Annotated in this window: 89 protein-coding genes (1 of these 89 only partly in view); 56 read left to right on the plus strand and 33 right to left on the minus strand. The window is 48.1% G+C overall.

From position 1 onward, the window contains the following. Window positions 1–127: 127 nt before the first annotated feature. Window positions 128–853: an MBL fold metallo-hydrolase gene (locus tag ACSQ8O_RS02305; protein ID WP_436240305.1), complete on the plus strand. Its 726-nt coding sequence runs from the start codon at window positions 128–130 to the stop codon at window positions 851–853. A gap of 18 nt (window positions 854–871) precedes the next feature. Then, on the plus strand, window positions 872–1,450 hold the full coding sequence (locus ACSQ8O_RS02310; protein WP_436240306.1) for a TetR/AcrR family transcriptional regulator: 579 nt from the start codon (window positions 872–874) through the stop codon (window positions 1,448–1,450). A 615-nt stretch (window positions 1,451–2,065) separates the two neighbouring features. On the opposite strand, the gene ACSQ8O_RS02315 is transcribed toward ACSQ8O_RS02310, so the two are convergent. Beyond that, a complete protein-coding gene (locus tag ACSQ8O_RS02315) occupies window positions 2,066–2,752 on the minus strand; it encodes a DNA-3-methyladenine glycosylase family protein (RefSeq protein ID WP_436240307.1) in 687 nt (228 codons plus the stop codon). Between the two features lie 147 nt (window positions 2,753–2,899). On the opposite strand from ACSQ8O_RS02315, the gene ACSQ8O_RS02320 reads away from it, so the two are divergent. The 4 genes from ACSQ8O_RS02320 (at window position 2,900) to ACSQ8O_RS02335 (ending at window position 9,059) form a co-directional block, all read left to right on the plus strand. Further along, window positions 2,900–4,897 carry a GTP-binding protein gene (locus ACSQ8O_RS02320; protein ID WP_436240308.1) on the plus strand — a complete coding sequence of 666 codons (1,998 nt, stop codon included), beginning with the start codon at window positions 2,900–2,902 and terminating at the stop codon, window positions 4,895–4,897. 188 nt (window positions 4,898–5,085) lie between these two features. Then, window positions 5,086–5,664 (plus strand): glycerol-3-phosphate responsive antiterminator, encoded by a 579-nt coding sequence (locus tag ACSQ8O_RS02325; RefSeq protein ID WP_436241927.1) that lies wholly within the window; start codon window positions 5,086–5,088, stop codon window positions 5,662–5,664. Next, entirely contained in the window at window positions 5,661–7,169 is a 1,509-nt protein-coding gene (glpK, locus tag ACSQ8O_RS02330; RefSeq protein WP_436240309.1) for a glycerol kinase GlpK, read from the plus strand. The genes ACSQ8O_RS02325 and glpK overlap by 4 nt, the downstream gene beginning before the upstream one ends. A gap of 135 nt (window positions 7,170–7,304) precedes the next feature. Next, the gene (locus tag ACSQ8O_RS02335; RefSeq protein WP_436240310.1) at window positions 7,305–9,059 is read left to right on the plus strand and encodes a glycerol-3-phosphate dehydrogenase/oxidase; all 1,755 of its coding nucleotides are present in this window, start codon (window positions 7,305–7,307) and stop codon (window positions 9,057–9,059) included. 391 nt (window positions 9,060–9,450) lie between these two features. Here ACSQ8O_RS02335 and dgoD read toward each other — a convergent pair whose 3' ends face one another. The 7 genes from dgoD to ACSQ8O_RS02370 all read right to left on the minus strand — a co-directional run bounded on the left by dgoD (window position 9,451) and on the right by ACSQ8O_RS02370 (window position 17,906). Next, on the minus strand, window positions 9,451–10,599 hold the full coding sequence (dgoD, locus tag ACSQ8O_RS02340; protein ID WP_436240311.1) for a galactonate dehydratase: 1,149 nt from the start codon (window positions 10,597–10,599) through the stop codon (window positions 9,451–9,453). Between the two features lie 23 nt (window positions 10,600–10,622). Further along, the gene (locus ACSQ8O_RS02345; RefSeq protein ID WP_436240312.1) at window positions 10,623–11,270 is read right to left on the minus strand and encodes a bifunctional 4-hydroxy-2-oxoglutarate aldolase/2-dehydro-3-deoxy-phosphogluconate aldolase; all 648 of its coding nucleotides are present in this window, start codon (window positions 11,268–11,270) and stop codon (window positions 10,623–10,625) included. 24 nt (window positions 11,271–11,294) lie between these two features. After that, a complete protein-coding gene (locus tag ACSQ8O_RS02350) occupies window positions 11,295–12,911 on the minus strand; it encodes a response regulator transcription factor (RefSeq protein ID WP_436240313.1) in 1,617 nt (538 codons plus the stop codon). Continuing rightward, window positions 12,908–14,665: a sensor histidine kinase gene (locus tag ACSQ8O_RS02355; RefSeq protein ID WP_436240314.1), complete on the minus strand. Its 1,758-nt coding sequence runs from the start codon at window positions 14,663–14,665 to the stop codon at window positions 12,908–12,910. Before ACSQ8O_RS02355 ends, ACSQ8O_RS02350 begins: the two co-directional genes overlap by 4 nt. A 108-nt stretch (window positions 14,666–14,773) precedes the next feature. Continuing rightward, entirely contained in the window at window positions 14,774–15,589 is an 816-nt protein-coding gene (locus tag ACSQ8O_RS02360; protein WP_056622278.1) for a carbohydrate ABC transporter permease, read from the minus strand. Next, entirely contained in the window at window positions 15,586–16,548 is a 963-nt protein-coding gene (locus ACSQ8O_RS02365) for a carbohydrate ABC transporter permease (protein ID WP_436240315.1), read from the minus strand. The genes ACSQ8O_RS02360 and ACSQ8O_RS02365 overlap by 4 nt, the downstream gene beginning before the upstream one ends. 11 nt (window positions 16,549–16,559) lie before the next feature. After that, window positions 16,560–17,906 carry an ABC transporter substrate-binding protein gene (locus tag ACSQ8O_RS02370; RefSeq protein WP_436240316.1) on the minus strand — a complete coding sequence of 449 codons (1,347 nt, stop codon included), beginning with the start codon at window positions 17,904–17,906 and terminating at the stop codon, window positions 16,560–16,562. Between the two features lie 262 nt (window positions 17,907–18,168). Here ACSQ8O_RS02370 and ACSQ8O_RS02375 point away from each other — a divergent pair, with 262 nt between their 5' ends. The 9 genes from ACSQ8O_RS02375 (at window position 18,169) to ACSQ8O_RS02415 (ending at window position 31,706) form a co-directional block, all read left to right on the plus strand. After that, on the plus strand, window positions 18,169–19,113 hold the full coding sequence (locus tag ACSQ8O_RS02375) for an ABC transporter permease (RefSeq protein WP_436240317.1): 945 nt from the start codon (window positions 18,169–18,171) through the stop codon (window positions 19,111–19,113). Further along, the gene (locus tag ACSQ8O_RS02380; RefSeq protein ID WP_436240318.1) at window positions 19,107–19,964 is read left to right on the plus strand and encodes a carbohydrate ABC transporter permease; all 858 of its coding nucleotides are present in this window, start codon (window positions 19,107–19,109) and stop codon (window positions 19,962–19,964) included. The genes ACSQ8O_RS02375 and ACSQ8O_RS02380 overlap by 7 nt, the downstream gene beginning before the upstream one ends. A gap of 74 nt (window positions 19,965–20,038) precedes the next feature. Further along, window positions 20,039–21,631, plus strand: a complete 1,593-nt coding sequence (locus tag ACSQ8O_RS02385) for an extracellular solute-binding protein (protein ID WP_436240319.1) — start codon at window positions 20,039–20,041, stop codon at window positions 21,629–21,631. 25 nt (window positions 21,632–21,656) lie between these two features. Continuing rightward, complete coding sequence (locus ACSQ8O_RS02390) at window positions 21,657–23,978, plus strand: helix-turn-helix domain-containing protein (RefSeq protein ID WP_436240320.1); 2,322 nt, start codon at window positions 21,657–21,659, stop codon at window positions 23,976–23,978. A 76-nt stretch (window positions 23,979–24,054) separates the two neighbouring features. Beyond that, window positions 24,055–25,122 (plus strand): glycoside hydrolase family 88/105 protein, encoded by a 1,068-nt coding sequence (locus ACSQ8O_RS02395; protein ID WP_436240321.1) that lies wholly within the window; start codon window positions 24,055–24,057, stop codon window positions 25,120–25,122. A gap of 47 nt (window positions 25,123–25,169) precedes the next feature. Continuing rightward, entirely contained in the window at window positions 25,170–26,858 is a 1,689-nt protein-coding gene (locus tag ACSQ8O_RS02400; RefSeq protein ID WP_436240322.1) for a hypothetical protein, read from the plus strand. Between the two features lie 191 nt (window positions 26,859–27,049). Then, window positions 27,050–29,986 carry a discoidin domain-containing protein gene (locus tag ACSQ8O_RS02405; RefSeq protein WP_436240323.1) on the plus strand — a complete coding sequence of 979 codons (2,937 nt, stop codon included), beginning with the start codon at window positions 27,050–27,052 and terminating at the stop codon, window positions 29,984–29,986. A gap of 154 nt (window positions 29,987–30,140) precedes the next feature. Beyond that, window positions 30,141–31,055, plus strand: a complete 915-nt coding sequence (locus ACSQ8O_RS02410; RefSeq protein WP_436240324.1) for an ornithine carbamoyltransferase — start codon at window positions 30,141–30,143, stop codon at window positions 31,053–31,055. Window positions 31,056–31,076: 21 nt separating this feature from the next. Next, window positions 31,077–31,706 (plus strand): LysE family translocator, encoded by a 630-nt coding sequence (locus ACSQ8O_RS02415; RefSeq protein WP_436240325.1) that lies wholly within the window; start codon window positions 31,077–31,079, stop codon window positions 31,704–31,706. A gap of 56 nt (window positions 31,707–31,762) precedes the next feature. Here ACSQ8O_RS02415 and ACSQ8O_RS02420 read toward each other — a convergent pair whose 3' ends face one another. Further along, window positions 31,763–32,641 (minus strand): LysR family transcriptional regulator, encoded by an 879-nt coding sequence (locus tag ACSQ8O_RS02420; RefSeq protein ID WP_436240326.1) that lies wholly within the window; start codon window positions 32,639–32,641, stop codon window positions 31,763–31,765. A gap of 239 nt (window positions 32,642–32,880) precedes the next feature. Here ACSQ8O_RS02420 and ACSQ8O_RS02425 point away from each other — a divergent pair, with 239 nt between their 5' ends. From ACSQ8O_RS02425 to ACSQ8O_RS02435, 3 genes are all read left to right on the plus strand, one after another. After that, window positions 32,881–34,104: an MFS transporter gene (locus ACSQ8O_RS02425; RefSeq protein ID WP_436240327.1), complete on the plus strand. Its 1,224-nt coding sequence runs from the start codon at window positions 32,881–32,883 to the stop codon at window positions 34,102–34,104. 81 nt (window positions 34,105–34,185) lie between these two features. Next, window positions 34,186–34,842 (plus strand): glycosyltransferase, encoded by a 657-nt coding sequence (locus ACSQ8O_RS02430; RefSeq protein ID WP_436240328.1) that lies wholly within the window; start codon window positions 34,186–34,188, stop codon window positions 34,840–34,842. A 151-nt stretch (window positions 34,843–34,993) separates the two neighbouring features. Further along, on the plus strand, window positions 34,994–35,581 hold the full coding sequence (locus tag ACSQ8O_RS02435) for a TVP38/TMEM64 family protein (RefSeq protein ID WP_056622260.1): 588 nt from the start codon (window positions 34,994–34,996) through the stop codon (window positions 35,579–35,581). Between the two features lie 679 nt (window positions 35,582–36,260). Here the strand turns inward: ACSQ8O_RS02435 and ACSQ8O_RS02440 are convergent. After that, window positions 36,261–36,959, minus strand: coding sequence for a DUF421 domain-containing protein (locus ACSQ8O_RS02440; protein ID WP_436240329.1), 699 nt, complete (start codon window positions 36,957–36,959; stop codon window positions 36,261–36,263). 134 nt (window positions 36,960–37,093) lie between these two features. After that, the gene (locus ACSQ8O_RS02445; RefSeq protein WP_436240330.1) at window positions 37,094–37,948 is read right to left on the minus strand and encodes an SDR family oxidoreductase; all 855 of its coding nucleotides are present in this window, start codon (window positions 37,946–37,948) and stop codon (window positions 37,094–37,096) included. 166 nt (window positions 37,949–38,114) lie between these two features. Here ACSQ8O_RS02445 and rpiA point away from each other — a divergent pair, with 166 nt between their 5' ends. Further along, window positions 38,115–38,777, plus strand: coding sequence for a ribose-5-phosphate isomerase RpiA (gene rpiA / locus ACSQ8O_RS02450; protein WP_436240331.1), 663 nt, complete (start codon window positions 38,115–38,117; stop codon window positions 38,775–38,777). 427 nt (window positions 38,778–39,204) lie between these two features. Here rpiA and ACSQ8O_RS02455 read toward each other — a convergent pair whose 3' ends face one another. Beyond that, window positions 39,205–39,705, minus strand: a complete 501-nt coding sequence (locus ACSQ8O_RS02455; protein ID WP_436240332.1) for a DinB family protein — start codon at window positions 39,703–39,705, stop codon at window positions 39,205–39,207. 211 nt (window positions 39,706–39,916) lie between these two features. Further along, on the minus strand, window positions 39,917–40,894 hold the full coding sequence (locus ACSQ8O_RS02460; RefSeq protein ID WP_436240333.1) for a helix-turn-helix transcriptional regulator: 978 nt from the start codon (window positions 40,892–40,894) through the stop codon (window positions 39,917–39,919). A 141-nt stretch (window positions 40,895–41,035) separates the two neighbouring features. Here ACSQ8O_RS02460 and ACSQ8O_RS02465 point away from each other — a divergent pair, with 141 nt between their 5' ends. Continuing rightward, complete coding sequence (locus ACSQ8O_RS02465) at window positions 41,036–42,481, plus strand: amidase family protein (RefSeq protein WP_436240334.1); 1,446 nt, start codon at window positions 41,036–41,038, stop codon at window positions 42,479–42,481. A 74-nt stretch (window positions 42,482–42,555) separates the two neighbouring features. After that, window positions 42,556–43,416 (plus strand): hypothetical protein, encoded by an 861-nt coding sequence (locus ACSQ8O_RS02470; protein WP_436240335.1) that lies wholly within the window; start codon window positions 42,556–42,558, stop codon window positions 43,414–43,416. Between the two features lie 71 nt (window positions 43,417–43,487). Here the strand turns inward: ACSQ8O_RS02470 and ACSQ8O_RS02475 are convergent, their stop codons facing one another. After that, window positions 43,488–44,717: an aminopeptidase gene (locus ACSQ8O_RS02475; RefSeq protein ID WP_436240336.1), complete on the minus strand. Its 1,230-nt coding sequence runs from the start codon at window positions 44,715–44,717 to the stop codon at window positions 43,488–43,490. Between the two features lie 84 nt (window positions 44,718–44,801). Here ACSQ8O_RS02475 and ACSQ8O_RS02480 point away from each other — a divergent pair, with 84 nt between their 5' ends. The 5 genes from ACSQ8O_RS02480 to ACSQ8O_RS02500 all read left to right on the plus strand — a co-directional run bounded on the left by ACSQ8O_RS02480 (window position 44,802) and on the right by ACSQ8O_RS02500 (window position 50,661). Then, on the plus strand, window positions 44,802–46,481 hold the full coding sequence (locus ACSQ8O_RS02480) for a glutamine--tRNA ligase/YqeY domain fusion protein (protein WP_056622241.1): 1,680 nt from the start codon (window positions 44,802–44,804) through the stop codon (window positions 46,479–46,481). Between the two features lie 535 nt (window positions 46,482–47,016). Next, complete coding sequence (locus ACSQ8O_RS02485) at window positions 47,017–47,595, plus strand: histidine phosphatase family protein (protein WP_436240337.1); 579 nt, start codon at window positions 47,017–47,019, stop codon at window positions 47,593–47,595. Between the two features lie 177 nt (window positions 47,596–47,772). Then, on the plus strand, window positions 47,773–48,468 hold the full coding sequence (locus tag ACSQ8O_RS02490; RefSeq protein ID WP_436240338.1) for a response regulator transcription factor: 696 nt from the start codon (window positions 47,773–47,775) through the stop codon (window positions 48,466–48,468). After that, entirely contained in the window at window positions 48,462–49,850 is a 1,389-nt protein-coding gene (locus ACSQ8O_RS02495; protein ID WP_436240339.1) for an ATP-binding protein, read from the plus strand. The genes ACSQ8O_RS02490 and ACSQ8O_RS02495 overlap by 7 nt, the downstream gene beginning before the upstream one ends. Before the next feature lie 139 nt (window positions 49,851–49,989). Next, window positions 49,990–50,661, plus strand: a complete 672-nt coding sequence (locus ACSQ8O_RS02500; RefSeq protein ID WP_436240340.1) for a hypothetical protein — start codon at window positions 49,990–49,992, stop codon at window positions 50,659–50,661. Between the two features lie 52 nt (window positions 50,662–50,713). Here the strand turns inward: ACSQ8O_RS02500 and ACSQ8O_RS02505 are convergent, their stop codons facing one another. Genes ACSQ8O_RS02505 through ACSQ8O_RS02525 form a run of 5 tightly spaced genes read right to left on the minus strand, consistent with a single transcriptional unit; the run spans window position 50,714 to window position 54,946 of the window. Then, window positions 50,714–51,634, minus strand: a complete 921-nt coding sequence (locus ACSQ8O_RS02505) for an MBL fold metallo-hydrolase (RefSeq protein WP_436240341.1) — start codon at window positions 51,632–51,634, stop codon at window positions 50,714–50,716. Window positions 51,635–51,660: 26 nt separating this feature from the next. After that, a complete protein-coding gene (locus ACSQ8O_RS02510; RefSeq protein ID WP_436240342.1) occupies window positions 51,661–52,689 on the minus strand; it encodes an ABC transporter substrate-binding protein in 1,029 nt (342 codons plus the stop codon). A 36-nt stretch (window positions 52,690–52,725) separates the two neighbouring features. Then, window positions 52,726–53,481 carry an ABC transporter permease gene (locus ACSQ8O_RS02515; RefSeq protein WP_063795707.1) on the minus strand — a complete coding sequence of 252 codons (756 nt, stop codon included), beginning with the start codon at window positions 53,479–53,481 and terminating at the stop codon, window positions 52,726–52,728. Beyond that, window positions 53,414–54,253 carry an ABC transporter ATP-binding protein gene (locus tag ACSQ8O_RS02520; RefSeq protein WP_436240343.1) on the minus strand — a complete coding sequence of 280 codons (840 nt, stop codon included), beginning with the start codon at window positions 54,251–54,253 and terminating at the stop codon, window positions 53,414–53,416. Before ACSQ8O_RS02520 ends, ACSQ8O_RS02515 begins: the two co-directional genes overlap by 68 nt. Window positions 54,254–54,280: 27 nt before the next feature. After that, on the minus strand, window positions 54,281–54,946 hold the full coding sequence (locus tag ACSQ8O_RS02525; protein ID WP_436240344.1) for a Crp/Fnr family transcriptional regulator: 666 nt from the start codon (window positions 54,944–54,946) through the stop codon (window positions 54,281–54,283). Between the two features lie 243 nt (window positions 54,947–55,189). Here ACSQ8O_RS02525 and ACSQ8O_RS02530 point away from each other — a divergent pair, with 243 nt between their 5' ends. Continuing rightward, window positions 55,190–56,224 (plus strand): ion channel, encoded by a 1,035-nt coding sequence (locus tag ACSQ8O_RS02530; protein WP_436240345.1) that lies wholly within the window; start codon window positions 55,190–55,192, stop codon window positions 56,222–56,224. Between the two features lie 83 nt (window positions 56,225–56,307). Here ACSQ8O_RS02530 and ACSQ8O_RS02535 read toward each other — a convergent pair whose 3' ends face one another. The 7 genes from ACSQ8O_RS02535 to ACSQ8O_RS02565 form a co-directional block, all read right to left on the minus strand. Beyond that, entirely contained in the window at window positions 56,308–57,489 is a 1,182-nt protein-coding gene (locus tag ACSQ8O_RS02535) for a cation:proton antiporter (RefSeq protein ID WP_436240346.1), read from the minus strand. Window positions 57,490–57,552: 63 nt separating this feature from the next. After that, window positions 57,553–57,831: a hypothetical protein gene (locus ACSQ8O_RS02540; protein WP_436240347.1), complete on the minus strand. Its 279-nt coding sequence runs from the start codon at window positions 57,829–57,831 to the stop codon at window positions 57,553–57,555. A gap of 19 nt (window positions 57,832–57,850) precedes the next feature. After that, entirely contained in the window at window positions 57,851–59,131 is a 1,281-nt protein-coding gene (locus ACSQ8O_RS02545) for a sodium:proton antiporter (protein WP_436240348.1), read from the minus strand. 220 nt (window positions 59,132–59,351) lie between these two features. Beyond that, the gene (locus ACSQ8O_RS02550; RefSeq protein WP_436240349.1) at window positions 59,352–59,810 is read right to left on the minus strand and encodes a hypothetical protein; all 459 of its coding nucleotides are present in this window, start codon (window positions 59,808–59,810) and stop codon (window positions 59,352–59,354) included. 194 nt (window positions 59,811–60,004) lie between these two features. Next, window positions 60,005–61,846 carry an ABC transporter substrate-binding protein gene (locus ACSQ8O_RS02555; protein ID WP_436240350.1) on the minus strand — a complete coding sequence of 614 codons (1,842 nt, stop codon included), beginning with the start codon at window positions 61,844–61,846 and terminating at the stop codon, window positions 60,005–60,007. A 118-nt stretch (window positions 61,847–61,964) separates the two neighbouring features. Continuing rightward, window positions 61,965–63,473, minus strand: a complete 1,509-nt coding sequence (locus ACSQ8O_RS02560; protein ID WP_436240351.1) for an ABC transporter permease — start codon at window positions 63,471–63,473, stop codon at window positions 61,965–61,967. Between the two features lie 11 nt (window positions 63,474–63,484). Further along, complete coding sequence (locus ACSQ8O_RS02565) at window positions 63,485–64,927, minus strand: ABC transporter permease (RefSeq protein WP_436240352.1); 1,443 nt, start codon at window positions 64,925–64,927, stop codon at window positions 63,485–63,487. Between the two features lie 222 nt (window positions 64,928–65,149). Between ACSQ8O_RS02565 and ACSQ8O_RS02570 the strand changes: the two genes are divergently transcribed. Both ACSQ8O_RS02570 and ACSQ8O_RS02575 read left to right on the plus strand, forming a co-directional pair. Further along, the gene (locus ACSQ8O_RS02570) at window positions 65,150–66,883 is read left to right on the plus strand and encodes an ABC transporter ATP-binding protein (RefSeq protein WP_436240353.1); all 1,734 of its coding nucleotides are present in this window, start codon (window positions 65,150–65,152) and stop codon (window positions 66,881–66,883) included. 146 nt (window positions 66,884–67,029) lie between these two features. Then, on the plus strand, window positions 67,030–67,863 hold the full coding sequence (locus ACSQ8O_RS02575; protein ID WP_436241928.1) for a DUF72 domain-containing protein: 834 nt from the start codon (window positions 67,030–67,032) through the stop codon (window positions 67,861–67,863). 341 nt (window positions 67,864–68,204) lie between these two features. On the opposite strand, the gene ACSQ8O_RS02580 is transcribed toward ACSQ8O_RS02575, so the two are convergent. Together ACSQ8O_RS02580 and ACSQ8O_RS02585 are read right to left on the minus strand one after the other, a co-directional pair. Further along, window positions 68,205–69,821, minus strand: coding sequence for a response regulator transcription factor (locus ACSQ8O_RS02580; protein ID WP_436240354.1), 1,617 nt, complete (start codon window positions 69,819–69,821; stop codon window positions 68,205–68,207). Beyond that, window positions 69,808–71,613, minus strand: a complete 1,806-nt coding sequence (locus ACSQ8O_RS02585) for a sensor histidine kinase (protein ID WP_436240355.1) — start codon at window positions 71,611–71,613, stop codon at window positions 69,808–69,810. The genes ACSQ8O_RS02580 and ACSQ8O_RS02585 overlap by 14 nt, the downstream gene beginning before the upstream one ends. Before the next feature lie 229 nt (window positions 71,614–71,842). Between ACSQ8O_RS02585 and ACSQ8O_RS02590 the strand changes: the two genes are divergently transcribed. From ACSQ8O_RS02590 to ACSQ8O_RS02630, 9 genes are all read left to right on the plus strand, one after another. Continuing rightward, complete coding sequence (locus ACSQ8O_RS02590; RefSeq protein WP_436240356.1) at window positions 71,843–73,399, plus strand: extracellular solute-binding protein; 1,557 nt, start codon at window positions 71,843–71,845, stop codon at window positions 73,397–73,399. Between the two features lie 55 nt (window positions 73,400–73,454). Next, window positions 73,455–74,372, plus strand: coding sequence for an ABC transporter permease (locus ACSQ8O_RS02595; RefSeq protein ID WP_436240357.1), 918 nt, complete (start codon window positions 73,455–73,457; stop codon window positions 74,370–74,372). 17 nt (window positions 74,373–74,389) lie between these two features. After that, window positions 74,390–75,259, plus strand: coding sequence for a carbohydrate ABC transporter permease (locus ACSQ8O_RS02600; RefSeq protein WP_436240358.1), 870 nt, complete (start codon window positions 74,390–74,392; stop codon window positions 75,257–75,259). Window positions 75,260–75,271: 12 nt separating this feature from the next. Then, window positions 75,272–77,485: an alginate lyase family protein gene (locus ACSQ8O_RS02605; protein WP_436240359.1), complete on the plus strand. Its 2,214-nt coding sequence runs from the start codon at window positions 75,272–75,274 to the stop codon at window positions 77,483–77,485. 218 nt (window positions 77,486–77,703) lie between these two features. Then, window positions 77,704–79,473 (plus strand): methyl-accepting chemotaxis protein, encoded by a 1,770-nt coding sequence (locus ACSQ8O_RS02610; protein ID WP_436240360.1) that lies wholly within the window; start codon window positions 77,704–77,706, stop codon window positions 79,471–79,473. Between the two features lie 282 nt (window positions 79,474–79,755). After that, window positions 79,756–80,124, plus strand: coding sequence for a DUF2294 domain-containing protein (locus ACSQ8O_RS02615; RefSeq protein WP_436240361.1), 369 nt, complete (start codon window positions 79,756–79,758; stop codon window positions 80,122–80,124). Between the two features lie 767 nt (window positions 80,125–80,891). Next, window positions 80,892–83,249 carry an FdhF/YdeP family oxidoreductase gene (locus ACSQ8O_RS02620; RefSeq protein WP_436240362.1) on the plus strand — a complete coding sequence of 786 codons (2,358 nt, stop codon included), beginning with the start codon at window positions 80,892–80,894 and terminating at the stop codon, window positions 83,247–83,249. A 3-nt stretch (window positions 83,250–83,252) separates the two neighbouring features. Further along, entirely contained in the window at window positions 83,253–84,062 is an 810-nt protein-coding gene (fdhD, locus tag ACSQ8O_RS02625) for a formate dehydrogenase accessory sulfurtransferase FdhD (protein ID WP_436240363.1), read from the plus strand. Between the two features lie 95 nt (window positions 84,063–84,157). After that, on the plus strand, window positions 84,158–86,680 hold the full coding sequence (locus ACSQ8O_RS02630; protein ID WP_436240364.1) for a trypsin-like peptidase domain-containing protein: 2,523 nt from the start codon (window positions 84,158–84,160) through the stop codon (window positions 86,678–86,680). Window positions 86,681–87,176: 496 nt separating this feature from the next. On the opposite strand, the gene ACSQ8O_RS02635 is transcribed toward ACSQ8O_RS02630, so the two are convergent. Together ACSQ8O_RS02635 and ACSQ8O_RS02640 are read right to left on the minus strand one after the other, a co-directional pair. Continuing rightward, a complete protein-coding gene (locus tag ACSQ8O_RS02635) occupies window positions 87,177–87,995 on the minus strand; it encodes a (2Fe-2S)-binding protein (RefSeq protein ID WP_436240365.1) in 819 nt (272 codons plus the stop codon). A gap of 444 nt (window positions 87,996–88,439) precedes the next feature. Beyond that, window positions 88,440–89,240 (minus strand): pirin family protein, encoded by an 801-nt coding sequence (locus ACSQ8O_RS02640; RefSeq protein ID WP_436240366.1) that lies wholly within the window; start codon window positions 89,238–89,240, stop codon window positions 88,440–88,442. Between the two features lie 174 nt (window positions 89,241–89,414). Here ACSQ8O_RS02640 and ACSQ8O_RS02645 point away from each other — a divergent pair, with 174 nt between their 5' ends. The 6 genes from ACSQ8O_RS02645 to ACSQ8O_RS02670 all read left to right on the plus strand — a co-directional run bounded on the left by ACSQ8O_RS02645 (window position 89,415) and on the right by ACSQ8O_RS02670 (window position 95,007). Further along, window positions 89,415–89,831 (plus strand): BlaI/MecI/CopY family transcriptional regulator, encoded by a 417-nt coding sequence (locus ACSQ8O_RS02645; RefSeq protein WP_171638308.1) that lies wholly within the window; start codon window positions 89,415–89,417, stop codon window positions 89,829–89,831. A gap of 2 nt (window positions 89,832–89,833) precedes the next feature. Then, window positions 89,834–90,673, plus strand: a complete 840-nt coding sequence (locus ACSQ8O_RS02650; protein WP_436240367.1) for a M56 family metallopeptidase — start codon at window positions 89,834–89,836, stop codon at window positions 90,671–90,673. 138 nt (window positions 90,674–90,811) lie between these two features. After that, window positions 90,812–91,399, plus strand: a complete 588-nt coding sequence (locus tag ACSQ8O_RS02655) for a DUF2231 domain-containing protein (RefSeq protein WP_436240368.1) — start codon at window positions 90,812–90,814, stop codon at window positions 91,397–91,399. Between the two features lie 191 nt (window positions 91,400–91,590). After that, window positions 91,591–91,845, plus strand: coding sequence for a hypothetical protein (locus ACSQ8O_RS02660; protein ID WP_056622187.1), 255 nt, complete (start codon window positions 91,591–91,593; stop codon window positions 91,843–91,845). Window positions 91,846–92,132: 287 nt separating this feature from the next. Further along, a complete protein-coding gene (locus ACSQ8O_RS02665; RefSeq protein ID WP_436240369.1) occupies window positions 92,133–92,834 on the plus strand; it encodes a response regulator transcription factor in 702 nt (233 codons plus the stop codon). Beyond that, window positions 92,812–95,007 (plus strand): histidine kinase dimerization/phospho-acceptor domain-containing protein, encoded by a 2,196-nt coding sequence (locus ACSQ8O_RS02670; RefSeq protein WP_436240370.1) that lies wholly within the window; start codon window positions 92,812–92,814, stop codon window positions 95,005–95,007. Before ACSQ8O_RS02665 ends, ACSQ8O_RS02670 begins: the two co-directional genes overlap by 23 nt. 168 nt (window positions 95,008–95,175) lie before the next feature. On the opposite strand, the gene ACSQ8O_RS02675 is transcribed toward ACSQ8O_RS02670, so the two are convergent. Then, window positions 95,176–95,349, minus strand: a complete 174-nt coding sequence (locus ACSQ8O_RS02675) for a hypothetical protein (RefSeq protein WP_164483577.1) — start codon at window positions 95,347–95,349, stop codon at window positions 95,176–95,178. A gap of 544 nt (window positions 95,350–95,893) precedes the next feature. Between ACSQ8O_RS02675 and ACSQ8O_RS02680 the strand changes: the two genes are divergently transcribed. From ACSQ8O_RS02680 to ACSQ8O_RS02690, 3 genes are all read left to right on the plus strand, one after another. Continuing rightward, on the plus strand, window positions 95,894–97,645 hold the full coding sequence (locus ACSQ8O_RS02680) for an ABC transporter ATP-binding protein (protein ID WP_436240371.1): 1,752 nt from the start codon (window positions 95,894–95,896) through the stop codon (window positions 97,643–97,645). A 61-nt stretch (window positions 97,646–97,706) separates the two neighbouring features. After that, window positions 97,707–99,782 carry an ABC transporter ATP-binding protein gene (locus ACSQ8O_RS02685; RefSeq protein ID WP_436240372.1) on the plus strand — a complete coding sequence of 692 codons (2,076 nt, stop codon included), beginning with the start codon at window positions 97,707–97,709 and terminating at the stop codon, window positions 99,780–99,782. Between the two features lie 102 nt (window positions 99,783–99,884). After that, window positions 99,885–100,196: a hypothetical protein gene (locus ACSQ8O_RS02690; protein ID WP_436240373.1), complete on the plus strand. Its 312-nt coding sequence runs from the start codon at window positions 99,885–99,887 to the stop codon at window positions 100,194–100,196. 367 nt (window positions 100,197–100,563) lie between these two features. Here the strand turns inward: ACSQ8O_RS02690 and ACSQ8O_RS02695 are convergent, their stop codons facing one another. After that, window positions 100,564–101,184 carry an NAD(P)-dependent oxidoreductase gene (locus tag ACSQ8O_RS02695; protein ID WP_436241929.1) on the minus strand — a complete coding sequence of 207 codons (621 nt, stop codon included), beginning with the start codon at window positions 101,182–101,184 and terminating at the stop codon, window positions 100,564–100,566. A 125-nt stretch (window positions 101,185–101,309) separates the two neighbouring features. On the opposite strand from ACSQ8O_RS02695, the gene rluF reads away from it, so the two are divergent. Then, window positions 101,310–102,023 carry a 23S rRNA pseudouridine(2604) synthase RluF gene (rluF, locus tag ACSQ8O_RS02700; RefSeq protein WP_056622176.1) on the plus strand — a complete coding sequence of 238 codons (714 nt, stop codon included), beginning with the start codon at window positions 101,310–101,312 and terminating at the stop codon, window positions 102,021–102,023. A gap of 222 nt (window positions 102,024–102,245) precedes the next feature. Continuing rightward, window positions 102,246–104,618: a YcdB/YcdC domain-containing protein gene (locus tag ACSQ8O_RS02705; protein ID WP_436240374.1), complete on the plus strand. Its 2,373-nt coding sequence runs from the start codon at window positions 102,246–102,248 to the stop codon at window positions 104,616–104,618. 106 nt (window positions 104,619–104,724) lie between these two features. Here ACSQ8O_RS02705 and ACSQ8O_RS02710 read toward each other — a convergent pair whose 3' ends face one another. Beyond that, window positions 104,725–105,336 carry a TetR/AcrR family transcriptional regulator gene (locus ACSQ8O_RS02710; protein WP_436240375.1) on the minus strand — a complete coding sequence of 204 codons (612 nt, stop codon included), beginning with the start codon at window positions 105,334–105,336 and terminating at the stop codon, window positions 104,725–104,727. 212 nt (window positions 105,337–105,548) lie between these two features. On the opposite strand from ACSQ8O_RS02710, the gene ACSQ8O_RS02715 reads away from it, so the two are divergent. The 7 genes from ACSQ8O_RS02715 to ACSQ8O_RS02745 all read left to right on the plus strand — a co-directional run. Further along, window positions 105,549–107,051 (plus strand): DHA2 family efflux MFS transporter permease subunit, encoded by a 1,503-nt coding sequence (locus ACSQ8O_RS02715; protein ID WP_236290952.1) that lies wholly within the window; start codon window positions 105,549–105,551, stop codon window positions 107,049–107,051. Between the two features lie 175 nt (window positions 107,052–107,226). Beyond that, on the plus strand, window positions 107,227–108,483 hold the full coding sequence (gene ilvA / locus ACSQ8O_RS02720) for a threonine ammonia-lyase IlvA (RefSeq protein WP_436241930.1): 1,257 nt from the start codon (window positions 107,227–107,229) through the stop codon (window positions 108,481–108,483). Between the two features lie 306 nt (window positions 108,484–108,789). Continuing rightward, window positions 108,790–109,845: a BMP family lipoprotein gene (locus ACSQ8O_RS02725; RefSeq protein ID WP_056622166.1), complete on the plus strand. Its 1,056-nt coding sequence runs from the start codon at window positions 108,790–108,792 to the stop codon at window positions 109,843–109,845. Between the two features lie 134 nt (window positions 109,846–109,979). Next, entirely contained in the window at window positions 109,980–111,521 is a 1,542-nt protein-coding gene (locus tag ACSQ8O_RS02730; RefSeq protein WP_236290950.1) for an ABC transporter ATP-binding protein, read from the plus strand. Next, entirely contained in the window at window positions 111,514–112,593 is a 1,080-nt protein-coding gene (locus tag ACSQ8O_RS02735; RefSeq protein ID WP_236290949.1) for an ABC transporter permease, read from the plus strand. Before ACSQ8O_RS02730 ends, ACSQ8O_RS02735 begins: the two co-directional genes overlap by 8 nt. A 1-nt stretch (window position 112,594) precedes the next feature. Further along, window positions 112,595–113,578, plus strand: a complete 984-nt coding sequence (locus ACSQ8O_RS02740) for an ABC transporter permease (RefSeq protein WP_236290948.1) — start codon at window positions 112,595–112,597, stop codon at window positions 113,576–113,578. 480 nt (window positions 113,579–114,058) lie between these two features. Further along, a protein-coding gene (locus ACSQ8O_RS02745) for a methyl-accepting chemotaxis protein (protein ID WP_436240376.1) crosses the window boundary here: on the plus strand, window positions 114,059–115,343 show its 5' portion. Its footprint extends 743 nt past the window's final position; only the first 1,285 of its 2,028 coding nucleotides appear in the window; its start codon is at window positions 114,059–114,061; its stop codon lies off the right edge, out of view.

Below are 115,343 nucleotides of genomic sequence, written 5' to 3' on the forward strand. Positions count from 1 at the left end.
ACAAATATGAGAACTATTTTACCACAGTCTAATAAAGAACACGCAGACAAATACAGAGAAGCCTATTTACAAAACTAATGTTATTAGTTATTATACTAATATAAATAGTTAATTGGAGGCGTTGAACATGAAAATAACGCGAATCGGACATTTGTATCAGCTGGCTTTTATGCCGAGGTTTTTCCCAGTGAATTGTTACTTGGTGGAGGAAGAATCTGAATTAACCTTAATTGATGCGGCTTTACCATTCAGTGTGAAAGGTATCCTACAGGCAGCGAAGCAAATTGGGAAGCCGATTACACGCATCGTGCTGACTCATGCTCATGGCGATCATATTGGTGCCTTAGATGGTTTGAAAAAAGAATTGCCTCATGCACAAGTGTACATCTCCAGAAGGGATGCGAAGCTGTTGGCAGGCAACGTGGAGCTGGAGGCAGATGAGCCTCAAACGCCAATTAAAGGCGGCATTCCAAAAGGGATTCAGACGAAGCCTGATGTGCTGCTGACAGATGGGGATCGGATTGGGTCCTTGCAAGCTTATGCAGCTCCTGGGCATACACCTGGTTCCATGGCTTTCCTTGATGTGCGGAGCCGGGCGTTGATCGCTGGAGATGCGTTCCAAGTGCGAGGCGGAGTAGCGGTATCAGGTGTGGTGAAATTCTGGTTCCCGTTCCCAGCGATGGCGACGTGGAGTAAAGAAGCTTCTTTGGCAAGTACACGCAGATTGAGGCAGTTGGCGCCAAGCTTATTGGCAGTCGGACATGGACGAATGATTGAACAACCGGCAGCGGTGATGGATGCAGCACTGGAAGAAGCATCGGCGAAATTTCAGGGCGCATCAGCGACAATCTAGAATAAAAAGGGGTACAAAATGGCTACTAGACAAGGATTAGATGCAGAGACGGTCCTGCAGGCGGCGATAGAACTTGCAGATCAACAAGGGATTGAGCAGCTTTCGCTTGCTGCACTAGCGACCAAACTAACGATCAAAACACCTTCCCTCTACAATCATATCAAGGGCTTGCCCGATCTGCGAAAGCAGCTCTCTAAGCGAGGTCTTCTCCTCGTGAAAGAAACGATGATCGAAGCCGTAATTGGTAAAGCTGAGGATGAAGCCTTGCTGGCTGCGGGTGTGGCTTATGTGGATTTCGCTCGGAAGCAGCCAGGTTTGTATGAAGCGATCTCAGCGCTGCCTGATTATGAAGATCCCGAGCTGAAAGAGGTCGGCGCTGGGGTTGTGAGCTTCTTATTGCGCATCCTTGCGCCTTACGGACTCAGTGAAGAGGATGCGCTGCACGTGGTGCGCGGTTTTCGGAGCATGGTGCACGGATTCGCCTCGCTCGAGCATCGGAATGGCTTCCGCATGGGGCTAGATCGGGATGAGAGCTTGCGTCGGTTGTTGCAGACGTATTTGCGGGGGCTGCGTGCGGATACAGGGCGTGAGAAGTAGCGTGATGCTTACTCTCCTACATCTCTTCTTACTTGCACCTTACCAGGAAGCCGCGCCGCGAACTAAATGGAAAACATACAGCTAATTTAGGCGTATTTCATGAAATTGGACGAATAGATGGAAAACATACAGCTAAAATGGCCTATTTTTGGTGATATGGCGAGTTTGGGCGGAAATTTCCTACAGGAAATCCAGCTATTTCTCGCTTTCGGGTGATAATCAGCAGAATTAGCTACTTAAAATCCAGTTAAATTTGTTGATGTGCGTCGGGGGGCAGCTGTGAGGGAAGTTTGGATGGTTGAGGTAGAGGTAGTAGCAGATGTGGTAGAGCAGAGGGATCAGTAATAAGAAGTAGAAAATAGATATAGACGTAGATGTGTTAGGTAAAAGTAGCAGTAGATGTAGCTATTTGGTGTTTGAAGTAAGGTGAGAAGGTTAGTTAGAGTAGCTAATATTAGCAATTGCAGCAAGCGAAAGCGAGCTAGTGAGGGTTAGTGTTAGTGTGAGCATGAGCGCGAGCGTATGTCCTTTTGGACGGCTTGCGCTTTTTTTGCATGCCTGGGGAAGCGAGCTTGGTCCCGTCACTCCCCCAGATTCAGTAGGAGCTAAGCATCTCTACGCCTGCATCGGTTTTTCACAAGCTTCCACTGGCAGGCCAGAATCAACGAGGCCTGTATCAATGGCGCGCCACAAATAGAGGGAGCCGAAGCTGCGATAAGGTGCCCAGCCTTTGGCGGCGACGGCTAAGTAGTTTTTATCCGGGCGCTCGGGTAGCGCATGCAGCCAACGGGCTGCACGCTGCAGACCGGCATCGCCGAGCGATAGAATGTCTGGTCGGCCTAGGGTAAAGAGGAGAAACATTTCAGCGGTCCAGACGCCGATCCCTTTGACGCTAGTCAGCTGCTTCAGAAGTTCTGCGGTATCTACATCCTGCAGCTGATCCAGCATGACTTCACCGCTTAGCACCTTGGCGCTGAGGTCGCGGATGTAGCGGATTTTGGGATACGAGACCCCACATTGACGAATGGCTTCCTCATCTGTAGCTAGAACGTCCTCTGGCGTAATGGAGGGGATAATGTGTTTAACTCTCGTTTTGATGGTTAATGCGGCTTTGGCCGAGAGTTGTTGAGAAATAATCGACATGACGAGAGACTCATAGGGACGAAAGCTGGGTGTAAGTGTGAGCTCGCCGATGAGTTCGATTAGACGGGCTAGTTTCGGGTCAGCTTGAGATAGTGCGATGATGGCAGGGTGCTGGTTATGAAGTTTAATGGTTGTAGTAGGCACGGTAGGCTGGTGCATAACAATTCCTCCTCTGAAAATCATGTCCAAAACGGCGCATTCTCGCTACATATCCTCTCAGGATGAGAGAATTGGGTGGCTTATCCAAATTGACTCTCTTTGAGTATAATAGAAGAAAGAATGAAAGCCAAAGGGGCCGGAGCTGGGATGACAGAGGAGAAACGTATAGCGTCGAGAAGGAACGTGGGGATATTTGCGCACGTTGATGCGGGGAAGACGACAACTACGGAGCATTTGCTATATCTGAGCGGGCGTATTCGCGCGCTAGGCAGTGTAGATAGCGGGACGGCACAGACGGATTCTCTGGACGTGGAGCGTGAGCGGGGGATTTCGGTTCGCAGCGCAACGACAAGTCTAGTGTGGCAAAATACATGGATCAATCTGGTAGATACGCCAGGTCACGTCGATTTCTTGTCGGAGGTAGAGCGCTCCTTGCGTGTAATGGACGGAGCGATCCTGATTATTTCTGCGGTGGAGGGTGTGCAGTCCCAGACGGAAATGATCTGGCATGCGCTGCAATCGCTTCGTATTCCGACTTTGCTCTATATGAATAAATTAGATCGTGTCGGCGCAGACCCTGAACGCGTCTTGCAAGAGATTCATAAGCAGCTCACGGGGATGGCGGTGCCGATCTATGCGCCGCTAGGCCTTGAGGACACGTTCCGCGGCGCGCGGAACGTGCTGGACGACGCGCCCGCAGTCAGCGCGCTCCCAGGATTCGACCTCGCAGCCGCGGTCGAAAAGCTTTCCGAGCTCGATGAGCCGCTGCTCACGAGCTATATTGAAGGTGCGCCTATCGCGGCGCACGACGTCAAAAGCACCCTGCAGCGTTACGCGCGGCAGGGGGAGGCTTTCCCTTTGCTGGTCGGAGCCTCCAGCAAAGCAATAGGCATAGAGGAGCTACTCGCAGCGATCCTCGATTACTTGCCTGAGCCGCGCGGCGATGCGGAGCAGCCGCTGTCGGCCGTGGTGTTCAAGGTCGAGCGCGACAAGACCATGGGGCGCATGGCGTACGTCCGCCTCTACGAGGGGATGATTCGTAACCGGGACACCGTCGTCAATGCCACGCAGGGCGTGGAGGAGAAGGTGACCCAGATTCGCCGCATCGACGGGCGCAAAGCCGAAGATCTCGGCGTGGTCGCAGCGGGCGACATCGCGGCTGTTTGCGGCTTGACGCAGGTGCGGATCGGCGATGTGCTCGGCCGCCCGGACAGCGTGCCGGCTGCGCCGCGCATGGCGGTGCCGCTGCTGACCGTGCAAGTGCACGCCGAGAGCGATGCGCAGTATCCGGCGCTCGTCGCCGCTTTGCAGGAGCTCACGGACGAAGATCCGCTGCTCGATCTGCAGTGGCTGCAGGACGAGCGTGAGCTGCACGTCAAAGTCATGGGCGCGATCCAGCTGGAGATTCTGACGAGTCTCTTAAGCTCGCGCTTCGGCCTCGCGGTAAGGTTCGATCAACCTTCCGTTATCTATAAAGAAACGCCTTCGCAAGCGGGCGAAGGCTTCATAGCTTATACGATGCCCAAGCCGTGCTGGGCGATCTTACGGTTTCGCATCGAGCCAGGTAGCCCAGGCACCGGGCTCGTATACGAGTCTCAGGTACGCGGCGAGCAGCTGCTCGTGCAGTACCAGAACGAGGTGGCGCGCCGCGTGCCGGAGGCGCTGCAGCAGGGGCTCTTCGGTTGGGAAGTCACCGATATAAAGGTGACGTTGGTGGAGGGGGAACACCACGTGTGGCACACCCATCCGCTCGATTTTGCCGTTGCGACGCCGATGGGCATCATGCAAGGGCTCGCGCAGACGGGCACGACGTTGCTGGAGCCGATGCTGCAAGTACGCATCACTGTGCCGGAAGAGTTCGGCGGCAAGGTGCTTAGCGACCTTGTGCAGATGCGGGCGAGCTTCGATGCGCCTAGCATAGCGGGAGGCCGATTCGTCCTAGAAGGGCGGCTCCCAGTGGCAACGTCGCTCGAATATCCCGTGAAACTAAGCGCCATGTCGGGTGGGCGCGGCGTGATTACGTCCTCTTTTGCAGGCTATCAGCCAAGTCCGCCAGATGTTCATGCCGAACGTAAGCGGCGCGGTGTTAATCCGCTCGATCAGTCGAAGTATATTTTAGCAGTGAGAAAGGCCTTATCCAATTAAGCTTGGGGTGCAGCTATCGACCATTGACAGGGCGTCCCTCCTTTGAGTAAAATACAGGTAAGTTAATAACATGTGACGGAGAACAGGAGACTCACTCGGATTGCCCTTTGAATATTGGAGGCAAATCTTGGTGAGTCTTTTTGTCATGGCGGTCATGTTCAGAAGTTCAGAAAATCGAGGTGAAGCGCATGTTGCTGCAGGAGCAGTGTATTTTACCAGCCATCCGTAAGATGAAGGATTTAGAGAAGCTCATGAAGTCGTCGTACACGTATATCGTGCTGCTCGACAGTCATATTGGTCAGCTCAAAAGCATTGTGGACCTAGGCCGAGCCCATGGGAAGAAGATGCTGTTGCATGCGGATTTGATCGAGGGGCTGAAAAACGACGAGTTCGCGGCTGAATTTCTGTGCCAAAGCATTCGCCCTGCGGGGATCATTTCGACGCGCGGTAATGTGATTACGAAGACAAGGCAGAATGGCTTGCTCGCGATTCAACGGCTTTTTCTGTTGGATAGCTCGGCGCTGGATAAAAGCTACACCCTGCTCGAACGCACGCAGCCGGATTATATCGAGGTTATGCCGGGTGTCATTCCGCACATTATCAAAGAGGTGAAGGAGCGTTCGGGTATTCCGATTTTTGCAGGCGGATTGATCCGTTCCATTGATGATGTGGAACAGGCGCTCGCAGCAGGTGCGACAGCGGTGACGACCTCGAACCATGAGCTTTGGCAGCATTACGATGGCGTGACAAGGAGGCATAATCAATGACAACAACGGAATCCAAGCCCTCATATATCCTTTCCCTTGATCAGGGGACAACGAGTTCTAGAGCGATTTTATTTGATCAAAAAGGAAGTATCGTGCATACCTCTCAGCAGGAATTTAGGCAGTATTTTCCGAAGCCAGGCTGGGTAGAGCATGATGCGAACGAAATTTGGCTGTCGATTCAAAGTGTGATCGCAACGCTTCTATCTGAGACAGGGGTGCAGCCTACGGAGATTGCTGGAATCGGCATCACGAACCAGCGAGAGACGGCAGTAGTGTGGGATAAGCATACGGGGATGCCGGTGTACCATGCCATTGTATGGCAGTCTCGCCAGACGGCAGATATTTGTGAAGAACTCAAGGCGCAGGGGCTTAACGACCTGTTTCGTGAGCGGACGGGGTTGCTGATTGATGCGTATTTCTCGGCGACCAAAATCAAATGGATTCTCGACCACGTTGATGGTGCTAGAGCGAAAGCGGAGCAGGGGGATTTGCTTTTTGGCACGATGGATACGTGGATCATCTGGAAGCTGACGGGCGGCAAAGCGCATGTTACGGATTATTCGAACGCTTCGCGCACGCTCATTTACAATATTCACGAGTTGAAGTGGGACGAGGAGCTGATGGGGCATTTGGACATTCCCGCAGTGATGTTGCCAGAGGTTCGATCTTCGTCCGAGGTGTATGGGCATACCCAGGAAAGCTTATTCTTTGGTGCGGCGATTCCGATTGCGGGCGCGGCTGGGGATCAACAGGCGGCTTTATTCGGCCAAGCCTGTTTCGAAAAAGGGATGGCCAAAAACACCTACGGCACAGGCTGCTTCATGCTGATGAACACAGGGAATCATGCGATTCCGTCGCGCAGCGGCCTTTTGACTACTATAGCTTGGGGCTTGAACGGGAAGGTTGAGTATGCGCTGGAAGGCAGTATTTTCGTGGCGGGCTCGGCGATCCAATGGTTGCGTGATGGGCTGCGAATGATTAAATCTGCGAAGGATTCCGAAGAATACGCCAAACGCGTCGTATCGACCGATGGTGTGTATGTGGTTCCTGCTTTTGTCGGACTGGGGACGCCTTATTGGGATAGCGATGTGAGGGGCGCGGTTTTTGGGCTGACACGGGGGACGTCGAAGGAGCATTTTATCCGGGCAACTTTAGAATCTCTTGCGTATCAGACGAAAGACGTGTTGCAAGCGATGGAAGATGATTCAGGCATTGAGCTAACGAAGCTGCGGGTAGACGGCGGTGTGGTGAAAAATGACTTCCTCATGCAGTTCCAAAGCGACATGCTGGGTGTCACGGTTGAGCGTCCGGTTATCAATGAAACGACAGCGTTAGGGGCGGCCTATTTGGCTGGTCTAGCGGTTGGTTTCTGGCAGGATCAGGCGGAAATCGCGGCGCAGTGGCAGGTGGATCGGGCTTTTGAGCAGGAAATGGCAGCAGATTTGCAAGAAAAGTTATACAGCGGGTGGAAAAAGGCGGTAAATGCCGCAATCGCTTTTAAATAAATGCATACAGTGTTATACTACACCTAACAAGTTCATATTCGGTTGGAGACTAGGAGAAACCACAGCGGACCTTAACGTGCAAACGTGATAGGTATGTTGTGGTTTTTTCATATTCATAAAAAGGGAGAGATTGGCATGACGACAGGAATAATGGAAGCTGGACAACATAAACGGGTTGATCAACATAAACAATTCAGTGGTTTAAAAAGAAAAGAGACGCTGGAAGCGATGGCGCAGCAACAATTCGATGTGATCGTGATCGGGGGAGGGATTACCGGCGCGGGTATCGCGCTTGATGCGCAAAGTCGCGGACTTCGCACTGCGTTGATTGAGATGCAGGACTTTGCTTCGGGAACATCGAGCCGTTCGACGAAATTGGTGCATGGTGGACTGCGGTATTTGAAGCAGCTGGACGTAAAAGTTGTAGCAGAAGTAGGTAAGGAACGGGCGATTGTGTATGAAAATGGCCCTCATGTGACGACACCAGAGTGGATGCTGCTGCCTTTCTATAAAGGCGGGACTTTCGGTAAGCTGTCTACGTCACTCGGCTTAAGAGTTTACGATTTCTTGGCGGGGGTCAAGCGTTCGGAACGACGCAAAATGTTCAGCCCTAACGTGACTTTACAGCACGAACCTTTGCTTAAGAAGAAGGATCTCAAAGGCGGCGGTTACTATGTGGAGTATCGTACGGATGATGCGCGGCTGACCATTGAAGTTATGAAAAAAGCAGTGGAGCTCGGCGCGATGGCGGTGAATTATGCCAAGGTTGAGGAATTGATCGTGAAGGATGGCACGCTGGTTGGGGTGCGGGTTGTGGATCAACTGGCGGAAGTTGGCGGGAACGAGGGGAAAGAAGGGAAAGATCAAACCGCTTCCTACACGCTGTATGCGAGCAAAATTGTCAATGCCGCTGGGCCGTGGGTGGATACCCTTCGCGAAATGGACCGCTCGAAGCAGGGGAAAACGTTGCATTTAACCAAAGGGGTGCATTTGGTTTTTGATCAGAGCCGATTCCCACTGGGGCAGGCGATCTATTTCGATACGCCGGACGGGCGGATGGTGTTTGCGATCCCGCGCGATGGCAAAACCTATGTCGGCACGACCGACACGAATTACAAGGGGGATATTGCGAATCCCCGTATTACTTTGGCTGATCGCGCCTACGTGCTGCGTGCCGCGAACGAGATGTTTCCGTCCCTCGGGTTGACGGAGGTAGACGTTGAATCGAGCTGGACCGGGCTCCGCCCGCTGATCCATCAGGAGGGCAAGGACCCTTCCGAAATTTCGCGCCGCGACGAAATTTTCGTGTCGGCATCCGGCCTCATTTCGATGGCCGGGGGCAAGCTGACCGGCTACCGCAAAATGGCGGAGTCGGTCGTGAATCAGATCGCCGCCATGCTAGTGGCGGAGGGCAAGGTCTCGGCGGCGCTCCCGCCGAGCAGCACGAAGACGCTGCCGATATCCGGCGGCGATGTGGGCGGCTCCGCGCAGCTGGCGCCGTTCTTGCGCAGCAAGGTCAGCCAAGGCCTGCGGCTGGGGCTGACCGAGCCTGAGGCGATGCTGCTCGCACAGCGATACGGGTCCAACGTGGACACCGTATTCGCGCTGCTGGAGCAGCACAGGGGTGAGGCGGAGCGGCGTGGTATGCCTGCCGCGGTGCTCGCTGCGCTCGTGTACGCGATCGAGCGCGAGATGGTCGTGAAGCCGGCGGATTTCTTCATCCGCCGTACGGGCGCCCTCTTCTTCGACATCGCGTGGGCAAGGCAGTGGAAGGCTGCGGCGACGGCCTTCCTGGCGGAGCGCTTCGGCTGGAGCGAAGCGCAAACAGCGGCTTATGCAGCCGAGCTGGAGCAGATGCTCCATGAGGCGGTTCATCCGCTGGAGGCTTAAGCCGTAGATATAGGCTTTCCATCACACAAACGTGTTCCATGTCATTTAGCCGATCTGCAAATGGAACAACTGGATTTCCTGTAGCTAATTTAGCCTAAATGGTTCTTTTTGCGAAATTAACTGGAGTTTCTACAGTTAAAATGAGCCATATTCCGTGTAATAGGGATTTTCGGCTGAAATAGATGGAGTTTTTCCAGTTAATCTGCAATTTGGCGGAATTGCGAAGAATTTAACTGGAGGTTTTCCATCTATTGCGCGCGCTCGTCGATGTTTGATTCTTCGCAAGGCCTTCAAGTCTCATTCCAACAAAATAAGTCGTCCCACAATTCCTCAGGAATTGAAGGACGACTTATTTGTACTTGTTGTGCTTGCTAGAGGTAAACTCCCTCTCCTACCACTCCGCCACTGTACCATCCTCTTGACGCCAAATTGGATTCTTCCAATTGTGCCCGATGGCCGCCATTTCGCGGACCTTGTCTTCGTTGATTTCGATCCCTAGACCGGGAGCGGTTAAATTCTTCACGAAGCCATTTTCATATTGGAACACGGAAGGATCTTTCAAATAATCCAGCAGATCGCTGCCTTGATTATAATGAATGCCCAGGCTTTGCTCCTGAATGAACGCGTTAGGCGAACAAGTATCCAGCTGCAGACAAGAAGCTAAAGCTATCGGACCTAACGGGCAATGCGGTGCGATGGCAATGTCATAAGCCTCAGCCATTGCGGCGATTTTGCGGGTTTCTAAGATACCTCCAGCATGCGAAAGATCCGGTTGAATGATGTCCACGATGCCTTGGGCGAGTAGTTCTTTAAAGCCCCAACGCGTATACATACGTTCTCCTGTGGCGATGGGACACGACGTATAGCGAGCGATTTCCTTCAGTGCCTCATTGTTTTCAGGCAGAACGGGCTCTTCAATGAACATTGGGCGATAGGGTTCGAGCTCTTTTACGATGATTTTGGCCATCGATTTATGAACGCGACCGTGGAAGTCGATGCCAATGCCGACATCTTTGCCAACGGCTTCGCGGACGGCCGCAATGCGGGCAATGGCTTCATCTACTTTGCGGATCGAATCAATATAATGAAGTTCTTCCGTAGCATTCATTTTTACCGCGGTGAAGCCAGCTTGGACTTGCAGCTTAGCAGCTTGGCCTACATCACTCGGGCGGTCTCCGCCGATCCAGGAGTAGACACGTGTGCGGTCACGGCAGGCACCGCCTAATAAATCGTATACAGGGGCGTTATAGAATTTGCCCTTAATGTCCCAGAGTGCTTGTTCAATACCGGAAATGGCACTCGAAAGAATCGGGCCACCACGATAAAATCCTCCGCGGTATAGCACTTGAAACATATCTTCGATTCGCATCGGATCCTTCCCGATGATATGGTCGCTCATTTCCATTACGGCTGCTGCCACCGTATCGGCTTTCCCCTCAACGACAGGTTCTCCCCATCCTGTAATGCCTTCATCCGTTTCGATTTTCAAAAACAACCATCTTGGCGGTACTTTGAACAGTTCTAATTTCGTAATTTTCACGGTATACTTCCTCTCCCTGTACCTTAGAATGTTTGAAAGTTCACTGCACGTACGGCTGCCATGAGCTGCTCGGCGTAGTTAGTAATCGCACTGTAATTACCTTGTTGAATTTCGTTAAGCGCTACCAAATTTCCTCCTATACCTACGGAGGAGGCGCCAGCTTGCAGATAAGAAGGCGCATTTTCTTTCGTTATTCCTCCGACTGCGAGGATATTGAGTTCATTTAGAGGGCCTTTGAGCTCTTTCAAATACGAAGGACCTAGGCTTGAGCAAGGAAAAAGCTTAACGATCGGAGCGCCGTAATTCATGGCCTGCACGATTTCGGTTGGTGTCATGGCACCCGGCATCGGAGTTACTTGATGCGCTAGTGCCGTCTCGATCATGCCTTGATCCACATTCGGGGATATAAGGAACTCTGCGCCGGCTTGTATGGCTTCTATGGCTTTACTCGCATTAAGGACTGTCCCAGCTCCAATGATCATGCGGCCATCATACTTTTCACGCATATGATCTATGATTTGGAGCGCATCCGGTGTATTCAAAGTTACTTCTGCAAGCTGAATACCTCCTGCAGCAAGTGCCTCGAATAGAGGGGGCGCCTGCGTGAGATCAATTCCCCGAATGATGGCAATAACTTTGGACTGATGTAACGTGTTTAAGACGTTGAGCATAGCGCTGCTCATCCTCCCTTCTGGTTAAGAAAATTGATCGCGATACTCCTGAGGGGTCATCCCGTAATGCTTTTTGAAAGCATGATTAAAGGAGTGCGGACGTTGGTATCCGAGCTGCGTAGCAATTTCGTAAATTTTATCGTGACCGTTTTTTAACAGATAGGAAGCTTTATCCATACGTACCCGATTGACGTAGTCGCTTAGATTATCGCCAGTTTCCAATTTGTAAATTTTAGACACATAAACAGGGTGCAGATACACGTGATCCGCAATTGATTGCAAGGAGACATCGCTGGCCAGATGCAGATCAATAAAAGAGCGGATGTCATTAATTAGGGTGACCCGGCTATCTTTTCTCTCCTGATCCATATCCTCCATCATCCGATGTAAGGAGCGAATGGACCATTCACGTAATTGGTTCACGCTGCGGAAGGGAATGCCTTCCGTCATTTTCTCGTAATCCCCGCCAATGAGCTGATGCAAGGGTCTGCCGTTTTTATGAGCAATGTAAGCGAAAGCGGATGCAACCGAGAAGTAAACCTCCAACAGGTGCTCTTGGGACTCCGAGAACTTGGCTTCCATTTCGTCGAAAATCAATGAAAGCTTTTCTTCGGTATCTTCCCACCTTGCTGCCTCCAAGAGATGATTGAGTGTAGGAGGTTCATATAGTTTCTGCAAAGCGGAAAGCTCGGTTTGGGCGGAGTCTTCACCGAGCACCATTAATAATTCATGTTCGCTCCCAATCCGCTTACGAAAGGCACTCAGAGAGGAGTTATATAAGGTTGTGATATCACCAGGAAACTCCCCCCAACTGCTGAGTAGAATGGAGATTTTGCCCTTTAAATAATTGTTCACGGCGGATTGGAGGACAGCAGCTGTTCGTTCAAGCCAAGCAGGGTCTTCCTTCTCGGTAGTAACCGGCTTCCGTTTCATGATGAAAACCAAATAATCATGTGCGTCTTTCGTAGACCAGCTATCGAATTTCTCGGCAAATAATTCCTCAACCATATTACTGATGGCATATTCCATTAAGGATAGACGCCCCATATCATATTCAAGGAAGTCAGATTCAAGTCGAATCATCATACATACACAAGTCTGTTCATGAAAATCAGGGAGTTCCAGCATATGCATTTTCTCTTGGAGCGATTGCTCAGAAAGTTTGCGTCCCTGAAGGAGATCATTCAGCAAGTTTCCTCTCAGTAGAGGCAGGTTTTCTTTGAAGGTGTAAGTAAGCCGCTGGGTGGAGATGACTTCTTGCCATTCCTTCTGAAGCTTATCCATGACTCGACCAACCGTAGCCAGCAAATCCTTCTCTGTAACGGGTTTTAATAAATAATCCTCCGTACCTTGAAGGATGGCTTCTTTGGCATAGTTGAAATCAGAGTAACCCGATAAGAGAATACACTTCGTTTTCTGCCATCTGTCCTTGATTTCAGCAATCAGCTCCAAGCCAGTAATCCCCGGCATTTGAATGTCTGTAATGACGATATCAATGGAGAATTGCTCAAGCAGCTCTAACGCTTCTTTACCCGAATAAGCCTTGAAAATTTGTTCGATGCCCAGCGACGCCCAGTCAATCGTGGCGTGCAGCCGATCTACAACGTGCGCTTCATCATCAACAATGAGAAGTTGAATCATGGTCTTCTCTCCTGAGCAGCTGGAAGAGTTTCCTGCTGCTTCTCACGCTTCCAAGTCAACACAGCCTTCATGCCCCCATCTTCTCCTAATTGAAAAGTCAGCCCCGATCCTTCTCCGAATTGATAAAATAGCCGATGATGAATATTCCATGTACCACAGCCAATGTCATCGGACATTGGTTGCTCCAGCTGTTTCGATAGTTGAGTGAATTGCTCTTGATTCAGACCAGGGCCGTTGTCCTCGACAATCACTCGGTTCCAGTCCCCATCTTGCTCGCCTTTGATGGTGATGCGGTCACTTTCCATACTGCGTTCAATGCCATGAATAATGGCGTTCTCCACCAAAGGTTGGAGAATTAGCCTAGGAACCGATTCGTTCAACATGTCATCCGGAATACGAATGTCATACACTAACCGATGAATACGCAGTTGCTGAATGTTTAAATAGTGAATAACGAAATTCACTTCTTCCTGCAGCCGAACGACTTGTTTCTCGACTCTTGTTGTATACCGATAAAACTCGGCTAAATTTTGTGACATAGCCACAACGGACTCCTTATCATCCATCTCAGCTGAATTGATAATGAAGAATAACGAATTGTACAGAAAGTGCGGATGGATCTGTGACTGCAGCTGCTTCAAAGTGGCTTCGCGCGAGCGTATTTTCTCCGCATAAACATCTTCAACCAGCACTTGAATTTGCGTTGCCATTTCATTAAATCGTTGAATGAGGAAATCAAATTCATTCTTGGCTTTGTAGTCAATGCGTGCCGACAGGTCGCCTCTTTTCACCTTCTGCACACTTTGAATCATCTTGCCGATAGGTATTTGAACATTCCGATACAAGATAAAAGAAGCTAATACACTCAACATGAGCAAAAGTCCGATCGATATGTAAAACAATTTGCGGGTCATGGTAATGGGAGAGAGTATTTTCTGAACGGGCACATAGTCTACCAAATACCAATTTAATTGCGTTGATTTCACATAGCTGACCAAATACTGCTGCTTGTCGATTTTTATTTGCATTTGGCCGGAGAGCGGTAGTGTAGATCCCGTTAGTTGCTCTCTGATAGAGGTCGTAATGGACGAATCGGAAGAGCTGTTGAGAATCAAGGATTGCGCATCATCCACCAAAAACGGATCGCTTCGTTTATCTTTCTTATACACATCCAACAGCTGAACCATATTCTGTACACTAAATCTCACTTGATAAAGCACATTCGTTTGATCCACAATCTGCGCACGAATGGGCTCGCTAACTTCCCTAATGAACGATCCGATACCTTTGTCACCTTCACGTACTTCATAGGTCCAAGTTCTCTGAATCGGCCTATGCCAAGGCCATGCGTCGGTACCATTGACGAAGATGCTGGAGGATAGCACTTGCTTTCCTTTGGGAATAGCTATCGTGAGTTCATTTACCCATCCACTGGAGACACTTTGCAGGCTAAGCTTTTGGATGATGCGCGATTGTTCCTTCAGCATGTCATAATCCGGTGAATCGTTCTTATCGATGTACTCTCTCACATAGGGGTCACTTCCCAAAATCACGGGAGACATCGCTAATCGCTCCACATCTGCATCCAGCTGGTGCATAAAAAAAGACAGTTGGTTCAAATTGGACGATTGAATCTGATCTTGAACGACGTTGTTTGTAATTCGATTCGTATAACTGTAGAGCAGGACAATGGGAATCAGTAGCAAAACCAACAGAATTAAAATTTTGCTGAAAATATTCAATTTATAGGGCATACGAAATCACCTTCCACGTATCTGCTAAGCTAACCAACTTCAAATTTAATATACGAGAGATGCTGTCCAAAAGAAAGGCGGCATCTCCCGTATTCACAATTCTGGTTGTTAACCTTTAACAGCACCGGCGGAAAGTCCGCTTACTACATAACGTTGAGATACTAAAGCGATGATGAGAACCGGCAGTGTAATGATGCAGGCGGCTGCCATCAATGCCCCCCAGTTGATTTCGGAATAGGACATAAAGTTAAATACAGCGATCGGGAGCGTCTTCGTTTTGTCTCCAGCCAGAATTACGGAGAACATGAAATTGTTCCACGAGAAGATGAAAGAGAGAAGAGATGCCGTAATAACGCCAGGTCCCGAGATGGGCAAAATAATGCGTAAGAAAACTTGGTGGTGCGTACAGCCGTCGATGAGACCGGACTCTTCGATTTCGGTAGGCAGAGCCTCGAAGAAAGAGATCATAATCCAGATAATAAAAGGCAGTCCAACAAGCATATGGCTTAAAATAAGTGCTGTATACGTGTCCACCAAGTGGATTTTGGAGAACAGGATGAACCAAGGAATTAGAAAGGTAATTCCTGGGATAATTCTCGCGACTAAGATGAGAAGCCCTAGCTTATGAAGGTGATGACGAGCAATCGCATAGGCCGCTGGGAGTCCTAGAATAAGTGACAACAGTGTCGAACCAGCGGCGACGAGGAAGCTATTCCAAATGAATCTAATGAAATCATATTCTTTAAACACACTGACATAGTTATGAAACGTCGGTTTGAAAATAAACATTTGCCCTGTCGATAAGATCTGTGATTGTGTCTTAAACGATGCGAGGAGCATCCATACGAAAGGAAATGCAAACACAATGACAACTAGGAAGGTAAGCAGCGTTTGTGCAATTCTCGGACCCTTCTTTTTTTTCATGATGTCGCTCCCTCCATTCGTTTACGCATCCAAATCATAAATAACGTCAGTCCCATCACTAGTGCGAAGAAAATAACGAGTAGTGATGAAGCCATCCCAAGCTTAAAGTATTGGAAGCCGAGCACATATCCGTATAGATTCAAAGTCTCTGAAGCGAAGTTCGGCCCGCCTTGCGTCGTTGCGTAGATGATATCGAATGTCTTCAAGACGTCAATCAATCGCAGCATAGCGGCCACAATAATGGTCGGTCTTAATAATGGAAGTGTAATGGAAACAAACTTTCTCCATGTACTTGCGCCGTCTACATCCGCAGCTTCATAAGGATCTGTTGGGAGTGTAGCTAACCCTGCCATAATAATGAGTGCAATCATAGGCGTCCATTCCCACACATCGACGATAACAAGCGAAGGGATAACCTGATTAGGTGAAGCTAACCAGAGGAGTGGCTCTAGACCAAACGTTTTGAGCAGCATGTTGGCTACTCCGATGGTAGGTTCGTAGATCAGCATCCAGACTAAGCCCATGGCAACCGGTGTTGCTACCATTGGCAGTAGAAAGATTGTTTTTACGATATTCTTCCCGCGGAACTCTCTGGAAAGAAGCAGGGCAATGGCGATACCAAGAATCACTTCGAGGGTAAGCGCTGCGAATGTGAAATAAAATGTAGAGCCTGCTGCATGCCAGAAGCGTTCATCTTTGAACAAGGCTATATAATTCGACAAACCAACCCAGAGAGGTGGTGTCGTTGCGGACATGCTCCATTCATAGAAGCTGATCCGAACGGTATAGATGATCGGAAACAGCATCATAAGCAGGACGAAGATGACCGCGGGGAGTGTATAAATCCATTTTAAGTTGCGGTTAAACCAACTGTATTGCACGCTGCATGCACCCTTCCTGATGTCGTTATTTTCTGTATGAAAGATGAAAAGGGTCATCAGATGACCCTTTTCACCCATTGATCATGTAGTTATCTTGTTTTATCTTTATCCATAATGGTTTGCAGTGCTTGGTTGGCTTTGTCTGCCACAGGTTGAAGATTCGTTTCACCTGACATAACCTTCTGAACAATTTCACCAACAGCATCACGAGCTTCGCCTACACTAATTACGGTTGGGCGGTCGTGGTCAATGCCTGTTTTGGCACTTTCTTTGATGATCGGAACGAGCTCAGCAGGGAAGCCTGTTGTACCTTCCGGTTTATCCCAAATCGAAGCGCGGGCACCAGGGTTACCTTTTTGCTGTGTTTTCAACACAATATCTTTACTTGTTGCCCATTGAATGAACGCCCAAGTCGCATCTTTATTGGCGGATTTGCTGTTCATCGCAAGTCCCCAAGATGTAATACTGTAGGGCTTGGAGCCTGCTTTACCCCCAGGGAATACAGCAAACCCAACTTGATCAGAGATTTTCGATTTCGCTGGGTCCGTTGCGTTCTGGTAGAGTGAGTTCGCATCGGTTAAGAAAGCGACCTTACCCTGCGCGAAGATACCGAAAGCTTGCGGCCATGACATATTGAGCACACCTGGAGGCGCATAATCTTTCAACAATGTGCCGTAAGTTGTAAAGGCCTTGAGCGCTTCAGGCGTATTAATGCTAGCTTTTTCGCCTGTTGTGAAGTCTGCTCCTTCCGAATATAGGAAAGAAGAAACTTGTGTAACAAGTGGAGAACGTTGGCCTCTGGCTACGAATCCGTACATCTCATTCTTCGGATCATGCAGCTTTTTAACCGCCGCGGTAAGCTCCTCTAACGTTTTAGGAACAGCAATACCCGCCTTTTGCAGCAAGTCTTTCCGGTAGTACAAAATTTCTTGTTCCGTAATAATCGGGATACCAGCTAATTTGGAATCAACGGTCGTTGAACCGATGGCGGATTTTGAGAAATCATTAAAGTCGTAGTCTTTTGCTTTTTGAGCGTATTCGTCAAGCGGTTGAAGCCAACCATTTTTGTAGAAAAGCTTGCCTTCTTGAAGAGGGCGATACATAAAAACATCAGGTGTTGCAGAACCAGATGTGAATTGCACGGTCAGCTTCTGTGTGAGCTGATCTTCGAAGAAGTTTTCAACATTCACTTTGATACCCGTTTCTTTCTCGAAGTCGGGAAGCAAGGGTTTGATCGCTTCTGCCCAAGGATGATTAGCTGTTACTAAGGAAATTGTTTTTCCTGCGAATGGCTTCGCATTAGCTGTTGCAGCAGCGCTTGGCGCTGTTGTTGCTTGTTCTGTCTTCGTGGATGTATTGCCGCATCCTGCAACTACCGTTGCAGCCATGACGACTGTCGTGCTGACACCAATCCATTGTTTGAATGATTTTTTCATGTAATATATGACCTCCCAAGTACGTTCAAATGGTTGTGTTTACATCTCTAAGAGTACCTGATTCCTCTGTTTGGTTGATATAACTAAGATTCAACATGGATAACTACGACTGAAGGAAATGGGAGTGCTGTAAGTAGTGTTGCCATTTTCTAAAAGTGAAAAAGCATAGCATCACAAAAATAGTGCACGACGTTGTATGGATAAGGAGTAGCATCACAAAAAGAGAAGATTTTCACGGTTAGCCTCCCCTGCTATTCTAAGGGTGCAAACGACAACTGAACAACAGAATGGGGGAATGACGTTGCAGTCCGTATGGAAATATACTTCGCGGAACCGGTTTTTGTATATGCTGCTGGTACCGGTTGTTATGTATTTAATCATTTTTAAATACGCCCCTATGGCAGGGGAAATCATCGCTTTCAAAAACTATCGTCTGGCAGATGGATTATGGGGCAGTCCGTGGGTGGGTTTAGAGCAGTTTGAGAAATTATTCTCAAGCAGGGACTTTTATATCGTGCTGAAAAACACGCTGTTGTTGAACCTATATACACTTCTGTTTGGTTTTCCTGCACCGATTATTTTGGCATTAATGCTTAATGAAGTAAGAGTGGAATGGTACAAACGCACGTTGCAAAACTTATTGTATATTCCGCATTTCATCTCATGGATCGTACTTGGCAGTATCATTTACGCTTTGTTATCGCCATCAACTGGTATTTTGAACTATGTACTGAAAGGCATTGGCATCGAACCGATTTATTTTATGGCGGATAAGGTATGGTGGGTCATTTCCTTTATTGTCTCGAATATTTGGAAAGAGGCTGGATTCGGCACGATTCTTTATTTAGCGGCCATGGCATCGATTGATCCAACCTTATATGAAGCAGCTAAGATGGATGGCGCGGGCAAAATCAGGCAGATTTGGCATGTGACGCTCCCTGGTATTCGCAGTACGATTGCTATATTGCTTATTTTACAAGTTGGGAAGATGATGGATGTCGGGTTTGAACATGTGTATGCACTGAGCAATCCAACGGTCATTAGCGTCTCTGAGGTGATCAGCACCTATGTTTATAAGCATGGCATAGTCAATCTACAATACAGCTATACAACGGCTTTAGGCTTATTCCAATCGGTTCTCGCACTGATCCTCATGGTATCTGTGAATCGGATTATTAAGGCGTTAGGAGAACGTGGATTATGGTAAAAACGTCGCGATGGTTCAATTATGGGTTATTGGCACTCTGTGCTTATCTGACTTTATTTCCTTTTGTTAACATTTTCGCGGTTTCTATGAGCAGCACGCGAGCGATTACCGCAGGTGAAGTCTTCATGTGGCCGATTGAATTTAACCTAGCTACATATAGCAATTTACTGCGAGATGGGCAGATGCTAGTAGCTATGAAAAATACGATTATCATTACCGTTGTAGGTACGGCGCTCAATATGCTATTTACGATAATGGCGGCTTATCCCTTGTCCAAGTCAAGGCTTAAGGGCAGAAATATGATCTTGATGGCGATCCTAGTCACCATGCTATTCAGTGGGGGCATTATCCCTAATTTTCTAGTGGTTAGCAGCTTGGGGCTGGTTAATACGTACTGGTCCTTATGGCTGCCGGCACTGATTAGCGCCTATAACATGTTTGTGATGAAATCATTTCTGGAGGGGATGCCCGAGGAGTTAGAAGAGTCTGCATCGATTGACGGTGCCAGTGAGTTAACGATTCTGATGAAAATCATCCTACCTCTTTCTAAGCCTGTCCTCGCGGCGTTGACACTATTTTATGCCATTGGCTGGTGGAATTCTTACATGAACGTGCTTATCTATATTCGCAGCACGGATAAGATGTCATTAATGGTCAAGCTGTATCAGATGGTTCAATTGGTTAGTCCCGAGATGCTGATGAGTGGAGAAGGCGTGACACAGACGATGGTAACACCAGAAGGGATTCGAGCTGCGGCAGTTATTCTAGCCATCATTCCGATTCTTTGTATCTATCCGTTCCTGCAAAAGCATTTCATTAAAGGTGTGCTGCTAGGTTCAGTCAAGGGGTAACGAAGCGGGGTATATTGAAGCGAACTCGCGAGCGCTTTTTTATAATATAATATAAATATTATGGGAGGTTGTGTATGAAAAGCTTGGGTAATATGAAGGGGAAAATGGTGCTCGTTTTAAGTATGATGACGGTACTGCTTGCTGCGGCCTGTTCGAATGAAAGTAAGGACGGCGTAAAAGGACAGGCAACTGATAAACCTGCCGCTTCTGCGACTGCTAATGCTGTTCAGGATCCTTATAGTAATCTTCCGAAAAAAGTTAGCATTTCGATGTTCGATAGAGGAAAAGTGTCCAGTGATGAGGGCACGTACGAGAAAAATCGCTGGGTGGATTATATTCGTAAGGAATCGGGGATTGATGTATCCATCGTCCCGGTGCCGCGCGCTCAGTCTAAGGATAAGTTGAATGTGCTCATCGCTTCGAATCAGGCTCCTGATCTGATCTGGGAGTTCGACCGCTCTTATATCGGAAAGTTAGTGACACAGGGAGCTCTCCAACCTATTAATGAGTATATCGAGAAATATAGTACTTCTTATAAGAAATACCTGAAAGAAAACCCAGATTTACTCCCTCATATTACGTTCGACGGCAAAATATATGCGGCAGTTACGAAACGGCCAATTACAGCTGTTGCGAATCATGGGATGTGGATTAGACAAGATTGGCTGGATGAATTGAACCTTAAGGCACCTACGACGGTTGATGAATTAATTACGGTGGCGCAAGCTTTTAAGAACAAATATCCAGGAACTACGCCTATCGTAGGGGCAAATGCGAGTGATATCTATGCTGCTTTGTACGGGGCTATGAATTCGCAGTGGTATGTGGAAGATGGCAAGCTGAAATACGGAGCAACATTGGATCGTTTTGCTGATGTCATCAGCCTGGAGAAGAAATTGTTCAGCCTTGGACTCGTAGATCGTGAATACTTCACGGATAATAACAACCAAAGAAGCAACCAGCTATGGACGACGGGCAAGGCAGGTATTATGCTTGGTCAGTGGCTGACTCCGCTCAACGCGGATCTGCTTAAAAATGTTCCTAACGCTAACCCAGTACCACTAGAAGCCGTATCCACGAAATACGGGAAGTATGGTGTATACCAAGAAGCATCACCTTTTATCTACGTGGCCTTTAATAAAAACATGAAAAATCCAAAGGCAGCTATTGAATATCTAGATTGGATGGTCGATAAGGGATGGTATCCTTTATTAAACGGTGAAAAAGGCGTCCACTATGAGGATATTAACGGCGTTGCCAAACGTTTGAATATGGATAAGTACAATAAGGAAGTAGCCTATGCAGCTGAGTATGCTGTATTACGCCAAGAGGTTGTAAAGCCAGAGGATTTAGTTCTTCAGGCGGCTAGTGACCCGCTGTCACAGCGTGTTGCCAAGCTGGATGCGAAGGCTTTGGAGACGGCTCTCAAAGTTAACTTCAGACGTGATATTCCGTATCAACCAAACTTTGACGAGATCAATGTTATCCGTACCTCATTCGACACGTTTATTAAGGAAATCCGTGCTGAAGCAACAACGCAGGGAGAGAAATATAGCGGTGAATGGGCACTTGGCGAAATTCGCAAGGAATGGGCTCGCTTAGGCGGAGCCAAAGCAGAAGAGATCGCTAATAAATGGTACCAGGACAATAAAGCTAGCTTTAAATAACAACTTAGAAGAGGAGGATGGGGCTATGAAGTGGATTCGGAATAAACGGCTTACCAAAGCGGTTGGTATGTTGTCGATTCTTTTGTTCCTGCTGGTCTCATCCTCTATTTTTTCGACCTATATCTTCTTCAATAAGGAATTAAAGCGGCAGTTGACGGATACGAATATGGAATTGCTAAGGCAATTGGATCATAAGCTGGAGCTTTCGATGGAGAACATGGATAAGCTTACGATCCAGATGTTGAATAATAAAGATGTCACGCAGTTCTTCAATTATGAGTTAAATGAGCAGGAGAGTCACAGCAACTCCTTTCGGATATCGAATTATTTCGCCAGTGCGGTGAGCAGCAACGACTATATGTTTTCGATCGATTTATACGCCTACAACAAGCGTCAGCTTGTGTCTGGCACAGTGCTGAACGAACAGGAATTTATGCAGAACTATCAATGGGTTAATGAATTCGAGCGTTACGAAGGATATTCCAAATGGATGCCGACCCGTAGATTAATGCTAGATCAATCGAGTTATCCGATTTATCGAAATGTAGTCACGTTTGTCAGAACCTATCCGCTCATCTCGGATCCCAATGTGAGAAAAGGCGCTATTGCCGTCAATATTAAAGAAGATTTACTGTATGACCTGATTAAGAAAACGTCGACTCAGGATCAGGGCGAGACGTTTGTTATTGATCCTAACGGAGTCGTTGTCTTACATCGCGATAATAAAATTTTGGGTACAAATATTAGCGAGTTGCCGTTTATCCAATCCATTCTGAACGACACCGAGTCAGAAGGACATTTCTCAAGTGATGTAGATCAAACACCATCTTCTTTCTTCTATGTGAATCAGAATTATACGGGCTGGAAGATTGTACGTTATATTCCTGAGGTTCAATTTAATCGGCCGTTGTCGGTTATACGAAATGGATTTTTGGCACTGGCCGTTGTACTGTTCGTTATGTCTATGGTGTTGGTTGCTGTCGTTGGCGGTTGGACATTTAAACCGATTAATAGGTTCATTCAGTCGATGACTGGACGTTTAACGGTTCACCCCAAAGGGCAGCTGGAACATAAATATTCGGATGAATTCCAATATTTCGAATCAACCGTGGAACATATTTTACAAGACAGAGAACAATTGCACAAACAGGTCAACGAGAGCAAGCCATTGATTAAATGGAAACTCTTCACAGAAATTATGTCGAGTCCTCCCCCAAAATGGAGCTCTTTACAGACCTACATGGATAAACTCGGTATCCGTTTGCAAGATGGCCAGTTTGTTGTCATGAGTGTCGAATTTGATAATAAGAACAAAATAGCGACTGCGCGCGATCTACATTTATATGCGTATGCACTATGTAATGTCGCGGAAGAACTAATGAATGCGGAAAGCCAAGGCTTTGCGGTAGAAGTCGAGAACGGCAAATGCGCTGTCATTATGAACTTCGACGATCAGGAAACGGCGGAGTATAACGTCATGCGAGCGGTAGCGGTAGCTGATTTGATGCGAAATTTTGTCCGTGAATACTTCAATCAGACGATTACGGTCGGGATTGGGGATTCCGTAAGCTTTCATGATATCCATCTGTCCTACAAACAATCGGTCGAGGCGCTTCGCTACAAGTTAGTGATGGGTGGAAACGCCATTATTACCCATGAAGAGATTACGAGTGGTCAATCGCCGCAGTTTTACCGCTTTTTTGCGATGACAGATGGGATTGTGGCCTCTGTTAAACTGGTCGACAGCGATAAGATGCAGCAACAGATCAGTAAATGGTTCGAATTGTTCGCAGAGCAAAATGTGCCGCCTGAGATGATCATGCAGCTGATTGTCCAGTGTCTGATGAAGGTGGCGACAGTGGCTGCGGAAATAGGTGTAGATATAGGAGAAATTCTTCCTGGACACGACATGTATGACGTGCTGAATCAATATGAACAGCTAGGGCACCTGCAACAATATACAATGGAAGCCTTGGAACATATCATTGAACGTATTAGGGAAAAACGTAATATCCGAGAAAAAAATGAAGTAATTGATAAAGTGCTGTTGTATATTCAACAGCATTATAAGCGAAATGATATGTCTCTCAACTTATTGGCCAGCGAGTTTCGCTTAAGCGTCTCTCATTTGAGTAAGCTGTTTAAGGAACAGATGGAATGTAATTTTATCGACTATTTAATGGATGTTCGTATGAACAAAGCGAGGGAGCAACTGGTCGAGACGGATGAGATGATTCGCACGATCGCTGAGCAGGTGGGTTATTCGAATGTGAATAGCTTTGTGCGGATATTTAAGAAAATGACTGGATTGACACCAACAGAATATCGGGCCAAACACCAGGAGTGATCCGATGGGATGACAATAACATTCTATCGGCAAGCTCTTAGGGGTTGCCTACGTCAATAAATTGTTAAATTTTAACATGAAAGGAATTAAAAGTATTATGAAGAGCGAGGAAACGTCCGATATGCTTTCGCAGCTTTATTCCTATATGATACAGGATCATCGCGGTGACTGGGGGATGGATATCCACCAATGGGACTGGGTGCCGGGTGTTGGGATCATAGCGATTGCAGATTATGGTAGTAAGCTTAAGCAAGATAGTGTTATCCGTTATGTGTTGGAATGGGTAGAGCTGAACAAGGATAAGTCGGAAGTGAAGAAGACAATTAATTCCATGGCGCCATTTGCTGTGTTCCCTGAATTATATCGAGCGACGCAGCAAAGCTGGTTTTTGGAAAAGTCCCAAGAAATTGTAAATTGGATGATCGATGAAGCACCACGAACACGTGAGGGTGCCTTCGAGCATACCGTTACGGAAAATGTTGAATTCCAAGAGCAAGTATGGGCGGATACGATTTATATGGCGGTACTTTTCCTAGCTCGGTATGCGGGACTAACACAAGATCGAAAGGCAGCTGAGGAAGCTCTTCAACAAACGATGCTGCATCTCCGATTATTGCAGAATCACGATACAGGGCTGCTATTCCACGGATGGAATTGTGAGGCAGGCAATCATATGTCAGCGACACAGTGGAATCGGGCTAATGCTTGGATCACAATTGCTGTACCGGAAATTGTGATGGAAATTAGAGGGATTGTTGAGATACCAGACGAGCTGAATGAACGCTATTCGAAGCTTGCAAGGGGGCTGCGTGAGTGCCAAGCAGAAGATGGCTTATGGCACACCGTTCTCGATCGGCAGGATTTCTACAAAGAAACGTCTGGGAGCGCGGGAATTGCTTGTGGTTTTATTAAAGCGGTCAAAGCCGGCATGCTGGATACCTCTTATTTGGCATTGAGCCGATTAACGCTGGAGAATGTGCTTCCTTTAATTACGCATGAGGGTGAAGTAAAGGGTGTATCTGGCGGAACGGCAGTTAAACCAACAATCGAAGATTACAATCGTATTCGTATCTGTCCGACACTGTATGGGCAAGGCTTAACGATGCAATTGTTTGTAGAGTCGCTTTTGATAGAGGAAGTCTAGTAAGTCTACAAGAGAAGAATACGGTACTCGGAAGGATGATAAACCACATGCAACAACTAGATCACAAGCAAATGTTGCTTAACATCGTGAATGTGAGACATGCTGCGTATAATCCGGAGTTTCGGTTGTTAAGATCGCCCTTCAGCAGCCCTGGCTATCACACCACGATTAAACAAGCCGACTTTATCCATGCAACCCGTGAGTCCATGAGATACGCGCTTGCTTTGTTAGATACCGAATTGTTTGAAAATGAGCAAAGAGCCTTCGACATCATTGAGAAAATTGTTTCCTTACAAGATACTGACCGCAGCCGTAGCACCTTCGGGATCTGGTCTTGGTTCTACGAGGAAAGTCTTGATCAGATGTCTCCGCCGGATTGGAACTGGGCAGATTTCATCGGCAAGCAGCTTGTAATCGCAATATCGCGTCATGGGGATCGATTCCCAGATCAATTGCACGATGCGGTTGTTCAAGCGATATGCAATGCATGTGATGCCATTATTAAGCGAGATGTCGGACCACACTATACGAATATTGCCATCATGGGCGCATTTGTAACACTCATCGCGGGAGAACAGTTCGGACGGAGCGATTATGCCGAATATGGATTGAACCGCTTGGCGAAACTTCATCGATTTACGATGGAGCGGGGAGCTTTCCAAGAATATAACAGCCCGCCCTATACGTACATTGCGATTCTGGAATTATCGAAGATACGTAAGGAAACTACGGGGAAAGAATCGCAGAGATTGAGTGACGAGCTTCTCCATCTGGCATGGCGCTCCGTTGCCGAGCACTTTCATAGCGGCTCCAAACAATGGTCGGGTCCGCACGCCCGTTGTTATCAAACATTGCTCAGTACCGAGAATCAGGCCTTCCTACAATTGGCGACAAAGGGTGAATTGATGTTCTTCCCATGGGAAGAGCTGCCGTACGAGGAGGAATGGTATGAGAGCGGGTTCTACTGTCCAGAGTCATTGATCGCGTCTTTCTCCTCTTCGCAGGAGAAGGAAATAAGGCAGTTGTATGCGGTAAACGCAACTACGCAAAGGGAGAGTTGGGCTACGACGTATATGACGCCGCAATATTCACTCGGCAGTCACAGCCGAGAGGTGATGTGGAATCAGAAACGTCCGCTATTGGCTTACGTGGATAATGGAGGCCAAGCGACGTACGCGCAATTGCGCTGCCTGCATGACGGCTATGATTATTGTTCAGCCGTGTTAAGCGGTAAGCAGGACCGTCAGCATGTGTTATTCGGTGTCGAGTTTATTACCAATGGAGGTGATACGCACCCGAGCTTGGACAAGACGGACGGTGTAATCCAAGCCTCAGACCTTCGCTTGCGAATGGAAATTGGCGGGCGTCTCGATAACGTGGTAGGCGAAGCTAGTGACCATGGTGCCGTTATTTCGATAGGTAAGCTGCAAATGCTGTTACGGACATGGTATGCCGCTTTTACGGAAGAGAGCATTCCTCATGCGCCAATGGGTTGGGAGATTCATGAGAACGGTGGAACGTTCAATGTAGACCTGGTCATTTACTCCGGTGAACGGCGAAGTATCGATTTCCGATTGGTTCAGGAGGCAGCCTTCGTGTTCTCGTTTGTTATGGACAGCGACAAGGAACCTCCCACACCAGAGATCGAGCATAGCGACAATCAGTTAATTGTGAGAACGAGTCATCAGGGTGAAGAAACAGCATTCATTTTACATAAGATTCCTGCGGAAATATAGTCAACGAATGGTTATTATCTAGGGCTGCTCACTAAGCAGCCTTTTAGGGAGGTGATGCGGGAACAGAAATATCTGCAATTGGAAGGACCCAATGACAGGCAGCCAATGCGGAATCTCATCTAGGATGGACATACAAGTGGACCCCCTATTTTAACGACGAAAGGTTAATAATCCAAAGGAGGAATTGATGAATGTTACAAATGAAGCATGGGTTAGGTCTGTTCATTGCCAGTTTCATGATGATGCTTGTTCTGATAGCTTCACCTGCACATGTCTCTGCAGCTACGATTACAACCTATGGGATGCCTTCTATTTATTCAGCATCAACGACTTATTCTTTGAAAGCGGATTCAAACGTAATACCCGTTGTTGGTTATACCGGAAATTATGATTACGCTCACTTCTCCATGTCCGGAGGTCCCGTCACGATTGAGGTTACTGCCCTTGGACAATCCAGTATTACATCCTACAATATCAGTCCGAAGAAGCTTAATTTATCTGGTACAATAAGTGGGAATAAGTTGACCTTCACGTTAGCCAATGATGAATATGTGATCGTAAAAGTAAATAGCAGCAAGGAGCTAATCATTGCTGCAGATCCAGCGGAAACGAATAAACCGGCTTCTTCAGGCACGGGCATCTACAATGTGAAAAGCACGACCTACAATGCGGATTCAACAGGAACAACACTTGCAACAAGTGCAATTCAGAGTGCGATTAATGATGCGAATGCCTACACCGGCGGGCAGGGGATTGTTTATGTGCCAGCAGGCGTGTACAAGGTAGGCAATCTGCAATTGAAAAGTGACGTCGCCCTATACCTCGAAGGAGGAGCCGTATTACGATTCACAGGGAATCCCAGCGATTATACAGCTAATTGGCATAAAAATTCCCAAAATCGCGATGTCACATGGTGGATTTATACGCAGAATGGCTCGAGTAATATCAAGATTTACGGGCGTGGAACGCTTGATGGAAACGGTCAAACTGCGGCAGCGAACAATATCGGCAACAATATTGTCGTACCGATCAACGTTAGCAATTTTACCTTGGACGGATTAATTATTAGAGACTCAGCCTCATGGGCCATAACGCCGGTTCGTTCCAATGACTTAACATTCCAGAACTTCAAAGTATTTAATCGCTTCGATGCTGCCGGAGAGAATGACGGCATCGATGTGATGGAGTCGCAAAATGTGATGGTTCAACATGCGATTGGCATTGGTCTGGACGATCCATTCACGACGAAAACGTGGGATCAGGCCACGGATATTAGTATCAATTGGCCGGGAACGCCCCAAACCTTGAGCAACGTTACCTTCGATGATGTCATATCCTGGACGTATTGCTACGGATTAAAAGTAGGTCAAGGCGTCAGGCAGATGCAGGATGGCATCACCTTTAAGAACAGTGTTGTCTATGATGCTGCTGTAGGCATAGGAATACATCATAAGTATGGAACAGCGGAAGCGAAGAATATCACCTTCGATAATATTGATATTGAACGGTTGAGCTACTCTAACGATAGCGATAATAAACGCACCTGGCTTGCTTTCATTATTCAAAATGGAGCGGGAGAAGGCGGAGGCACCGTTTCCACGGTTTCCGTGAAGAATATCACCGTCCGAGATCAGGGAGCTAATCTGGGAATGTTAAAAGGATTAGACAGCTCTCATATGATTAACGGGGTTACTTTAGAGAATATTTATATGCCTGGCAGTGCTTCGCCTGCTTCTAACTTAGCTGGAATGAATATTTTGAATACTGGTTTTTATAGCGGATTAACGATTCTGCCTACGCAAACCCCAGAGCCCGTTCAAAGGACGAATCTTGCTCTGAGTAAACCGGTAACTGTATCGTCCGATTCGGGCAGCACAGCAGGCTGGGCAGTTGATGGCAATATTAGTACACGCTGGGGATCCTTACGTACCGACAATGAGTGGATTTATGTGGATCTTGGTTCCAACAGAACCATCGATGGGGTTAAGCTGCTCTGGGAAGTGGCGTATGGGAAAAGTTATCAAATACAAGTTTCCGCCAATGCTGTTAATTGGACCAATGTGTATAGCACCACTAGTGGGAATGGCGGAACGGATGATATAAGCTTCGCACCCACGAGTGCCAGATATGTGCGTATGAATGCAACCGAGAGAGGCACAACCTACGGGTATTCACTTTGGGAGTTTGAAGTATACGGCGCAGACAATAATCTTGCTTCCGGCGCATCAGTCACGTACAGCAGTACTTATGAGAGCAGCAACGGAAATTGGTCTTATGTCAAACTGAATGACGGGCAGCGAAATTCCGTTAGCGGATCGTATGGCTGGACCAGCAATAACAGTGTGACAACCAATCATACGGAAAGTGTGACCGCTGACTTAGGTTCGAACCAGATGGTAAATAACATCAAGCTATATCCACGGAACGATTCAGGGAATGTTGGACAGGGTTTCCCGATTGATTTTACTATTCAGACCTCTACTGATGGTGTGAATTGGACGACACGAGTCACGCGAACCGGTTACGCATTGCCAGGCAACACGGTGCAAAGCTTCGAGTTCCCAACTGCCTCCGTCAGATATGTGAAGGTGGAAGGTACGAATCTGCGTCAAAACGCGAATGATGCGAACCAGTATCGGATGGCTTTCGCGGAAATGGAGATTTATGGCGTCAATCACGCTGCTGGGGCATCGGCCACATTCAGCAGCTCTTACGAGAGCAGCAACTGGTCGTATACTAGACTGAATGACGGTCAACGTAATTCAGTAAGTGGATCCTACGGCTGGACGACGAATAACAGCTTAACGACCAATCATTCGGAATACGTTTCCTTTGATTTAGGTTCGAACCAGACGGTTGATACCGTTAATCTGTATCCGCGAAATGATTCCGGGCAGGTTGGGAAGAATTTCCCGATTGATTTCACCATCCAGACCTCGACAGACGGGGTGAACTGGACGACACGAGTAACGCGAACCGGTTATGCATTGCCAAGCAACGCAGTGCAAAGCTTCAGCTTCACATCTACTTCCGCTAGATATGTGAAAGTAGAGGGGACGAATCTACGTCAAAATGCGAGTGACTCGAACCAATATCGGATGGCGTTTGCGGAAATGGAAGTTTACTAGTAAGTAAAAGCAGGACGCACGATTACACGTGTGTCCTGCCTTTTTGCTGTATAAATGAGGGAGGCCCCTTCTAACTATTGACACCTAACTCCACTCCGTCTAAAATGTATAAAAATACGTAATTATGAATAATTATACGAAAGAGGTGACGAAGTTGCAACACATACTGTCCTTACAAGAACTCGACAAAGAGAGCTTGTTCTCCATCATTCTCAAAGGCATAGAGATCAAAGACAATCCCAAAGCTTACTACAACCACTGCGAACGCAAAGGGTTACTCATGCTTTTCCAGAAATCATCGACCCGAACGGCGCTTTCCTTTCATTCAGGTATTCATCAAATGGGTGGCTATGCGGTAAATATGGATTGGGATGCCAGCAATTTCAGTATCTCTCCAATACAATACGAAGCCCGATATGCATCAAGGAACTGTGATGTAATCATGGCTAGACTCAAAAAGCATGCGGATGTACTAGAATTAGCCGCCTATTCTCAGGTGCCTGTGATTAATGGATGCTGCGACATGTACCATCCGTGCCAAGCGCTTGCGGATTTAATGACCATTTATGAAGTCAAAGGAACTTTTGAAGGTGTAACTTTAGCCTATGTTGGCATTCATAATAATGTTGTAAATTCTTTAGTTGCAGGTTGTATGACATTGGGAGTTAAACTACTGCTAGTCACTCCGATTGTTAATGAAGCTTCGTGGGATGAAGAATTGATGAAGCAAGCTTATCAAAGTGGATACGTTGAGGAAGTCGAAGTGCTGTCTGCTGCGATGAAAAGGACTGACTTTATCTACACAGATACATGGGTCGATATGGAGTTTTTCTCGGATGCACATTACCAAGAAGAGAAAGATAGACGAATTGACATTATGATGCCTTTCCAGATCAACAAGCGCAGCCTTGGAAAGTATTCACCTTATATCATGCATGATATGCCCATTCATCCAGGTTTTGAAATCGCAGAAGATGTGATTGAATCGGAGCAATCGATCATTTATCAGCAAGCGGAGAATCGGATGCATGTACAAAAAAGCTTGCTCCTGCACCTATTAAACCTATAGCTGAAGGGAGAACATCTCGACATGGCATTCACGACGCTTCTGACTTTTGCCTTAGTCTCACTCGGCATGGTGTGCACGCCTGGACCTAACATGATCTACTTGATTTCACGCTCAGTCACGCAGGGGCGGATGGCGGGGATCATCTCACTGCTCGGCATTGTACTTGCCTTCCTGGTCTACATCATAACTACGATGTTAGGATTGTCGGCGCTGTTTGTGGCGGCACCGTATGTGTTCGACGCTGTTAAGCTGGCCGGAGCAGCTTACTTACTATGGCTGGCTTGGCAAGCTGTTAAGCCGGGCGCTAGATCGGTGCTGACCGCTCGGGAGCTACCCGTTGACCCGCCTAAGAAGCTATTCCTCATGGGCTTCATGACCAACCTGCTCAATCCGAAAGCTGCGGTCTTGTATGTGTCGCTGCTGCCTCAGTTCGAGGACCCTGCAAGGGGCTCCTTACTCATGCAAAGCGCAACGCTAGGACTCACGCAAATCACAGTGAGCTTCACAGTAAACCTTGTCATCGTGCTAACGGCAAGCCGCATCGCCGGATGGTTCGGCACGCGTCCGCTATGGCTGCAGATCCAGCGGTGGCTGATGGGCAGTGTGTTGACGGGGTTGGCTGTGCGTCTTGCTTTCGAGCGGAAACCCTAATAACGATAGAGACCCACAGGTGCTTGCCGTGGGTCTCTTCATCGTCTTCCTTAACCTCACTTGAAAAAGGCAATTACAAACTCACGGAAATGAATGGCCGCCTGTGACAGGTAGTGCTTGCGATTCCAGGCAATCCCGAAGGTGCGGTGACAGTAGGGCTCTGTTATTTTTAACTGAACAGTATCAGGATTAGAAGCTCTCCTCCCTAGGGATAGCGGTAGGGTGAAAGTTATGCCGAGCCCCATTTCGACTAAAGTTTGAATAGCGCTGACCTCCTCAAGCTCGAATGCGATGTGAGGTTCAAACCCCGCTTGACGGCAGAAGTCATCCGTAATTTCCCGGAAATTCGTTTGGGAGGATAGGGAGATGAAGGGTTCATTAGCAGCTTCTATTAACCGAATACTGTCTCTAGTGGCAAAACGGTGCCCCTTCGGGACGGTCAAATACAGTTCTTCTTCGACGAGTGTAAGCCATTCAATATCCGGTCCGATTACCGGTGTAGACGAGATACAGAAATCGATTTCGGCATTCTCGAGATCTTTTTTCATTTCCAAGGCAGAAGCCAACTGGCGCTGGATGACTCTGACGTGGGGATGAAGGGTCAGGAATTCCTTGAGCAGAGTCGGTAGCACGTAAGGAAGCGATACAAAAAGGGAGACGACGCCATGGTCGAGTCCAGCCATATCTTTGATCTCCCGTTCGCCTTCTTTCAATTCTAGGAAAGCTTGCTCAACGCGGCGAAGATAGGTCTTCCCGAAGGCATTCAATTTCACATGCCGGCCTTGACGCTCGAATAAAGGGAGACCTAACTTCTTCTCTAGCCGCTGAATGGAGTTGCTAAGTGAAGGTTGTGAGACATTGAGTTCTTTGGCAGCTTGAGTCATATGCTCAAGGCGTGCGACGGTCTGAAAATAATGAAGCTGTAGGAATTCCATGGTGAATCCTCGCTTTACTCACCACATCAGAAAACAGTTTTCGCGTCCCGAAAACTGTTTTCTGATTGGCGATAAAATTTACATCTAAACGCGGTCACTCATCTTCGAATGGCCTCGATAGAGGTTTTCTCATAACTTTGATGTGATCATTCTATCATATAATATGTATTATACTTTATTGATTTTCCCTCTTATACTAGTTCAACAGACAGAAAACCTTGGTGGAGAATGGAGCGCATATGTTGACTAGAGAGAGAATTTGGACGAAAAATTTTGTTGTCGTATGTATGAGCAGCTTTTTCATGTTTCTCACTTTTTATATTCTTGCTACGGCATTTCCCTTATATGTAAAGGATAGTTTGCACGGCGATCAGCAGCAAATGGGATTGTCGATAACGATTTATGTCATCGGAGGTGTATTGATTAGGCCTTTTTCAGGACAATGGGTCGATCGATATGGTAAAAAGAAAATGGCCATCATCGGTATGGTTATTTTCTTATTGGCTTGCATCAGCTATTTCGGTGCAAAGGGGATGTTCGTGTTTCTGGTGATTCGCCTCATTCACGGCATGAGCTATGCGATTGCTTCGACGGCGACGAGTACGATTGCATCGTCACTCGTGCCCAATTCACGTCAAGGTACGGGAATGGGTTATTTCAGCATGTTCATGAGTGTCGGCATGGTTATCGGCCCTGCGCTGGGTTTATTTTTATGGAAAGATAAGGACATCCACGTATTGCTGTTGGCGATTTGTGTGATTGCTGCGCTCTCGCTCCTCTTCACGCTAGGTATGCGAGTGCCGAAGCCAAGCCAAGAAGCGTTGCAGTCAGTGAAGCCTGTAGAAAGGGAGAAACGCCGTCTGCAGTGGAGTGATTTTATCGAGCCCAAGGCGCTGCCTATTTCGGTGGTGGGGTTTATTTTAGCTTTTGCCTATAGCTCGTTATCTGGCTTTATGTCTTCGTTCACGGTAGAAATTCATCAATCTCAAGTTGCTGGTACATTCTTTGTCGTATTTGCATTAATGATCGTGGTGTTCCGGCCGCTGATTGGGAAAATATTCGACTCATACAATGAGCATTATCTGTATTACCCCGGTATTATCCTGTTTGCAATGGGTATGCTGCTGTTAAGTCAAGCACACTCGGCAACGATGGTTTTGGTGGCCGGCGTCATTATGGGCGTAGGCTATGGCGCGCTCTTACCTTGTTTTCAGGCACTAGCGATGAAACTGGCCCCTGAACACCGTAGAGGGAGTGCAACGGGGACATTTTTCTTGCTATTTGACCTCGGGTACGGCTTAGGGTCTTACGTCATGGGAATGATCGCTTCCGTATCGGATTATCGGATGATGTATGTCGTTGCAGGGCTCGTTCCGTTGTTATCCGCGGCTTTGTACTATGTGCTGCACCATCGCCCTCGAGCGAAAATACAACTCCATAATCAGAATGCCAAGTTAGTATAAATAGGAGAATAGGCATAAAAACGTAAGCTTTTCCTCAAAATAAACCTTGTTCGAGAATTGTTTGCAGAGGAGAAGGTTTTTATGAAACGAAGGTTCTTATTAGTAACGCTGCTTGTAACGATGGTTCTCTCTTTCACTTTCATGCCGCTGGGCGCACAAGCCACCGCTGGGAAAGAGCCTGGTTCTGCGATGTGTATAAACGATGCGAAAGTGAAGCTTAAGCAGGACATGAGGAGACTTTGGGTCGATCATGTAGGTTGGACAAGAAGCTATATCGTCAGCGCGATTGCTGGGGTAGCGGATCAGAAGGATGTATTGGCTAGGCTCCTAAAGAACCAGCAGGACATAGGTGATGCGATCAAGCCGTACTACGGAGATGCGGCGGGTAATAAGCTGGCAGAGCTATTGAGGGAGCATATCCAATTAGCAGGAGGCGTAATAGACGCGGCCAAAAGCGGCAATCAAGCTGATCTAGCTAAATTTAACAAAGAGTTGTACCGCAATGCGGATGATATCGCCAAATTTCTAAACGCCGCTAACCCGAACTGGTCACAGAAAGAGCAGCAGGACATGCTGTATGCACACTTGCAATTCATTACCGATCAGGTTACCGCTAGGTTGAAAAAAGATTGGAATGCCGATATTCTCGCCTATGATAAGGGTGCGGATCATATGATGATGTATGCCGATATGTTGTCGGATGGGATCATCAAGCAGTTCCCTGATAAGTTCAAATGAGTTAATACCCGCCCACAAGCTGATACTGGATGCATCCGGTGTCGGCTTGTTTTGTGCTTCAACCGTGCGTGGATTGGGGCTGTCGTGCTATAATCGTGCCATATGAACGAGAGGAGAGGAAACGTCGAAACTTGTCGACTTTTCACGCCATATGGATATCAAAGAGCTCTTATCTTATTTAACCGAAGAGAATCTGATGCTGCTTTTGGACAAGTACCGTTCATTCGGTCCATTGCCTGGGCTCCTGCTTCCTTTTATGAAATCTTTCATTCCACCGCTCCCAACATTGGTGATCATTAGCGTAAACGCGGCTGTGTATGGGCTGTGGCTCGGTTTTCTGTACTCTTGGATCGGCATTGTCTGCGGTTGCTTGGTGACGTTTGCGATTGTGAAAAAGGTGGCCGGCCACCCCTATCTCGTGCGCTGGTCGCAGAAACCGAACGTCCAAAAAAGCCTCAACTGGGCGCGGCGCCAAGCGTTCAATTATGTCTTTATCCTTAGTCTATTTCCTCTGGGACCTTTCGTAGTTATTAATATGGCGGCGGGGCTGGTGCGAATGCGTTTCCGCTCCTTCTTAGTGGCGGTTGCTGCGGGGAAAGCGGTGATGGTCATGTCGGTCAGTTTTATTGGCTACGATCTGAAGCGGTTCATGGATCATCCCTATCAGCTTATTTATGTGGCCTTATTCATTGCGATTTCTTTGTTTATTAGCAAAAAGGTAGAAAAGCGGTTTATGTAATTGGATACCGCAGGATACCCGCCTTGCAGCAGGGTTTGTTTCCCGTTTTACAGGGAACGAAGCCTGAGCATAGGCGGGGTCTTATGCATTGTAAAAACTTACTCGTTGGAGTCGCTCCACACACTGAGTTTCAAATTTGAAATAACTGGATTTTATGAAGTTAATTTTGCTGTGAATGCTACTGTGAAGTGAATAACTGGAAAAAGTACAGCTAAATGTGCACATTTACTCCGAATGAGGAGAATAGGGAGGAATTAGATGGAGTTTTTCCATCTAGATAAGGAAAATGGCCGTAAACGAGAAAATTAGCTGTAGGAAATCCATCTAAAGTTCTATTGGCCCGCGAGGGGGACCTATAGGAGGAGGAAGCTGACGAGAGACCAAGGACACCAAAAAGAAGGGCGATGCTACTAAAAAGCACATATGCAACAAAAATTCGAATTTCCAATCGTTCAGCATGTTCACCAATCCACCTCAAACCCGTACCTCAGCCACACCACAATCTCGCCCGAATTGAACCTCACTCAAATCAAAATATTGCCCCAACCCGAACCCGAACCCGAACCCGAACCCGAACCCCCGCGCGCTACATTGGATGTATCCTGTGTACTGTTCTGACAAGTAGCCAAGTAAGAGTTTGATTGGACCAAAATCAAGCCACAAAAAGACGAACCAACGCTCAATGCAGCGTCAATTCGTCTTTTTCTTGCGTTTCCCGTTCTGTGTATACACGGACTTGATCTTGATCATCAAGGGTTGCGAGTACGACGTGCTCCATGTCAACCTGTAAAGTCTGCATCTGCGCTTTCAGCCAAGCCAGGTCTTTCCCCTGCTGCGCGAGCAGCTTTTTATCATAGGTGCCCTGAATAATAAGTGGCTTCACGAGGGAAAAAGGGTTGCTGGGGATTGCCATATCTTTAGCGGTCACCGTATGATGCTGTGGCTCGAGGAATACGGAAACCATCCCACCGGGCTCCCACAAAGCGAGCGCTACTTTCTGGATATCCTCCACTTGTTGCTTGCGAAGCTCAGAGAAAAGGTGGTCGACTGAGATTTTGGCTTTGCGCAGGCCCCCCATGCGAAGCTTTCCGTGTTCAATAAGCGTTAGGGGTGAGGGTTCAAAGAGATGTTTGAGGAAGTTCCATTTTAGACTCAGCCACGAGGTTATGAGATATAGTACCACGAGCGCAAGGGTCGTGATCATGGAGCCCTTTAGGGCTAGGTGCTCGTCAGAGAGCGGATGTGCCATGATGTTGCCTAGAATGAGGGCAATGACGAAATCGAGAAAACGCAGTTGAGAAATCGAGCGTTGGCCTAATGCTTTGGCGGTGATGAGGAGAAAAAAGTAGCCTACGATGGCGCGTAAAATCCACTGCATGGTGGTTAGTGATTCTTGACTGCGAAAGAAGTCCAGGGGTCGTCACACTCCAAACATAAGGTAAATGCTCCCTATAACGTACCCTTATAGGGGGTCAGCTATCCGCAGTTTGGAGGGGGAGCAAGCCCGATGATCTAGTGTTCGCCGCTGGTGAGTCCGACCTGCTCCTCGCTCCAAACCCAGAGCTGACGAGCTAGCGCGTCGTCCTTCGCTTGGGCGGAAACAGGCGCAATGGCCCGCCTGTAGAAGTACTCACCGCTGATCGTCTGCACGTCAGGGCTCGTCGCCAAAAACACCGCCGTATCCGCGCCCTGCTCCGCCGTCAAGAAAAACGGCCGCATCATCGCATGTACGGCTTTCCCAAACCCGGTGTCGCGATCGACACCGATGTTCGTGGCCACGGCTCCCGGATGGAGCGAGTTGGCCGTGGCTGAAGTGCCTGCGAGCCGCTTCGCAAGCTCGCGGGTGAACAAGATATTCGCCAGCTTCGACTGGGCGTATCCGTTCCAGACCCGGAACCCTCGCTGCAGGTGAGGGTTGGCCCAATCGATGCGCCCGATTTTGTGGGCGCCGGAGGAGACATTGACGATCCGCCCCTGCGGAGCTCGGATGATAGCATCCAGCAGAAGCTGGGTCAGCAGAAAGTGGCCGAGATGGTTGACACCCATCATGGACTCGAAGCCATCTGCTGTGGTCTTTCGCTTCACGGTGACGACGCCAGCGTTGTTCACGAGCACATCCAACACGTCGTGCTTGGCTAGAAACGCCGCCGCAAAGGCGCGAATGCTCACAAGCGACGCGAGGTCGCAGAGCATCAGCTCGATGAGCTCGGAGCCGCTCTGGCGACGCGCTTCTGCGAGCGCCTGCCCGCCTCTTAGTTTGCTGCGGCAGAGCATAATGACGTTGGCGCCTAGCTTAGCCACTGCCACCGTTGTGGCAAGGCCCATGCCGGAGTTAGCTCCGGTGATGAGTACCGTTTTATTGTGCATCGCGGATCTCCTCCTTTTTACCACATAAGAAAGTTTCTCATTCCAGTATAGCCCATGAGAAGAATCTCCGCATACGATACTGCTCGAACGATACTCCGTTGGGTTTCCTTTATGTGTTAAACTAGTTGGATAGAATTCAATCAGTGGAAGTGAGGAGCGTGCACACGTGGAAGCGAAAAAAGCAGCAGCAGAGCAAGCGGTTGCAGAGATACGCGAAGGGATGATCGTCGGTTTGGGGACGGGATCAACGGCCTATTGGGCGATCCAAGGGCTTGGTGCTCGGGTACAAAACGGCCTGCACATTCAGGCTGTTGCCACCTCAGTAGCCTCCGAGAACTTGGCTAAGGAGTTAGGCATTCCGCTTATTCCTTTTGCAGATATCTCAGAAATCGATGTCACGATAGATGGGGCCGACGAAGTCGACTCGGCTTGGCACTTAATCAAAGGCGGGGGAGGTGCGCTGCTGCGGGAAAAAATTGTCGCATTTTCAAGTAGGAAGCTGATTATCGTGGTGGATGAAAGTAAAGTTGTTGCGCAGCTTGGAGCATTTCCACTACCTGTTGAGGTTGTAAAGTTTGGCTATGAACTAACGATTCGGAAGCTCCGAGCGCTTGGCTGCAAGCCTAAAGTTAGAGCTGCTGATCGTCAGCCATTCGTGACGGACAACGGGAACTATATTATCGATTGTGATTTCGGCAGCATACCGAATCCAGCTGAGCTCCATCAGGCAATCAACGGGATTCCGGGAGTTGTGGAGAATGGGCTTTTTATCGGGATGGCTAGTCAGGTGATCGTGGGGTATAAGGATGGTTCGGTGGGGAGGGTTTAGCCCATAAAGCAAACTACTCTTTCCTACATACCCAAAATCAGAAAAGTCGCCCACAAGCCCATAAGGACTTGTTGGACGACTTTTTGTGTTGCCGATCGATCGACTGTGTTAACTGGAAAACCTCCAGCTAATTCCAACGAATTTCAACCTATTCGCAGATTACCTGTAAAAACTCCCGCTATTCCAGCCATTAGGCACAATTCTGGATTAAATACCTTAGATTAGCTGTAGGAAATCCAGTTATTCATCTAAAAGGCTCATTCTGCTGAAATTAGCTACAGAAAATCCATCTATATGCAATTTGCAACTCCGCCGATAGGGCAGAGGGGGGTGTACATGAGCGAAAGGAAGTGGGATGTTGGTGTTCCGCCAGCGAAACTGCTTGCTTTCACTTCCCACTTCCAAGGGAGCTAACCAATAACATCCCCTACACCAACGGCTGCATACCCATTTCAACCCAACTTTCTCGCGTCGGACCGTAAATATCGGGAACGCGCAATCCAGCCTGGCGCATCAAGACAATCATTTCACCGCGGTGGTGAATTTCATGGGAGATGAGAACACGCAGTGTAAGCCCGTTAGGCCATTGATCGCCGTACATATCGCTTGTCTCGAACAACTTCGCGTCGGTCCATTGCGTCTGAATCGCTTCAATGGCTGCGGCAGCGGAGGCGCGGTAGGTGTCAGCGATGGTTTGGGCAGAAGCGGGAGCAAGCTCCTCGCCTTCAGGGGCGGCGAAAGTCAGTCCCGTACGGGATAACATCTCGTGGATCGTTGTGGCGATGTGCCAAGCAATTTGTCCAAGCGAGCGTAGTTCAGGTGTGATTTTCTGGGCAAGGGAAGCATCCGTCAGGACGTCCATGACGCGCTGGGTGCCTTGCGCTTCGCGGGCATACTCGGTTGCAAAATCTTCAATCATTTTGATCATGGGGGTTGTCCTCCTCAAAGTTTTTCGCCAGAAAAACTGGCATCTTTAGCATGGGCTTTGGTTTTGTCGCCAGAAAGACTGGCATCACTAGCATGGTATTCCTGTATGGATACGTCGTCAGCAGGGGCAGAGTTTCATAAAGATGCTTGCTCTTGGTTGATACGCACTCTTCATATTCCTAGTATAGACAAACAATGCTGACAACAGAGTGTCAGTGATTCGAATAGAGGGCGACTATTTTTTCGGCCTTTTCTTTGATGATGGCTGCGATATGCGCGGGCTCTAGAATGCGCAGGTTTGGACCATAGCTGAGCAGCATGCCATGCAGCCAAGGTTCATCGGGCTGCGTCGCTCTAATCATCAGTGTTCCGTCGGGCTGTATAGTCACATCCTCAGGTCGGAAATAGTCTTCGATCTGCGCCCTAATATTCGGCTGCGCGTGCAGCACGAGCGTAATGAGGGTGGAGGGGTCTCTTTGGCCTCGACGATAATCAAGCTTCTCCAACGTTTCTTGTTTGCGTTCGAATGTGTGGGAAAGCACGTCGATGCCATTCATGCGGGATAAGCGAAAAATCCGAAAATCCTCACGCAGCAAGCAGTAGCCGTACAGATACCAGCCGAAGCCTTTGACCACAATGCCCATAGGTTCTACAGTTCGCACGGACGGTTCGCTTTGCGATGATATATAGGAAAAGGTGACGAGTCTTGTCTCCTTAATCGCGGTGCGGAGAGCCGCAAGCTGCTCTGTGTTTTGATGCCCACTGCTCCATGGATTCATATCAAGAATAAGCTGGTTGCCCAGCCTGGCTGCATCGGGTTGCTCGGATTTGGCGACGAGTGCGCCGACCTTATCCAGCAAATTGCTGATTTCTTGGTCGGGGACGGAAGCGCGAATTCCTTTGAGGCCGGTGATGATCGATTGCAGCTCTTCCAAGGACAGAAACTGACGATCCAGCCGGTATTGGTCCATGATTTCATAACCACCGCTGAGTCCCGCATAGGAAACAACCGGAATGCCAGCTTGGTTAATGGCCTCCACATCCCGATAAATGGTGCGCATAGATACCTCGAACCGCTCGGAAAGCTCTTTGGCACTAATACGGCGACGATTGAGCAGCAGCATGGTGATGGCGAGTAAACGATCTATTTTCAAAAGGAACACCTCATAAATTCTGGTCGTATTCTTCATTCTTTATTCGATTATACAGATGAAAATCCTTTGTTGCCCACTTAGCAGAAAGCTGCAAGGAAATCCCTGTTTGCAAAGAAGGTATACCCGAAAACCTAGGGAATAAGTGTAGCATGAATAGTTGAGAGGTGGCGGTTGTTGATGGCGCATATTTCGGACGAATGGATGACAAATGCAGATATTGTCACACTTCAACTTGCGATGGAACGGCGGGAAATCAACTCTGTAGATTTGGTTGTTTACTATACGGAGCGAATTAAAACCTATAATGACAAAATTAATGCAGTGCTGGAGCTGAATCCAGATGCAGTAGAGATCGCGGAATCGTTAGATCGAGAACGTGCAGTAAGTGGGAGTCGGGGTCCTCTGCATGGCATTCCGATTTTGCTCAAAGACAATATTCAGACTGCTGACCGGATGCACACGAGTGCTGGGTCGATTTGTTTGGCGGAGCATGTGGCGACAGAAGACGCGTATATCGTTGCCAAGCTGCGTGACGCTGGTGCGGTGCTGCTTGGCAAGGTGAATATGACAGAGTGGGCCAATTTCATGGCGGTGGCGATGCCATCTGGTTATAGCTCAAGAGGCGGACAGGTGGTAAATCCGTATGGACCTGGTATTTATGAAGTTGGAGGCTCCAGTTCGGGATCCGGTGCGGCGGTTGCAGCTCATTTTGAAGTGGGAGCCATTGGTACGGAAACGTCCGGATCTATCGTCAATCCAGCGGGGCATAACAGTCTTGTCGGCTTGAAGCCAACGGTTGGTCTGCTAAGTCGCTCGGGCATAATTCCGCTTGCCAGCAGTCAGGATACACCGGGCCCAATGACGAGAACTGTGAGTGATGCGGCTGTGCTGCTCGGCGTAATGACAGGTGTAGATGCAGCAGATGCATATAGTATAGCTAGCGACGGTCAGGGCCATCTGGATTATACCCCTTTTCTCAATCGTCGAGGGCTCCATCAAGCCAGAATAGGGATTCCACGTTGGTATTATCAGCAGTTGGATGAGGAAGAACGGCAGCTTGCGGAGCAGGCTATTCAAGTTTTGTGCGACGAAGGTGCGATTGTCATTGATGATGTGGTGCTTCCTTGCCAAGATGCTGTTTGGAACTACGATGTGCTTCTCTACGAATTCAAAAGGGATCTAAACGCCTACCTGGCCAAGCTAGATCCGTCCAAGACACCTGTGCATTCCTTACATGAGATTATTGCATTCAATGAACAGCATGCGGAAAAGGCGCTGGTCTATGGGCAGGACACGCTGATATGGTCAGAGGATGCGAACGGGACGCTTACGGAAGAGACTTATTTGACGAGTCTACATAGATATCAAGAGCTCACACGAGCACAAGGGATCGATCATGCCCTTCACACGTATCAACTCGATGCGTTGTTTTTTCCCAAAGATGAAGGCGAGGATATTGCCGCCAGGGCAGGCTATCCACTGCTGATTGTACCCGCTGGGTACACAAGCAAAGGGCCAATGGGTGTCATGTTTGCAGCCGGAGCATTCAGTGAGCCGACGTTGATTAAGCTTGCGTATGCGTTCGAGCAGGCGACGCTTTATCGCAGACCGCCTCTTTTGTAGTTATTTTCCGCATACCACAATGGAAAATTTGGAATAATAAACCGAATTCAATTCCATGATGGGAAGTGCGAACAATGTCTCGGTTTAGAAAAAGTTTTACAATCCCACTGCGCGCAGCAGTGATGGGTATGCTCTTGAGTGGCGCTTTGAGCTTTGGTGGATCGGCAGAGGCCTTTACACAAGCGGTACCTCCACCCCCCTCACAACTAGAGCCTCCACAGAGTGGGCAAGGTCAGCTCATCCAGACGCGTGAAATTGATGTCACAGGCGACGGCAAATTAGATATGGTCTCCCTTGTCGGTCTGAAATCAGACCTGAATAGCCCCTATTATGACAAGCTGTTTATCTCCGTCACCGGACAAGGTCAGGCGCAGGTCGTGATTCCGCTGGAAGGCGGGTATAATCCGAAGATGGATTTTTGTGATTTTATCCATGACAAGCTGCCTCAGATCTATGTAACCTCTGATACCGGCGGTAGTGGCGGGTTTACCTCGAATTATATTTATTCGCTCAAAAATAACGTGCCCACCGCAATCCCGATGCCGGAACCGCTGCATGTCAAAGCGACCTTTAAGAATAATTATAAGGTGAAGATGAAAATCGAGGAGACCGGCAAATCCTTCACCCTCGATATTGCGGATCGCAAGGAGGCTTACGAGCAATTTGGCATTTACAATCAAGGGAAAATTGTGAAGCCAATCATTGTTAATGTAGATGCATACAGCCTGTTAAAGCCCGTCGATGTGGATCGGGATGGCTACTGTGAACTGAAAGGTGTTCAGCGCATCACAGGTATCGCGAATGCGGACACACTAGGCTATGTCACTTCGGTGTGGAAATGGCACAAAGGCCAATGGAAGCTGAAGAAAGCGGCTGTTACGCAAACCTTGACGACCAGCATGGTGCGTGCACCGAGTCCAGAAGACGAGGACTAGATGCGAGAAAGACCGCCCATACATGGAAATTAGTTTCCACGTAGGAGCGGTCTTTCATTGTTGTACGGGTTTTATGCCCAGTTCCCATTGCGGAATAGGGGCTCACGCGTACCGTCTGCCAAGATCCCGTCAATCGCCATATCTTTGGAACCAATCATGAAATCCACGTGGATCAAGCTTTTGTTATAGCCATTTGCCTCAAGCTCCTCGGCACTCATCGTCGTTCCACCCTCAATCGTGAACGGGTAGGAATTGCCGAGTGCGACGTGACAGGAAGCATTTTCGTCGAAAAGTGTGTTGTAGTAGATGAGGCCTGATTGTGAGATAGGCGAGTCATAGGGCACGAGTGCCACTTCACCCAAATAACGAGCACCTTCATCCATACTCAGCATGTTGTTCAATACTTCTTGCCCCACTTCTGCGGTTGCCTCGACGACGCGGCCATCCTTGAAGGTTAGGGAGAAGCCATCAATCAATGAGCCCTGGTAGCTCAGGGGCAGCGTGCTGCGCACTGTGCCGTTCGTACCGTTACGAGCTGGCATCGTGAACACTTCCTCAGTCGGAATGTTCGGTACGAAGAAAATGCCGCTCTCGGTCTCACTGCCTGCAGCAACCCATTGATGCTTAGGTGCTAGTTCTATGTATAAGTCGGTTCCTGGAGATTGGAAATGAAGCTGCTTATATTTCATCTTGTTCAGCATATTCTGCTTCGCGGTCAATGTAGCAATATGCTCTTTCCATGCCGCAACAGGATCTGCTTTGTCTACACGTGTCAGCTTGAAAATTTGCTCCCACAGCTGTGTAATCCGCTCGGACTCGCTCAAATTCGGGAATACCTTCGCTGACCATTCTGCTGTCGGATAAGAGACCATCAACCAATTGACCTTGTTGTTGCGCATATAGGAAAGGAAGCCTGCACGTGCAGTTGCTGCAGCTTTACTGGACATTGCGACGCGTTCAGGAGCGACTTCCTTGAACAAGTCCGAGTTAGGCGCATAAATGGACAGGAATGCAGCGCCGTCCTTCGCCATTTCCTCCATGCCAGTTGCCCGCCACATAGGGTAGGTCTGCAGGGTGTCTTCGGAAGCGTTCTTAAGGCGGAGCGCCTTCACTTCATCGTCATCCCAATCGACTACAACGTCTTTAGCGCCTGCTTCATAAGCTTTCTTCGTCAGCTTGCGGACGAAATCCGCACAAGCAATCGGTGTTGTGATGACGACGGTTTGATCCTTTTGTACATTCAATCCGACGCGTATGGCAAGCTCTGCATATTGATCTAAGTAATGCTCGAATGATTCCATCTCTATGTCTCCTTTATATTTGAGTACCATATAGTGTATGATAGAAAATAAAACTTTAACCCGTGGGAGAAAGGCTGGGCACATATGGAAACGAAAAACGCTGAAGCTAACGTAAGCGCAATATCAAATTTCATTAAGAACATTGTAAACGAAGATTTGAAATCAGGCAAAGTCAGTCAGGTCGTGACCCGATTTCCCCCGGAGCCGAACGGTTACCTTCATATAGGACATGCAAAGGCGATATGCACGAACTTTGAAATTGCCGATGATTTCAATGGGTTGACGAACCTTCGATTTGATGACACGAATCCAGTCAAGGAAGATGTTGAATATGTGGAGTCCATTAAAGAAGACGTAGCATGGCTGGGCTTTAAATGGGACGGGCTTTTCTTTGCTTCGGACTATTTTGAAGAGATGTATAGCCGAGCATTAGTCTTGATTCGCAAAGGACTGGCTTATGTAGACGACCAATCTGCTGATGAAATCCGTGAAACGCGTGGAACACTGACGCAAGGTGGAACAAACAGTCCGTATCGTGAACGCACGATAGAGGAAAATTTGTCCCTATTTGAGCGTATGCGTGCTGGTGAGTTCAAAGACGGCGAGCGTGTGCTGCGTGCCAAAATTGATATGTCCTCACCGAATATTAACCTTAGAGACCCGGTCATCTATCGTATTCTTCACGCCCATCACCATAACACAGGCGATACGTGGTGCATCTATCCGATGTACACGTACGCGCACCCACTGGAAGATGCGATCGAAGGTGTAACGCACTCGCTCTGTTCAAGTGAGTTCGAGGATCAACGTCCGTTCTACGACTGGGTGATTCGTGAGTGTGAGATGCCGAATGTGCCGAGACAATATGAATTCGCTCGTATTTCCTTAATGAATACCGTTACGAGCAAAAGAAAGCTGAAACAACTCGTCGATGAGAAAGCCGTTGACGGTTGGGACGATCCACGGATGCCGACTATATCGGGTTTGCGCCGTAGAGGCCTGACGCCAGAGTCGATTCGCAATTTTGTTCGTGAGCTTGGCGTATCGAAAGGCGGCGGTGGCAGTGTTGTTGACACTCGAATGCTGGATCACTTCATCCGCGAGGATTTGAAGTTGAAGGCGCTGCGCACGATGGGCGTGCTGAATCCGCTCAAAGTCGTCATCACCAACTATCCCGAGGATGGCGTGGAGATGCTAGAAGCGGAGAATAACTCCGAGAACCCAGAAATGGGCAATCGCATGATTCCATTCTCCCGCGAGATCTACATCGAGCAAGATGACTTCATGGAAAATCCACCGGCCAAATATTTCCGGTTATTTCCCGGCAACGAAGTGCGTTTGAAAAACGCCTACTTCATCAAATGCAACGACTTCATCAAGGATGCCGATGGCAACGTGGTTGAGCTGCATTGCACCTATGATGTTGAGACCAAGAGCGGTAGCGGCTTCACTGGCCGTAAAGTCAAAGGCACGATCCACTGGGTGGATGCGAAAAGCGCTGTACCAGCGGAGTTCCGCCTGTACGAGCCACTGATTTTGGACGATGAGGAAGGCGAAGAAGAGACATCGTTCATGGATAAAGTGAACCCGAATTCCTTGCAAATCGTGCAAGGTTTCGTCGAAGACAACATGAAGAGCGTGAGCCCACAGGATAAATTCCAGTTTTTCCGCCACGGCTACTTCAACGTGGATCCGAAGTACACAACACCAGATCATTTGGTGTTTAACTTGATCGTTTCGTTGAAAAGCTCGTTCGTGGTGTAACGAACGGATCCATAGTTAGAACAGAACCCCTTAGCGGATGCTAGGGGGTTTTCTGATTTAGGCCAGGCAATAAGGTAGCTCTAAGCTTAGGGGGAGTTGGCTAGTAAGAAGCCGAATCACCCTCCGAAAATGCAAATAGGCATCTTTTTCCTCAGCATTCTGCTCAAAACTGGAAAATGCGTGCAAATAGGCATCCTTTTTATCTGTTTTTAGGATAAATCTTAAATACTGCCCCAAATGGATGCCTTTTTGCATCAATTCCCATTAAACAAGTGAAATCCCTTTTCAAAACTGCTCTTTTGCAATTTTGAAGGTAGTATGTACTCCGACTTACCACTCCGACCTCGCTCTACTCCTCGCCACAATTGTTCGTAGCTAGTGAGTGACTATAATTTTTCATCTGATGTGAGCGCCACCGCAGTAAGGCAAGTAAGAGATTCGAGATTCACAACTATGTTGTTGTGCAGGAGATCATAAGTATTTCTCGAATGAATGTAAGGAAATATTTGTAATCAAATTAGGGAGGGTGGATTACATGAAGACGACGATTTATATGGTCAGACATGCGGAATCACCTTATACAGAAGGAAATGAAAGAACGAGGGGACTTACCCTCAAGGGCAAATTGAATGCTGAAGACATCACAAGGATCTTAAAAGATGAAGGAATCGACGTGCTGATATCCAGCCCTTATGCGCGAGCCATTCTAACCCTGGAGGGGTTGGCTAAAGAACTAGAACAAGAGATTAAGATAGTGGAAGATCTTCGGGAAAGACATTTTTCTGGAGAAGATGATCTGATTCCTACTGAAAAGTTCATGTCTGAGATGAAGCGGATGTTCGATGACTTTGATTATACCTATCCAGGTGGAGAGTCTAACAGAGCCTGCCAGCAAAGAGCGGTGGTCGTATTGAGAGATATCCTAAAAGAAAATAAAGGGAAGAAGATAGCCATTGGCACACATGGTAACGTTATGACATTGATGATGAATCATTTTGATGCGACATATGGATTCGATTTCTTGAATCAAACCGTGAAGCCTGATATTTATAAAATGCAATTTAATGACCTCGTATTAGAGGAAGTGACAAGACTCTGGGAACACCGTGAATAAAATGAACGGCATATAACGATAAAACAGAGCAATCTCCCAGCCGACGGAAGCTGAAGGATTGTTCTATTTGTTTGTGTATCAGAAAGAGCATACTAGAATGCGCTAAAAAGAAATTTTTTCATCACAATTATCCAGTAATATAAAAGGTAAGGTTTCAAATAGGGAGCGTGACCACACGTGACATTGGTATTAGTCGTAGATGATGATCTGAATATATGTAAAATAACGAAGCTGTATTTGGAAAAGAACGGCTTCGAGGTGGCGACCGCGAATGACGGCGAGCAGGCGCTCGCTCGATTCAAAGAGCTGCAGCCCGATTTCATCGTGCTGGATATCATGCTGCCGAAGCGCGACGGGTGGTCGGTCTGTCAGATGGTCCGCGCACAAAGCGATGTGCCGATTCTGATGCTGACGGCGCGAGGCCACGTGGATGAGCGCGTGGAAGGCTTGCGGATGGGGGCCGACGACTATTTGGTGAAGCCTTTTGACCCGAATGAGCTGGTTGCACGGGTAACGTCGATCCTTCGTCGGACGGGGATTCGCACCCAAGTGGCGCCTGCGGCACACGTATATGAGGTCGGCAGCTTGCGCATTGATAGCCTAGGTCATGAGGTGACGGTTGATGGACGGGTAGTAGCCTTACCGAAGAAAGAGTATGAGCTGCTGCTGTTTTTCGTACGGAATCCGAACCAAGTGTTCACGCGCGAGGATCTGATCGCTAAGATCTGGGGGTGGGATTTTGAAGGTGAGGATCGCGTGGTCGATTTATACATCAAACGATTAAGGCAGAAACTCACAGCAGAGAAAGAAGATTGGAGTATCCGCACAGTATGGGGTGTGGGATATAAGTTCGAGGGACCTAGCGTATGCTGAATTCCTTTTATCGCAAGCTACTATTTATATATATAGCTATTACGGTGGTGTCGATTTTAGCGATTTCGGGTGCAATTGGTTACACGATGAAGCAGAAGACGTATGACCGCAGCGAGAAGCTTTTATTGGAAAAAGTGGAGCAAGTGGAGGAGCTAGCGAAGGATTTGTTCGATAATTCGACGGCTCAGAAGGATTTCCGCAAACAAATTAATGCGATGGAGAAAACCTCAAATGTCCGCGTTTCGGTCATTCGACATCCTCGAGCGACCTTGGATAAAATCCAAGCGGTAGGCGAAGTTCCTGCCCGACTGGGCTGGGTGGAGAAGGTGCTCTCCGGTAACCCGGTGACGGTGAAGAGTACATTTACACAGAATAGCCCTGTCAAAATGCTGATCGTCGGACGTCCAGTCCTACAGGACAACCGAGTGGTTGGGGCGATTTTCCTGTATACGCCTATCGTGAACATTCAAGGTACGATTAATGAGATCAATCGCGCTATTTATATATCCGCCCTCGTCGTCGCACTACTGGCTATTGCGCTTCTGTACTTTGTGTCGCGGCACTTTGTGAAGCCTCTGCAGCAGATGAGCAAGACGGCGGAGGCGCTGGCACTGGGGGATTTTAGCGGAAGGGTGCCTGTACGCGGAAAAGATGAAATCGCCTCGTTGTCGGGATCGCTCAACCGAATGGCCGGCAAGCTGCAAAAGGTCGAAGAAGGCCGCAAGCGGTTCCTCTCCGAAATTTCTCACGAGCTAAGGACTCCGCTGACGACGATTCGGGCCTCTCTGCAGGGCATCACGGATGGCGTGGTAGAACCTGAAGATGCGAAGGAATTCATCGATATCTCCCTCCAGGAGACATTGCGGTTAAGCCATTTGGTAGATGATCTGCTGGAGCTGTCTTCGTTTGAGGAGAAGCAGGTGAAGCTGACTATGCAAGTCGTGGATCTGCCAGAGTTAATTGGACTCGTCGCGACACAGCTGAAAATGAAGGCGAAAGGCAAGGGAATTGAGCTCAGTGCAGATAGTGAGGGGCCATATACGGTACAGGCCGACGCCGATAGGCTGCGGCAGGTTTTCATCAATTTGTTGGACAATGCGATTAACCACATTCCGGAGGGCTCGCAAGCAGGAATTCGGGTCAAGGCCATTAGACACGATCGTTGGATCGAGGTGTGGGATGATGGGCAGGGCATCTCTCCAGAGAAACTGCCTTATCTTTTTGATCGGTTTTACAAAGCGGACGAGAGCCGCAATCGCTCCGGCGCAGGACTGGGTTTAACGATTTGTAAACACATTATCGAGGCGCACGGCGGTTCCATTCGGGTCGAGTCGCAGCCGGGGGCTGGGACGGTTTTCAAAATCTTTTTGCCAACTGCCTAAGAGGATGTTCAAAAAGTCCTTTTAATCACGAAGTAGTTCATGAAGCGTATTCTCGCATGACAAACTTATGACATAACTATGGGATAAGATAGGGTTCGTAAGGTGCACAACCATTAAACGAATCGAGGAGTGATTCCACATGTTGAAAAAGAAATTAGTAGGATTAGTGTTAGTAGGCGCGATTGTGTGCTCCGTTCCAGTGGCTGCATTCGCTGAAGGTGGACAAGGAGATACAACAGCCGCATCGACAAATAAGTTTCATTCTGTGAAACAACTATTCGTAGAGAAAGCGAAAGCTTTTGGCATAGCGACAGATGGGAAAACGAACAAAGAGATCAAGGCAGAGCTGAAAACGGCAGCTACGGCTAACCACACCGAGAAGTTGAATGCTGCGGCAGCTAAATTGGGAATCTCAACGGATGGCAAGACAGCGGAGCAGCTTAAAACGGAGATCCAAGGAGCTGTAACGGTTAAGCTTCAAGCGAAAGCAACGAAGCTCGGCGTGAGCGCAGACGGCTTGACGAACAAGGAGCTGAAGACAGAGCTGAAAGCGGCTGCTGTAACGAAGCTGCAAGCGAAAGCGACCGAAGCGGGTATCGCGACGGATGGCAAAACAGGCAAGGAAATCCGCACAGCCTTGAAAGCTGCAAAAGAAGCAAAGAAAGCAGCGAAACAAGCGAAGAAATCAGAGGCTGTGAACAAGAAAGCAGCCAAATTAGGCATCTCCACGGATGGTAAAACAACGGAGCAGGTATACACGGAGATCGAAAGTGCGCTGCAAGCCAAATGGGCGAAAAAAGCAGCTAAATAAGCGTGGAAGATAAAGAAGCAGCCCTGGGCGAATAACTCAGGGCTGCTTTTCATTACGAGAGGTCAAATGCCATTAAATCTCGCGCCATCGTGATTCGACCACCATAGATGTCCCCCATGCCTTCTATATAGGCAGCTTCCGCCTCCTCAGTGGCTGCAGGTGCAGGAATATGGTGGGTGAGCACTAGATGAGCCACGCCGGCTTCTCGGGCAATTTCGGCCACTTGGTGCGTTGTCGAATGATACTTGGCTGGATTAGACAGGCCAATGGTCTGCTCAGGGAATTTGGCAATCAGCGCGTCGAGCCACGCTTTGTTATAAGATTCGTGTACAAGTAAATCCGCACCGCGACTATGTTTGATCATATTGTCAACCGGGATGGTATCGCCAGAAATGACTACCGACCTCCCGTTGAACTCGAATTTATAGGCAATAGCAGGATCAACAGGTTTATGATCGACTTCGAAAGCGGTGATTTTAATGCCGCCTTGGTCGTAAACAACACCATCGTTGCTTTCAAAATAACGAATGTCCGCTCCTTCACCCGCAGAGAAGTTATAGTTCACTCGAAGATTTACGTCGAAATCGAAAGACGCTCTCATTTTGCCGATAATCTCCTTCGTTGTGGTGGGTCCGTAAACGTTCATAGGCCCTTTTCGCCCCTCAAAAACCCGATCCGCGATCACATGTGTCCGCCAGCTCGTGATGAAGACATCGAAAAACCCTGAATTATGATCGCTATGATGGTGTGTGAAAAAGACATCCGAAATCCTTTGCGGCATAATCCCCGCCTTAATCAATTGATCAACGGTCGCGCCTCCGCAATCGAATAGAAAGGTTTTATCCCCTGCGAGAATAGCGACGCCTGCCTTCGCCCTGCCATAAAAGGCCCTCGGTGTGCCCGTACCAAGAATGACGACTTTGATGTGCTCATGATAATCAGGTAATAGGTTTTCCTGTGGTTGTATAAACAAGTGAAGGCCTCCTCAGTCACATACGGTTATTTTTCTTTTCGCACTTCATTTAAAAGAGATAAATCGAGAAATTTGCTGAAATCCAACTCTTCCGCTTTCACTTTTAAGTACCCTGCATCAAAAGAGGTTTTAGCCTGCTCATTAATATCCTCTAACGTGATCTCTTCGGTTAATTTCAAATGGTCGAGAGCGGCTTTGATGAGCGCAGGTTCCATTCCTTTACCCGTTAACTGCTTCAATTCATCGCTAATCAGATCATAGGCTTTGTTCGGATTTTGCTGAATGAAATCAATCGCTTGTTTGTTGGCTTTCAGGGCTTTTTTGGCCAAATCACGGTGATCCTTCAGAAACGTATCGCTGGCTACAAGAATGGTTAACGGGTAATTGCCGTCTTTGGGAGGGATCTTGTTCCAATCCACCAAAATCGTACCGGAACCCTCTTGGATAATCTGTGTGCCCCAAGGCTCTGCAATCAAGGTCGCGTCGACTTCTTTCTGACGGATCGCAACTAACGTATCTGCTGGAGCACGTGTAACGATTTGCACACCCGAAGTATCGGTCGATACTTTCAATCCTTCCTGTTTGAGCAGCAAACGAAGAGATAGATCCGGCGTGCCTCCTTTGGCAGCAACAGCTACTGTTTTGCCAACGAGATCCTTAACAGAGTTGATGCCTGCGTCCTTGCGTGCAACTAATACTGCACCGCCGTTATTCGCGCCAGCAATGACTCGGATATTTTTGCTTTTCAAATATTGATTGATGACCGGTCCCGGTCCCACGTAGCCAATATCAATTTGGTCCGTGGCAATCGCTGTTGCGAAGTCCGCTCCATTGTCAAAAGCCGTGACGTCAATCTTGGCGTTTTTACCAAAAGCGTCCTGAAAATAGTTGTTTTGCAAAGCGATAAATCCTGGAGCATGGGTGACATTTTTCAAAATACCAATTTTCACAGTCGTACTGACAGCGCTTGAAGCGGTTTCTTTACTCTGGCCGCAAGCGGACAAAACCAAGGGTACGACTAAAACCAAACTCATGATCCAACCTACTTTTTTCACACTAATTCCCCCTTATTTGATTCTAGATAACGCCATTTATTTCTTAAGCTGAAAACGAAGCACGATGCGATCCTCCAGCTGTTTAAAACAGAAATGATCCGAAATCGTACCGATCACAGCGATGATGATGACGACGCACAGGATCGTTGCCGTATCGCCAAGTCCGCGTCCATCTTGCAGCATTTGCCCGAGCCCCACGCCTTTGGCAATCAGCTCGCCAGCTACAAGTGCCCGCCAAGCGAAGGCCCAAGCCACGCGGATTCCTGTAATCCAATGGGGAAATGCCGCCGGCAGCTGCACTTGAAAGAACAAGCGGTATCCGCTGCCTGTTCCCAGCATTTGCGCAGCTCGTAGATGAATTGGCGAAATATTCATGATCCCTGTACGGCTTGCCATCGACATCGTCCATGTTGCGCCAATGGTGGTAATGAAAATGACGGAAGTGTCATTCAGTCCGAACCAGATAATCGCGAAGGGCAGCCAGGCGATACTCGGCACGGTCTGGAGGGCAACCACGACAAAGCCGAAGGTCTCGTCAAAATAGCGATATCGTGCAAATAAATAGCCTAATATCGTTCCGATGCCAATCGATAGGGCAAATGAGATGAGTAAGCGACGAAGGCTAGCCCCAATGGCGTTAAGGAGATGCCCGTGCGCAAACCCATCATAGAAGGCTTGGAAGGTTTGTAGAGGAGAAGGAAATTTCCAACCCCAATCAAAAATTCTAAATCCCAACTCCCATATGATCAGCAGCAGAATTAGAAATAGCGTTCTTCTTAAGGCTGTATGCATGGCCCAGCTCCTCTCTGACTACCTTCTCGAGCTCATCCGTCAGAGCTTCCATAATTTTATTTTCCAAAGCATGAATGAGCGGATCACTGCTTTGATGAGGCCTAGCTGCCTGCACGGCGAATTCCTTCTTAACCCTGCCTGGCTGCGTCGCCATCACGACAACACGATCTGATAAAATGACGGCTTCACGAATGTTGTGCGTAATGAACAAGATGGTTTTACCGGTCTTTAGCCAAATCTCTTCCAAATCCTTCAGTAAAATGAAGCGCGTTTGCTCATCCAATGCCGCAAAGGGTTCATCCATTAAGAGGATCTCAGGATCCATAACGAGCGCTCTGGCAATCGCTACTCGTTGTTTCATCCCGCCAGACAGTTCATGCGGATAACGATCAATAAACTTGCTCAAGTGCACAGCTTTAATTTGTTCGGAAGCAAGTGCATAGCGTTCTTTCTTGGATAGCCCTTTTTGCTTCAAACCGAAGGCCACATTATCAAGCACAGTAAGCCAAGGGAACAAGCCGTGTTCTTGGAAAACAACAATGCGATCGGCTCCTGGTGCAGTAACCTTTTGCCCATTGACGGTAATCGTTCCGCTGCTCACTTGTTCGAATCCGGCGATCAAATTCAAAAGCGTGGACTTCCCGCAGCCCGAAGGCCCTACGATGGAGACGAATTCTCCCTTTTTAATCGTGAGAGAAACTTGATCTAAAGCCGTATAAGCATTGCCTTTTTTCTGTGAAAAGGATTTATTCACATGATTTATTGTGATCATAGGGTTGACCTCCAGGCTGATGTTCGTCTAAATGTCGGTGAAGAAACGGTTCGGATGATAGACAACGATCTTCTTTTTGGCGTAATCGATGAGTCCTTTATCGCGCCATTTGTTCAAGGTTTCCGTGACGGTTTGTCTGCTGCAGCCAATGACATAGGAGATCTCTTCATGACTGAGCGGCACCTGAACCTCGAGCTTCTCTTCGGTCGGTTTGCCCAGCTGCAGGAGGAACCAAGCGAGCCTCCAGGCGACGGGGCGGGAGATTAGAGTTTCGACCATTCGCTGTGTTTGCAGAAGTCTGCGAGCACCTAGAACGGCGACGGAATAGGAAAATTCCGCGTTTTCTTTGGCCAATTCGAGAAATTTTCGACTGTCTAGCGTAATTATTTGGCTGTCCACGAGACACTTGGCGTAGCGCTTCCGAGCTATGTTCGTCAACACTTCCGCATTGCCGAAAACTTCTCCCTCATAGCGAAGAAACAAGGTAATTCCTTGCCCCTCCTCGGAGGATTGGGAAATCTTAATTAATCCTGAAGCCACATAATAGGCACCGCTGGGCAAGTCGTTTTCCTGAAAAACAAACTCGTTCTTACGGTAAGTATGACTAATGCCATGTTTTCGAAAAGCCTCAAGCATGACTTCCTTTGTGGGGTCTTTTTCCTGAATGTCAGCAAACTCGTGTAATTGGTCCATAGGTTCAATCCCCTATCCTTATTTCTTAAACAATGCACACCGCTTAATACCGAGTATTCCAATCTGTTATATGTATATTATCACATGATTTCACGCTAGAATGTCGGATTCCCGACAAAATAAAAAAAATCGTGAATAGAAAGAGCGAGACTCTTGCGGATTCATTCATCTAAAAGCGTTTTTCTTGCTATACTTAATGAATAGCCTGGAAATTGTTAGGCGGATGCCTGTCAGGAGGTCATCATGCTTTTCTTCTCAAAATTCTTATTGCGTCTAATCCGTTGGAATAACCTCTTTGTTTTTGGCGTGGCTGTTGTGTTCATTGGAGGAAGTTCGCTGTTAGCTTATGAGCTAGAGCCGAGCACTTTTGAGACCCGATTTAACGGCTTGTGGTGGGTGATGACGACAGTTACAACAGTGGGCTATGGTGACTTCTACCCACATACGGTTGCGGGCAAATGTTTAGGGATCGTCGTCTACATCTTCGGGATTGGACTTATTTCCATAACAATTAGCAAAGTCGTGGATGCCTTATTTGTGTATCAGCGGAAGAAGGAGGAAGGCAAATTGAGGTATGCGGGTACGAACCATTTTGTGATTATTGATTGGAGTCAGCATGCGGAGAATGCAATTAAAGAAATCCTGAACTCAGACCCCGTTGTGGAGGTTGTTCTTATAGATACGCTGGAAAAAAGCCCGATTCACCATGAGCGGGTGCATTATGTGCTGGGCAATCCGCAGCTCGTGGCGACACTCGAAATGGCCAATACATCGAAGGCGAGGGCGGTGTTCATTTTCGCCGATGAAGTGACTCAGTTCCAGAACACGATTCGCGATCCCGCCTTCGTCGATGGCAAAACCTTACTGGTGGCGACGACCGTCGAGCGCAATTATAACCACGTGTACACGATAGTGGAGATCCGTGATAAGCAAAATCTGCCCAACTTCCAGCACATTCGCATCGATGAATTCATCTTTGGCAGTGAGACCATTTCGCAGCTTGCGGTACGCTCGGCGTTTAGCCCAGGGACCTCAAAGATTCTTACACAGTTGCTAACCCGTACACCCCAGGGCGAGGACCTCTACGAGATCCCTACACAGGCGAAGTGGGTGACGTTCCATGATGCTTTTCAGGATTTGCTGCAAAAGGGAGCGACACTGATCTCAGATGGCGAGCATCTGAATATCAATAAAAGGCTTCATGAAGAGATTCCGCAGGGAGCTAAGCTTTTCGTCATTTGTGATAAGGAAACGTACGGACGATTGACGCAGAAATAGAAGAAGAGCCGGGAGGGAGTTGGTCCTCTTGGCTCTTCTTAGTCGTGTCTGTTGAAGGGGATCGTCGACGGTAGCGCATCCCCTTATTTCACCTTCAGTAGCGCAACCAATCGACTCAAGGTCGTCCCTTGAACGAGCAGTGAGAATACGACATTGCTGAACGTCATCGCAAGCAGTAGGTCGCGACCTTCGAAGTCAGGCGACACACCTAGCAGGAGCGCTATGGACAGCGAGCCCTTTAGGCCGCCCCAGGCGATGATGGGCTTCCAAGCCGAAGGCATATCACGATCCATAGCGAGACTTACATACACGGCGATGAATCTGGCGAGGAGGACGATGACGATACTGCCGCCGATCTCTTGCCATTTGTCCGTGAAGTTAATGTTCGATATTTCCAAGCCCACCATAAGGAAAATAAGGGCATTGCCAATGAAGGCGATGACTTCCCAGAAGGAGTCCATTTTCTCCAGTGTGGTATCGGACATGCCGATGTTTTTCCCGTAAGTCCCGAGCAATAGTCCAGCGAAGACGACTGAGATTACCCCCGAAAGATGGAACATCTCAGCGACTTCGAATACACCATAGAACAAGACGATGGATAGACCAATTTCGACGAGATAGTTATCGATGCGCGAGGTAATTCTGGAAGCTAGGAAGCCGCCCAGGATCCCGATTGCCATGCCGCCGATGACCACTTTAGCAAACTCTAATGTGCCATCAAGGAGACTGGACATGCTGAGCATTGTGGTGACTAGTGCAATTTTGAACAGGACGACGGCGACACCGTCGTTGGCTAAGCTTTCACCCTCGACGATGGTGGATAGCTTCGAGTTAAGTCCTAGCGACTTGAAGATACTGAGCACGGAAACGGGATCGGTAGCGGCCATTAAGGCGCCGAATACGAGTGCTTTTTGCAGAGAGAGACCTAAGAAAACGGAGCAGAGCACGGTTACAAGAACAAAGGTAATCATTGTGCCGAGTAAGGAGAGCAGCAAGATAGGCCGCTTGTTTTCCTTCACCTCATGGAAGTGCAGTTTGATCGCCGCATCGCCAATAAGGGCGGATAAGAAGATAAGAATAACCGTAGTTTGAAACACATGATCGGAAGCAATGTAATCTTTCAACTCATCCATAGCGGGAATGGGGAGAAGTCCAAGGAGTAAACCGGCTATGACGAGCAGTGTAGGGTAGGGTTGCTTCGTTTTATCAGCCAAATAAGCAATGGCCACCGCAATGGCAAGCAGGACTAGCCAGTAGTGAATCATATCAGTTCTTCCTCTCCTTCTCACCCAAGTGTTTCAATTGTGTAAACAATGTTGCCAACTTCGCTACACCCAAGTGACACTAGTCAAAATGCGATGCTTCATAAGAGATAGAATAAAGACCTCGTAGTAATCATTGCGAACAATGAATTGGTACTTATGATCGTGATAAGCGTAGAACAAGACATCGGTCATAACATGGTTATGGTCAAAATCGTGCTGAACGTCTTTCACCCGCTGATCCATAGTCGCATCCCCGAGAACGTGAATACGAAATTCAATATCTGGGTCGTTGGCTGTTTCACTGAGCTCGATGGCTGTCTCGTCAAACGTGTACGTTAACATGGCACTTACCTCCTTTTTCTTACATCAAATACCTGAAATAAATATATAAGCTGGACAGAACGATCGAAATGATCATCAGCGGGAAGCCATATTTCAAATATTTCACGAAGGTGATTGGGTAACCCTCTTTGCCGGCTAGGCCAGCAACAATCAAGTTTGCACTCGCCCCGATCAATGTGCCATTGCCCCCCAAACAAGCGCCCAAAGCCAAACTCCACCACAGTGGCTCTAAATTACTGACGCCCATATTGCCCATTTCCTGAATCAATGGAATCATCGTGGCCACGAACGGGATGTTATCGAGGAAGGCCGATGCAATCGCGCTCAGCCATAGGATCAGCATGGAGGTTGCAAGTTCATTGCCACCTGTCAGTTCAATCGCGTGTACAGCTAGTTGGGTTATTACACCTGTTTCTACAAGCCCGGATACGAGCACGAAAAGACCGACAAAGAAGAAGATCGTAGGCCACTCGATACTAGCTAAAGCGGGCTCCAGCATGTGCTCACCAGTCAGGAGAAGCAGAAGAAACGCGCCACTTAATGCAACTGTTGCTGATTCCAAATGCAAGCTCTGATGCAAGAAGAAGCCTAGAATGGTAAGAGCCAGAACGATAAGGCATTTCCAGAGCAGCTTACGGTCCGTTAGCATTGCGTTCTCATCCATCTCCATAATGCTCTGTTGCAGCTCAGGGGTGGATTTGACTTGTTTCCCGAAAAGCAGCAGGAACAAAGGAATATAAGCCAGTATGATGATGATTACGATTGGTGTCAGGTTCGAGATAAACGCCATGAACGTAAGCTCTTTCACTGCGCTGCCAATCATAATATTAGGTGGATCGCCGATCAGCGTGGCTGTCCCCCCGACATTGGAGGCCAAGATTTGTGTGAAAAGGAACGGAAATGGATTCACGCGAAGCTGTCTCGTAATGCTCAGGGTTACAGGGACCATGAGAAGTACGGTTGTTACATTGTCCAAAAAGGCAGAGCATACCGCTGTGATAATCACGAGCGCGATCAATATCTTTCGCGGTTGTCCCTTGGCGAGCTTAGCTGCCTTCACCGCGACATATTTGAAAAGCCCCGTCTCCGCTGTAATGCCTACGATAATCATCATCCCGATGAGTAGGCCCAGCGTGTTGAAGTCGATGTGATGCAGAGCTGTCTCTTGGCTGACGATGCCAAAAACAACCATCAGCACGGCTCCGATCATCGCGATAATGGTACGGTGAATTTTTTCAGAAATGATAATCGCATAAATAAGTAAGAAGATGCCGATAGCCCAGTAAGCTTGTAATTCCACTAAATCTGCCTCCATTTAACTTTATTTCAGGATTTCCAGTATTGTCCTGAATTATGTGTGGTGGACGACCCGCAGTTCCCTGAAAAAGACAAAAAGAGCCCGCTTTTGGCAGGCTCCTCCGGGTCAATCCTATATAGCGTAACTATACCTGCTCCCATGGAAGTTGTAAAGATAAAGTCATGAGCAGCATCGTGGAACAAGTAATAAGTATGACGTTTGATCAACCTCGGACGAGAGGCTCGATGACGTATGTTGTCGTGCTCGCATCAGGCGTAGCTGCCTGTTCGCCGCGGACGACCCATCCGTGGGAGAGCACGGCAGTCAGGCGTTTGTACTGCTCCGCGGTAAGACTTGCAACGACCGCTTCGTGACCGGGCTCGAGCTGTAACTCTGCCTCCTGGCCGAAAACGACGAGAATCCAGCTAGCGATGCCGCGCAGCGTATTGTATTTGATCTGGTAGCCGTGACGGACAGCTTGCTCGAACGTAGCGAGATCCTCACTCGCAAGCTCCGTTAAGCGCGTATAGTCGAATTGGAACTTGCTGTCATCTATTGGAAGCTGACCAGCTTGGACCCGCTGAAGCAGCTCGTCTGCGGAAGATTCTTGGGACTTAAGTGATTCTAGGATGAGTGCATCCCATTGCGACAGTTTAACGGGGTTGGCTTCGGGAATTGGCATTTGGTTTCGCTCCTGTCTGTGCGATGTGGTTTGTATGAAAGAGACTGCCCAACCGTCATATGGACGATGAGGCAGTCTTCTTAGAAATATAAGAAAGTATAAGTTTCACTCTATACAATGCTTATATTTTTGGATAAACGCACCCGTCCTAGTAGGACGGTGTAGCCGTTTATTTTACATGTTCAGCTGATCAACTATTTGGTGGTTTTGCTAGCGTTATATTTGCTCAAGAAATCCTTCACTTTAGCAGAATCTGCTTTGAGCTCTAATCCCGTTTTGACAAGTGGGCTTAGTGTGGAGATCGCTTTGAACTTATTGTTCTTGTAGTAAGCAAGGAATTCGTCTTGATTGATGGAATACAGCACAGCTTTTCTCAAGTCAGCGCTTTTGGCAATCTCGCGGTTCTTGGTGTTGAACAACAGGTAGGACACAGCGTTACTAGGAATCGTTTGAAGCGAAAGCTTAGTATCCGCTTTGACAACGTCAAACTTAACTTCGGACACACCGTAGTACAAGTGGATCTCACCGCTTCTTAGTGCTGATAGGGAGGCTTCAGCATCTTTGATGAAACGAATTTTGATGGAGTCAACTTTCGGCTCGTACTTCGTACCCTTCATATATCCAGGGTTTTTGTAGAAGACAGCCTCATAATCATTCTTGTAGGAAAGAATGTAAGGACCGCTTGTAGCCAACGTATTGTTGTACTTAGCACCCTCAGTAATGGTAGCTTGGTCGCCGTAGGCGATGTCTTTATTTACATCATATTTGGCTACATCGTACGTATTGATGCTTTCAACTTGCTTCTTGGAGACGATACCCGCGGATTGATGCGCTAAATAGTTCAAGACTTGCGGGAACGGTTCTGTCGTTGTCAGCTTAACAACTTGATATTTGCCTTCTTTATTGCTTGCTTGCTTTTTATCAGATACGAGGGAAGAAATTTTGGTGCCAAGGCCTTTTTCCAAACTCGATTTGATCGTGTCGGAGCCGCCGGAAACTTTAACCGATTCAAGTACCGCGGGGTCGGTCACGAGTTCTACATTTTTAATATGCTCATGCAAAGTGAAAGTACGGTGATTCGGTACAGAATTTTTGTCTTTAGCACGATTTAGCGAGAAAATAACATCTTCAGCACCAACGCGTTCGCCAGAGTCAGCGGCTAGCTTGTTCTTAATTTGTGCAAAGTCGATATCGTCACGAAGTAAGAAGTAGTAGTCGGAATTGCCATTGGCGATTGCAAAGTTGTGCGAAAGTGAGCCTTCAGCCGTTAACTTATCGTCATCTGTCAAGTTGAGTAGACGTACGTACATGTTCGTGTTGATGATATTGATCGAACCGTCATTCCCTTTGATCGGATCAAGTGATGTCAGGGAAGGAAGCGTGGATTGCAGAATGATCGGGTCTTTCGCACGTTTGGCCGTATCCTTGAAGTCTAGCTCTTCCCAAGGCAGGGAACGTGACTTCGATAGACGTACAGACTCTTTCTTCAGAACATCTTGATTAAATGCTTGTGCTTTGAGCGAGTTATAGAGTGGTGCAATGTAGGCTTTATCCAGGACTAATTTTTGTTCGAACGTCTTGTATGTTTCTGTGAACTGCTCTGGTGTCTGACCTGCGGCCTGATCAATCAGCTTGTCGATCTCTGGATCGGACATAATGCTGTAGTCACCACCTGTTTTGAAAAGGGAACGTACCGCATAGTCCGGGTTACCTGTAACAGTGGTCCAACTGGACAAGGCAGCATCGAAGTTGCCTGCATCTTGTTGCGCTTTGAACGTACCGTAATCGGGTTGGATGTTCAACTTAACGTTAAAACCATTCTTCGTAAGCTGGTCGCGAACGATGTTAAGGTCTGTTTCATTTGAGCTCATACCCAACAGTTCGATATCGACAGGGGTAGTGTTTGCTGCAGCTGTTGCTCCTGCTGATGGTGTTGGTGACGCGGCTGCGTCATCCTTCGTTGTGAAATTGCATCCGCTTAGCATCAAAGAGGCACCGAGGATGACGGGGATGACGACCTTGCTTTTCTTAATCATTGATTGACCCTCCTAGTGAAAGTAAGTGTATGAACGCACATTCATTCCATATCCTTCTGTGTTGTGTAACGTGAGAATTCATGGAGTAAGAATGAAGATTCCATTATTTTTTAAGTGTTTAATCAAGCTTAGGATCTAACGCGTCGCGCAGTCCGTCTCCAAGGAAGTTGAAGGACAGTACGAGTGCGATGATCGCCAAGCCAGGATAGATGGCCGTGTAGGCATGCGTCTCGAGATAGGAACTTCCGACCTTCAGAATGTTCCCCCACTCGGGAATATGCGGCTCGACGCCGAGTCCGAGGTAGCTTAAGCTGCTTGTTGAGATGATAGCTCCGCCGACGGTTAACGTAGACTTAACGATCATCGGCGCAATGGAGTTCGGGATGATATGTCTGAGCAAAATGATAAAATCGCCAGCGCCGAAAGCGCGCGCCGCCTGCACGTATTCAAGTGTTGAGACGAGCAGCACGTTAGCTCGCATGGTCCGAGCATACGTAGGGATGGCCCCTACGCTCAGCGCGAGAATGAGATTAACCGTGCTGGCACCGAATGCCGCGATGATAGCAATAGCTAGCAGGATACCTGGAATTGCGTACAAGATATCAAGCGCTCGCATGATGAGATTGTCCGTACTGCGTCCGTAGTAACCGGATATTGCTCCCAGTGAGCCTCCGATAATGACGGGGATCAATGTGGAGAGGATACCGACGAAGAGCGAGATACGTGCACCGAATACGATGCGAGAGAACAGACATCGACCGAAGTTGTCCGTACCCAGCGGATAAGTAAGGCTTGGCGATTGCAGGATAGCTCCGTAATTATTGTCGATCGCCATCCCGTAGTCGAAAGTTAAGTAACTGCACAGCGAGATTGAAATGAGAAAGCCGATGAACCACAGACCCAGCATGGAAGTAGAGCTGCGGGACAGCCGGTCAACAACCTCATTCAATTTCGTGCCCGATGAATCATCTCTGTTCTTAAGTTTGGACATTAACAGGATGCCAAGCGCCAGGGCGAACACATTACCTGTTAGAGCAGTTACAAGCAACAGTACCGCGACAACCCACAACCACTTGGGTAGAAGCTGCTCATCTGCATATCGGGAGATCAGAAGAAGAGCAAGTAATTGAATGGCTCCCGCGACTAAAATGAGAGCCATACCCGGTACGAATAAGTTGGATACATACGGCTTGAAGACGTTTAGAGCTGAGACAGCGAAAACGAACAAGGTCGTCAACAATGCGTAGAACGAAAGGATATACGCTGCGCTCTTCTTGCGTTTGATGAGCTGAAAGGCAGCTGTAACGATGAAAATATTAGCAGTCAGCAAGCTGATCAATAGCAGGTAGCCTAACCAACGAGTGGTGCGGCGTATCTCGCCATGCTGGAGCAAATCTCTGCGGATCAAAGCCAGTGTTCCCAGTTGAAGAAGCGCAAAGACCAAATAAGAGACAAAGGCAGCGAACACGGCTGAATGCACAGCCAAATGAGCTCCTTCGAAGCTGTTGATCAACAATACCAGCGCCAAGCTTAAGGAAGCGATCCCTGCAAAGCTGGCTTGTCCGTATTCGGAGCAGGTACGTAATCTGAAATGAGTGTCCTGTTTAGTAAGTATCGGTTTGGTCACGTTGTCACCTGCTAGTATTGTTTCATTTTGGAACGGATTCTTGGATCAAAAAAGGCGTATAAAATGTCAATGACGACATTGACGATAGAGATCGTGATAGCTGTATAGACGACGCCGCCCATAATTGCGGGAATATCGGGAATGAACTGTTTGTCCACGATATAGCTACCAATCCCGTTGATATTGAAAACTTTCTCCGTCACAGCCGCTCCGCCGAGCATCGCACCGAATTGAAGTCCTATAACCGTAATAATCGGGATTAGCGCATTACCCACGGCGTGCTTCCAAAGTACCTGCCTGCGAGATAACCCTTTGGCCCGGGCAGTCGTAATATAATCCTCGTGGATGACCTCCAGTGTAGAAGAACGCGTCATCCGAGCGACTGCCGCCATAAGACCTGTTCCTAATACAACAATCGGCATGATCATCGTCAGTGCATTCTGCGGATTATATGTAGCGGGAAGCCAATGCAGCTTGATCGAGAAATTCAAGATGAGGACGAGCCCTTGCCAGAAGTTAGGGATCGATAACCCAATCAATGCAATCAGCATGAACGTATAGTCAAAGAAAGAATTCGGCCGAGTGGCCGAGACCAACCCGATCGGCAGGGCGATAAGTACGGCTACGATCGTGGAGATGACGGTTAGCGTCAGCGTCACGGGAAACTTCGCAGCAATGGAGGTGGTGACCACTTCGTTGCCTGCGAAGGATTTACCTAAATCGAATGTCAGGATACCGCGGAATGTATGCCAAAGCTGGGTCAGATAAGGTTGATCAAGACCGTAGAGCTGATTAAACTTGGCAATCTGCTCTGCTGTTGCTGTTTCCCCGATGATGTTAGCAGCAGGATTCAAAGGGGACAGATAGAGAATGGTAAAGACGAGAAAAGCGACGCCAAAAATGACGAAAACGGTCATCACGAGCCGTTCAGCGATATATTTGAAATAAGCGTTGTTATAGATCAACATAAGAATGTACATGAGAACACCGGGAATAATGGATATAGCCAGAAACGCCGGGTGTCGGATCAATTGGGTAAATGTATCGGCATAGGTGGTCTGCGACTTGCCGTTCCCATCTTGTTCAGCATCAAGGTGACGCAATAACGCTTCCTTGAACTTGATCGCCGCAATTTGGTTAGCTTCGCGATCCAGTTTCTCTGGGGTGACGGTCTGTCCGAAGAATCGATGCTTGCGTTGGAGTTGTTCTTTCGCTTCCTTGAGTAGTTGCTCTCGATATCCCGAGGAAGTCCATTGCTGTTCTAACTTGTCCAAATTAGCCTTGTGCATACTCTTCTTTTTGTTGGACAGGTGGACCACATAGACGATTAGATGCAAGGGAGCCCCCGCCAGCAGTAGCAGAAAGCGATAAGTAGGATGCAATAGCATTTTGGCAAAAATGTTCCCGAGTCGGTCGACTAGAGGTGAATCCATAGCTGAAGTGTGCCCGGTCAAGTTCGTAAGCTCCTTTGTCGGTCAGTTTATATTGCATTATTCCGATCGATATAGTAGATTTTAAGAGTGGTGCTTGAAAATGTCAATGGTCAAATAATAGTTTCATTTATTTGAAATATATAATTTTTTTATAGTTGCGATATAATTAACTTATATTTTAACATGTATTAACGAATGATAGAAACTTTCTTTTCAAGTTTATCCCAACTCAAAGGTGATTATATGACATCCATTTTAGAAGTGAAGCAATTGTCTGTCTCTTTCTACACACGAGATAAGGAAGTTGAAGCGGTTCGTAATGTAAGCTTCTCGTTACGCGAGGGAGAGACGCTGGGGATCGTTGGCGAATCCGGCAGCGGTAAGAGTGTTACAGCACGTACGATCATGAGGCTACTGCCATCGCCTCCTTCGATGGTGAAAGGTGGGCAGGTTCTTTTCCAAGGACAGAACCTCGCTGATAAGTCAGATCTCGAGATGGAGCATATTCGCGGTCGCGATATCGGTATGATCTTCCAAGATCCTATGTCCTCCTTGAACCCGACGATGCGCATAGGTCGGCAGATTGAGGAGAGTTTGATCAAGCATCGGAAGCTTGGCAAGGAAGAAGCACAGCGGGAAGCGATTGAGATGCTGAAGCTGGTCGGGATCCCCCATGCAGAAGCACGCTATTTACAGTATCCCCATGAATTTTCCGGTGGTATGCGTCAACGTGTAATGATTGCTATTGCACTTGCTTGTCGCCCATCGCTGCTTATTGCGGACGAGCCGACGACTTCGCTTGACGTCACCATTCAGGCGCAGATTTTGTATCAGATGAAGGAGATTCAGCGCAAGCTGGGCACATCCATCATCTTAATTACGCATGATCTAGGTGTCGTAGCCGGGATGTGTGATCGGGTTGTAGTTATGAAGGATGGCGAAGTCGTTGAGACGGGCACGACAGAGGAGATTTTCTCCGCTCCGAAGCATCCCTACACGGTGCGTCTATTGAATGCACTTCCAAGGCTTGATGAGAAGAAGAAACCTAAACTGGTTTCCTCAATCACTCGTTCGGCAGATGACCGTCCTTTGCTGGAAGTCCGGTCGCTCAGACAGCATTTCAATCTAGGCAAAGGCCAGATCATCAAAGCAGTCAATGATGTCAGCTTTGATATCCGTGCTGGGGAAACGCTAGGTGTAGTAGGAGAATCAGGCTGCGGTAAATCCACCACGGGCCGGACTATCTTGCGGTTAAACGAGGCGACGGGCGGAGAGGTGTTGTACAAGGGTATCTCACTGAACCGATTATCCCGCAGGGAAATGAAGACGATGCGTCGCTATATGCAGATGATCTTCCAAGATCCGTATGCCTCCCTGAACCCGCGTATGCGCGTTGCTGATATCATTGGGGAGGCGTTAGATCTCCATCGCATGACGAGCAGCAAAGGGGAACGGCAGCATCGGATCGAGGAACTGCTTGAGATGGTCGGTCTTAGCCCATCTCACGCTATGCGCTATCCGCATGAGTTCTCCGGAGGGCAGCGGCAGCGGATCGGCATCGCTCGAACACTGGCGGTCGAGCCGGAGTTTATCGTTTGCGACGAGCCATTGTCGGCTCTGGATGTTTCCATCCAAGCGCAGATCGTCAAGCTGTTGGAGGAGTTACAACAGAGGCTGGGGCTGACGTATCTATTTATCGCTCACGACCTTTCGATGGTCAAGCATATCAGTGACCGCGTAGCCGTGATGTACAAGGGCAAGATTGTTGAACTCGCAGAGAGCGAAGAGTTGTATGCGAACCCGATGCACGCGTATACCAAGTCGCTGCTCGCGGCGATTCCGGTTCCTGATCCAGCGGTAGAGTCGCGTAAGGCGTTCGTGCCGCTCATTGACTCGTCGATACAGGATCCGTACGGGCTGGAGCGGTCGCGGTTTGTCGAAGTAACGCCAGGCCATTGGCTGGCTGTCAACGAATGATCATTTATAGAAAGCGCGTCCCTTCATGGAGGGGGCGTGCTTTTTTGCACGATAATGAGCGCGTATTTCTTGGGTATGGTGCACGAGGATGTTATGATAGATGAACGAATACTTTTATCATAGCGATTGTGCACGGGGTGATGATAGTGATTAATATCGGTTTGGCTGGTTGGGGTGACCACGACTTGGGCGGGGGCAAAGGGAAGCTCATGACGTATGGCGCTCATTTCCCGATCGTGGAGGTAGATACCTCATTCTACGCCGTACAGCCTGAACGTAATTATGCGAAGTGGGTCCAAGAGACACCTGAGAATTTTGGGTTTATTATAAAAGCCTACCAAGGGATGACAGGCCACCTGCGGGGAGAAAATCCTTTTGCCGGTGGGGCTGACCAGATGTACGAGGCATTCTTACAGTCGATTCGACCCGTTCAGGAAGCGGGAAAGTTGAAGGCGGTGCTGTTTCAGTATCCACCTTGGTTTGCGTGCAACAAGGCGAGTGTGGATGTGATTCGGGAGGCGAAGGCGAGAATGGGCGATGTGCCGCTAGCGCTGGAGTTCCGTCACCAGAGCTGGTTTACAGGGGACATGCGTGACAAAACGCTGGCCTTCATGAAGCGCGAGGGCTGGATGCATAGCATCTGCGACGAGCCGCAGGCAGGAACTGGATCCGTTCCGATCGTCTTGGAGGCGACGCATGCCGACATGACGATGGTTCGCTTCCACGGACGGAATGTCGGGGGATGGGTGCAGACGAACGAGGCCAACTGGCGCGATGTGCGGTATTTGTACGACTACAATCCGCAGGAATTGTTGGAGTGGAAGGTGAGGTTGCTCCGTTTGCAGGAGCAGACACGGGAGATTTGCATCATTTTCAACAACAACTCAGGTGGACATGCAGCAGGCAATGCGAAAACGTTGATGAGCATGCTAGGTTTAGACTACGAGGGGCTAGCGCCGAGGCAGTTGGATTTGTTCTGAAAGGGTTGCGAGGTTGGGCTTCTATTGCGGAATTGTCGAAGTGGATGCTGTTTGGCTGGGCGAGTTTTGATACAATGGGATATAAGAGTAGAAATAAGGGGCGTGTGCTAGGTGGTTGGTGCAGTTATTGGAAGTGTCATCGCGATTATTATCGTGATTGGGCTAACGATTTGGATAACGAAGAAGGCTTATTCGCGTAAATGGGAAGATGATGAATAGAAGTTTTAAAGATGCTAAAACCCCTGTAGGAAGCACCTTCACTTCATGTGATGTGCTCGCTTGCAGGGGCATTTTTAATTGAAGAGAATGTAAGTTGCTGACGAACCCTCGTTGTGCTGCGCTTACTCATGCTGCACCCGTCGGTAATCCGACGGTGTCACGCCAGTTTCTCTTTTGAAAATCCGATTAAACGAACGATAATTCTCGAAGCCGATCGATTCGGCGATTTCAAACGTTTTCTGATCCGTTGTCAGAAGTAACAGCTTGGCCTTTTCCACTCGCAGGTGTGTCAAATACTGGACGAAGCTTTCGCCTGTTGTTTTCTTAAACATGCTGCTGAAATAAGGCACGCTGTAATTGACCGATTCTGCCAGCTCTTCCAACTTGTACGGATAGCTGAGATCCTCGTACATCTTCTGGATCATACGCGAGATTGAAGCGTCGATTGTCTTGCCATCGCCCTGCAGCCGTTGCAGGTTACGGAAGAAAAGAAACGTCGTTTCATGCACAGCGTGGAACGTTTGGCATTGCTCGAGCTTTTTGCGGAACGCCGCTTCTAGCTCCGCGGCTTCTTCGGTATCAGCCGTGAAATGGCTGATATCCAGAAATACGCGCAGATACAAGGATTTGATCTGCTCCGGGTCCCAGCGCTCTTCCATCGCCTGCCGGAAGAAGGAATTGCGCTCCTGCTCCAGAGCGGCTGCGCTTCGAAGCGGCTCTAGCAGTGCCTGCTTCAAAATCTTCACCCAGAGCCGACTATAATTCTCTGGGATGTGTTGAAAGGTGACCATCTCGGCCCAAGCAGAACGCGAGACGGTTACATTGCACTGATAAAAGAACGGATAGGCAGCCGTCACCAACTTCTTCAACTCCGCCAACCGTTCTCCCATGCCCATCTTGATGCGGAATTCCAGTGTGAGCGGACTCATTTTAAGATAATCCGTAAAAGATTGAATGATCTGTTCAAGAAGCACATCTCCCTGAGATGATGAGTTCCCCTCTGCCGCATAGATCGCAAAGAACCGCCCTTTATCCAAGGCGATAACTTTATTTGCCCCGCGGGCCGTGAGCAGCTCCTTCAAGACGTTGACCCCGGCGAATTGCCACAGCTTCAGCTCCTCCTGTTGATCAATCGAGAATCGCAACGAGCTTCGGTCGAGTTCCATCAGCAGTACATGAAAGTTCCCGTTCGCTACGGGGATACGGGCTGATTCCAAGCTCTGAAGCCACTCAGATTCAGCGCCCGATGATCGTAGCATTTCGAGGAAAGTACTCTGTTCAATCTCCATTTCGTTCGAGCGGACCTTTTGCTCCAGGAGCAGCTGCTTCTCTCGAGTTTCATCTAATGAAACTGCCTGTTGAGCAAGACCCTCCATTGTGCGGGCCAGCAGCTTGGGATCAGAAAGGCAGTCATCTTTGATTAAATAGGCGGCAGCCTTTAACTGAATCGCTTGCTGCGCATAGTGAAAATCCTTGTGACACGTTAAAATAATCATTTGCGGCATCGTTTCACAGCTTTGTTCGATTTCATGGAGCATCTCCAGCCCGTTCATCCCGGGCATTGTAATATCTGTGACGATCATCTGCGGCTTGTGTTGTATAAAGAGTTCAAAGCCCTCGAGCCCATCCTCGGCTTCACCAACGAGTGTGAACATGTCGCTGTGTTCCTCGATCATTTGCCGGAAAACGGTTCTTGCCGGTATTTCGTCCTCGACCAATAGCACTTTATAGCTGCTCATGTTGCACCTCCTTTAAACGAACGGTATCCGGGGGAAGCAGGAAACGGATCAGCAAGCCCGAATCGCCGGGAGAGAATAACTCCATCTGTGTTTCTTTACTGAACATCAGCCTCATCCGTAACCAGACATTTTTGAGACCGATATTTTCGCCCAGTTGTTCTTGCTGCATGTGCACGCGCAGCTTCTCCAGCTGAGTCTCATCCAGACCAACCCCATCGTCTTCGATCTCTATAACGGTACAAGCGTCTTCAGACCGTGTAAACACGCGAATGTGAATGTGGCCTTCAGCCTTTTTTCTCGGTAAAATCCCATGAAACACGGCATTTTCAATAAGAGGCTGCAAGCTTAGCTTAGGAATGTACATGGTCTCTAGCGGCGATGCAATCTCAACGTGCAGCTTGGTTTGGTATTTGTATCGCATATTCAGCAGACCGATATAATCCTGTAAGTAATCCAGCTCCTGCTGCAGCTGCACATTTTGATCGTAATTTTCCATGCTGTAACGCAGCAAGGAGACGAATTTCCCCATCAGTGTATTAATATTGTCGTAATCCTTCAGCATAGCAAACATGCGGATCGTATTGAGTGTATTGTACATAAAATGCGGATTAATCTGCGATTGCAGCGCTCGAATTTCCAGCTTGCGCTTCATATCCTCGGATTCCTGCTGTTCCGAGAGCAATTCTTGAATTCGGACTGCCATGGCATTAAGCATGCGTCCTAAATCGCCGATTTCATTATTGGCAAAATAAGTGACACGGGCATCGAAGTTCCCTTTTTTGATCGCATCGACTTGTCGCTTGACCGCCTGCAGAGGGCGATACAATTGGTAGCCGAAACCGATGACGGAGAGCCCGCCCACCGTGACGAGCGCAATGAGAAAATAGGTGACGGTTTTGCGAATGATGTCAGCGCTTTGCGTCAGTTCACGAGACGGAATTTCCGAGATGACAATCCACTTATCAAAGGTTTTCGTTTGCTTCACTGAAATGATGGACGTATCCATCTCGAATTGCGTCGGTTTCCCTAATGAGATCCAATGGGCTAAGATGCTGCGAGTACGAACGTCATCCTGGCTGCGCTCTAGCTTACTGGTTGTGGCTATGGTAACACCGCTCTGCGTTAGTAGCGATACTGAGCCGAGCGAGCCAAGCTGAATATTCTCAATTTGCTGTTGGAACTGCGCGTTATTCATTGAAATCAGAAGTACCCCGCGCATATCCTCGTAGGCTTCAAAAGGGATACGACCGATATAGTAGGTTGAGTTTTGCAGTATTTTTAAATCAGGGTGCGAGCTCTTATCTAGAAACATGCTGGACTGGCCTTTGGCTAGAAACTCTTGGATCAAGGGTTTGAAGGACGAATTTTCCAGCGTCGATGGCGCCTCATCTGAAGATAAGACTTCGCCAGTAATGTTGGAGTACACCTGCAATCCCTCGACATTGCCGATCACTGCGGAGGCGGTGCTGAGAACCGAGATGAGGTCTTTTTTGCGAACAACCTCTTCGAAATATTGAGAGGAGGGTGACACCAGTGCGCTTTGGATCGATGAAATGCGGGAATACTGCTCACTAAGCTCTCGGAACCTAGACATCGTCAGCTCAATTCGGTCCACGACCTGATTAACGAGCTGGGCGTTCAGCCGATTAACCTGTTTCTCTACTGTCGTACTGGATACGGAAATGGAGATATAGGACAATACAATCAGCGGGATGATGGAGACAGCCAGCATGACTAGAATCATTTTGATATAAAAGCTACGGGTAAGAAATCCGAAAAAGGGCAACATCATGGTGCTCATCACATCCGTTTGGCATAGTTGATCTCCCTCCGTCGGGTCGGGGGGTCTTTGTATTTGAATTATAGTACAAGGGGAGTAAGGGGGATAGCGCTTCGGGCTGTTATCTTAAAAACGGTGACACTTTCACTTGTTTTCGACATGTTCTTGCTTCCTTATGATCTTCTATAATTCAAAATGTACCACATACGACGCGTCAGTAAAAACGAAAAGGGGAATATACATGACTAGTAAAAAAACGCTTGTACCCGTTCTCGCGGCTACATTGCTCTTAGCTTCTGTGGCAGCAGGCTGTTCTAGCAATTCGAAGACACCAGCCAGCACATCCCAAGGCTCGCAGTCACCAGCTGCCTCAGCAGCGCCTACAACAATTAAAGCGATGACAATCTTGTTCGGCAATCCGCCTGCAACAGACAACAATAAGGCGAAAGAGGATCTGGAAAAAAGAGGAAACGTGAAGCTCGATGTTACGTTTGTTCCGTCCGAAGCGTACAAAGATAAGCTTTCTGTCGCAGTCTCAGCGGGCGATTCCTATGATTTGCTCTTGCTGGATGGCGGTAAGGACGATAAATTTACAAATTTGGTCAAAATGGGTGCCTTCCATGACCTTACTCCTTATTTGAACAATACCAAAAATTTAAAACTTATTGATCAGGCAGTGTGGAACAACTCAGCAGTCAAAGGGAAGGCTTACGGGATTCCAAGACCACGCGGTATCTATGGCGGCGGAGACGGCAACCTGATTATTCGGAAAGACTGGCTGGATAAATACAACTTGCCGGTGCCCAAAACAGTGGACGAGCTGACTAATGTGCTTCAAGTGTTTAAGGGAAAAGATCCAGCTGGCGGCGGCAAAACGATTCCGCTTTCCGTCAATGGCGTAGATGCGATCGGATCACCAGGTCCATTTGCAGGTACGAATCCGATGCAGTTTGCTTTCGGTCTGCCTAACGTATGGAAGCTGGATAACGGTAAAGCAGTTCGGGATTTCCAAACCCCAGAGTACAAAGCGTACCTCGACTGGTTGCAGGGAGCTTGGAGCAAAGGCCTGATTGACAAGGATGCTCCGGTGTTGAAAAACCAACAGCAGGTGCGAAGCAAATTTCTGGCGGGTGTAGCTGGTGTTTTTGCTGGCAATGCGAGTGACTTAACCGAAACGAATGTAGCTAAACTAAAACAAGTTGACCCGAATGCAGAGATTGCTATCATTGATCTGTTAGAGGGCCCGAGCGGCAAAAAAGGTGTTAACGTGGGCGGCGGCTATTACGGGCTTTGGGTGATTCCGAGCTCAGTGCCAAAAGATAAAGTTCAAAAAATCGTCGACTTCTTGGATTTCAGTGCTTCCGAAGAGAACGCGGCATTCGCGAAGACCGGCGTGCTCGGGTTGCATGCCAGTGAGCTGAAGGACGGCGTTGCCGTTCAAACGGATGAGCAGAAGAAGCAATTCGATCTGGATAAACCATCGCAATTTGTTCTCGAAAATAAAGCGGATCCTTACATATATGCAACGGCGAAGGATCAAGCGATCTTGAAGGTTCAGAAGGCCTCACTGGATGTCATCAGCAAAGCTGGTATTGCAAATCCATTCCTCAGTTATAATTCGCAGGTTGCCAGTAAAAATCCAGACAGCTACAAAAAAATGAGCGCTGTCATGACGAAATACGTCCTGGGCGAGTCTAAATGGGACGATGTTCAGAAGGAAATTGACGCTTGGACGAACGCTTTAGGCGGACAAATCACGAATGAGCTGCTTGATCAATATAACGAGGATCATAAGTAAGAAGGAGTAGGGGGCGCGGATAGCCCCCTCTATTTTTAGTAAGGAGGGGTACGGCTTGGAGAGAACGATACGACTTCAGAAACCAAAAAAATTCAGACAACTGTGGCCTTTTTATGTGCTGGCAGCACCGGGCCTCCTTTATTTTATCGTGTTTCACTACGCCCCTATGTGGGGGTTAGTGTTGGCTTTTAAGGATTACAGCCCCTTTGTCGGCGTATGGGATAGCCCGTGGGTCGGTCTTACGAATTTCAAAGACTTTTTCAGTACATCGGACTTTTATATCTTATTTAAAAATACACTGTTGCTCTCTTTTCTAAATCTGTTTATCTATTTTCCGTTTACAATTATGCTTTCCATTATGCTGCATGAATTGCGGCTTCAGGTGTTTAAACGAATCTCCCAAACTATCGTCTATCTCCCACACTTTTTGTCTTGGGTTGTCATATACGGCATTACGATTTCGTTCTTTGGCCCGTCAGGGGTCATTAATCATTACATGGATCAATGGTTTAGCTCGAACACATTATTCCTTGTCAGCAATGAATGGTTCCGTCCGCTCATTATTCTACAGTCGATTTGGAAGGATGCAGGTTGGGGGACGATTATCTTCCTCGCTGCGCTCGCGGGCATTAATCCTGAACTATACGAAGCTGCCAAGGTGGATGGGGCGAACCGTTTTCAAAATATCCTGAACATCACATTGCCCGGGATTAAAAGCACGATTGTCATTCTGATGCTGCTCAAGTTGGGCTCGTCGCTGGATTCGAACTTTATGCAAATCTTCCTGATGACCAACAGCTTGAATTTGGATGTGTCCAATGTGTTTGACCTCTTTGTGTATCACATCGGGTTGGAGCAATTCAATTACAGCTTCGCCATCACCGTCGGTCTGTTTAAATCGGTAGCCAGTCTCATTCTGGTGCTCACCGCGAATTATGCAGCGAAATGGCTTGGCGAAGAGGGGATTTTCTAGAGAGGAGTAAAGACATTATGAAAGCACGCGTAACTTGGTTCGACAGTCTCCTTGCCATCATTATTATCCTGATCTCCTTGACTGTCGTCCTGCCATTTCTATATATCATTGCGGTTTCATTCAGCCCCCCGGGGGATTCCATGGCCGGCAACTTCTTTATTTGGCCGAAGCATTGGACGCTGGATGCCTACAGTTACTTGTTCAATGCTCAAACCTTCCTGAATTCTATTAAAAATTCAGTCTTCATTACCTTGTTGGGCACATGCGTCAATCTATTCGTTTCGATCACGCTGTCCTATGCGCTCTCCAAACGGATTGTGCCAGGCCGCCGTGTCATGATGCTGTTTATTTTCTTTACCATGATTTTTCATGGCGGCATGATTCCGAGCTATCTAGTCGTGAAAAGCTTAGGCTTGCTCGACTCCTATTGGGCGATCGTATTACCTGCGGCTACAAGTGCGTTTAACGTGCTCGTAATCCGCTCCTTTTTCCAAAGCTTGCCGGAAAGTCTCGATGAAGCGGCTCGTATTGACGGAGCGGGAGAATTCCGCATCCTATTCTCCATCGTGATTCCGCTGTCGAAGCCGATTATCGCGACATTCACTTTGTTTTTCATGGTGCAGTATTGGAATGAGTTCTTCTCAGCCGTTATTTATATCAATGATACGAACCGCTGGCCGATTCAGCCGTTACTGCGGCAAATGGTAGCGATCAGCGCCTCCAACATTTCGGCTGATGCTGCCATCGATGCACAGCTTGCTGTCAATCTTGGGCCTAATGTACAGAATGCGGCGATTTTGCTGGCGATGCTGCCAATCGTGGCCGTGTACCCATTTCTACAAAAGTACTTTGCCAAAGGCGCGATGCTAGGCTCTATTAAGGAATAAGAAGGTGAACATATGATCGAGATGGGCTATATGGATTTGCGGCATAATCCAAGGTTTACTCAACCGCAAATGACCGATGAGACATTTATTCAGCAAGAACTGGATGTGGAGCGACCAGACATGGTGAAGGTACGCGAGCGCATGGCCCTCGGCGATGTAGTTGGCGCACGGGATGCGTATTTGGCGTTGATCGATGCCAGCGTCACCAAGCGCTACTATTTCAATGTGAGCGATGTACCGAGCTTGATGGCCTATGCTAGAGAGCAGTACGGTGATGACGAGGAAGCACAGTTGTCCATCGCGGAAGCCGACCGAATTGTAGCGGGGGATCTACCGCTTTTTAAAGGGAAACGTGTCCAGTTTCAAGAGGGTAAGTACGATTGGAACAGTTGGCTGTATGACAGCTCACAGTATCAGCTTCATTTGACGCGATTCGTGTATGTGAAGCATTTGGCGAGGGCTTACTGTGTGACTGGTGATGAGAAGTATGCGGCATGCTGGAATGAGATGATGCGGCATTTTATTGATGATAATCCCGTACCCGTGGATGATACGTTCCGAGCGCAGCACTGTACATGGGACCCGCTGTCCGTCGGGGTGCGGTTGTTCATGCTGCCGGAAGCGTTCATGACGTTCTGGGGCTCGACTTCGTTCACGCCGGAAGTGAAAATGAAAATGATCAAATCGTTCCACGAGCATGGCCGCTATGTACGAAGCTATCATGCCCATCACGGCAACCATGCGACGATGCAGCTTCGCGGTCTTATCCAGGTCGCACTGCTGCTGCCGGAGTTAAAGGTGTCGTCAGCGTGGCTGAACTACGGATTGAAGGAATTACCGAGCTACATCCAGCAAAATGTATACGAAGACGGTGTCCAGTTCGAAGCGAGTCCAAACTATCATTTAGTCGTCATGCGGGACTTGTATGAATTGGTTCCACTGTTTCAGACACTCGGTTTAGAGGTGGAATCGTCGTATGAGAAAGTGCTCGAGCAAATGTATGTTGTTCTCCTGCATATGCTGACACCAGATGGAAACTTGCCGCGTTTCGGGGATACCGATGTTCATGTGCCAAGTGATCTACGTACGACGATGAGCTTAGGGGCGTATTTGTATCATCGGGCTGATTTTAAGTATTGCGGACATGCCAAACTGCCTTTTTCTTTACTGTGGAGGTTGGGACCTCAGGCGGTGGACAGGTATGAACGATTGGCTGCTGAGAAGCCGAAGGAACTACTTGCCAGTTTTTCGGTGGGCGGGTATATTCTCTCACGGCAGGATTGGAAGCGGGATGCGCTGTATATGGGAATGCGTGCAGGAGTTGGGATCAACGGACATGCGCATTCGGATGCGCTGAGCCTGATCATGTATGCAGGCGGCAAAGAGCTGTTGCCGGACTCAGGTATGGGTCTTTTCGAGTGGAACAAAGAGCGTAAATATACGGTATCCACGCGGGCACATAATACCGTTGTCGTGGATGGGCAGGATCAGCATGTTCGAGGCCTGCATTGGAATGCGCCACCGACAGCGGCATGTAAAATTTGGGATGTGTGTAGCAATGCCCAGTACGACTATTGGTTTGCCAGTCATTATGGCTACACCCGATACGATGATCCGGTCATACACTCTCGCAAAGTGTTGTTTGTGAAAAACCGATACTGGCTTATCGTGGATCTGTTCGAGGCTAGTGAATTGCATCGATACGAGCAGTATTATCACCTGCCTTGTGGTGAAGTCATCTGTGATTGGGAAGGGAGAAGGGTTAGTACGCACCTAGATGGAGCAAATGTACAGCTACTCTATCCTCCACAAGCCGGGCAAGACGATGAACTGACCGTTGAGTCTGGCCTGCTGTTCTTTCAAGGGGAGTACCATACGAATCCGGTCGTAAAGCGGTCGCTATCTGTTCGAGGGAAGGCAACGATGGAGACCGTTATTTTCCCAAATGTGGGTGGCAGCACACGACCTCGTGTAGTGGTTCATCGTGCATCGGCACATCTGCAGGGAAGAGAGCTAGCGCCATGGGAGGCAACAGCTTTGCGGATCGAGGGAGATGGCTGGTCGGATGACATTTGTCTCTATCATGGCAATGTGGACGTTGATTCGTATCTCGATCACACAGGAAATATCGTGAGTGCGTCGTTGCTGCCAAAACCGAAGGCAATCGAAGGGTTGTCCTTCGCCGGGAATATGTATAGCGAGGATGTTATCCTTAAATCAGAGTAAGACGATAGGGCTGTCAGCGAATGCTGGCGGCCTTTTGTGCACATGAGCCGCACACCCGCACTAGCCAACGTGTTACGAAAATTACTGTTTTCGTAACACATGCGTGCTCAGCTAAAAAGAATCCCAAGTATAATAGGCATAAAGATCTAGAATATTTAGTTATTTATACCTAGGTCAATAATCGTATGCTTGCGAGCTGCTCAGGAGGCGAAGAACACATGCAGAAAGTTGGCAGTACTCCCTTAAAATGGGGTTTTACAATTCGAAAGAAGCTTTTGGCCTTTTGTTTATTGTTGTTGTTGATCCCTACGCTGTTTTTATCTATTAACAGTTACTTTAACGCCAAAGACGAAACGGATAAGCTCATTGAGAAAAACCTGGAGAACAGCGTCAAACTGATGGTTCAAAATATTAATCAACTGAATGAGCTGGTAAAGAATGGTCAATTGACCATGCAGCAAGCGGAAGAAGACGCGAAGCTCATCATGCTGGGCAGCAAGCAAGCAGATGGGACAAGACCGATTAATCGTAATATTAACATGGGCGCCAACGGCTATTATTTTGTCCTAAACGATAAAGGGGATTTACAAGCGCATCCGAGTCTGGAAGGCCAGAACATCTGGGATAAAAAGTCGTCGGACGGGGTTTATTACATCCAGGATATGATTGGCCAGGCTCAAAATGGCGGCGGGTTTACCTTTTATAACTGGCCGCTGCCAAACAGTGACCAAGAGGCGCTGAAGATCGCCTACGCCCTCAAAGTGCCGGATTGGAATTGGATTGTCGCAGCCGGTTCCTATTACCAGGACTACAATGATGGCCAGAAGCGCATGCTGCATTCCACGATCACGATGCTGCTTATTTGTTTGGTCTTGGGGTCGCTGGGCGTTATCCTTTTCTCCAATCATATCTCCAAACCGATAAAGAAAATTGCCGCTGAAGCCCGAAAGGTTGCGGCTGGCGACCTGACTTCGGATGCGCTGTACATTAAGAACAGGGATGAAATCGGCAAGCTGGCCAGTGATTTTACGACGATGAGCACGAATTTAAGAACGCTGGTGAAGCAAGTGATACACAGCTCGGATCAAGTTTCCGCAGCTTCCGAGACGCTGCAATCCTCCATTGATGAAACGACACAAGCTTCAAGGAATATTGCAGAGTCCACGCAGCTTATTGCGGCAGGCATCGAAACACAAGCGATGAGCACGGAGCAAAGCTCCAGAGCGATGGAAGAAATGACGCAGGGAATTCTGCGAATTGCCGATACGTCTTCGCAGGCCTATGAAACATCCATTCAATCAAAGACGGAAGCGGAATACGGCTTCGGGCTTATTGAGCAGTCAATTTCCAAAATGCAGTCCGTGGAGGAAGCGGTCAACAATATTTCCAAGGTGATGGAGACGCTGAATGTGCGCTCCCAGGAAATTAGCGGCATTGTCACCATGATGTCGGATATCGCCTCACAAACGAGCTTGTTGTCACTAAATGCATCTATTGAGGCGGCACGGGCTGGGGAGCAAGGCCGAGGTTTTGCGGTTGTTGCGTCGGAGGTGAAAAAGCTGGCGGAAATGTCGAAGAACTCTTCCGAGCAGATCAACGAGCTTGTCAGTCAAGTGCAGGCGGACATTGCGTCCGCTTCCAGTTCGACTGTCCAAGGCATCGACGAATTCCAGCAAGGCATGTTGGCGATTGAGCAAACGGGAACAGCTTTTGCTAAAATTGTGGAAACAGCTCAAGGGGTCGTGAGCCAAATTCAAGAGGCTTCGGCGGCGGCGGAGCAAATGTCGGCAAGTTCCGAAGAAATTACTGCCTCTTTGCAGGAACTGGACCGCATTGCCGGGCAGTCGGCCAAAAGTTCGGAGACGATTACCGCTGCAACGGAAGAACAAATTGCCACGATTGACGAGATTGCGCAATCCTCCAGTTCTCTTAACCACATGGCGACAGCACTTAAGGAGATGGCACATCAGTTTCAGATTAAGGAATGAGATGTTAGCGGTTCACGGGGGTGAACGGCTGAACAGAGCGGTGGAGCGACAAGACGAATGTCTTGATCGCTCTTTTTTGACACGCCAGAAATTATATGGCCTGGGTTGTGGGGTAAGCATATGAACAAAAACATATGAACATATTCGGCCCAATGTCCTCAAAGGGAATGAAGTCAAACGGGGAGTGGGTAACGGTAAGCCACTCGGATAGGCCTTTATGATGTTGTCAGGTAAGGGCTTTCTTGCTATGATGAAGTTAGTAAACATAAAGGTGGCTGACCAATGAATCGTATGGAGGCCGAGTTTAGTAATCTGGTAAAAGCTTATCGCAAGAAGCACATGGGCAAGGGGCCGGAACGCGTAACGACGACCTTCTGCAAAAGCTGGGCGATCTGCGAAATGGCAGGAAACCTCTCTCCAGTAGAGAAGTTTATGGCGAAGACGGGCGATGGCAGGCAAATGCTCCGCACGGCACGCACAGAAATGGTCAAAGAAATCTACAAGGATCATCCCCCTGTAGAGATGGAAACGCTGCTTGGCGCAAAGTTCATTCAGCTGTTTGTTGATATCGATATTGCGCAGGATGTGGGGATGTCGATATTCGTTTTTGATGAAGATTTGGAAAAGAAGTTCAGTACAAGACACGGATAACTAACCGCTCGTACATCTACATATACATAAGTAAGGTGCTTGGCACTTGGTAGCGAACCTGCCGGAGACTAACCACTGTGAGACAACCCGAGACTCTTCTCGTAAGAGGGGCTTGGGGTTGTTTTGCGGTGGTTTTTTGCTTCTAAGGAGCTGAGGAACATGGGGGATGAGCGGAATAGAATGGTAGGAAGTGAAGTGTATGGGGAATGAGATAGGGAGCAAGAGGTTTAGAGTAGCTGGCAGGGTGATTTGGCGTTAAGTCGGTTGGATCATGCGATCAAAGATGCAAATGTGCAACAATTTTACGCTAGATTGCTGGTTGCGTAGGAAAGGTTGCGAAAAGGCAACCTTTTGGCGGGGAATAAGCCATAACCATCAGAAACGATAGAAATTGTTGCTGATTTGCACTTATTTCTCGAAAACAGACGAATTTGTTGGTGAAAGGTTGCACTTTTGCAATTTTGAGGGGACGTGCGGTGTATTTAGGGAGATATGGCGGAACAAGGGAAGAGAGTGCAAGGTGAGGTAGGTAAGGGGATAGAAGATAAGGGATAACAAGGCAGGACTTAAGGTCAGGCAGTCAAGGCAAACAAGACGAAAAAGACGAACAAGACGAACAAGATAAAACAAGATAAACAAGATAAACAAGACGAACAAGATAAACAAGATAAACAAGATAAATAAATCTAACAAGATAAACAAGACAACGAGATACAACAAGACAAACAAATACCAAAAATACATACATGCAATGGGAGGCGTTCAATTTGGGGAAAACGAAGCACACAGGGCCGATCAAGCTGCCTGCTAAGCCAGATCCTAAGCTCTGGGTCAGTAAGATACCGTTCGGTCTCGGTAAAGTGAAACCGAAGCATATTCGAGAGACGGCTAAAATTGCGTGGCAAAATCGAGATAATCTGCCCTATGCGGTGAGGATCCTGACACAGGGGGTGTGCGACGGCTGCGCGCTAGGTGTGTCGGGGCTTTACGATCAGACCCTGGCAGGGCCGCATATCTGCACGACCCGGCTGAACGTACTGCGGCTGAATACGATGCCAGCCATTCGCGAGGAGCTGCTCCATGCGGATATCGACGAGCTCAGCCGCATGAGCTCCACCGAGCTTCGCCAGCTCGGGCGTATTCCGTATCCGCTTATCCGTAGGAAAGGTGAGCGACGTTTCCGCCGTGCCAGCTGGGATGAAGCGCTGGAGTTGATTGCGTCGAAGATGCGCGGGTTGAACCCGAAGCAGATGGCGTTCTACTTAACGGCGAGAGGGATTACGAACGAGTCGTACTATGTGGCAGCGAAGGTAGCAAGATTGCTCGGCACGAACAATATCGACAACGCCTCCCGCATCTGCCACTCACCGTCGAAGACGGCACTGAAGCGCTCCGTTGGTGTGGGCGCATCGACTTGCAATTACAAGGACTGGATCGGCACGGACGTCCTTGTATTCTGGGGCAGCGTGGCCGCGAACAATCAGCCGGTCTCGACGAAGTATATGTATGCGGCCAAACGCAAAGGGACGAAGATCATTGTCATTAACCCGTACTACGAGCCATCAATGGAGCAGTACTGGATCCCTTCCATTGCCGAATCAGCGTTATTCGGCACCAAGCTGGCAGACGATGTGTACCAAGTGAACATCGGCGGAGATATTGCCTTCATGAATGGCATCATGAAGGTGTGGTTCGAGATGGAGGCGCGCGAGCCTGGCTCCGCGATTGACCACGCGTTCGTGGCTGCGCACACGAACGGATACGAAGAACTGCGCGCCCACGTGGCGCAGCAGGATTGGACGACGCTCACGCAGTCGTCCGGTCTCACTCGCGAGCGCATCAGCGAGCTCGCGCAGATCCTAGCGCGTGCCGCTAGCGCGGTTTTCGTGTGGAGCATGGGGCTCACACAGCACCGCTTCGGCACGGACAACATCTCGCAGGTGGCGAATCTCGCCCTCCTGCGGGGGTTTCTTGGCCGCGAGCACTGCGGGCTGATGCCCATCCGCGGCCACAGCGGCGTGCAGGGATCCGGCGAAATGGGCGCCGATCCCTTCTCCTTGCCGGGCGGCGAGATCAACAGCGCCGCCGACCGCAACCGCATCGAGCAGCTCTGGGGCTTCGAACTGCCGAGCTGGCAGGGTGAAATCGTCGGTGTCACCCTCGAGAATGCGCTCCTGCCCGAGGAGCAGGAGCGGAAGCTCCGGTTGTTCTATACATCCGGAGGCAACTTCCTCGAGACGATGCCGGACCCGGATTTCGTCCGACAATCACTTACCAACATCGACGTCCGTGTCCACCAGGACATCATCCTTAACACCTCCACGCTGCTCGACGCGCGGGAGGCCGTAGTGGTGCTGCCCGCGATGACGCGCTACGAGCAGCCGGGGGGAGGCACATCCACCTCGACGGAGCGGATGGTGTATTTCTCACCCGAGATCGCAGGTCCCCGCATCGGTGAAGCCCGAGCGGAGTGGGACATCTATGTCGATCTCGCCCGCCGGGTGAAGCCCGAAGCCGCAGCGTTGCTAGGCTGCGGCACCGCGGAGGCGATCCGCGCGGAGATTGCGCAGGCCGCGCCGAGCTACGACGGCATCCAGCACCTGCGGGAGCGCGGGGACGTGTTCCAGTCCGGCGGCGCTTGGTTGTGCGAAGACGGCGTCTGTCCGACGCCGGATGGCCGCGGCCGGCTGCTGCCGATCGAGCTTCCGGAGCTGCGGAAGCCGGAGGGGCATTTCGCGGTGACGACGCGCCGCGGTAAGCAGTTCAATTCGATGATCTACAGTGACGTCGATCCGTTCAATGATGCGGAGCGCTATGACGTGCTCATTCATAAAGAAGACGCGAAGGGACTCGCCTTAAACGAAGGGGAAGCGATCGTGGTCTACAATGGTTTCGGCAGCATGCATGGCAGAGTAAAGCAGGCAGATGTCAAGCAGGGCAATATCGAGGTGCATTGGCCAGAGGGCAACAGCCTCATACCCAAGGGAGTATATGAGCCATTCGCGGGCATTCCAGAGTATAACACGGCTGTCATTGTTGAAAAGGCAGAAACGTACCACGCACACAAAGACACTCGTTATGTTGAGAAGCGCATTTTAGAGTTGGAAACCGAAATGGAGGGATAAGCTGTGGATGATGTAGAGCTTCCATCGCCTGCGACCACAACATGGTCGATTCATCGTTATAACGGTTCGGAGGTGCTTCCTGCGGAGGATACGATTGCGGTCGAGGCCCCTCTGACGATCCTGCTGGATGGTGAGGAGTTTGCCACACTTGTCTATACACCAAGCCACACAATGGATTTGGTTACGGGTTTTCTTGCTTCCGAAGGGATGATCCGTTTCGTCGATCAGATTGAATCCCTATCCCTCGAGGAGGACCGTGGCTTCGCCCATGTGAAACTCCGTCATCTTCATCAGCTGAGCCGCCAGATGGTGTCCAAGCGATTCATTGGATCCTGCTGCGGGAAAAGTCGTCAGTTTTATTTTCACAATGATATGCGCACGGCCAAAACGGTGACAACGAAGCTCAGTCTGACGATCCCCCAATGCTTTCATCTGATGAGTGAACTTCAGGAGCAATCGGCGGAATTTCGGGCGACAGGAGGGTTGCATAACGCAGCGCTGTGCACAGTCAGTGAGCTTCGAGTCACCCGAGCAGATATCGGCAGACACAACGCGCTTGATAAAATATATGGACACATCCTTCGGGAGAGGATTTCGGTTAGGGATAAGGTTCTCGCATTCAGCGGAAGAGTCTCTTCCGAAGTTGTTTTGAAGACGTCGAAAATCGGCGTCGGCCTTCTTTTGTCCAAATCAGCACCAACCGATCTCGCACTCCGACTCGCTCACGATCTTGGCATTACGGTAGTTGGCTTCATTCGGAAGGACCATTTAACCGTGTATACGCATCCGGAACGCATTGCAGAATGTCGATAAAGTTACCTTTTTGTGGAAATATTTATATTGTCTCTCTACCAGAATTGTGCTAGATTCTAGCTATTGCCAACTTTTGTTAAGAGAGGAACGACATAATGGGGAATTGGAAAGTTTGGATGAAAAAAGGGAGCATTTCGCTGGTCGCAGCTTTCGTACTTGTGACGTTTGTACAGCCGATGTCTTCGCCTGCTTATGCAGCTGAAATTAACGCAGAGATTCCGCAGGTTATCGAGAAAGCTTCGCCTTCCGTAGTCGCCATTATAGGAAAGCCATCCTCAGAGATGGACAAGTCATTAGAGAAAAATCGCTTTAACCTTGCACATGGAACGGGTGTCATTGTGGCCTCGAACGGTGTGATTGTTACGAATGCTCATGTGGTGAAAAATATGAAAAATATCGTCGTCGTGACTTCCGAGGGGACAACCTATCGCGGGCATGCCTCGAATATTGATGAGGAGAGCGATCTGGCACTTGTCAAAATTGATGCCTCAGGCCTCAAGCCAGCCACCTTCGCCTCCTCCTCGGACATCAAAGTTGGTGAAACAGTAGCTGCGATTGGTACGCCTATCTCGTTCGCTTTACGTAACTCTGTAACAGTGGGCATTGTCAGCGGTCTAGATCGCTCGGTGAGCTCGCAGTATCAGTTGATTCAAACAGACGCAGCCATTAACCCAGGCAACAGCGGGGGCGCTTTGATCAATATGAAGGGCGAAGTCATTGGGATTAATACGATGAAATACGCAGATATTGGTGTAGAAAATCTCGGATTCGCTATACCTGTAGACACGGTGAAGTATGTTTTGAAGCATTTTGAACTGTATGGCAAAGTGAAACGCGCCTATACAGGCCTGGAATTAGAAGAAAGCTGGGAAGCCGTTGTTGGCTTGCCGAGTTCGACGGGGCTCCGAGTGACCTACGTGGACGCGGATTCACCTGCGGCAGAAGCGGGAATTGAGCAAGATGAAATTTTAGTTTCTGTAGGCCCTACCTCGGTCAAAACACTCGTAGATTACAACGAGGCGATTAAAAAGTATTTGCCAGGCCAATCGGTGGATATTAAGCTTCAGGCTGGAAGCTCGACGTTGACCAAAACTGTGAAGCTTGGTGAATTGCACAGTGCAGAAGCGGCGTTAACAGAGGATTCCGAGGGAAGCTCTTTGGACGCGGACAGCGGTAAAACGAAGATTGGCGACAGCCACTTCGGCTGGTCCATGAAGTACCCAGCTGGTCTTGTCAAAAGACAACAATCCGACGACGGAGATTCCGTTAGCTTCGTTGATGCGAAAGGCGAATTCGCCCTTTCCATTCACGTAGACAGCGACCAAAGTGATGAGCTGTCGGCAGCGGCTCTTTTGAACAAAATCGCAGGTGATGATAGCAGTGAATATTCGGGTTATGGGGATAGTGCGACGATTCTGGAACGTCAATATGTAAAGCGGGCAGAAAGTCCTTATGCCAAAATCGTAAGCCGATCCGGTGAAGATGGCTATATCCAGACGCGAGGCTACCTGCATGGTGGTCGTTTGTATACGGTGAAGCTCTTCGTAACCAAAGAACAATACACCAATCGTTCCAAACAAAATAGCTATAATGATTTGTTGGATAGCTTTAAGCTTGCTTTTAATTCGGCAGATAACTCTCTGAAAGATATCTCCGTGTTTAATTCTGATGATGTGACCTATACGAGTGAGTATGGGTTATCGATCGATTTGCCTGCGGACTGGGAGCAGGATCATCGTGGAAGCAACTCCTTTTACAATGAGGATTATTCGCAAACGCTCCATGTATATGTAACCTCAGCGTCTTCAGGTGATACCCTGTCGGATTGGGTTGGCCGGAAGACTAAAGAGTTTGAAGCCCAATACAAGGCGGATTATCGCCGTGTAGACAAGCCAGTAGAGGTAACCGTAGACGGTGTGCCAGCATGGAAAGTAGGTTTTGCGAGTTCCTTGGGGGACGAGTGGGATGCGGGAAGTTCGCTCTTTTTCATCAAGGACAAGTACAAATATGAAGTGCAAATGACCTATCCGCAAGATGATCAAGGTGATGAGCTGAAGAAGATCTGGGATAACGTGGTGGCGTCGATCTCCGTGGATAAAGAAGCGATGGATGGGGAGCTTGGCATCATTCAGGATTTAGACGAACTTGCCGATCCGGATCGTACAACGCTATATAAAAACGAGAAGTTCAACTATACGGTGCGTATTCCTGAAAATTGGACAACGAACCGCTCTTACGAGGGTAACGATCAGGCGACGAAGTCATTTACCTTCACAGGTGGTTACTTACGTGTAGAGGCAGACAGCAAGAAGGCCTACGCCGAAGTCTTGAAGGATGCCGAAGAGGAGCACAAGGTAAGTCGCACCAATGATAGTGACTACACTTACTCGTCTGAGGATGTTACGCTTTTCGGTGATGTGAAAGCGAAGAAGTACACGGTGAGCTATTCAAAAGCGCACATTCCGTACGCCGAGACGGTATATGTGTTTAATCGCAAGCAAGTCACGTATACGGTGACGCTTCGTATTGATGCTGCGGTGAGCACGGATGCGAATATGGCACGGCTGAACAAGACGTTTGCTTCGTTCGCCTTTGTGAACGGTACGGGCGGGAAATAGGGCCTCACTGAGGCGAGGGGAATAGGGAAAAAGCAGCGGATTTCCGCTGCTTTTTCTGTTGATTACTCTATGCTACTTTACGCGAATACCACTATTATTAGCTTCTATATCATCATCAGTAATAACGCAATCTATCGGCAACACTAACGGCAAGACCAACACCAACCGTTTAAAACAGGATTTATAGGGGAATTATTCTTTGAAAAATGCAAATAGGCAACCTTTTCTCTTCATTTATCCTCTAAATTAGCAAATGCGTGCAAATAGGCAACGTTTCTAATGAATTTAAAGGAAATCTCCTCAAATCACACTAAAAGGATGCCTATTTGCATCAATTCCCAAAAAATGAAGGGAAACCTATGTCAAAACTGCCTATCTGCATTTTTGACAGCCTCCAAGCCCAACGCGACCCCCGACCCCCGACCCTCTTCCAACTAACTAGCTAAACATACCAAAACCCCTGAGGGAAATCCCTCAGGGGTTTTGTGCATTCGTCTTATCCAGCTGTAGCTGTGCTCGCTTGCTTGCTTTTGATCTCAATGAACATTTCCTCGCGCTGCGAGTCCTTGAGGATCGGGCAATTGAAGCACTTTGTTCCTTCTTCACGGCGGTAGTACATGCAACAGGAGGAGCGCATCAGAATTTTTTTGCCTTCTTGATAAGGGCTATCTATGTACTTCGGCTCATGGACGAACGGATTTACTTTGCGACCAAAAACATCGGCCGTCAACTCTTTCGTCAACACCGCATAATCGGCAGAGAACTGTTCGCGGACGTGGGGACGTGGGTCATTTTCCAACACATAGTCACGTACGAATGTCATGCGCGCAGCGAATTGATTCCAGATCATAGCCTGATTCACTTTTGCTTGCTCTGCGATGACCGTAATCACTGGCGTGATGAGGGTTGAGAACAGCTTACGCATTTCCAACTCAATGAATAGGTCACGATCTTCTGTCGGAACTTCCTTCCATTGTACGTTTACAATCTTATATCCGACGTGTGCATGGTCGCCATGATTCTCGACTTCAAGTGCGAGATGATCTAACTCCAAATCCAACCATTGATTGTACTGAGCAAGAAACAGGTGGATCGTAGCCACTAGATTGAAAAGTGTAAGTCCCAAGTACGACGCCGAAATGTCCAATCCTTTGCCGCGGAGCAACGTTTGTCCTTGCTGCAGGACGTCCAACATCACAGGTCCCTCTAAGAGCTGCTTCGCCGGAATGTGCAGGAGGGGTTCTTCCATTCCTTTTGGTGAAATATGAAAGTACATCTCAACTAGCGAGAAATCGACGTTTGTTTCGATGGGCATCGTCAGCACGCTCCAAATGTAAGAATGATTATCGTTATCATAATAATTCCTTTGATCATACAAGATGCGTGACGAAAGTGTCAATTTGGTTTCTTCCAAAAAAGGAAGGCGAATCCTACAAATACATGGAAAAAGTCCATGTAATTTAGTCCGATTTCTCTGAATCACGAGGTTAGATGGAAAAAGTACAGCTAATTTCGCTGATTTGGGCCTTTCGAACAGGTATGAGTGAGATTAGCTGTATGTTTTCCATTTATTTCTGGAAAAGGAATGGAAAGGCTCAAAATAGCTGGAGGAAATCCAGGTATTCTAGTGGGAGTGCTGGCTAGTTGGGGGTAGTGTGGGGGCGTTGGAGGAATGAAGTAAGTGTTGGCGGTCAGTGAAGCTCCAAAAAACACAACACCTCCCCATCTTTTCGGATGGGGAGGTGCGTGTGAAACCTGCTTACTTCCGATACAAGGCATAGCCTGGATCTTCCGGTACGTCGATGGCAATGATCCGCAGGCCTTGCTCAGAGCCCGCCACCAGGTGAAGAGCTTCTCCTTCACCTACTGCTTTCGCTACCACAAAATCCTTGTGGGATAGGGTCTTCCGATCTTGCCCTTGCTCTTGATCTCGCTCCTGTCCTTGCCCCACAACGCTACCCACACCTTCCCCGCGAATCACGAGGAACGCCGTGCTGCGCCCCAGTTCCAAGTCGTAGCTGAACGCGGCGCCAGGCTCAATCGCCCAATCATACATCCGCACATCCGTATCCAACTGTATGGGAGCATCTCCGCCGATTACTTTTTTCACGGTTGCCCCAGCAGCTTGGCTAACGGGGAATAGCTCATGCTCGTATTGGTGATAGGCAGCCGGCTTTTTTACAGTCTCGCTCAAATGCGGCTCGAACCAAATCTGCATCGCCTCGCTGCCCGCTCTGCGGAAGGCCTCAGCGTGATAGACACCCGAACCCGCTTGAATCACTTGCGCGCCGCCGTTCGTCACGGTTTCCAAGGATCCGAGGGAATCCCGGTGCTCGACAAGCCCGTCGATCACATACGTGACGATTTCGAACGCTTTGTGCGGGTGCATGCCGATTTCCGATACGTCGGATGCTTTGCCCCATGCCCAGTAGAATAAAGGCCCGACACGATCTACCGCTGTCTTTTCGCCGGGAAAGCTGATAGCTCGTTGTTCGACGAATTTGCCTCCATCGAATGCGCCTACGCCTTGTTCATTTACCGAATATATGTCAATGCTCATCAGAATCACTCCTTAACTATACTATTTTCTATAACTTACTTTATGTAAGTATTATAACGCGAATGCGAGGAGATGTCAAAGTAAATTCAAAGCATGTCGCTCACGCAACAGGTGTTTCTTGACTTCCGCACTATGATCACACTACAATCTATAGTGTAAGGAGTGTGGCCTAACGTGAAAATGCAAAACTTTAAATTAAAGGAAAGCGGACTTAACCGATTTTTCGGTCCGCTAGAGTCCAAGATTATGGAAATTCTCTGGACCAGCCCCTCGGAAATGACGATCAAAGACGTCCAACAGAAGCTGGACGAGGACAAAGCGATCAATTTCAATACCGTGATGACGGTGATGAACCGCCTCGTGGACAAAAAGATTTTACAAAAGCGTTCTGTTGCAAGGTCGTTTCACTATAAGCCTGTTATAACGATTGAAGAGTTCATGGACACGCAATCCAAAGAGTTGACGTATGACCTTATTGAACAATTTGGCTCGTTGGCAGTTACCCATATGGTTGATGCGCTCGATAAAGTGGACCCTGAGCTACTTGACCAGTTGGAGCAGCATATTCTACTTCTGAAAAGGGATCGATAACGATGAAGGAATCGCGATTCAAATGGCTGTACGCGGCTGCATTAGTGGTTGGAGGCTCGATCCTGTGGCAAATGGTGGCCTTCCTCCTAGGGCATATGTTCCACTGGAGGCCCTCTCGGAATCTATTTGATTTGTGTATGATTCTCCTTCACTATCTGCATGTGCCAGGGCACGTGCCTATGACCTTAGTCAATCTATTGATTCTCTACACGATGGGGACGATGTTATGGTTTACGGTCAAGCACTGCTATGATGTGGTCAAGGCGAATAAGCTCGTGAAGAAATACCATGATGTTGCTCTTTCCGAAGTGTATGCTGCGAACTTCGATCTCGCACAGCAGCAACTCCAAATCGTTCGCTACCAAGCACCACTTGCCATGACCATCGGGTTATGGAAGCCACGTATACTGGTCTCAACGGGACTGATGGACATGCTGGAGCCGGGTGAGCTTCGTGCGGTGATTGAGCATGAGAAATGCCATGTACAACACCGGGATCCTGCGGCGATATTCCTGCTGGCGCTAATCTCGAAGTCGATGCGGTATATCCCTATTTTTGCATGGATTGCCCACAAATATCCGATGATGATCGAGCTTCGCGCGGATAAGTACGCCATCGAACGGATGGAGCAAGCGACAGACCTAGGCAGTGCGTTGCTGAAGCTGCTCAAACAAACCGCGAAACCGCGCTTTCCACTCTCACACGCTTCCTTTGCGGAGACTTCGATGAATGTGCGTATTCAGCATATTTTGGACCCCGAGAGGGAGGTTGCCATGCGCTGGCCGCTAATTCGATTGGCAATTTCTGTACTTATCTTTATAGTCGTTATGGGGCTTATCTAACAAATAGGCCCTTTTTCACATTTTGGCGTTCAAACATACTTGGAAATGGGCTTGTCAGAAAAAGAATTGACAATTCCAACCTTTTACACTACGCTTTGTAGTGTAATCTATTTTCCGGTATATGAAGGAGCGAATCGCATGGACTACATAATGAAAAATCTACATTTTATATTCACTCACGTTCCAATTGCGCTATTAATTTTCAGCTTTGTTTTTGATGTTGTGGCTCTTATTTTTAAAAAGAAGGAATGGCACTCAGCCGGTATGCTTTGCCTTGTCGTTGGTGCGCTCGGTGCGATTGCCAGCGTGCTTACAGGGCCAGAATCACGGAATACGCTCGTTGGATCGCATGAATTTTACGCGAGGTTAACGATGATCCTTGCTATTGTACTAGCTGTAGTACGTGTAGGCTTGCTAGTTTGGAAAAAGCTCGAGCTCGGCCGCAACCCGATCTTTCTCGTTGCTTCCCTTGTCGCGGTGCTGCTCGTAAGTTACACAGGTCATCTTGGTGGCAAAATGGTACATCGCAACATGCAAGGCTTCCCAGGTGGCGGACCTGGTATACAGGGTGGACCTGGCGGTGCTGGGCCAGGTATACAAGGAGGCACCGGCCAGAATGGCCAGGGTGGACAAGGCCAAATGCAGGGAGGCCAGCGTCAAGGTGGTCAAGGCCAGCAGCAACCAGGCGGTCAGGGTGGTCAAACGTCATCTGCACCAGCTAAATAATAATAGAGGGATGTCCGCGGTGATTAGCTGCTGGATATTCCTTTTTTTGATGGTAGCTCATGGCACGTTTCGCTTGCTTATGTCTAGGGCATTAACATGTACTCCTGGGTAAGCCCGCGAATAAAATTCCCTCATATACCTCATCCTAGCAAAGGTAATACATATCCTTATGAGGAGGTAATGAGCACCATATGACCAAAGTTGATTCAAGTTTACAGTCGCAAAATCCGATCTCATCTGCACAAAATTCCGTCGATAACGTTCACCAAGCCGTGAATCATGCCCTATCTCACCCGACTGCCCAAACGGTTGAAGAGGCTAACAATGCCATCTCCAAAGCGGAAAATGCTGTAGCCCAGGCAAGTCTCCAATCAGACAGCCCAGCGGTACAGCAAGCCATGGATTCTTTGGACGAAGATAAGGCGCGACTTGAGAATTTGGAATAAACACATTGTTCAATGAAGACAAGGAAGAAAGCCGTATCCCGTAGTGCACAACTACAGTGGAATCGGCTTTTTTGCTTTTTGCGTTTTCCATCGCTTTCAGCTTGTAGACGTGTAAACAGACCTCATGATGAAACGGCACTTCCGTGCTACACTAAAGAGACAAACAGCTTGTCAGTCTTGTCTTCATAATTTCTTAAGAATTATGGTAACTATTTTGTAAATAGTATCTACTAATATTAGGCTAGTACGGTGGGTTGAAGTGAGATAAAGAAAAAGGGTGCGTGGACGTGACGAAATACCAAGTGCTGGTCGTCGATGACGATATCGACATTCAGGAAGCGATTGAGATTTATTTGAGGGGCGAAGGGATGGAAGTCAGCAAAGCGAACAACGGTCTGGAAGCACTGCTTTTGCTGGAAGAAAAGGAATTCCATTTGATCATCCTCGATATCATGATGCCGAAGATGGATGGAATTCAGGCGACATTCAAGATTAGAGAACGCTGCAATGTCCCGATCCTGATGCTTTCCGCCAAAACGGAGGATATGGACAAAATTATGGGCCTGAATGTGGGTGCTGACGATTATTTAACGAAGCCTTTCAATCCGCTGGAACTGATCGCCAGAGTGAAGTCACAGTTAAGGCGCTACACAACGCTAGGACCATTTGGAACGGAAAAGACGGCAAATGAGGAGTTAAGCGTTCGCGGTCTCGTGCTCAATCCTGTCACCAAGGAAGTCACAGTCGATGGCGAGGAAGTGCGTATGACGCCAACAGAATTCAAAATTTTGGAGCTGCTGATGGTGAATAAGGGACGTGTATTTTCTATCGATGATATTTATGAAAAGGTGTGGAAAGATCCCGCCTTTAACGCTGAGAATACTGTGGCTGTGCATGTGCGCAGAATTCGCGAGAAAATCGAAATTAATCCGAAGGATCCTAAATATTTGAAGGTGGTGTGGGGTGTTGGTTACAAAATGGAGAAGTAGATCAATCTCCCTGGTGTTGCTGGTCGGTGTTGTCATCATGTGGACACTGACGTTATTCGCGGCAACGAATACCTATAAGAACAGCGTGTATTTCGGTGAGGATGCTTATTTCAAAAGCGGGGCATTCGAGAGGGAGATAAATTCCGTCTATGAGAATATTCAATTGTATCATCTGGAGGCTCCGCATTTCAGTGAGAAAACACCAGAAGAGCAGCTCGGCAATAATGACTATTATAATGTGAAGCGTGACGCGGAACGGACCGTACAGGATCGCTTGAACAATTTGCAGGAGAAGTACAGATCGCGTATAGATAATGCTCGAAGTCGTGATGACAATGCAGAAGTAGATCGACTGGAAGCTGAAAGAGATACGAAAATTGCGGAGTTGAATAAGGAGATGGAAGCGACTTTTCAACAAAATCTGAAGACCGCAATCACGGCCAAACAAAAGCAATTCATGGCGGCCAAGACGAGTCTGGATAACCGTGTGAAATCGCTTTACTACGTCGTGAAAAACTTGAAAACCGGCGAAACGTATAGCAATATCTCGTCTGAAGCGCTGCAAAAAAAGATCGATCAACAAGCGTTCATGTATACACTGACATTGCCCAAGATAGATGAACCGAATCGATTTTCGTACCAAATGAATGTTGATCAGGTCAAAGCTACGTACTACATTTTAAACCCATCACAAGGCTCGGGCATTATTCAAGCGGATTATCTCACTTATGAATCTCAAAAGCAGCAAGCAACAGCAACGGTTTACTGGCTAGCAGCGCTTGTGGTTCTCACAATCGGGCTAACCTACTTGGCAAGAAAACATCGGGGAGATAACCCATCGCTGATCGATATCCAAACGGTGGTAAGGGAACGCTTGCCGATCGATGTTCGGGCTTGGACAACTTTTATTGCGGCTGCTGCACTGTTCGGTATCCTCTTCGATGCTGAGCTATATTACTGGTCTCCGACCTATGTAAGCTTATATCAAATAAGCATTGTCCTCATCGCTTCCGCATTACTTGTTATTGTATACAGCGGCCTTCGTGGTGCAGTCGCACTGCTTAGATATCCTGGAAATCTCGCCATGGAATGGAGAAGCAGCTTAACTGCATCATTCTGGCAAACCCTGAAAGACACGCTGGAGCAAAGAGGATTGCTGTTCAAGCTGCTAGTCTTTATGGCGATCATCGGGATCATGGGCTTCTTGCCCGTGTGTGTAGTTGCTTCTAGCGGAGAAGAGGCTGTTATCGTCTTTACGTTCGTCTGGTACATTATGTTCCTGCTCGTGGTACTGCCTTATATGATGCGGAAGATCAAGCAGCTTCGCGCCATTATCAAAGGCGTGGAACAAATGTCGCAAGGTAACTTTGATGTGACCCTTCCTGCCAAAGGAAAAGGTCAGCTCTCCCGGATGGCGATGAACATTAACAATTTGAAGTATGGCCTGCAGCTTTCGCTAGAGAAACAACGTGTCAGTGATCGTCTCAAAACAGAGCTGATTACGAATGTTTCCCATGATTTGAAAACACCGTTAACCTCCATTATCAATTATGTGGATTTGCTCAAAAAAGAAGGCTTGTCTGCCGACCAATCTACCCACTATCTCGAGGTGCTCGATCGGAAAACGCAGCGTCTCAAGGTGCTCATCGAAGATCTTTTCGAGGCATCGAAGATGGCAAGCGGGGCTACAGAGCTGCATTGGGAAAAAGTCGACGTTTCCGCCTTACTGACACAGGCCTTGGCGGAGTTCAGCGACAAAATCGAGGCATCCACGCTGACTTTCCGCGTAAATGTGCAAAGCCCGCATATGTATGCGCTGCTGGATGGCAAAAAAACATGGCGCGTCTTCGAGAATCTCATCGGCAACGCCTTGAAATATGCCTTGCCGGGAACACGTGTCTACGTTACGTTGACGGAAAATATAGAGCGCGTTATCCTCATCATTCAGAATATCTCGCTCCACGAGTTGAATTATGGCGTAGAGGAGCTGTTCGAACGCTTCAAGCGCGGCGACCAGTCTCGGGGAACGGAAGGTTCCGGTCTCGGCCTCGCCATAGCCAAGAGCATCGTTGAGCTACAAGGGGGCACACTCACGATTGATATTGATGGTGACCAATTCAAAGTTATTGCCGAATTTGAAAAACGCGATGTGCTGGCTTCGCAGCAGGTGTAGTTGAAGATAAAGACAACGCAAGTCCCAAGCCCCCGTGTAAGCGTAAATGGCCAAAGATGCGAAAATACACTTATTTTCGGTGGGGAAGGGCTAATACAAGATGAACCCTATGAACGAAACAGAGAGGGCCCCCGCCACTTACATGGCTTAAGGGATACCCTCTCTCTTTTATTTCAACTCAAGCTCTAACTCCTCCAAGGTATACCGGTTGTCCCACAAAAAAACCATGTCATACGCTGTTGAGTCCTTCGAGACAAACCTTGCTGTAGCTGTAATAACGCCACCGATGATCGTTCCGAATCCCACAATCCATCCCATTAATGCAAACACTTGATCGACCATGTGCATTCACTCCTTTGAGGCGTGATGAACTCCTAATCTATCCATATGCCCGATGAATTTGAAACATGTGTGACATTTGAAAGCCTTCTCATCACGAGTATAGACATCGGAAAAATCGGGCTGGGAGAGTTGCATTTTAATCTTTTTCTCCGATTGACACGTTCAGAAGAGGGATGGTAAGATCACCCTGTAAGGATCGAATAGACAGCATTTGGAAAAGTTAACAGGCACCTAAGGTGCCGGGCTCATCAAACGAAACAGGGGGGTTCACTATGGATAACGTGGTTATTGTATTTAGCGCACATCATAAACGGACACAAGTCCAACCTAATTTCATAGATGGTAACCCGCTGGTTAGCCCGAGCGACTGCATACGCATGTTCGGCTGTTAGCACCCCTTCCCATACGTTAAGTTGTGAAGCGCGGGTTACGAAGTTCGTAACGAGCGCTTTTCTGTTTCTATAGAAGGCATATCGCTGCGTGCGGTATGTCTTTTTGCGTCTTTAGGTGTCTATGCGCCATTTGAGAGGAGTGACAAGATCGTATGTTTACTGTATTAAAGAAATTGGCTTGGTTTTTTAAAATGAACTGGAAACGCTACAGCCTCGCGATTGGGCTTCTGATCATCGTCGGCATCATCGATGTTTTACCGCCGAAGCTGATTGGTTACGCGATTGATGGGATACACATGGGCACCTTAACGGGAGCCAAATTAGCGCAACTACTCGCTTTTTGGGGCGCGCTCATCGTCGTGAGCTACGGGCTGTCTTACATTTGGCTGTACCAGCTGTTCGGCGGCGCCTTCGTACTTGAACGTGTGCTGCGCTCCCGATTCATGCGGCAGCTGCTGCGGATGACGCCTACCTTCTATGAGCGCAATCGTACGGGCGATCTGATGGCTAGAGCGACGAACGATTTGCAATCGGTATCGACAACTGCAGGCTTTGGGATTCTAACCTTCGTCGATTCGACACTGTTTATGTTAACGATTCTGAGCATGATGGGCTTCTTCATTAGCTGGAAGCTGACACTTGCCTCGATTGTACCCCTGCCGATTATGGCCGTTGCGATTACGATTTTCGGTAGCCGTATTCACGAAAGATTCATCCTCGCACAGGATGCTTTCGGTCAAATGAATGACCGCGTCCTAGAAACTATCGCAGGTGTACGGGTCATCCGGGCATTCGTGCAGGAGAAGGCGAGTGAGCACAATTTTGAGATGATGACGGATGACGTCTATCGCAAAAATATCGCAGTAGCCGTTATTGACGCTCTTTTTGAACCAACGGTCAAAATTCTGGTCGGTATTTCCTACCTAATCGGACTTTGTTACGGTGGTTATCTCGTGTTCCACAGTGAGCTGACGCTCGGAGAGCTAGTGTCCTTCAATACCTTCCTTGGTATGCTGATCTGGCCGATGTTTGCGATTGGTGAGCTGATGAACATCATGCAGCGCGGGAATGCATCCTTAGATCGTGTTAACGAGACACTCGGCTATAAGCCAGATGTTAAAGAAATACCGAACGCTGCAACCCAGCTGCAGCCGGATTCTATCCATTTTAATCATGTAACGTTCCGTTACCCGTCCTCATCCATCGATAATTTGGTTAACATGACGTTCCGCTTAGAACGCGGACAGACGCTCGGTATAGTCGGCCGAACAGGCAGCGGCAAAACAACCCTGCTGAAGCAGCTGCTTCGCGAGTACCCTATCGGTCAGGGCGCGATCACGATTACGGATACGCCAATCGAACAGATCGCGATCGACACGCTCCATGGTTGGATCGGGTATGTGCCACAGGAGCCGATTCTCTTCTCCAAAAGCGTTCGCGAAAACATCATGTTCGGCAAGGGGCAAGGCACCGAAGCCGAATTACATCGCGCGCTTGATCTAGCTGCGTTCCGCAAGGACGTCGAGTTCCTGCCGGAAGGTCTGCAGACACTCGTCGGGGAAAAAGGTGTCGCCTTATCCGGCGGTCAGAAGCAGCGCGTATCCATTGCGCGGGCGTTGTACGTCGATCCGGAGATTCTCCTGCTCGACGACGCACTCTCTGCGGTCGATGCGAAGACAGAGGCCGAGATTATTCGCGGCATTCGCTCCGAGCGCGCTGGCAAAACAACCCTCATCACCACGCACCGACTCTCCGCCGTGCAGCATGCCGATTGGATTGTCGTACTCGATGAGGGCTATATCATCGAAGAAGGCACACATGAGCAGCTTCTTGCGCTCGGCGGCTGGTATAAAGAGCAGTATGACCGTCAACAGCTCGAAGAGCAGACGGTTGGCATGGAATAGATGATGGGGCAACTCGAGCCCCCAACTATACGAGACAAAAGAAAAGTAGGTGAGACTCCTGATGACACAAACGCAACAAACGAAACAAACCAACTCAACGAAACAAACCGGAAAACGGTTGTTCCAATACGCAGCCAAATTCAAGCAAACCTTGCTCGTCGCGCTGCTATTCTTATCCTTGGCTGTCGCGACCGAGCTGGCGGGTCCTTTCATTGCGAAGCACATGATCGACACGCATATTCTCGGCATTGAAAAGCCGTGGTTTGAGACGCAGTCGGCGACGAAGAGCGACAAGGCTGTTGCTTTTGAGCAGACTTTTTACAAGCGGAGTGATAACTTCGCAGAGGGCGAGCCGAGGGGCAAAGAGGTTCGTATCCTACAAGTGGGCAGTAAGTTCGTATGGCTGGATCAAGCCCTCCCTTGGGATGGCGTCCGCAAGCTGACGGATGACGGAAAGCTGCTGGTTACACAAGGCACGGAGCAGGCAGAGTATGCCGTTCAGAAGCTGAGTGTGCAGGAGCTGTATAACTTTTATCAACCGCAATTTGCAGAGTTAATGAAGCTGGCGGGATTCTATGTGATCTTGATTTTCGTGGGGGCAGGTTTTACCTACGGACAGAGATATTTGCTGCAAGCGGCAGCGAATCGCATCATTCAGCGCATGCGCAGGGATGTGTTCGCGCAAATTCAGCGATTGCCGATCAACTATTTTGATAATCAGCCCGCAGGCAAAATCGTTTCACGCATCACAAACGACACGGAGTCGGTCCGAGATCTGTATGTGCAGGTGTTGGCGAACTTTTTTACAGGCACGATTTATATTCTGGGAATTATCGCGGCTATCTTCATTCTCGACGTTCGTCTGGCTCTCTTCACGCTGCCGGTTATTCCGCTGCTAATAGCGTGGATTATTGTTTACCGTAAGTATGCGTCAACGATTAATCATGAAATTCGCGAGCGGATCAGCAGCATCAACGGGATGATCAATGAGGCGATCCAAGGGATGACGATCATCCGAGCCTTTCGCCGGCAAAAGGAAACGATTGAGGAATTTGAGGTTTTGAATGAAGAGTATACGCACTATCAAAATAAGCTGCTCAGCTTGAATTCCTTAACCTCTCATAACTTGATGAACGTGGTGCGGAACCTGTTCTTCTTCGGGTTGATCTGGTATGTGGGCGGCAGTGCGCTTAATGCGGTGATTACGGTTGGCGTGCTCTATGCCTTCGTCGATTATCTCAACCGGATGTTCCATCCGATGGTAGGTATCGTGAATCAGCTGCCGAATTTGGAGCGTGCGCTTGTGTCGGCTGACCGTGTGTTCGAGCTGCTGGATGAAAAGGGCATTGACGTTGTCGCTGAAAAAGCAGACCGCTACAAAGGTCACGTGAGCTTCGAGCACGTTCGCTTCGCCTATAAAGAAGGGGAAGATGTGCTCAAAGACATCTCTTTCGAGGCCAAACAAGGGCAGACGGTTGCCTTAGTTGGGCATACCGGTTCGGGGAAAAGTTCGATCTTGAATCTGTTATTCCGCTTCTATGAGGTCAATGAAGGCCGCATCACGGTGGATGGCCGCGATATTCGCAAGCTATCGAAGCAGCAGCTTCGCCAGCACATGGGTATCGTGCTGCAGGATCCGTTCCTGTTCACGGGGACGATTGCGTCCAATGTCTCCTTGGACGATCCGTCCATCACCCGGGAACGGGTGGAGGCGGCGCTGCGCGAAGTTGGCGCAGCGGAAATGCTTGGTGCGCTGCCGCATGGCCTCGATGAGCCGGTCATCGAGAAGGGCAGCACGCTGTCTGCTGGGCAGCGGCAGCTGATTTCATTCGCCCGGGCGCTTGCGTTCGACCCGGCAATCTTGATCCTCGATGAGGCGACGGCCTCCATCGATACGGAGACCGAGGCCATCATTCAGGCCGCGCTCGAAGTGCTTGCGAAGGGGCGGACCACCTTCATCATTGCCCATAGACTGTCGACGATTCGCAGCGCCGACTTGATTCTTGTGCTCGACCACGGCGAGATCGTCGAGCGTGGCACGCATGAGGAGCTCATGGGGCTCCTCGGGCGGTACTACCAGATGTACCAGCTGCAAGCTGGACATCCGGAAATTGCCGCCGCTGCGGATAAGATCTAGGTCGCGAGTCGTAGACGAATCTCGACAAAAGGCTAACGACGCTGACTTTCCAATATGCTACAATAGAGCAAATTGATGCTTATGGGAAGTGGAGGAGAAATTATGCGCTCAGATACAATTCGTTTGCTTAACCTGTTGCAGCTATTATCCGAAGTAGCTATTGCAGTAGGGTATTTACTTGGGTTAATCCCATTCGTGTATGCATGGTCATGCGCTTGGGTCATTCCATTGGTCTTCGTGAATTTGGTGTTTGCCATCCTCACGGGCAATGGAACTACGCTGAAAACGATCATCAACATCGCATTGGCCTTCTTAAGTCTCATTCCTTTGCTTGGTTATGTATTCCGCTTCGGCGGAATTGTCGTGTCGGGCTTGAATATGAGAGAGTTGTCCAAGAGAAGAAACAACTACTAGAAGTAATGGGAAAACGGATGGCGTCGAAGTGGCGCGCATCCGTTTTTTTGTTAAACAGGAAATATAGCTAATTAGTATGGTTGAGAAGTCGATTTTGGCAGTCTCCGCTGTAGCGCCCTCCCACGGCCTGTGTAATTCTAACGGACACCAGCGCCGCTATTTTGAAAAAAGCAGACAGTTTCCTCGTGTAACGGACATCAGTGCCGTTATTTACTATTTGAGAGGCAAAATTACGCCAGAAACATGAGAATAACGGCCATGTTGTCCGATAGAACAGGCGAATCCAGTTAAATGACTGATTAACGTCATCTGTGTCCGTTAGACGAGGGTGGCGTACAGGGACGGTTCGGGGTTATTCATCCCCCAACTAATAAGCCAACCCCACGCGGCAGCCGACATACGCGTCCTCCACCGCGACGCGGTAGGTGAACGCCGCAGTGTCGCCGACGGAGATGGACGTGCCGCCGTCCGGCAAGAAGTCGCGCTCTGCGCGGAACTGACCCTGCGCTTCGCCGTCGGGCAAATACGTTGGACACACGACCGTCCAACGTAGGCCCGATGCGGCGAGCAGCGCCCACGCCTGGCGGTGCTCCTCGGCTGCGCGGGTCGACGAGCGCCGCGTATCCGGCGCTTCAAAGCGCAACAGACCCGGATGTTCCCGGCTCTGCAAGATGCCGGCCGTGCCGACGGTGACCACGCGGCTCACGCCGGCGGCTTTCATCGCCGCGATGAGCAGGGGCGTCGCCTCGGTTAGCACGGTGCCGCCATCGGTGCCAAGGCAGCTCACGACGGCGTCTACGCCAGTCATGGCGCCCGCAAGATCCTCTGCGGAACAGGCATTGCCTTGCAGCAAGGTGAGGCGGTCGGAACGCAGTGATATTTTATCCATACTCCGCACGACTGCGGTTATCTCATGACCATCCTGTAGAGCTTTAGCTAGAACTCGCTGCCCCACACGGCCAGTTGCTCCTAATAGTAGAAAGTGCATCATCGTACTCCTTCGGTATGTAAACTGTTCTCCTAGTATAACAAACTTGAACCGTCGCTTCGAATCCAGCATAATAGAAGGTATTGAATTCAAATGAAGGCGGAATAGAAGGGAATTTCAGGGGCATGAGAATTAATAAGTTTATAAGTGAAACCGGCGTGTGCTCCAGACGTGAGGCGGACAAATGGGTCGAAGCTAGACGTGTAACGATCAATGGAGAAATTGCAGGGCTTGGCAGCGTTGTAGGTCCTGGTGATGAAGTGAAGGTCGATGGGCGGGCAATTGGAGAGAAGAAAGAACACGTATACATTGCACTTAATAAGCCAGTGGGCATTACCTCAACAACGGAGGCGCATATTCGCGGGAATATCGTTGATTTCGTGGGGCATTCGGAGCGGATTTTCCCTATTGGCAGATTGGACAAAGACTCAGAAGGGCTTATCCTACTGACGAATAACGGGGATATTGTGAATCAGATTCTCCGTGCGGAGAACAATCACGATAAAGAATACATCGTAACGGTGAATCGGCCGATTACGCAGATGTTTTTGCGGGGAATGGCTAGTGGGGTGCGGATTCTGGGCACGATGACGAAACCATGTGAAATCATTCAAGTCAATGAACGTGTATTTCGAATCATTCTCACACAGGGGCTGAACCGGCAAATTCGTAGGATGTGTGAAGCATTCGGATATCGTGTAGTGCGTCTGCAGCGTGTTCGCATCATGCATATTCATTTGGGCGCTTTGAAAGTAGGGAAATGGCGGGATTTAACGCAAGGTGAGTTAAAGGATTTGATGCAAATGCTTAGCCAGGAGAAGTCGCAGACGAATCCGTAACTGTACATGAATCACAAGATAAGGCTTGAATATTCCGTATGGGATGCTCAAGTCTTTTTCCTAATTTTGCTGGGTGAAATAGAGATAAATATTGGTATTTTTTTCTCGTGAATTTGCAACCTTTTTCCAGCGCTCACCGTCAAGTACTATATGGCAGTTGGACGCGTCCAAGCATGTGGGTCCACATGTCGTATGGAGATCTACTTGAGGAGGAAGATGACTTTGAAATTATTAAAACAAGCAGGCACAATGGTACTCGCTTCGACATTGCTGCTGACAGTTGCCCCGATGGGAGCATGGGCGGCGGAAAGTGTATCTGGTTCAGCTACGTCCGCGATGTCATCACCTGCCTACCCTGGGCAAGCCGAAGTCTCGGCGCAAGATGCTAAAATTACGAAAGATCAGGCGCTTGAGTATGCCAAAACTTACATAACACTACCTGCAGATTATATTCTCCAATCGATAAGTTTAAACGCTTTCTATGGCCAGAATGGTCAGAATATCCCGACTTGGAACATTAGCTATTCGAAGAAAGTGAAAGATCGTTACTATGGCTCAGCGAATATCGCCATCAATGGTTTGGATGGAACGCTTACGTCTTACAATATGAATGACAATGATCCTGAACATAAACCGTCGTATCCGCCTAAGGTGGATTTTCAAGCTGCGAAGGAGCTGGCTGCAGCATTTGTTGCTAAAGTAAACCCATCGAAGCAGAAGGAACTGCTGTATGATGACTCGGTAGAGAAAGCGTTCCGTACCCCGCTTGACGGCAATTATCAATATAACATTCGCTATGATCGATCCGTTGGGGGAGTTCCCTTCTCGGGGAATGGACTTAATGTCAACGTCAATGGTGAGGGTCAGATTACGAGCTACTGGTACAATTGGGACGACAAAGTGGTTTTTGATAAGGTGAGCACACCGATTTCGAAAGAGAAGGCAGATCAGCTATTCCGTGAGAAGATGGAGCTTGCCTTACAGTATCAAATCCCGTATAACACGCAAGGGAAAAGAGCACCGATTATTTCCTACTTCATGAACAGTTTTGCTCTGGATGCTGCAACAGGCGAGGTTTGGCAACCATTTCCTAGCCTGAACGGTAACAATAAGCCATTAACAGATAAGCCACTAGGAACGAAACCGCCAGCTACCTTGAATTTGACGAAGGAAGAAGCCGTTAAGAAAGTGGCAACGACATTTAACCTATCCTCTGAGTACAAGCTGCAAGAAGCTTCCTACAATGAATCGAAGAATGCTGAGACGGGTGAAACCTTATCGAGCTGGAACATGAGCTGGACCAAGGTAACGTCGGATACAGCCGCTTCTGGAAAAATTGTTGCAGGCAATAACGTTTGGGCATCCGTGAATAGTAAAACTGGCGTTATTACTAATTTCAACTATTATGTTCCTTATAGTAGTGAGAATGATAAGCCTATCGAAGGCAAGGTTTCATTAGATGATGCGATTGCGAAAAGCACGGAATTTGTCAAAGCACAGCTTCCTGCTTCCACGGATCAACTCGTGCTGAATGTTCAGAAAGAGTATTCCCAGGATATGCTGAAGCAAATGCGTACATGGGAAATTAGCTACAAGCGCGTCATTGACGGCGTTGCTGTGGCGAATGAAGAGGTACGGGTAAGTATCGACCGTGTAACGGGAGCCATCTCGAACTATTATGTATCCCTAAGTGATCATATCGCGTATCCTGCTCAAAAGCCTGAGGTTATTTCCGTTGATAAGGCCAAAGCTCTGTGGCTGGCACAGTTCGATGTGAAGCTTGGCTACGTATTGGAGAGCAACGGATACACAGGCGCTATGCCGATTGAGAAATACCGCGTAATGATGGCGGCAGGGGAGATACCACCGTCAGTAGCGACGGATGCAAAAGCGCAGCCAAAAGCGAAGCTTGTATATTCCCTTGTTCCAAAGAGTGTGAATCGCGATAGCTTTCTTCTGGATGCCGAATCAGGTCAATGGCGCAGTGCGCAAACCGGCGAGGTTATCTCCTTGGATAAAGTGATTGTAAGTGATATTGATAAGCACTGGGCACAAAACGAACTTCAACTGATGCTTGATTATCAAGCTTTGGATGTGAAGGACGGCAAAGTGAATCCAGACCAAACGATTAAGCGCGGTGAGTTGGTCAAAATGCTTGTCATCGCCATGAATGGCGGCAACGGCGGCATCTATTACGGAGCTGAGCGTGCTGCATCCTTCGCGGATGTGGGCAATGGCTCCAAATATTTTGCCTATGTGGAGAATGCTGTTGATCGCGGGCTGCTTGATGTAGGGAAAGAGTTCAATCCGGAAGCTACGATGAATCGTGAAGAAATGGCGCAATTGATCGTGAAAGCGCTGGGTTATCACAGCCTAACGAAATTTGACGGTGTATTTAACAAGGATTTCTTGGATGCTGGGAAAGTGTCTAACGTTGGCGATGCTGCAATCGTATTAGGGCTGAATATTATGACGCTCAGCGATGGCTACTTTGCCCCGCAGAATGAAGTGACGAAAGCACAGGCGGCTAGCGCGTTCTATCGTTTCTTGCAAACGAGAGCCGAATTGCAAGATAAGCCGCGATACTACTATTAATCTTTCTAACGTAATTCGCATAAGTGAAACGACAAAAGACCTCTCAATGCATCATTGAGAGGTCTTTATTCAGTCGTTAGCTGACGAGGCATTTGTGGCAAGAGAATTAGTCTCTTTTGAAAAGAAAGCAGAATAACTGACGGTAATGTGCCTTCATATGCTCTTTCGTATAGGCTTTCTCATTTTTGATGTGAAAATAGCCGATCGGTGACATCGAGCAAATGATCGTATGGGCTGCAAAATCAGGCTCCGCTTGTGGCTCTTGATTGGGGCCAAGGGATTCAAGGATAAGCTCCGACAATTTATCGCGTATGAAATGGTAAATAGGGGAGAGGAAGAAGTTGCCGCGGCCATCCTCGCAGTTGATATCAATCTTGGTTGACATCGCAACGATTAGCTCGGCTTTTTCCTCAATTTCATCAATCCATAGATTCAAAATGCCAGTCAGTCGATCAATAGGCGCAGCTTGGTTATTTTTATCGAGATACATCATAATGTCATTTATAAATTGCTTCCCATAATGCTGAAGGACATCGAAGCAAAGGTCTCCTTTATCCGCATATCTGCGATAGAGGGTTGCTTGTCCAATGCCCGCTGTTTTGGCAATTTGATGCATGCTGACCGATTGAACGCCATAATCATGAAAGAGTTGTTTGGCGGTTTGAAGTATTAATTGGCGATTTTCCATGGCGTCCTTGCGTTCATGACGAATGGACATCTGCAACCACCTCTTTAGATGTGAATTTATTGTGTTCGTATTGACAAGGAAACGAAAGTTCTGTTAGCATCAGAAATGTAAACGGACATTTGTCCGTTTACAACGAGAGTTATTGATGTTCGTGTATGTCTGCCACTATTGTATTGTACAGGGTATACTATATACGGTCAACGATAGACAAAAGAGAGAAATTAATCGGATGGAGGGATTACATGTCTTCACAAGCAACATCGAAAGAAGCAGAAGCTCCGTTCTCAATGCGCAGCATTTTGGGGCCGCTGATAGCGATTGTCGTAGGTATTTTCATGGTTATTTTGGACGGAACAGCGGTCAACGTTGCGCTTCCTAAGCTGCAAGAAGAATTCAATTTGCTCAATTTATCACTCGTTCAATGGACGGTCATTGGTTATGCCTTAGCACAAGCCGCGGTTATTCCATTGGCAGGTTGGTTATCGGATCGTTTCGGTGCCAAGAAGATTTTCCTGATTTCCGTAGGTCTCTTCACAATAGGCTCTGGTCTATGTGCGCTAGCGAATTCGGTTGAAATGTTGATTACTTATCGTATCATTCAAGGCTTAGGCGGCGGTGTCGTCGTGCCGATTGCGATGGCATTCATTTATCGTCTATCTCCTCCGGGTAAAGTAGGGGCTGTTATGGGGATGATGGGGATTCCGATCCTACTGGGTCCTGCTCTTGGTCCTGTCGTTGCAGGTTGGTTAGTTGAGTATCACAGCTGGCAGTGGATTTTCCTTATTAATTTGCCTATTGGTGTTATTGGTATTATTTTAGGTATTCGTACATTGCCAAATATGCAGCGTCAAAGCGTTGCTTCTCTAGATTTGTTGGGTATGTTGTTAGGGCCTTTAGCTTTCGCGGCACTGGTTTATGGTGTTTCCAATGGTGGTATTGATCCAATTACGGGGAAATCCACATGGACAGATGCAGATACGCTGATCGGTTCTGGCGTTGGTGTCATTGCACTTATCCTCTTCATTATTGTTGAATTGAAACAGAAAAATCCACTTTTGGAGCTTCGCGTATTCCGTTCAGGGAACTTCACGAAAGGGATTATCGTGCAATGGATTTCTCAGATTGCTATGTTCGGTACAATGTTCCTTGTACCACTTTTCTTACAACAAGCACATGGGTACAGCCCATTGAAAACAGGATTGATCATGCTTCCTCAAGCTTTGGCTTCCGGATTGTTCATGCCAATCGGTGGTAAGCTGTCCGACCGTTTCGGCGCTCGTCCGCTCGTTATTGCGGGGATGGTTCTTACAACGATTTCGGCCTTGTTGCTTTCCAATATTTCTGGTGATTCCGGTGTAGGCACGGTTATGCTGCCGCTTACGCTTCTGGGAGCGGGTATGGGACTCTTTATGATGCCGCTGAACAATCACTTGATTCAATCGGCACCTCAGAATTTGGTTGGTCGTGTGACGTCCTTGACGAACGCGGCGCAGCAAGTCATGATGTCCTTCGCTATTGCCATCTTGATGACGATTTTCAGTACAAAATTCAAGGATCTAATGGTTGAGTCAGGCGCACAAAAGCCAGATGTAGGCTTATATGCCTCCGCGTTTGGATATACGTTCCTCATTTTGCTTGGTATCGCCATTCTTGGCGGTCTGCTTGGTTTGATGTTGCAGAAGCCTAAGAAAATTGAAGGCGAGTCAGGGAATGCGGCTGAAATTCCAATGATGGTCGGTCATTAATCACTTCAGGTTGGACGTATAAATGAGCCGCTCCTCAAGGTCAATTGACTTCGAGGGGCGGCTTTTGTTGTTAAAGCTTGCTGCCTACGATATTTGCGTACAGAACGCACCACATATGTTACAATACATGTTAAAACTTAATGGAAGCTTCAACAAAGAAAGGGTGTTCGAGAAGATGGTTGTATCTGGTAAAGTGGGTTTGGAAGATATTATTAGAGCCAATCATGTGCTCAGCAAAGTGATCGAACCATCGCCGCTGCAACGCAATGAGCTGCTCTCTAGCCAGTATGAATGTAACGTTTATCTCAAACGTGAAGATATGCAAATTGTCCGTTCGTTCAAGATTCGCGGAGCTTACAATGTGATCCAGAGCTTAACGGAAGCGGAACGCGCAGCAGGGGTTGTGTGTGCGAGTGCAGGCAACCATGCACAGGGTGTAGCTTATTCTTGTAAGCAGCTAGGCATTGAGGGCAAGATCTTCATGCCGACTACGACACCGCGTCAGAAGATTTCGCAAGTGAAGCTGTTCGGAGGCTCGTTCGTGGAAGTCATCCTTGTTGGCGATTCCTTCGATGATTCTTCGGCTCAAGCCAAGGCTTACTGCCTGAAGGAGAATAAAGTGTTCATCCACCCGTTCGATGATGTGCGTACGATTGCGGGACAAGGGACTGTTGGCTTGGAAATCATGAATCAGATGCCAGAAACACCGGATTTCATCTTCGCGACGATTGGCGGAGGTGGACTAGCTGCCGGAGTTGCCACCTATGTGGCGAGCGTTTCACCGCGGACGCGCATTATTGGCGCGGAACCAGAAGGTGCGGCCAGCATGACGGAAGCACTGAAACAAGGCGCGGTCGTTAAATTGCCTTCTATTGAGAAGTTTGTTGACGGTGCAGCCGTAGCGCAAGTGGGTGAGATGACTTTTGACATTTGCAAAGAGAAGCTAGAGGATATCGTCATCATACCTTCCGGTAAAGAGTGTACAACCATTCTGGAGCTCTACAATAGCAACGCAATTGTTATTGAGCCTGCAGGGGCGCTTCCAGTGGCAGCGCTGGATGCGTACCGCGAACAAATTCGTGGCAAGAACGTTGTCTGTATCATCAGCGGTGGAAATAATGATATTGATCGGATGCAGCAAATCAAAGAGAGATCCCTTGTATATGAGGGCTTGAAGCATTACTTCATCCTGAACTTCCCGCAACGTGCAGGGGCTTTGCGTGAATTTTTGGAGGAAGTGCTAGGACCGTCCGATGACATCACGCGTTTTGAGTATACGAAGAAGAATAATCGTGACGATGCACCGGCGCTGGTAGGGATTGAGCTCAAAAACAAAGATGATTATGAAGGTTTGATTGAACGCCTTTCCCGTAAAGATTATGGTTATATCGAAATTAATAAGGATCCTAAGTTATTTAACCTTCTCATCTAGAGGAGGCTTTTTTTTTTCGGAAGATGTTCAAAAAATTAACATAGAGCTATCTAGATTTTATTGACCGCTGGTTGTATAATCTTTAATTGGGGCTTTGCACCTATATTGTCGGGAAAAACAAAATGGACATGTTAACTTGTGTGACATGACGAATTACGTGAATCGTTGATAGATTTGCTTCTCTGTTTGGAATCAAAATGATACACTTAATTTGAAGTCAACTTACATAATTTAACTGAATTTGGTCAACCTACAGTGTGGGCTTCATGGTTTCAATTAAAAGATGATACGATGGGGGTAAAATCGATGAAGAAGATTTTTTCAACAGTTCTGATGACTGTAACCGTTTCTGCATTAGTGATTTCCGGTTGTGCCAAAAAAGAAGAAACAAACACGGGTTCATCCGCATCACCAGCTGCAAGTGCTGTAGCTAGCGACAATACAGGCAAAGACTTCAAAATCGGTATGGTTACAGATATCGGCGGCGTAAACGACAAGTCCTTTAACCAAAGTGCTTGGGAAGGCTTGACGCTTCTGAAAAAACAAACAAGTGCTAACGTAAAAAACCTTGAGAGCAAGAGCGACGCTGACTACACGCCGAACTTGAATCAATTCGTTAAAGACGGCTACAACCTGACTTGGGGTATTGGTTTCTTAATGGGTGATGCACTTAAAACAGTAGCAACTCAAAACCCGAACGCGAAACTTGCGATCATTGATAACGTTGTAGAAGCTCCTAACGTAGAATCCGTTACTTTCTCCGAACAAGAAGGTGCTTACCTTGTTGGTGTGGTAGCAGGTCTTACAACAAAAACAAATAAAATCGGTTTCGTTGGTGGGATCGACATCCCGGTTATCAAACGTTTCGAAGCTGGCTTCGTAGCTGGCGTTAAAGCAGTAAAACCAGATGCTAAGATTCAAATCAACTATACTGGTGCTTTCGACAAGCCTGATCTCGGTAAAGCAGCAGCAGCAACGATCTATAACGATGGCGCTGATATTATTTTCCACGCAGCTGGATCCACAGGTAACGGTGTATTCAACGAAGCGAAAGATCGCGCGAAAAACGGTAAAAAAGTATGGGTTATCGGTGTAGATAAAGACCAATCCCTTGAGTTTGGCGACGAAGTTACATTGACGTCCATGTTGAAACGTGTTGACTCTGCGGTACTTCGTGTATCCAAAGATGTTATTTCAGGTAAATTCCAAGGTGGTAAAGTTGTTACGTTGGGTCTGAAAGACGATGGTGTAGGCCTTCCGGAAACATCCAAGAAAAACGTTTCTGCTGACATCTTGAAAAAAGTTGACGAGTACAAAGCCAAAATTATTAGCGGCGAAATCAAAGTTCCTGAAAAACCATAAGCGTCCAACTGACGTTTACTTGGTAAGAACGATAGGTTTGCTTCTGTACAAACAAGGCTAGTTATACTAACTAGCCTTGTTCTTTAGTTTTAATGGGAAACAAAGAACAAAAAATTGATCATTAGGGTGATCTTATGAGTGAAGCAGTCCCAGTTGTTGAACTTCGCAACATTACGAAACGTTTTCCAGGCATTGTTGCTAATGATGCCATCAGCCTGAAGTTGAGAAAAGGCGAAATTCATGCCTTGCTTGGTGAGAATGGTGCAGGAAAATCAACACTGATGAACATTGTGTTCGGTTTATATCAGCCGGACGAAGGTAGTATTCATGTACAAGGCAACGAGGTTTTTATCGACAGTCCGAATCGAGCGATTGAGCTTGGCATCGGGATGGTGCATCAACATTTCAAGTTGGTACAACCGTTTACAGTAACTGAAAATATCATTTTGGGGATGGAACCCAAACGTGGTATGAATGTGGATATTCGAACAGCGCAAGATAAAGTGCGCAAGCTATCTGAGCAATATGGTTTACGTGTGGATCCAAAAGCCAAAATTGAAGATATTTCAGTCGGTATGCAGCAGCGTGTCGAAATATTGAAAACGCTGTATCGTGGCGCCGATATTTTAATTTTTGATGAGCCTACAGCTGTACTAACGCCGCAAGAGATTAGTGAATTGATGGTCATTATGCGTAACCTTGTAAAAGAGGGCAAGTCCATTATTCTCATTACACATAAGTTGAAAGAAATTATGGAGATCGCCGATACAGTGACGATTATTCGTCGTGGTAAAGTGATTGATACCTTGGCATGCGCACAAGCGAATCCGCAAATACTGGCCGAGAAAATGGTTGGACGCGATGTCTCTTTTAAAGTGAACAAAGAAGCCGTAAAACTTGGGGAGCCTGTTCTCCAGGTGCAAGATCTAATGGTGCGTAATCAACAAGGATTAGCCTCGCTTAAAGGGCTTAATTTTGAAGTGAAGGCTGGGGAAATTCTTGGTATCGCGGGTGTAGATGGCAACGGTCAGAGTGAATTGATCGAAGCATTGACGGGCTTGCGTACCGTAGATGGCGGGAAAGTGCTGCTCATGGGCAGCGATATTACGAACCAGACGCCGAGAGAAATTTCGGAGGCCGGATTGTCACATATCCCTGAAGATCGGCATAAACACGGGTTGGTGCTTGATTTTACAATGAGTGAAAATATGGTGCTCGAAACATATTTCCACCCTGCGTATAACAAAGGCGGCTTCTTGAATTATGACGTCATCGATAAGCATGCGGAGGCGTTGATTAAGCAGTTCGATGTGCGCACACCGAGTATTTACAACAAGGCACGCTCCTTATCTGGGGGTAATCAGCAAAAGGCGATTATTGCAAGGGAAATACATAAGAATCCCAATTTGTTGATTGCGGCGCAGCCGACGCGTGGTTTGGATGTTGGTGCGATTGAATTCGTTCATCGGATGCTGATTGAGCAGCGGAACAAAGGGAAAGCCGTTCTGTTGATTTCTTTTGAGCTGGATGAAATTATGAATGTTTCCGATCGGATTGCCGTTATCTACGAAGGACAGATTGTGGGCGAAGTGATGCCGCAGGATACGAACGATCAGGAGATCGGTCTGCTGATGGCGGGCAGTAAGCGTACGGAGAAAGGAGCCCTTCATGAATAAAATTGTTCGCGTTTTTACAAGTGAATCAGCGGTCAATCCCCTTGTAGCGATCGTGCTGGGGCTGCTATTCGGAGCGCTTGTCATGCTGGCTGGCGGTTACAATCCGATTGCTGCGTATGGGTCACTGTTCTCTCGGATTTTGGGAAGTCCGTACGATATCGGGGAGTCGATTCGGGCGATTACGCCACTTATTTTAACCGGATTATCCGTTGCCTTCGCTTTCCGTACAGGGTTGTTCAATATTGGTGCGGAAGGGCAGTTCGTGATGGGGATGACGGGGGCTACCTTTATTGGTGTCAAAATCCATGGTCTGCCATGGATCATCCATGCTCCCCTTGCGGTAATTGTCGGCGCGTTGATCGGTGGACTATGGGGAGCTATTGCAGGTTATTTAAAAGCAAAGCGCGGTGTGAACGAGGTCATTACCACGATCATGTTGAACTGGATTTCCTTGTTCCTGTCCAACTATATCGTGAACACGTTCTTACTTGAGCCAAAGCAGCAGCGTTCTTATATGATTCAAGATTCAGCATCACTAAGTATTGGTTGGTTGTCAGATGCGATGAATCATGCGAGGCTTCACTGGGGAACCTTAATTGCCATTCTGGCCGCGGTCGTCTTCTACTTGATTCTTTGGAAAACGAAGCAAGGCTACGAACTGCGTGCCGTAGGACATAATATCGATGCCGCTAAGTATGCGGGCATGAACGTGAATAAGAACATCATCAAGGCAATGTTCATCTCTGGTGTGTTTGCTGGACTTGCTGGCGTATTCGAGGTTCTCGGTGTATTCCATTATCAGGTAGTTGCGGCAGGCACGCCAGGATATGGATTCGACGGTATCGCGGTATCCTTGCTCGGGGCTAACAATCCGATAGGCGTTGTGCTGGGCGCTGTCCTTTTCGGCGGCTTATCTTATGGTTCTGCGGGGATGAGCTTTGGTGCAGATGTACCACCAGAAATTATCCGTATTGTCATCGGATCGGTGATTTTCTTCGTTGCTACCCAAGGTATTGTCAAATGGGTACTGATCCCGTTCTACGGCAAGCGCAAGAAAGAGAGGGCTTCGTAATATGGACCTGCTCAGTATGCTTAATGCGTTCTTCACGAAATTCAGTGAACTTATTAATACAACGCTGGTGTATTCCACAGCGCTAATCTTCGGGGCTTTAGGCGGTATTTACTCGGAGCGTTCCGGTATCGTCAATATCGGTATCGAGGGTCTAATGGTATCCGGCGCATTCGCTTCCGCGGTTGGCGCTTACTATGCGGAAGAGGCGAACATGGGCGTCTGGTCCCCGTGGATTGGACTCTTGTGCGCGCTGCTATTCGCACTGATCTTCGCCTTGATTCATGCGGTTGCGACGATTTCGTTCAAAGCGAATCAAGTCATCAGTGGTGTTGTGATCAACTTCTTGGCAGCAGGCGTAACGTTGTACTTGGTGAAAGTATTGTTCAACGGTGCGGGTCAAACCGAAACCCTGAATGATGTATTCTCCAAATGGGAAATTCCGCTTCTCTCCAAGATTCCTTATATCGGGTATGCACTCTTTACAGCTTATCCGACAACGTATATTGCATTAATCCTAGTCTTCGTGACGTGGTATGTGCTGTTCAAAACACCGTTCGGCCTACGCCTGCGTGCCGTTGGTGAACATCCGAGCGCTGCGGATACGGTTGGGATTAAAGTAAAACGTATCCGTTATCTCGCTGTACTGATCAGCGGTCTGCTCGGCGGTCTCGGCGGGGCAACGATCACGCTAACGACAACGAGTGCGTTCTCGCATAACACGATCTCGGGTCAAGGCTTTATTGCGATGGCCGCGATGATTTTCGGCAAATGGCATCCATTTGGCGCATTGGGCGCCGCGGTATTCTTCGGAATGGCGCAAGCGCTCAACAATTTCATGCGGTTGTTCGATTTCTCCAAAAACATTCCGCAGGAATTCCTCTACATGCTGCCTTATGTACTGACAATCCTGGTATTGGCAGGAGCCGTGGGCCGCGCGAAAGCACCGTCCGCACTGGGTGAGCCGTACGATCCAGGCAAGCGATAGATTGATGAAGAAGCACCATCATGGGAGTAATCCTGCGATGGTGCTTTTTTTTACCAATTAAGTATGTCGAGGAACCCGAACCCGAACCCGAATAGAATAACTGGATTTCATACAGCTAATTTAGCGCTAATGCTCCATTTATTTCGATTAGCTGTAAATAATACAGCTATTTCGGAGCTGAATTGTCCATCGGGGCGTTTCTGTAAGAATTAACTACATATTTTCCACTTAAATTGAATATGGGGCGAAAAAAAGGAAATATAGATGGAGTTTTTCCAGTTATTTGGTAGGTGGAGCCTTAAGACTGTAGTGATAGCTGAATACGAAAAGTTAGGGGGAAGCAGTCAACCTGTTAATGTCGTATTTTGAAGGAAAATGTCGAAGTGAGTCTGAATTTCTTAAATACCAGTTTTTGGTGGGGACAAATTTGGTGTGACCAAATAAAGAGAAGCAATTAGCATATAGGAGGAGTAAGAGAAAATGAATACGCAACGAGGAATGAATGTACAAGGGTGGGTGAAGGCAATCTCCTTTACTTCGTTCAGAGCAAGAATGACGATTATGTTTCTAGTTATCGCGTTGGTACCGATGTTATTTAGTACCGTTTTTTCATCCTACTATTTAAAAAATGTGGTGAATGATGAAGTTCACTCCAAAGAAGAGAGTATTCTGAAAGCGAATGTTACGGCCATTGATTACTCCATTCAGCGTCAAATCTCCATTCTGAAAGAAATGCTGAAGTATGAGGAGATCAAGAGTGGAAATGAGAAGGAAATCATCAAAACACTCCTCAAATTCGAACAAGCCAATAAAGACGTCGAACAGTACGTTTATGTGAATAAAGATGAAATGGCGCTAACTTCAGCAGGACAGAAAATTTCTGTATCCGATCGTGATTACATCAAGCAAGCCAAACAAACGAAGCAGCCGGTGAGTACGGATCTCCTCGTCAGTAAGACAAGTGGGAATAACATCATTGTTTTATTTGTCCCGATGCTCGATGATAAGCAGAATTTTATTGGCGGGATTTTCACTCCTCTGACGACTAGTAACCTCAATGTATACACCGATACGATTCAGTTAGGCGAAACTGGCTATGGATATTTAATGTCCCCTAGTGGTGGACTGTTAACGTATCCGAGCAAAGAACTAGCTGGAAAAAATATAGCGGATGTGCTTCCGAAGTCGGAAGCAGCGAAATTACAAGAAACAGTTTTAAAAGAAAAAAGCGGGACGATCAATTTTACAGGTGATGATGGTGTGGCGAGGGAAATCAGCTTCGATACGATTCCATCAACTGGCTGGCGATTAATTACAAATGTGGTGGATGATGAAGTGTTTGGCTCTGTAACAACGGCAACTCATGTATCCATATGGCTGGCTGTGATCACGACGATTGTTGTAGCTGCTATTGCGCTGCTGGTATCCACGGCGACAACGAAACCAGTGCTGGCGATTACAGAAGCTGTGAAGAAGATGGCGGCGGGGGACTTGACCCCACGACTTACGATCAATCGCAGTGATGAACTTGGACAACTAGCTGTGAATATGAATCTGATGTTAGATTCCTTCTCGGATATCGTCAGTAAAGCCAGTTTTACCGCAGAGCAGCTAGGTGCATCATCGGAGGAGCTAACGGCTGCGGCGACGGAATCTGTTGGCATTTCCAATCGCATCGTCGAGTCTATGCAAGAGGTATTCAATGCGAGTGAGGGTCAACTGATGGGGGCCGAGCAAACGTCGATTGCGATGGGTGAAATGGCGG

Source organism: Paenibacillus sp. LjRoot56 (genome assembly GCF_964253335.1).
Lineage (GTDB): Bacteria > Bacillota > Bacilli > Paenibacillales > NBRC-103111 > Paenibacillus_E > Paenibacillus_E allorhizoplanae.

Bases quoted from the DNA above. Each gene is read 5' to 3' on its own strand.
- ACSQ8O_RS02535 (WP_436240346.1), bottom strand. From the start codon at position 57,489: ATGATTCACTACTGGCTAGTCCTGCTTGCCATTGCGGTGGCCATTGCT.
- ACSQ8O_RS02635 (WP_436240365.1), bottom strand. From the start codon at position 87,995: ATGCCCATCGAAACAAACGTCGATTTCTCGCTAGTTGAGATGTACTTT.
- ACSQ8O_RS02685 (WP_436240372.1), top strand. From the start codon at position 97,707: ATGACACAAACGCAACAAACGAAACAAACCAACTCAACGAAACAAACC.
- ACSQ8O_RS02455 (WP_436240332.1), bottom strand. From the start codon at position 39,705: ATGATCAAAATGATTGAAGATTTTGCAACCGAGTATGCCCGCGAAGCG.
- ACSQ8O_RS02570 (WP_436240353.1), top strand. From the start codon at position 65,150: ATGACATCCATTTTAGAAGTGAAGCAATTGTCTGTCTCTTTCTACACA.
- ACSQ8O_RS02415 (WP_436240325.1), top strand. From the start codon at position 31,077: ATGGCATTCACGACGCTTCTGACTTTTGCCTTAGTCTCACTCGGCATG.
- ACSQ8O_RS02305 (WP_436240305.1), top strand. From the start codon at position 128: ATGAAAATAACGCGAATCGGACATTTGTATCAGCTGGCTTTTATGCCG.
- ACSQ8O_RS02365 (WP_436240315.1), bottom strand. From the start codon at position 16,548: ATGGGTGAAAAGGGTCATCTGATGACCCTTTTCATCTTTCATACAGAA.
- ACSQ8O_RS02465 (WP_436240334.1), top strand. From the start codon at position 41,036: ATGGCGCATATTTCGGACGAATGGATGACAAATGCAGATATTGTCACA.
- ACSQ8O_RS02390 (WP_436240320.1), top strand. From the start codon at position 21,657: ATGAAGTGGATTCGGAATAAACGGCTTACCAAAGCGGTTGGTATGTTG.
- ACSQ8O_RS02475 (WP_436240336.1), bottom strand. From the start codon at position 44,717: ATGGAATCATTCGAGCATTACTTAGATCAATATGCAGAGCTTGCCATA.
- ACSQ8O_RS02350 (WP_436240313.1), bottom strand. From the start codon at position 12,911: ATGATTCAACTTCTCATTGTTGATGATGAAGCGCACGTTGTAGATCGG.
- ACSQ8O_RS02610 (WP_436240360.1), top strand. From the start codon at position 77,704: ATGCAGAAAGTTGGCAGTACTCCCTTAAAATGGGGTTTTACAATTCGA.
- ACSQ8O_RS02520 (WP_436240343.1), bottom strand. From the start codon at position 54,253: ATGATCACAATAAATCATGTGAATAAATCCTTTTCACAGAAAAAAGGC.
- ACSQ8O_RS02640 (WP_436240366.1), bottom strand. From the start codon at position 89,240: ATGAGCATTGACATATATTCGGTAAATGAACAAGGCGTAGGCGCATTC.
- ACSQ8O_RS02395 (WP_436240321.1), top strand. From the start codon at position 24,055: ATGAAAGGAATTAAAAGTATTATGAAGAGCGAGGAAACGTCCGATATG.
- ACSQ8O_RS02420 (WP_436240326.1), bottom strand. From the start codon at position 32,641: ATGGAATTCCTACAGCTTCATTATTTTCAGACCGTCGCACGCCTTGAG.
- ACSQ8O_RS02480 (WP_056622241.1), top strand. From the start codon at position 44,802: ATGGAAACGAAAAACGCTGAAGCTAACGTAAGCGCAATATCAAATTTC.
- ACSQ8O_RS02345 (WP_436240312.1), bottom strand. From the start codon at position 11,270: ATGCTCAACGTCTTAAACACGTTACATCAGTCCAAAGTTATTGCCATC.
- ACSQ8O_RS02725 (WP_056622166.1), top strand. From the start codon at position 108,790: ATGAAGAAGATTTTTTCAACAGTTCTGATGACTGTAACCGTTTCTGCA.
- ACSQ8O_RS02400 (WP_436240322.1), top strand. From the start codon at position 25,170: ATGCAACAACTAGATCACAAGCAAATGTTGCTTAACATCGTGAATGTG.
- ACSQ8O_RS02495 (WP_436240339.1), top strand. From the start codon at position 48,462: ATGCTGAATTCCTTTTATCGCAAGCTACTATTTATATATATAGCTATT.
- ACSQ8O_RS02425 (WP_436240327.1), top strand. From the start codon at position 32,881: ATGTTGACTAGAGAGAGAATTTGGACGAAAAATTTTGTTGTCGTATGT.
- ACSQ8O_RS02335 (WP_436240310.1), top strand. From the start codon at position 7,305: ATGACGACAGGAATAATGGAAGCTGGACAACATAAACGGGTTGATCAA.
- ACSQ8O_RS02470 (WP_436240335.1), top strand. From the start codon at position 42,556: ATGTCTCGGTTTAGAAAAAGTTTTACAATCCCACTGCGCGCAGCAGTG.
- ACSQ8O_RS02660 (WP_056622187.1), top strand. From the start codon at position 91,591: ATGACCAAAGTTGATTCAAGTTTACAGTCGCAAAATCCGATCTCATCT.
- ACSQ8O_RS02600 (WP_436240358.1), top strand. From the start codon at position 74,390: ATGAAAGCACGCGTAACTTGGTTCGACAGTCTCCTTGCCATCATTATT.
- ACSQ8O_RS02485 (WP_436240337.1), top strand. From the start codon at position 47,017: ATGAAGACGACGATTTATATGGTCAGACATGCGGAATCACCTTATACA.
- ACSQ8O_RS02370 (WP_436240316.1), bottom strand. From the start codon at position 17,906: ATGAAAAAATCATTCAAACAATGGATTGGTGTCAGCACGACAGTCGTC.
- ACSQ8O_RS02515 (WP_063795707.1), bottom strand. From the start codon at position 53,481: ATGCATACAGCCTTAAGAAGAACGCTATTTCTAATTCTGCTGCTGATC.
- ACSQ8O_RS02675 (WP_164483577.1), bottom strand. From the start codon at position 95,349: ATGGTCGATCAAGTGTTTGCATTAATGGGATGGATTGTGGGATTCGGA.
- ACSQ8O_RS02315 (WP_436240307.1), bottom strand. From the start codon at position 2,752: ATGCACCAGCCTACCGTGCCTACTACAACCATTAAACTTCATAACCAG.
- ACSQ8O_RS02320 (WP_436240308.1), top strand. From the start codon at position 2,900: ATGACAGAGGAGAAACGTATAGCGTCGAGAAGGAACGTGGGGATATTT.
- ACSQ8O_RS02615 (WP_436240361.1), top strand. From the start codon at position 79,756: ATGAATCGTATGGAGGCCGAGTTTAGTAATCTGGTAAAAGCTTATCGC.
- ACSQ8O_RS02710 (WP_436240375.1), bottom strand. From the start codon at position 105,336: ATGTCCATTCGTCATGAACGCAAGGACGCCATGGAAAATCGCCAATTA.
- ACSQ8O_RS02540 (WP_436240347.1), bottom strand. From the start codon at position 57,831: ATGTTAACGTACACGTTTGACGAGACAGCCATCGAGCTCAGTGAAACA.
- ACSQ8O_RS02730 (WP_236290950.1), top strand. From the start codon at position 109,980: ATGAGTGAAGCAGTCCCAGTTGTTGAACTTCGCAACATTACGAAACGT.
- ACSQ8O_RS02680 (WP_436240371.1), top strand. From the start codon at position 95,894: ATGTTTACTGTATTAAAGAAATTGGCTTGGTTTTTTAAAATGAACTGG.
- ACSQ8O_RS02460 (WP_436240333.1), bottom strand. From the start codon at position 40,894: ATGAAGAATACGACCAGAATTTATGAGGTGTTCCTTTTGAAAATAGAT.
- ACSQ8O_RS02430 (WP_436240328.1), top strand. From the start codon at position 34,186: ATGAAACGAAGGTTCTTATTAGTAACGCTGCTTGTAACGATGGTTCTC.
- ACSQ8O_RS02585 (WP_436240355.1), bottom strand. From the start codon at position 71,613: ATGATGTTGCCCTTTTTCGGATTTCTTACCCGTAGCTTTTATATCAAA.
- ACSQ8O_RS02530 (WP_436240345.1), top strand. From the start codon at position 55,190: ATGCTTTTCTTCTCAAAATTCTTATTGCGTCTAATCCGTTGGAATAAC.
- glpK (WP_436240309.1), top strand. From the start codon at position 5,661: ATGACAACAACGGAATCCAAGCCCTCATATATCCTTTCCCTTGATCAG.
- ACSQ8O_RS02740 (WP_236290948.1), top strand. From the start codon at position 112,595: ATGGACCTGCTCAGTATGCTTAATGCGTTCTTCACGAAATTCAGTGAA.
- ACSQ8O_RS02445 (WP_436240330.1), bottom strand. From the start codon at position 37,948: ATGCACAATAAAACGGTACTCATCACCGGAGCTAACTCCGGCATGGGC.
- ACSQ8O_RS02380 (WP_436240318.1), top strand. From the start codon at position 19,107: ATGGTAAAAACGTCGCGATGGTTCAATTATGGGTTATTGGCACTCTGT.
- ACSQ8O_RS02405 (WP_436240323.1), top strand. From the start codon at position 27,050: ATGTTACAAATGAAGCATGGGTTAGGTCTGTTCATTGCCAGTTTCATG.
- ACSQ8O_RS02360 (WP_056622278.1), bottom strand. From the start codon at position 15,589: ATGAAAAAAAAGAAGGGTCCGAGAATTGCACAAACGCTGCTTACCTTC.
- ACSQ8O_RS02655 (WP_436240368.1), top strand. From the start codon at position 90,812: ATGGACTACATAATGAAAAATCTACATTTTATATTCACTCACGTTCCA.
- ACSQ8O_RS02385 (WP_436240319.1), top strand. From the start codon at position 20,039: ATGAAAAGCTTGGGTAATATGAAGGGGAAAATGGTGCTCGTTTTAAGT.
- ACSQ8O_RS02695 (WP_436241929.1), bottom strand. From the start codon at position 101,184: ATGCACTTTCTACTATTAGGAGCAACTGGCCGTGTGGGGCAGCGAGTT.
- ACSQ8O_RS02735 (WP_236290949.1), top strand. From the start codon at position 111,514: ATGAATAAAATTGTTCGCGTTTTTACAAGTGAATCAGCGGTCAATCCC.
- ACSQ8O_RS02435 (WP_056622260.1), top strand. From the start codon at position 34,994: ATGGATATCAAAGAGCTCTTATCTTATTTAACCGAAGAGAATCTGATG.
- ACSQ8O_RS02555 (WP_436240350.1), bottom strand. From the start codon at position 61,846: ATGATTAAGAAAAGCAAGGTCGTCATCCCCGTCATCCTCGGTGCCTCT.
- ACSQ8O_RS02605 (WP_436240359.1), top strand. From the start codon at position 75,272: ATGATCGAGATGGGCTATATGGATTTGCGGCATAATCCAAGGTTTACT.
- ACSQ8O_RS02580 (WP_436240354.1), bottom strand. From the start codon at position 69,821: ATGAGCAGCTATAAAGTGCTATTGGTCGAGGACGAAATACCGGCAAGA.
- ACSQ8O_RS02690 (WP_436240373.1), top strand. From the start codon at position 99,885: ATGCGCTCAGATACAATTCGTTTGCTTAACCTGTTGCAGCTATTATCC.
- ACSQ8O_RS02550 (WP_436240349.1), bottom strand. From the start codon at position 59,810: ATGCCAATTCCCGAAGCCAACCCCGTTAAACTGTCGCAATGGGATGCA.
- ACSQ8O_RS02500 (WP_436240340.1), top strand. From the start codon at position 49,990: ATGTTGAAAAAGAAATTAGTAGGATTAGTGTTAGTAGGCGCGATTGTG.
- ACSQ8O_RS02715 (WP_236290952.1), top strand. From the start codon at position 105,549: ATGTCTTCACAAGCAACATCGAAAGAAGCAGAAGCTCCGTTCTCAATG.
- ACSQ8O_RS02525 (WP_436240344.1), bottom strand. From the start codon at position 54,946: ATGGACCAATTACACGAGTTTGCTGACATTCAGGAAAAAGACCCCACA.
- rluF (WP_056622176.1), top strand. From the start codon at position 101,310: ATGAGAATTAATAAGTTTATAAGTGAAACCGGCGTGTGCTCCAGACGT.
- ACSQ8O_RS02355 (WP_436240314.1), bottom strand. From the start codon at position 14,665: ATGCCCTATAAATTGAATATTTTCAGCAAAATTTTAATTCTGTTGGTT.
- ACSQ8O_RS02630 (WP_436240364.1), top strand. From the start codon at position 84,158: ATGGGGAATTGGAAAGTTTGGATGAAAAAAGGGAGCATTTCGCTGGTC.
- ACSQ8O_RS02590 (WP_436240356.1), top strand. From the start codon at position 71,843: ATGACTAGTAAAAAAACGCTTGTACCCGTTCTCGCGGCTACATTGCTC.
- ACSQ8O_RS02650 (WP_436240367.1), top strand. From the start codon at position 89,834: ATGAAGGAATCGCGATTCAAATGGCTGTACGCGGCTGCATTAGTGGTT.
- ilvA (WP_436241930.1), top strand. From the start codon at position 107,227: ATGGTTGTATCTGGTAAAGTGGGTTTGGAAGATATTATTAGAGCCAAT.
- ACSQ8O_RS02325 (WP_436241927.1), top strand. From the start codon at position 5,086: ATGTTGCTGCAGGAGCAGTGTATTTTACCAGCCATCCGTAAGATGAAG.
- ACSQ8O_RS02310 (WP_436240306.1), top strand. From the start codon at position 872: ATGGCTACTAGACAAGGATTAGATGCAGAGACGGTCCTGCAGGCGGCG.
- ACSQ8O_RS02440 (WP_436240329.1), bottom strand. From the start codon at position 36,959: ATGCAGTGGATTTTACGCGCCATCGTAGGCTACTTTTTTCTCCTCATC.